Source organism: Streptomyces sp. NPDC002623 (assembly GCF_053592635.1).
This window is the reverse complement of record NZ_JBSFWB010000031.1, coordinates 1-107012: the sequence shown is the minus strand read 5'-3', so window position 1 is coordinate 107012 and position 107012 is coordinate 1. Positions and strand designations below refer to the sequence as shown.

Annotated in this window: 72 protein-coding genes and 3 pseudogenes; 29 read left to right on the top strand and 46 right to left on the bottom strand. The window is 71.4% G+C overall.

Annotation, left to right across the window (positions count from 1 at the left end; genetic code table 11):
* Window positions 1-37: 37 nt before the first annotated feature.
* The 3 genes from ACWD4O_RS38105 to ACWD4O_RS38095 are packed head-to-tail and all read left to right on the top strand — an operon-like array spanning window position 38 to window position 2249.
* On the top strand, window positions 38-1258 hold the full coding sequence (locus tag ACWD4O_RS38105; protein WP_451287276.1) for a cytochrome P450: 1221 nt from the start codon (window positions 38-40) through the stop codon (window positions 1256-1258).
* A 30-nt stretch (window positions 1259-1288) separates the two neighbouring features.
* On the top strand, window positions 1289-2026 hold the full coding sequence (locus tag ACWD4O_RS38100; RefSeq protein WP_451287275.1) for an SRPBCC family protein: 738 nt from the start codon (window positions 1289-1291) through the stop codon (window positions 2024-2026).
* A gap of 34 nt (window positions 2027-2060) precedes the next feature.
* Entirely contained in the window at window positions 2061-2249 is a 189-nt protein-coding gene (locus tag ACWD4O_RS38095) for a hypothetical protein (RefSeq protein ID WP_451287273.1), read from the top strand.
* 76 nt (window positions 2250-2325) lie between these two features.
* On the opposite strand, the gene ACWD4O_RS38090 is transcribed toward ACWD4O_RS38095, so the two are convergent.
* The 4 genes from ACWD4O_RS38090 to ACWD4O_RS38075 are packed head-to-tail and all read right to left on the bottom strand — an operon-like array spanning window position 2326 to window position 7786.
* Window positions 2326-3306 carry an oligopeptide/dipeptide ABC transporter ATP-binding protein gene (locus ACWD4O_RS38090; RefSeq protein ID WP_451287271.1) on the bottom strand — a complete coding sequence of 327 codons (981 nt, stop codon included), beginning with the start codon at window positions 3304-3306 and terminating at the stop codon, window positions 2326-2328.
* Entirely contained in the window at window positions 3303-5246 is a 1944-nt protein-coding gene (locus ACWD4O_RS38085; protein ID WP_451287269.1) for a dipeptide/oligopeptide/nickel ABC transporter permease/ATP-binding protein, read from the bottom strand. The genes ACWD4O_RS38090 and ACWD4O_RS38085 overlap by 4 nt, the downstream gene beginning before the upstream one ends.
* A 4-nt stretch (window positions 5247-5250) precedes the next feature.
* Window positions 5251-6234, bottom strand: a complete 984-nt coding sequence (locus ACWD4O_RS38080; protein ID WP_451287267.1) for an ABC transporter permease — start codon at window positions 6232-6234, stop codon at window positions 5251-5253.
* Window positions 6235-6286: 52 nt separating this feature from the next.
* A complete protein-coding gene (locus ACWD4O_RS38075; protein WP_451287265.1) occupies window positions 6287-7786 on the bottom strand; it encodes an ABC transporter substrate-binding protein in 1500 nt (499 codons plus the stop codon).
* A 253-nt stretch (window positions 7787-8039) separates the two neighbouring features.
* Here ACWD4O_RS38075 and ACWD4O_RS38070 point away from each other — a divergent pair, with 253 nt between their 5' ends.
* The 4 genes and pseudogenes from ACWD4O_RS38070 to ACWD4O_RS38055 form a co-directional block, all read left to right on the top strand.
* The gene (locus ACWD4O_RS38070; RefSeq protein WP_451287263.1) at window positions 8040-9827 is read left to right on the top strand and encodes a DUF885 domain-containing protein; all 1788 of its coding nucleotides are present in this window, start codon (window positions 8040-8042) and stop codon (window positions 9825-9827) included.
* Between the two features lie 204 nt (window positions 9828-10031).
* Window positions 10032-10355 (top strand): DUF5132 domain-containing protein, encoded by a 324-nt coding sequence (locus ACWD4O_RS38065; RefSeq protein WP_451287261.1) that lies wholly within the window; start codon window positions 10032-10034, stop codon window positions 10353-10355.
* A gap of 283 nt (window positions 10356-10638) precedes the next feature.
* Window positions 10639-11817, top strand: a complete 1179-nt coding sequence (locus tag ACWD4O_RS38060) for an alpha/beta fold hydrolase (RefSeq protein WP_451287259.1) — start codon at window positions 10639-10641, stop codon at window positions 11815-11817.
* 39 nt (window positions 11818-11856) lie between these two features.
* Window positions 11857-12065: pseudogene (locus ACWD4O_RS38055) on the top strand (diflavin oxidoreductase); the annotation flags it as partial.
* Here the strand turns inward: ACWD4O_RS38055 and ACWD4O_RS38050 are convergent.
* Window positions 12038-12766 carry an HAD family hydrolase gene (locus tag ACWD4O_RS38050; protein ID WP_451287257.1) on the bottom strand — a complete coding sequence of 243 codons (729 nt, stop codon included), beginning with the start codon at window positions 12764-12766 and terminating at the stop codon, window positions 12038-12040. The pseudogene ACWD4O_RS38055 and the gene ACWD4O_RS38050 sit on opposite strands and share 28 nt — an antisense overlap.
* Before the next feature lie 147 nt (window positions 12767-12913).
* Window positions 12914-13573 carry a LysE family translocator gene (locus ACWD4O_RS38045; RefSeq protein ID WP_451287255.1) on the bottom strand — a complete coding sequence of 220 codons (660 nt, stop codon included), beginning with the start codon at window positions 13571-13573 and terminating at the stop codon, window positions 12914-12916.
* Window positions 13574-13970: 397 nt separating this feature from the next.
* On the opposite strand from ACWD4O_RS38045, the gene ACWD4O_RS38040 reads away from it, so the two are divergent.
* Entirely contained in the window at window positions 13971-14207 is a 237-nt protein-coding gene (locus ACWD4O_RS38040) for a hypothetical protein (protein WP_451287253.1), read from the top strand.
* Window positions 14208-14353: 146 nt separating this feature from the next.
* Here the strand turns inward: ACWD4O_RS38040 and ACWD4O_RS38035 are convergent, their stop codons facing one another.
* From ACWD4O_RS38035 to ACWD4O_RS37995, 9 genes are all read right to left on the bottom strand, one after another.
* On the bottom strand, window positions 14354-15373 hold the full coding sequence (locus ACWD4O_RS38035; RefSeq protein WP_451287251.1) for a sugar-binding transcriptional regulator: 1020 nt from the start codon (window positions 15371-15373) through the stop codon (window positions 14354-14356).
* 99 nt (window positions 15374-15472) lie between these two features.
* A complete protein-coding gene (locus ACWD4O_RS38030; protein WP_451287249.1) occupies window positions 15473-16471 on the bottom strand; it encodes a substrate-binding domain-containing protein in 999 nt (332 codons plus the stop codon).
* Window positions 16472-16562: 91 nt separating this feature from the next.
* Window positions 16563-17726, bottom strand: a complete 1164-nt coding sequence (locus tag ACWD4O_RS38025) for an ABC transporter permease (RefSeq protein ID WP_451287247.1) — start codon at window positions 17724-17726, stop codon at window positions 16563-16565.
* Entirely contained in the window at window positions 17719-19281 is a 1563-nt protein-coding gene (locus tag ACWD4O_RS38020) for a sugar ABC transporter ATP-binding protein (protein ID WP_451287245.1), read from the bottom strand. Before ACWD4O_RS38020 ends, ACWD4O_RS38025 begins: the two co-directional genes overlap by 8 nt.
* Window positions 19278-19952: a DUF2291 family protein gene (locus ACWD4O_RS38015; protein ID WP_451287244.1), complete on the bottom strand. Its 675-nt coding sequence runs from the start codon at window positions 19950-19952 to the stop codon at window positions 19278-19280. The genes ACWD4O_RS38020 and ACWD4O_RS38015 overlap by 4 nt, the downstream gene beginning before the upstream one ends.
* The gene (locus ACWD4O_RS38010) at window positions 19949-21430 is read right to left on the bottom strand and encodes an FGGY family carbohydrate kinase (RefSeq protein WP_451287242.1); all 1482 of its coding nucleotides are present in this window, start codon (window positions 21428-21430) and stop codon (window positions 19949-19951) included. The genes ACWD4O_RS38015 and ACWD4O_RS38010 overlap by 4 nt, the downstream gene beginning before the upstream one ends.
* The gene (locus tag ACWD4O_RS38005; protein ID WP_451287240.1) at window positions 21430-22383 is read right to left on the bottom strand and encodes a transketolase family protein; all 954 of its coding nucleotides are present in this window, start codon (window positions 22381-22383) and stop codon (window positions 21430-21432) included. The genes ACWD4O_RS38010 and ACWD4O_RS38005 overlap by 1 nt, the downstream gene beginning before the upstream one ends.
* Window positions 22380-23288 carry a transketolase gene (locus tag ACWD4O_RS38000; protein WP_451287238.1) on the bottom strand — a complete coding sequence of 303 codons (909 nt, stop codon included), beginning with the start codon at window positions 23286-23288 and terminating at the stop codon, window positions 22380-22382. The genes ACWD4O_RS38005 and ACWD4O_RS38000 overlap by 4 nt, the downstream gene beginning before the upstream one ends.
* Window positions 23285-24322: a sugar phosphate isomerase/epimerase family protein gene (locus ACWD4O_RS37995; protein WP_451287236.1), complete on the bottom strand. Its 1038-nt coding sequence runs from the start codon at window positions 24320-24322 to the stop codon at window positions 23285-23287. Before ACWD4O_RS37995 ends, ACWD4O_RS38000 begins: the two co-directional genes overlap by 4 nt.
* Window positions 24323-24672: 350 nt before the next feature.
* On the opposite strand from ACWD4O_RS37995, the gene ACWD4O_RS37990 reads away from it, so the two are divergent.
* Complete coding sequence (locus tag ACWD4O_RS37990) at window positions 24673-25947, top strand: chloride channel protein (protein ID WP_451287234.1); 1275 nt, start codon at window positions 24673-24675, stop codon at window positions 25945-25947.
* Window positions 25948-25976: 29 nt separating this feature from the next.
* Here the strand turns inward: ACWD4O_RS37990 and ACWD4O_RS37985 are convergent, their stop codons facing one another.
* The 4 genes and pseudogenes from ACWD4O_RS37985 to ACWD4O_RS37970 form a co-directional block, all read right to left on the bottom strand.
* Complete coding sequence (locus ACWD4O_RS37985) at window positions 25977-26645, bottom strand: hypothetical protein (RefSeq protein WP_451287232.1); 669 nt, start codon at window positions 26643-26645, stop codon at window positions 25977-25979.
* A gap of 170 nt (window positions 26646-26815) precedes the next feature.
* Complete coding sequence (locus tag ACWD4O_RS37980) at window positions 26816-28594, bottom strand: cation:proton antiporter (protein WP_451287230.1); 1779 nt, start codon at window positions 28592-28594, stop codon at window positions 26816-26818.
* 42 nt (window positions 28595-28636) lie between these two features.
* Complete coding sequence (locus ACWD4O_RS37975) at window positions 28637-29557, bottom strand: aldose 1-epimerase family protein (protein ID WP_451287228.1); 921 nt, start codon at window positions 29555-29557, stop codon at window positions 28637-28639.
* Between the two features lie 255 nt (window positions 29558-29812).
* Window positions 29813-30087: pseudogene (locus tag ACWD4O_RS37970) on the bottom strand (DUF389 domain-containing protein); the annotation flags it as partial.
* Window positions 30088-30365: 278 nt separating this feature from the next.
* Here ACWD4O_RS37970 and ACWD4O_RS37965 point away from each other — a divergent pair.
* Genes ACWD4O_RS37965 through ACWD4O_RS37955 form a run of 3 tightly spaced genes read left to right on the top strand, consistent with a single transcriptional unit; the run spans window position 30366 to window position 34749 of the window.
* On the top strand, window positions 30366-32186 hold the full coding sequence (locus ACWD4O_RS37965; RefSeq protein WP_451287226.1) for a glycoside hydrolase family 15 protein: 1821 nt from the start codon (window positions 30366-30368) through the stop codon (window positions 32184-32186).
* Between the two features lie 3 nt (window positions 32187-32189).
* On the top strand, window positions 32190-33134 hold the full coding sequence (locus tag ACWD4O_RS37960) for a cyclase family protein (RefSeq protein WP_451287224.1): 945 nt from the start codon (window positions 32190-32192) through the stop codon (window positions 33132-33134).
* Window positions 33135-33168: 34 nt separating this feature from the next.
* A complete protein-coding gene (locus tag ACWD4O_RS37955; RefSeq protein ID WP_451287222.1) occupies window positions 33169-34749 on the top strand; it encodes a GMC oxidoreductase in 1581 nt (526 codons plus the stop codon).
* A gap of 11 nt (window positions 34750-34760) precedes the next feature.
* Here the strand turns inward: ACWD4O_RS37955 and ACWD4O_RS37950 are convergent, their stop codons facing one another.
* The 8 genes from ACWD4O_RS37950 to ACWD4O_RS37915 form a co-directional block, all read right to left on the bottom strand.
* A complete protein-coding gene (locus ACWD4O_RS37950) occupies window positions 34761-35801 on the bottom strand; it encodes a cytochrome d ubiquinol oxidase subunit II (protein WP_451287220.1) in 1041 nt (346 codons plus the stop codon).
* Complete coding sequence (locus ACWD4O_RS37945) at window positions 35801-37288, bottom strand: cytochrome ubiquinol oxidase subunit I (protein ID WP_451287219.1); 1488 nt, start codon at window positions 37286-37288, stop codon at window positions 35801-35803. The genes ACWD4O_RS37950 and ACWD4O_RS37945 overlap by 1 nt, the downstream gene beginning before the upstream one ends.
* On the bottom strand, window positions 37285-38583 hold the full coding sequence (locus ACWD4O_RS37940) for an NAD(P)/FAD-dependent oxidoreductase (protein WP_451287218.1): 1299 nt from the start codon (window positions 38581-38583) through the stop codon (window positions 37285-37287). The genes ACWD4O_RS37945 and ACWD4O_RS37940 overlap by 4 nt, the downstream gene beginning before the upstream one ends.
* Before the next feature lie 6 nt (window positions 38584-38589).
* The gene (locus ACWD4O_RS37935; RefSeq protein ID WP_451287216.1) at window positions 38590-39426 is read right to left on the bottom strand and encodes an SDR family oxidoreductase; all 837 of its coding nucleotides are present in this window, start codon (window positions 39424-39426) and stop codon (window positions 38590-38592) included.
* 225 nt (window positions 39427-39651) lie between these two features.
* Complete coding sequence (locus ACWD4O_RS37930; RefSeq protein ID WP_451287214.1) at window positions 39652-40863, bottom strand: transglycosylase family protein; 1212 nt, start codon at window positions 40861-40863, stop codon at window positions 39652-39654.
* 112 nt (window positions 40864-40975) lie between these two features.
* Window positions 40976-42448 (bottom strand): hypothetical protein, encoded by a 1473-nt coding sequence (locus tag ACWD4O_RS37925; RefSeq protein WP_451287212.1) that lies wholly within the window; start codon window positions 42446-42448, stop codon window positions 40976-40978.
* A gap of 72 nt (window positions 42449-42520) precedes the next feature.
* A complete protein-coding gene (locus ACWD4O_RS37920; protein ID WP_451287210.1) occupies window positions 42521-44641 on the bottom strand; it encodes a glycoside hydrolase domain-containing protein in 2121 nt (706 codons plus the stop codon).
* Between the two features lie 328 nt (window positions 44642-44969).
* Window positions 44970-45968, bottom strand: coding sequence for an AraC family transcriptional regulator (locus ACWD4O_RS37915; RefSeq protein WP_451287208.1), 999 nt, complete (start codon window positions 45966-45968; stop codon window positions 44970-44972).
* Window positions 45969-46310: 342 nt separating this feature from the next.
* Between ACWD4O_RS37915 and ACWD4O_RS37910 the strand changes: the two genes are divergently transcribed.
* From ACWD4O_RS37910 to ACWD4O_RS37900, 3 genes are all read left to right on the top strand, one after another.
* On the top strand, window positions 46311-47279 hold the full coding sequence (locus ACWD4O_RS37910; protein ID WP_451287206.1) for an RNA polymerase sigma factor: 969 nt from the start codon (window positions 46311-46313) through the stop codon (window positions 47277-47279).
* Between the two features lie 84 nt (window positions 47280-47363).
* Window positions 47364-48260: an alpha/beta fold hydrolase gene (locus ACWD4O_RS37905; protein ID WP_451287204.1), complete on the top strand. Its 897-nt coding sequence runs from the start codon at window positions 47364-47366 to the stop codon at window positions 48258-48260.
* 83 nt (window positions 48261-48343) lie between these two features.
* On the top strand, window positions 48344-49033 hold the full coding sequence (locus ACWD4O_RS37900; protein WP_451287202.1) for an alpha/beta fold hydrolase: 690 nt from the start codon (window positions 48344-48346) through the stop codon (window positions 49031-49033).
* A gap of 88 nt (window positions 49034-49121) precedes the next feature.
* On the opposite strand, the pseudogene ACWD4O_RS37895 reads toward ACWD4O_RS37900, so the two are convergent.
* Both ACWD4O_RS37895 and ACWD4O_RS37890 read right to left on the bottom strand, forming a co-directional pair.
* Window positions 49122-50733, bottom strand: a pseudogene (locus ACWD4O_RS37895) (LuxR C-terminal-related transcriptional regulator).
* Between the two features lie 107 nt (window positions 50734-50840).
* The gene (locus ACWD4O_RS37890) at window positions 50841-53054 is read right to left on the bottom strand and encodes an MMPL family transporter (RefSeq protein ID WP_451287200.1); all 2214 of its coding nucleotides are present in this window, start codon (window positions 53052-53054) and stop codon (window positions 50841-50843) included.
* 148 nt (window positions 53055-53202) lie between these two features.
* Here ACWD4O_RS37890 and ACWD4O_RS37885 point away from each other — a divergent pair, with 148 nt between their 5' ends.
* Window positions 53203-53967, top strand: coding sequence for a helix-turn-helix transcriptional regulator (locus ACWD4O_RS37885; RefSeq protein WP_451287198.1), 765 nt, complete (start codon window positions 53203-53205; stop codon window positions 53965-53967).
* On the opposite strand, the gene ACWD4O_RS37880 is transcribed toward ACWD4O_RS37885, so the two are convergent.
* On the bottom strand, window positions 53948-54925 hold the full coding sequence (locus tag ACWD4O_RS37880; protein ID WP_451287196.1) for a phosphotriesterase family protein: 978 nt from the start codon (window positions 54923-54925) through the stop codon (window positions 53948-53950). The two genes, ACWD4O_RS37885 and ACWD4O_RS37880, sit on opposite strands and share 20 nt — an antisense overlap.
* A 230-nt stretch (window positions 54926-55155) precedes the next feature.
* A complete protein-coding gene (locus tag ACWD4O_RS37875) occupies window positions 55156-55764 on the bottom strand; it encodes a TetR/AcrR family transcriptional regulator (RefSeq protein WP_451287194.1) in 609 nt (202 codons plus the stop codon).
* Window positions 55765-55939: 175 nt separating this feature from the next.
* On the opposite strand from ACWD4O_RS37875, the gene ACWD4O_RS37870 reads away from it, so the two are divergent.
* The 3 genes from ACWD4O_RS37870 to ACWD4O_RS37860 are packed head-to-tail and all read left to right on the top strand — an operon-like array spanning window position 55940 to window position 59463.
* The gene (locus tag ACWD4O_RS37870; protein WP_451287192.1) at window positions 55940-56869 is read left to right on the top strand and encodes an MBL fold metallo-hydrolase; all 930 of its coding nucleotides are present in this window, start codon (window positions 55940-55942) and stop codon (window positions 56867-56869) included.
* Between the two features lie 39 nt (window positions 56870-56908).
* A complete protein-coding gene (locus ACWD4O_RS37865) occupies window positions 56909-58522 on the top strand; it encodes an MFS transporter (RefSeq protein WP_451287190.1) in 1614 nt (537 codons plus the stop codon).
* Entirely contained in the window at window positions 58519-59463 is a 945-nt protein-coding gene (locus tag ACWD4O_RS37860; RefSeq protein ID WP_451287188.1) for a fumarylacetoacetate hydrolase family protein, read from the top strand. Before ACWD4O_RS37865 ends, ACWD4O_RS37860 begins: the two co-directional genes overlap by 4 nt.
* A gap of 7 nt (window positions 59464-59470) precedes the next feature.
* Here ACWD4O_RS37860 and ACWD4O_RS37855 read toward each other — a convergent pair whose 3' ends face one another.
* Window positions 59471-60379 (bottom strand): alpha/beta hydrolase, encoded by a 909-nt coding sequence (locus ACWD4O_RS37855; protein WP_451287278.1) that lies wholly within the window; start codon window positions 60377-60379, stop codon window positions 59471-59473.
* A gap of 205 nt (window positions 60380-60584) precedes the next feature.
* Here ACWD4O_RS37855 and ACWD4O_RS37850 point away from each other — a divergent pair, with 205 nt between their 5' ends.
* From ACWD4O_RS37850 to ACWD4O_RS37830, 5 genes are all read left to right on the top strand, one after another.
* Window positions 60585-61466: a helix-turn-helix transcriptional regulator gene (locus tag ACWD4O_RS37850; RefSeq protein ID WP_451287186.1), complete on the top strand. Its 882-nt coding sequence runs from the start codon at window positions 60585-60587 to the stop codon at window positions 61464-61466.
* A 214-nt stretch (window positions 61467-61680) separates the two neighbouring features.
* A complete protein-coding gene (locus ACWD4O_RS37845) occupies window positions 61681-62760 on the top strand; it encodes an LLM class flavin-dependent oxidoreductase (RefSeq protein ID WP_451287184.1) in 1080 nt (359 codons plus the stop codon).
* Between the two features lie 234 nt (window positions 62761-62994).
* The gene (locus ACWD4O_RS37840) at window positions 62995-63402 is read left to right on the top strand and encodes a hypothetical protein (protein WP_451287182.1); all 408 of its coding nucleotides are present in this window, start codon (window positions 62995-62997) and stop codon (window positions 63400-63402) included.
* Window positions 63399-63659: a hypothetical protein gene (locus tag ACWD4O_RS37835; protein ID WP_451287180.1), complete on the top strand. Its 261-nt coding sequence runs from the start codon at window positions 63399-63401 to the stop codon at window positions 63657-63659. The genes ACWD4O_RS37840 and ACWD4O_RS37835 overlap by 4 nt, the downstream gene beginning before the upstream one ends.
* Window positions 63656-65509, top strand: coding sequence for a peroxidase family protein (locus ACWD4O_RS37830; RefSeq protein ID WP_451287178.1), 1854 nt, complete (start codon window positions 63656-63658; stop codon window positions 65507-65509). Before ACWD4O_RS37835 ends, ACWD4O_RS37830 begins: the two co-directional genes overlap by 4 nt.
* An 85-nt stretch (window positions 65510-65594) precedes the next feature.
* Here ACWD4O_RS37830 and ACWD4O_RS37825 read toward each other — a convergent pair whose 3' ends face one another.
* Both ACWD4O_RS37825 and ACWD4O_RS37820 read right to left on the bottom strand, forming a co-directional pair.
* Entirely contained in the window at window positions 65595-66479 is an 885-nt protein-coding gene (locus ACWD4O_RS37825; RefSeq protein ID WP_451287176.1) for a zinc metalloprotease, read from the bottom strand.
* Window positions 66480-67151: 672 nt separating this feature from the next.
* Entirely contained in the window at window positions 67152-68084 is a 933-nt protein-coding gene (locus ACWD4O_RS37820; RefSeq protein WP_451287174.1) for a hypothetical protein, read from the bottom strand.
* 68 nt (window positions 68085-68152) lie between these two features.
* On the opposite strand from ACWD4O_RS37820, the gene ACWD4O_RS37815 reads away from it, so the two are divergent.
* Window positions 68153-69148 (top strand): endonuclease/exonuclease/phosphatase family protein, encoded by a 996-nt coding sequence (locus tag ACWD4O_RS37815; protein WP_451287172.1) that lies wholly within the window; start codon window positions 68153-68155, stop codon window positions 69146-69148.
* A gap of 238 nt (window positions 69149-69386) precedes the next feature.
* Entirely contained in the window at window positions 69387-70394 is a 1008-nt protein-coding gene (locus tag ACWD4O_RS37810; protein ID WP_451287170.1) for a DUF2278 family protein, read from the top strand.
* A gap of 409 nt (window positions 70395-70803) precedes the next feature.
* Here ACWD4O_RS37810 and ACWD4O_RS37805 read toward each other — a convergent pair whose 3' ends face one another.
* The 5 genes from ACWD4O_RS37805 to ACWD4O_RS37785 form a co-directional block, all read right to left on the bottom strand.
* Window positions 70804-71556: an SDR family oxidoreductase gene (locus ACWD4O_RS37805; RefSeq protein WP_451287168.1), complete on the bottom strand. Its 753-nt coding sequence runs from the start codon at window positions 71554-71556 to the stop codon at window positions 70804-70806.
* A gap of 55 nt (window positions 71557-71611) precedes the next feature.
* Window positions 71612-72592 carry an aldo/keto reductase gene (locus tag ACWD4O_RS37800; protein ID WP_451287166.1) on the bottom strand — a complete coding sequence of 327 codons (981 nt, stop codon included), beginning with the start codon at window positions 72590-72592 and terminating at the stop codon, window positions 71612-71614.
* Window positions 72593-72784: 192 nt separating this feature from the next.
* Entirely contained in the window at window positions 72785-73672 is an 888-nt protein-coding gene (locus ACWD4O_RS37795; protein ID WP_451287164.1) for a helix-turn-helix transcriptional regulator, read from the bottom strand.
* 581 nt (window positions 73673-74253) lie between these two features.
* Window positions 74254-74847 carry a hypothetical protein gene (locus tag ACWD4O_RS37790; protein WP_451287162.1) on the bottom strand — a complete coding sequence of 198 codons (594 nt, stop codon included), beginning with the start codon at window positions 74845-74847 and terminating at the stop codon, window positions 74254-74256.
* Window positions 74844-75047 carry an FAD-dependent monooxygenase gene (locus tag ACWD4O_RS37785; protein ID WP_451287160.1) on the bottom strand — a complete coding sequence of 68 codons (204 nt, stop codon included), beginning with the start codon at window positions 75045-75047 and terminating at the stop codon, window positions 74844-74846. Before ACWD4O_RS37785 ends, ACWD4O_RS37790 begins: the two co-directional genes overlap by 4 nt.
* A 135-nt stretch (window positions 75048-75182) precedes the next feature.
* On the opposite strand from ACWD4O_RS37785, the gene ACWD4O_RS37780 reads away from it, so the two are divergent.
* The gene (locus tag ACWD4O_RS37780) at window positions 75183-75836 is read left to right on the top strand and encodes a TetR/AcrR family transcriptional regulator (RefSeq protein ID WP_451287158.1); all 654 of its coding nucleotides are present in this window, start codon (window positions 75183-75185) and stop codon (window positions 75834-75836) included.
* A gap of 189 nt (window positions 75837-76025) precedes the next feature.
* On the opposite strand, the gene ACWD4O_RS37775 is transcribed toward ACWD4O_RS37780, so the two are convergent.
* Window positions 76026-76283 carry a hypothetical protein gene (locus ACWD4O_RS37775; RefSeq protein ID WP_451287156.1) on the bottom strand — a complete coding sequence of 86 codons (258 nt, stop codon included), beginning with the start codon at window positions 76281-76283 and terminating at the stop codon, window positions 76026-76028.
* 193 nt (window positions 76284-76476) lie between these two features.
* Complete coding sequence (locus ACWD4O_RS37770; RefSeq protein ID WP_451287154.1) at window positions 76477-79698, bottom strand: helix-turn-helix transcriptional regulator; 3222 nt, start codon at window positions 79696-79698, stop codon at window positions 76477-76479.
* A 264-nt stretch (window positions 79699-79962) separates the two neighbouring features.
* Here ACWD4O_RS37770 and ACWD4O_RS37765 point away from each other — a divergent pair, with 264 nt between their 5' ends.
* The gene (locus ACWD4O_RS37765; RefSeq protein WP_451287152.1) at window positions 79963-83109 is read left to right on the top strand and encodes an AAA family ATPase; all 3147 of its coding nucleotides are present in this window, start codon (window positions 79963-79965) and stop codon (window positions 83107-83109) included.
* Window positions 83110-83389: 280 nt separating this feature from the next.
* A complete protein-coding gene (locus ACWD4O_RS37760; RefSeq protein ID WP_451287150.1) occupies window positions 83390-84031 on the top strand; it encodes a response regulator transcription factor in 642 nt (213 codons plus the stop codon).
* A 50-nt stretch (window positions 84032-84081) separates the two neighbouring features.
* Here ACWD4O_RS37760 and ACWD4O_RS37755 read toward each other — a convergent pair whose 3' ends face one another.
* From ACWD4O_RS37755 to ACWD4O_RS37735, 5 genes are all read right to left on the bottom strand, one after another.
* Window positions 84082-85341, bottom strand: a complete 1260-nt coding sequence (locus ACWD4O_RS37755; RefSeq protein ID WP_451287148.1) for an RICIN domain-containing protein — start codon at window positions 85339-85341, stop codon at window positions 84082-84084.
* Window positions 85342-85362: 21 nt separating this feature from the next.
* The gene (locus ACWD4O_RS37750; protein ID WP_451287146.1) at window positions 85363-89040 is read right to left on the bottom strand and encodes a hypothetical protein; all 3678 of its coding nucleotides are present in this window, start codon (window positions 89038-89040) and stop codon (window positions 85363-85365) included.
* Window positions 89041-89292: 252 nt separating this feature from the next.
* Complete coding sequence (locus tag ACWD4O_RS37745; RefSeq protein WP_451287144.1) at window positions 89293-90171, bottom strand: type VII secretion system-associated protein; 879 nt, start codon at window positions 90169-90171, stop codon at window positions 89293-89295.
* Window positions 90172-90234: 63 nt separating this feature from the next.
* Window positions 90235-90930, bottom strand: a complete 696-nt coding sequence (locus tag ACWD4O_RS37740) for a type VII secretion system-associated protein (RefSeq protein WP_451287142.1) — start codon at window positions 90928-90930, stop codon at window positions 90235-90237.
* A gap of 104 nt (window positions 90931-91034) precedes the next feature.
* Complete coding sequence (locus ACWD4O_RS37735) at window positions 91035-106964, bottom strand: lonely Cys domain-containing protein (RefSeq protein ID WP_451287140.1); 15930 nt, start codon at window positions 106962-106964, stop codon at window positions 91035-91037.
* Window positions 106965-107012: the final 48 nt, after the last annotated feature.

The window sequence follows — 107012 nt, the reverse complement described above, 5'->3', positions numbered from 1 at the left end:
AAGTTTTTTCGTTCGTGGGGGTGTGGTGTTTTGTGGTGTGCACTTGCGTTGGGGCCTCGGCCGGCCCGGCGACCTGGCCGCAGCGCTGCTGACGGCCGAGGCCCGCCGGGACCCGTACCCGTTCTACGCCCGCATGCGGCGCGAGAGCCCGGTCCACCGCAGCGACCAGGGCATCTGGTACCTCACCCGGTACGCCGACGTCGAGGCGGCCCTGGGAGACCTGCGGCTGTCCAACGACCGGGACCGGATGACCCGCGCCTACGGAGCGCTCGGCGGCGACCTGAAGGCCTTCAGCAGGATCACCGACCGGCTGGGGCGGGTGATGACCAACACCGACCCGCCGGACCACGCCCGGCTGCGCAAGCTGGCCAACCGCGCCTTCACCGCCCGGCGGGTCGAAGCCCTGCGCGACGGCATCCAGCGGATCGTCGACCACCTCATCGACGAGGCGGTCGCGGCGGGGTCGTCCATGGACCTGATCGAGGCGGTCGCCTCCCCGCTGCCGCTGTCCGTCGTCTGCGAGTTGTTCGGCATCCCGCCCGAGGACCGCCGGCAGGTGAAGGGTTGGTTCCGCCGCTTCGGCCGGCTTTCCGAGGACCTCGACAAGTCCGAGGCGGCGATCGAGCAGTACGAGGAGTACCTCGCCCGGCTCGTCCGCCGACGCCGGGCCGAACCGGGCGACGACCTGGTCAGCGCCCTGGTCGCGACGCAGGCGCAGGACGACCGGCTCACCGACTCCGAACTGCTGTCCACCTGCTTCGTCCTGATCACCGCGGGCGACGAGACGACCACCCACCTGGTCGGGAACGGCATGCTCGCCCTGCTGCGCCATCCCGGCCAGCTGGCCCGGTTGCGTGCGGACCCGGCGCTGATCCGCACGGCCGTCGACGAACTCGCCCGCTACGACACGCCGACCCAGGCGATCGTCCGGGTCGTGGCCGAGGACGTCGAGATCGGCGGGCGGACGCTGCGCGAGGGCGAGCTGGCGTACCTGTTCCTCGCCTCTACCAACCGTGATCCCGAGCGCTTCGAGGAGCCCGACCGGCTCGACCTGTCCCGCCCCGGCAACCGGCACCTGAGCTTCGGCAACGGCCCGCACTTCTGCCTCGGCGGTCCGCTGGCCAAGCTCCAGGCGGAGGTGGCCGTCGGCACGCTGGTCCGCCGGCTCCCGCAGCTTCGGCTGGCCGACGGGGCGGCCCTCGAATGGCGGCCCAACCCACTGCAACGGCGACTGACGGCCCTCCCGCTCACCTACTGACGCATGAACGACGACGAAGGAGAACCGACCATGGCCAAAGAGTTCGAGGTCCGCCGGGAGCAGAACCTGACCGCCACACCCGAACAGGTCTGGGACGCGGTCGCCACCGGCGCCGGCAACCTCGGCTGGCTGTACCCCATGGAGGTCGAGCCGCAGGTCGGCGGAAAGGTCACCCGGGGGGACGGCACCGTCGTGGCGTGGGAACCGCCGCACCACTTCGCCGTGCGGGTGGCCATGGACGACGGGTTCTCCAACACGCTCACCTACCGGATCGAGCCGCAGGGCGCGGGAAGCAGCCATCTGCGGATGGGAATCCACTGGGTGCACACGGGAGTCGTCGACGACTACTGGGACGTCAAGGCGGATGCGGCCGAGAAGCACGTCGACTTCTACCAGCACGGCCTCGCCGAGTACCTGAGGCACTTCGCCGGCCGCCCCGCCGTCTACGTCAAGGCCGCCCGTGCCGAGCGCACCGACGACCCCGCCGACTTCGCCGCGCTGCGCCGACGCCTCGGTCTCACCGACGACGCGACCGTCGGCGACCGGCTGTCGCTCGACCTCCCGGGTGCTGACGGCGTCTCGGAGGAGGTGGTCGTGGACTGGCTCAGCCCCGACTTCGTCGGCCTGCGCGGCCCGCACGCGCTGTACCGGTTCTTCAACGGCAGCTCCTGGAACTGGCCGATCTGGCTGGGCCACCACCTGTTCGCCGAGGACACGGACGAAGAGCAGATCACCAAGGTGTGGAACGCCTGGCTCAACGGCGCCTGACGCGTCGCCCGACACAACCCCCGAAGGACCCCTGGTGGAAACAGTGCTCTACGCCGCCGAACTCGTCCAGGAGGACGGCGCCTACAAGCTCGTCGTGCAGGACGTGGTACGGGACACGGTCCAGGTCACCCCTGTCCCCAAATCCGCGGTGGACAGGCTGCCGGTCTTCCTGTCGGCGCTGAGTTCCAAGCTCGGCTCCGCGCCGGCAGGCAGCCGCTGGTAGACGTCTCCCGACCGCACGGGCCGGTGCCGTCCGGCACAACAACTCACGGACGGCACCGGCCCCGTCGCGCCCCGGGTCAGCCCGTGCCGGAGGGGAAATGGCACGCGGCGCGGTGCGGCCGGCCGGCGGCGTCCTGCTGGGGGTCCCGTGCCGCGCAGACGTCCCGTCCGGGACGCCGGTTCGGCCCGACGGGGCAACGCGGATGAAAGCGGCATCCGGGCGGTGGTGCCGCGGGGTCGGGCGCCTCACCGGAAAGGAGCGGTTCCCCGACCGGTCGTCCTCCGCCGTGCAGGCTCGGCACGGCGGACAGCAGCGTCCGGGTGTAGGGATGCCGTGGGCTGCGCAGCAGGTTCTCGGTGGCGGCGGTCTCGACGATCCGACCGAGGTACATCACGGCGACGGCGTCCGACACATGGCGGACGGCGGTGAGGTCATGGCTGATGAACAGCATGGCGAAGCCCAGGCGTCGTTGCAGATCCCGGAGCATCGTGAGGAGCGCCGCCCGGACCGACACATCGAGAGCCGAGGTGACCTCGTCGGCGATGAGTACCGCCGGATCGACGGCTAGCGCGCGGGCGACGGCCACGCGTTGGCGCTGGCCGCCCGAGAGCTGCCGCGGCACTCGGTCGGCGCAGCCGGCGTCGAGACCGACGAGCTCCAGCAGGCCGCCGATGCGCTGTTCGCGGCTGCGGCGGTCCAGCCGGACGAAGGCTCCGGCCGCTTCGACGAGCGACTGACGGACCGTCATGCGAGGGTCCAGTGCCGTGTCCGGGTCCTGGAACACCAGTTGGACCTGCTGCCCCAGTCGGCGTCGATCGGCCGCCCGACGCCCGCGGTACTCCCGCCCACCGACCGTGATCCGCCCGGCGCACGGACTGTCCAGCCCGACGACCGCCCGTGCCAGAGTGGACTTTCCCGAACCGGACTCGCCGACCAGGCCGACCGTCGTGCCCTGGGGAACCTCCAGTGACACTCCGTCCACCGCGGTGACCGGCCCGAACGGTCCGTGGTGGCGGACGGTGACGTCGTACAGCGCCAGCCCTGCCCGTTCCCTCAACTCTCCACCTCTTCGGTCTCGTGCCGTCCGCCGGGCGGTGCCGCGGGCAGCGGCCGCCAGCAGGCGACCTCGTGCCGGGCGCCGAGGGGGACCGACACGGGGCTGTCCTCGGCGCACCGATCCAGTCGATGAGCGCAGCGGTCGTAGAACGAGCAGCCCGGGATCTCGCCGTACGGATCGGGTGGTCCCCCCTCGATGGTGGGCAGGGGGCGGTCCCGGTCAGCGGTCATGTCCAGGACCGAGGCGACGAGCATCCGTGTGTAGGGGTGCCGTGCGCCGGTCGCCAGCGCACGGGCGGGAAGGTTCTCCACGATCGTTCCCCCGTACATGACCAGAACCCGGTCGCAGGCGTCGGCCACCAGGGCGATGTCGTGGCTGATGAGGAGGATCGCGGTGGCGTCGTCGCGCCGGACACGGCGGAGCAGGTCCATGATCTGCCGCTGCACGGTGACGTCCAGGGCTGTCGTCGGCTCGTCCGCGATGATGAGGTCGGGCCGCATCATCGAAGCGGCGGCGATCGCCACGCGCTGGCGCTGACCGCCGGAGAGCTGGAAGGGGCGGGATGCCATCAACCGACGCCCGCCGGGCAGCGCGACCCGCTGAAGCTGGGCCTGGGCCTGCTCGACGGCCTGGGCGCGAGGAGTGCCGTGGTGGGCGCGCACGGCCTCGGTCAGCTGCGTTCCGATGCGGAGGGACGGGTTGAAGGCCGAGGCCGGGTTCTGGAAGATCATCGCCATGCCCGTCGCCAGGTGTCGGCGTCGCTCCTTGCGTGACAGCGACTCGACGTCCGCGCCGAGAAACCGGTGGGCTCCCCAGGTCGCGCGGGCGCCGTCCGGCAGCAGGTCGGCGATGGCGAGCGCCGTCATCGACTTGCCGGAGCCGGACTCGCCGACCAGGCCGACCATCTCGCCGCGCCGCAGGGCGAGAGTGACGCCGCGGACGGGCCGGACCACCCGGTCCTCCGTGGGAAGGACAACCCGCAGATCCTCCACCTCCAGCACCTGGTCCGCGGCTGCCGGGCGGTCGGTTCGTGCCGGGGGCACCGCGGGTTCTTCCGGTTGCCGTGGGCGGCCGCGTCGCGCGACGGCTCCGGCCAGCACCTCTCCGAGCAGTTGGAACGCGACGGAGGCGTAGACGATGGCGATGCCGGGCGCCACGGCGGACAGCGGTTCGGTGTAGATGCGGTCCAGCCCCTGGCTCAGCAGGAGCCCCCAGTCGTACGAGGGGGGCTGCACCCCCAGTCCGAGGAAGCTCAGTCCCGACAGGGCCACGAGGGCCGAGCCCGCGGCGACCGTGGTGTTGAGCATCAGCGGTTCGGCGATGTGGGGCAGGACATGACGCAGGAGGAGCCGGTGGCGGCGCAGGCCCAGGACCCGCGCCGCCGCCATGAAGTCGGTTCCGGCGACTTGGGCGGCGAGGGTCTGCGTGATCCGCGCGAAGCCCGGTGCACAGGCGACGGCGAGTGCGCACACCGCCCCACCCGCGCCCGCGCCGAAGAGGGCCGCGAAGAACATCGCGACGAGGAGCGCGGGGAATGCCAGCAGGAGGTTGATCAGGGCTCCCAGCAGGCGGCGGGCGCGCCCGCCCACGACGGCGGTGAGCGCGCCGAGTGTGATCCCGGCCGTCGCCCCGAGGAGTGTGGCCGACACTGCGAGCAGGAGGGAGAGCCAGGTCGCCGAGAGCAGTCGGGCGAGCAGGTCGCGCCCGAGATGGTCCGTGCCGAGCAGATGACCCGCGGTGGGCCCCCGCAGCACCGCCGACGGGTCCGGACGGTCGGCGGCCTGCCCCCACAGCACGCCCCCCGCGACGGCCAGTGCGGCAAGCGATCCGAGCATGACCAGGGTGAGCACGCCCATCGGTGTGGCCCAGCGCGATCGGGTCGCGCGGGACCGGCCGACGGTGGCGCGCGGCGGGAGCGGGGAAGGGGAGGACAACGCCATCGGATCACGTCTCCCGGATGACCGATCGGGGGTCGAGCAGCGCGAGAGCCAGATCGACCAGGAAGTTGACCACGAGTACGGCCGAGCCCAGCACCAGAACCGACGCCTCGACGACCGCGTAGTCCTGCGCGGCCACGGACTGGGCCATCGCCGAGCCGATGCCCGGCCAGGCGAACACCTTCTCGACCAGTACGGTCCCCGCGATCAGGGCCGGCAGGAGATTCCCGGCGAGCGTCAGCGACGCGGTCAGCGTGTTCGGTGCCACATGGCGCAGACAGAGCGGGACGGCGGGCAGCCGCTTCGCGCGGGCGGCACGCACATAGTCCGTCGCGAGGACCTTGAGCGTCTCCACCCGTACGATCCGCAGCAGAACCGCGGTGGGAGCGAGCGCCAGCGCGAGCACGGGCAGCACGTAGGACCGGGGGCCGAGGTCGCCGGCCGCGGGAAAGATGCGCAGGGCGACCGCCAGGCCCGCGGTGAGACCCGCCGCCAGCACGAAGTCCGGCATGCCCGCCACGACGGAGGTGGTGGTGAACGCCAGCTCCGCCCGGGGCCGGCGTCCTCCGCGTGTCCACATCGCGGCGAGCAGTCCCCCGGGGAGGGCTACGACGAGTACGCAGGCGAACGCCAGGACAGCCAGCAGCAAGGTGGCCGGCAGACGTGCCCTGATCAGCTCGGCCACCGGCTCTCCGGTGACCAGGGAGACCCCGAGATCCCCGTGGGCCAGGTCCCGCAGATACTGTCGGTACTGCGCCGACAGGCCCTGATCCAGACCGAGTTCATGTCGTTTCGCCGCCACCAGGTCCGGCGGGGCGTCCACGCCCAGCGCGGCCCGGACGGGATCTCCGGGCACCAGCCGGATCATCGCGAAGGCAGCGGTGACGACCACGAAGAGGGAGACCGCCAGCCGCACCGCACGCCGGCCGCAGAACACCACCCACGGGTGACGCCGGGCCAGGGCGCCGAGCCGCGCGGACACGGTCGTCATGGGAGACCTCCTCTGCCGGTGGTGGTCGGCCGCGTGCGACGTCCGCCGCCCGCTATCTGTGCAGGCGGATGCTGGTCGGTACGATCCGGCCGCCGGGCGCGACGGCGAAGGTCGTCCGGTAGCCGTACACCGTGCTCGTGCTGTCGGCGACGGGCAGCACGTCGGCCGAGCGGAACAGCGCCGCGGCGGCCCTGTTCCAGTCCGCACAGCTGGCCGTGCCGGGCTCTCGCAGGGCCAGGGCGACGAAGCGGTCGTAGGCCGGGTTGGCGACGTGCGCGAAGTTCAGCCCCCGCGACGGCGCAGGACCGGAGAAGTACGGGACGAGCTGCACGGGCAGGGGCGGACCCGGCGAGCTGCCGACCACGACGTCGAAGTCGCCGCTCTGGTACATGGCCTGTACCACCGCGTTGCGGCTCTCGCTGACGAGGTCGACGTCCGCGCCCAGCGCCTGCCAGGTGACGGCCATCAGTTCGGCGACCGACGGAAGCGTGGAGCCGAAGTCGGCGCTGCTGAGCAGCCGCAGCCGCAGCGGCCTGCCGTGCCGCACCAGCCTGCCCCGCGCGTTCTTCGTCCAGCCCGCGGCGCCCAAGGCCGCCACGGCGTCGCGCGAGGGCAGGTGGCCGCCCGCCACGTCGGCGTGGCAGACGGAGTTCACGGCGGTCAGGTGGCTCGCGGGCGATCCGTCGCCGCCGACCGCCACATTGGCGAGGCCCTTGCGGTCCAGGGCGCCCACCAGTGCCTGACGCAGCGCAGGGTCGCTCAAGGGACGTCCGGACCGTTCGTTGAAGAAGGTCAGCCCCACCACGGTCGGCACCTGGGCGGTGGCCAGGCCACGGCCGGTCAGCCGCGCACGGTCCGGGCCGGTCACCATCGCGATGTTGACTCCGCCCGTGAGCAGCAGATTCGCCACCGTGGACTCCTGTGGCACCACCGACACCACGATCCGCTCAGGCTGTCCCGGGGCCGCGTTGGTCGCTCCGCGCGGCCCCCACGCATACCCCTTGCGCCGGGTGAAGCGGTACGGACCGCCCGAGGTGTAGCCGCTCAGCACGTACGGCCCGGTGCCCTGCGTGCTCCTGTCCAGCGCGCCGGGGTCCGCCAGACCGGCAGGGCAGACGACGGGCGCCAGACCGATCGTCCGCTCGATGAAGCTGTACGGCGACGCCATCCGCACCGACACCGTTCGTGCCGCGTCGTCGGCCGACACCGTGAAGGGCACACCGGGCAGTGCCGCCCGGGCGCCGACGAGCCCGTTGCGGGGATCGCCCGCATAGCGCAGCGACCGGGCCACCCCGGAGGCCGTGAGGATCGTGCCGTCGGAACAGGTCACACCGCTGCGGAGCGTGAAACTCGCCGCAGTGGCTCCGACCCGCCACTTCTCGGCCAGCCCCGACACCACCCGCCCGTCCGGCGCCGTGGTGACCAATGAGTCGTAGGCGTAAGGAGCCAGGGCCGAGCCGAACTGCGAGTACGGATGAAAACTCGGGGTCTCGGAGGCGATGGCGATCGTGACGGTGCCCCCCACGACGACAGGGGTGTGTGTCGATGACACGTCGCCGACGCTGCAACCGGCCAGCACGGCTGACACGACGACGGCGGACGCCACCGCGGCCGACCGGGCCCTGGGAGACGACACGGCTCGGCGGTGCATGGCGTTCATCGTGCCACCGGGATCGACGGCGTCGGACCGGCTTCCCCGGGCCGGACACGAACGGGTCGAATGATTCCCCCGTTCGAGTGAGGCTGCCCTACCGGGGGTTTCTTGGTTCCTGATGTGACGTCACCTCGGCACGCACACTGCAACCATGGCGAACCACTCATCGGACTCCCCGGGCTCCCCGGGCTCCCCGGACTCCCCGGACGGCTCGGCGGCACAGCAGGTCGACCGACTCGCGACCTCGTACTGGGACTTCCTGCTCGCACGTGAGCCGTCGCTGCGGACCCGCCGCGGGCTGCCGGTCGAATCGCTGCCGGGGGTGTCCGCCGCGGAGGCCGACGAGCGCGCCGGGTTCGCGGCAGGGGTACTGACCCGGCTGAGCACACTGCGGGGCGCGGCGCTGTCCGGTCCCGCAGCCGACACCGCGGGCTTCCTTCGGGGGCTGGCCGAACAGGAAGCGGAAACGGGGCGCTTCCACTGGCTCACCCCCACCGCCACGCCGTACCAGCTCTTCCGCCTCCAGCAGTACGGTGACACGGTCTTCCGCCCGTTCCGCTTCGAGCACGGGGCCGACGCGGACCGGTACGCATCCCTCGTACGGGATCTGGCCCGCTGCGTCGCGACCATCGGTGACAAGGCCGCCGGGCAGGCGGCCCGGGGCTTCCGTATCCCGGCCCCGGCGCTGGCCGGGGTCCACACCACCCTCACCCGTCTGCGGGCATCGGCGGCACGGTACGTCCGAGCGGACGCCGAACGGCTCACTCGACTCGACGCGGCAAGCCGGGGCCGCCTGCGCGACACGGTGGAAGGGCTTGTGACCGCCGAGCTGGAGCCGGCGTTCGACCGCCTTCTCACCCTCGTGGGCGACCCGGACCGCCCCGAGCGGGCGCCGCAGGACGTCGGATGGGTCCACTACCCGGAAGGCGAAGCGGCGTACCGGGCCTTCGTCAGGACGTACACATCCGGCGACACACCACCCGAACGCCTCCATGAAATCGGCCGGGAGCACTGCCGCGAACTCAGCGAGCGGATGCGGGAGATGCGCGGCACGCTCGGCTTCGCGGGGACGGAAGCGGAGTTCCATGAACGGCTCGCCACCGCACCTCACCTGTACGCCCGCACGCCGGAGGAGGTCGAGGCCCGCTACCGCCGACACCTCGACCGCCTCACGCCGCTGCTGCCGCGCTGGTTCGCGGTCCTGCCCCGCGCCCCCTACGGCGTGGCCCGCCTCGACCCGGCGCTGGAGGCGTCGATGACGTTCGGCTACTACGAACCGCCGACCGCTGCGCAACCGGTGGGACGCTACCGCTACAACGCCTCGGACCTGGCACACCGGTCACTGCTCGGCGCGGCCGCGCTGATCTACCACGAGCTGGCGCCCGGCCATCACTTCCACCTCGCGCGCCAGGCCGAGAACACCGCGCTGCCCGATCTACGGCGCGAACTGGCGGCCTTCAGCGGGTTCGAGGAGGGCTGGGCGGAGTACGCGGCGGGGCTCGCCTGGGAGATGGGGCTGTACGACGACCCGTGGGACGCGTACGGACGCCTGGCCCATGAACGGTTCACCGCGCAGCGCCTCGTCGTCGACACCGGCCTCAACCTCGGGACGATGACGCTGGAGCAGGCGCGCACCTTCATGCGCTCCCACGCGGCAGCCGAGTCCGAGACACAGATCACGAGCGAGTTGCTGCGCTACGCCACCGATATGCCGGGACAGGCGCTGACGTACCGGGCGGGTTTTGCGGAGTTCACGGCATTGCGGGCGGCGTACGAGCGCGGTACCGACGCGGAGTTCGACGTGCGCGCGTTTCACGAGGCGGTGCTGGCCGGCGGCACACTGCCGTTTCCCGCCCTGCGCCGGCGGATGGCGAGAGAACTGCACGGGGCGTCCGGCCGCCGGGAGAGGCACCAGGGAGTGCCCGAAGCAGGTCGGTGACGTAGAGCGGCTCCGGCTGCCGCGCGACCTGAACAATGCGTTACGGAAAGGCTGTTCTACTCAAATGAGTGAAAGCCACGACGGAACTCGCAGCCGTTCACTCGAACCTGGATACGCTCTGCGATGAGGAATGCGCGTTCGATGATGCGGAATCCCTACATGTCATCGCGGTTTCCCGTTTACAGAAGATAAGGATGCCCTGCCATGCTGCCTGTCGTACCTCCTTTCCTGATCGGTATGATCACCGCCTCCGTGGTCAAAAGGCTGGGAAAACCCGTCCTGCGAGGGATCGTCAAAACGTCGGTGGGCCTGGGAATCGAAGTCAAGAAGGCCGTCCACGAAGCCGGCCAGGGAATCCAAGGTCTCGCGGCCGTGGCGACCGCCGAAGTGCTCGCTGCCCAGATGACCCAGGGAACCGAGCACGGCACCGGGTCGGCGCCCGAGGCCGCAGCGGCGCGGGGCGGCAGCGAGAGCAAGGCCGCCGGCAAGGCCCGCGGCACCGGTTCGGCCACTGCCAAAGTGCACTGAGTCGTCTCCCCGCACGCCGGATGCCACAGCCCGACACGACTTAATTGCCATTTCCGCGTGCTGCTGGCTGCTGGCTGCTGGCTGCTGGCTGCTCCATGTAAATCCGGGCCGTCCAAATCCGGGCCGCGCTTTTCTCTGCGCACTCGATGGAGGATTCCACTTTCCAGAAGTTGCACACCGCGCATGGCGCCCGCAGGGTTTCCGGGGGACGATGCTTGTGCCGGGCGCCGAGGCGTGCGCTGTCCCTGGCGGCGGCCACGAAGGCTGGGACGGAGAGGGAACCATGCGACCGGGCACACGTGTCGCCGACGCGATACTCCCGCTGCTCAGCCGGGACTGGGCCGGGCTGGTCGTCGCCCTGCTGCCGGCGGCCGCGGGCGCGTGGTGCGTCACCCTGGGAACCGGCTGGCGCGTTCTCGGCGGCGTGCTCTGTGCCGTGGCCCTCGCGCTCGGTCTCGGGTCGGTCCGCCATCTGGTGCATGTGGCCCGGATACGGGCGAGGTGTCCGCCACCCGGCCGAATGGTCGACGTGGGCGGCTACCGCATGCACGTCCTCGCCGAGGGAGACGCCGGACCGAGGCCCACCGTGGTCTGGATGCCGGGCGGCCACACCGGCGGGCACGCGATGTACCGGCTGCACGAGCTGGCGCGGGAACAAACGCGTTCGGTCCTGGTGGACCGTCCGGGCTCCGGCTGGAGCGACCCGGGCCCGTTCCCGCGCACGACGGCAGCCGAAGCCGTCGAACTGCTCACGGTGCTCGCTCGGGCCGGCGAAAACGGGCCCTACGTCTTCGTGGGGCACTCCTTCGGGGGATTGCTCATGGCCAACGCCGCCAGGCGCCGCCCCGACCTGGTGGCCGGTCTGGTGCTGCTCGATCCCACCCCGCCCGATGTCGTCGCCTTCGGCCCGTCGCTTCCCGCCCTGCGGCATGCCGCGAGGGACCAGACCGCCCTCGCGCTGCGCCACCTCTTCGGCCTCCACGCCCTCCTGCCCAGAACCGAGGCGCACTCTCCCGACTCTCCGGACTCTCCCGACTCTCCCGAGGACGCGACGCAGGTTCTCGCAGTGATCGAGACCAGGACCAAGGCGAACTGCGCCGCGGCATCGATTCTGCGAGAGCTGTCGCCCGACGGCATCACCAGAGACGGCTGGCAGACGGTCGTACACGACGGCGAGCTCGGCTCGCTCCCTCTCCTCCTCGTGGCGCCACGCGATCTGACGGGCGGTGGCGCGATCTTCGACGCGTTCGACGATCCGGCGGAGAGCGCCCGGGTACGGCACTTCTTCCTCACCGCGAGAGAACGGTTCCTCGCGGCCTCCAGCGCGGCCCGGAGGGTCTATACCCCGGAGGGAACCGGCCACGATTTCCCGGACCGCGTACCCGAATTCGTCGTACAGGTGGTGGGCTCACTGCTGGACGGACGCGGGCCGGGCGCACCGGACCCGCTCCGGTGGGGGTGAAGCTCCTGCCCAGCGCCGTCGGCCAGGCGGACGGAGTAGCGCGAAGACACCGACTTCTACCACCGCCCGGAGTTGGAGGCGTGCCAGGCATCCGGTCACCTCGACCGCCTCGACCTCGCCTTCTCCCACGACCAGCGCATCAAGATCTACGTCCAGGGCCGCATGCGCGAACACGGCCCCCGCCGTGGCAGTGGCAGTGGCTCCGGGGCGGCGCCCACTTCTACGTCTGGGGCGACGCGGCGCGCCTGGTGTCCCCGGCCGGGGCGGACCCGGCCCCGCGTGCGGCGTCGCCGCCCAGTTTCCTGGCCCAGTGCAGCAGTTCGGGTGCGGCCAGGGTGGTGCCCAGCCAGTCGTGGTCGAGGGCGGCTCCCGGCAGGGACGGTACGACGGCGACGTACAGCCCCGCGGCGCGCGCGGAAAAGATGCCGGTGGCCGAATCCTCGAAGGCGAGAGAGCGCTTCGGATCAGCGCCGAGCGCCTCGCATGCCGTGAGGTAGAGGTCGGGTGCGGGCTTGGGGGATCGCACCTCGTCGGCGGCGAACGAGTAGGTGAAGCAGTCGGCGAGGCCTGCCGACCCCAGGGCTGTGTCCAAGAGTTCCCGAGGACTGTTGCTGGCGACGGCCACGGGCACGGCCGCCCGGCAGGCGCGTACCAATTCCGCTGCCCCGGGGAGCGCAACGGCACCGCGGGCCAGCTCCTGCCGGACTCCTTCGAGGAGTTCAGCCGCGAGTTCGGTGCCGGCTCCTGAGCGCCCGAAATAGTCGGCCATGGCTTCTCCGGCGTCCTCAACGGTACGACCGATGACCAGTGCCTTCTGTGCAGGGCCGAAAATGTGGCCGTGCGCCGCGAAAATGGCCGCTTCCGCAACGCTCCAGCAGACCTCGGTGTCGACCAGGAGGCCGTCGCAGTCGAAGACCACGGACTCCGCACCAGTAGGGAGTAAACGCATGTATGAGTCCTTTAAATTCAGGTGAGTAGGGCGGTGCTCCCGTCCGGCAGACATCGGGAGCGGTCGGCAGACGCTCGCACCCGCCTCATGACTTCGATCGTCCGCACTCTGGAGATCACGGCGCGTCGCCCTGCGCTCGCGCGTCCTTCACTCCCCGAGCGCGAGGCGGAGACCGAAGACCGCGATGGCCGTGCCCGTGATGCGGTCGAGACAGCGGCGCGCCGCAGGCCGTTGCAGGCGGTCACGGAGCACGTGCGCGAAGGCAATCAGCGCGCAGGACCACAGGACGGCCAGCAGGATGTGCACACCGGCGAGGAGTACGCCCGCCGCGAGGTGTGAGGCACCGGCGGGGATGAACTGCGGCAGCACCGCGACGTAGAACGCGCCCATCTTCGGGTTGAGGAGGTTGGTGGCGATCCCCTGACGCCAGCCGCCGGTCAGCGTCTCGTCGGCACGAGCCCCGCTGCTGAGCCCGGCCTGGGTCCCGTCCTCCTTCGGCTGCTCATCCGCCGAGCGACGCCAGGATCTCCACAGCAGGCTGCCTCCCATCCACACGAGGTACGCGGCCCCGACCCAGCGAAGTGCCTCGTACGCAAGGTGAGAGGCAGTCAGCAGTGCGGTCACACCGAGCGAGGTGAGCACGCCCCAGATCAGCGTGCCGCTCTGAATGCCGAGGACCACGCCCCAGGCGCGACGGCGGTGGCCGAGTCCGGCGGTGCGCAGGACGAGCGCGGTGTCCAGTCCGGGAGTGAGGGTGAGCAGTCCCACCATCAGAGAGAAGCTCCACAAGGCATCTATGGCGATCACGAACGACCACCCTAGGCCGGGAGCACTGCAACCTCTACTTTTCTGCCCGGAATCGGGCAGGGTTGCAGCATTTACCGGTCTGTCATCGCGCGCCACGCCTCAGCTCGGTGAGCACCCGACCAGCGTGCCCCCCGTCCGCCCAGAGCGGCCCGAGCACTACCGCCGAGGAATCGCCGCCCGAGCCCACCACCGCGCTGGGGCTGGCCGACGCCCGCATCCCCGCCCGCTACCGACGGGGACCAGGGCCCTTGGGGACCGGGAGCAGATCGGTCGATGGGACCGGTTGGGGAACTGCCCTTGCCGGGTGGCTGCCGGATGGCGCCGGCCGACTGAGGGACGTTCTGCACACTCTCGCGCGAGCCATCTGGAGCGGGCCGTTCTGGTGGGCGGTCACCCGGTGGACCTGCTGTTCACCGACGCCGGCGAGAACACGGCGGTGTTGATCGACCCGGGACCGGGGCCGGGTACGGACCCCGCGCGGCACCTTCGGCTGACCCACGCGCGGGGCGACCTGCTCACCGGACTCCTCTCTGGGGGGCACGGTGCCAAACCGTGCCCCGTGAGCCGGACGGTGCGCGTGCCCGCATGGCGGATCCTCGCGGGCGAGACCGCGCTGGCTCCGCTTTTCGGCTGAGCGCCGGACAAGGCGGAGGCTACGAGCGCACTGCGGCGGCAGGGTTGAGTACGTCGACGGGCCGACCGGGGCTCCACCGAGGCCGCCGCCGGCAGCCCGCCAGGACTTCAGCCGAAGGGAACCTCCCTTGGGCGGCCCGTACCGCTTCAGTCGGCCAGCAGGTCGCGTGCCACCTCGACGTCGGTGATCAGGATGTTGATCCATCCGCCACGCGCCGCACCCCGAATCGCGGCCACCTTGTTCAACCCGCCCGCGACGCCTATACGTCGTTCCACCGCGCGCAGTCGGTCCGGGTCGATGCCGATGATGCGGTCGTTGAACGGGGCGTCGACGGGGCTTCCGTCCTCGTCGAAATATCTGGCGCAGACGTCTCCGACGGCCCCCAGTTCCTCCAACTGCCGTTGATCCGCGGGGGAAATGGCGTTGCCCGAGCGGCGCAGCAGCGGAGAGGGCTCGAGTGTGCCGATGCCGAGGACGGCCAGGGTGAGGGAGGACCATGCCTGCATGGCCTCGGCCATCGCCGGCTCCCTGGACAGCAGGTCGTGCAGTTCCTTGCTGCCGACCAGCGCGGCCGACGGGGCGAACACGGGACGCGCTCCGGTGAGTTCGGCCAAACGGCTGGTGAGCCTCGTGGCGTGCAGTTGCACTTCCGGGCTGCCGGATCCGCCGATCATCTGCACGACCTTCTCCGCCACGGAGGGCGTCTTGGCGCGCATGACCTTGACGGACTCCAGAAGGGTGGCGCTCCAGGAGGAGACGCCGATGACGTCGCCTCCCTTGAGTGTGGCGTCGAGGTAGGCGGCGGTCGCCGCGGCGAGGGCGGGGATCACGTCGAGTCCCGCCCCTTCCACCTCCACCACGACGGCGTCACGCAGTCCGTACCGTTCCACGAGGGCGTCTTCGAGCTCGGCGTGCACGCCCTCGGGGGAGACCACCACGGTGCGGACCACACCGCGATCGACCGCTTCCTTCAGGAGGCGGGAGACCCGGGGCTGGGACATGTTGAGGTGCGTGGCGATCTCAGGCTGCCGCATTCCGCGTTCGTGGTACATGCGGGCCACCTTGACCAGGAGTCGCACATGGTCAGGGCTCGGAGTGGTCGTTGCCGCCACCGTGCCTCCATCCCCCTCGATCTCGCCATGCGGGCCGGATACCGACCCGCACATTACCGTCAATCCGCCGATCCACAGATTATCGCTGCGGCGTACAGGCAATGATCTTGCCTGGGCCTTTCACCCAGGCGGCCCGAGGCCCGGTGGCGGGGCTCAGAGCTTGGCGAAGACGCCGAACTCGGCGGAGTTCTCCTTGGTGATCAGCTCGCAGTCGATGGCCTGCTTCTCGGGCTGTCCGGTCTTGCCGGTCTTGACGAACTTGTCCGCCTGCTCGATCGCCATCTCGGCGCCGAGGGCGGCCGGCTGCAGCGCGGTCGCGCGCATGGTCCCGGCCTTGATCTGGGCGATGGCGTCCGGGCTTCCGTCGAAGCCGACCACGGCAACGCCGGTCCGCTTGGCCGACTTCAGCGCGGCGACCGCGCCGAGGGCCATGGTGTCGTTGCCGGCGATGACGCCCTTGATCTTGGGGTAACGCTGGAGGATGGTCTCCATCTTGCTGAAGGCTTCCTGCTGGTCCCAGTTCGCCGTCTGCTGGGTCACTCTCTTCATGTCGGGGTACTGGGAGATGACGTCGGAGTATCCCTTGGAGCGGACGCCGGCGTTGGTGTCGGACTCCTTGCCGGTGAGTTCGACGTAGTCGCCCTTCTCCCCCATGGCCTTGACGAACTCCTGCGCGGCGAGCTGGGCGCCCTGGGAGTTGTTCGACACGATCTGGGCCTTGGCGATGCCGGTCTGGTTGATCTCCCGGTCGATCAGGAAGACGGGGATTCCCGCCTTGGTGGCCTTGGTGACGGGGCCGATCGACGCGTCGGCGCCGGCGTTGTCCAGGATGATGGCCGCCGCATCGCGGGAGATGGCGGCATCGATCAGTTCGCTCTGCTTGTTGGGGTCGTCGTCGTGCGAGGCGACCGACGTCGTGTAGCCGAGGCTCTTGGCCTTCTTGTCCGCCGCGTCGGCCTCGGCCTTGAAGAACGGGTTGTCCGGGGAGGGCGTGATGATGGCGATCAGGTTGCTCTTCGACGAGCCCTTCGACGAGTTCTTCGACGACGAGTCGGACGAGTCGTCGGACGACCCGCACGCGCTCAGCACCAGAAGCCCTGCGGTCAGGACAGCGGCGCTCTTGGCCAGGCGAGTGACATTGCGGTGGGACATGCGGCTCTCCAGAGGAGGTGAAGGGAGGTGAAGGGGAGGTGAGATGTGGCGGGTGTGGAGGCAGGGCCGAGCGTGGGAGGGGGGGTGGGGATCAGTGGGGTGCCGGGGCGTCGGACGTGGCCCGTGGCGGGGCTTCGGCCTTCGCCGCCGGTTCCTTGTCGGGTTCCACCGCGACCGCGGACGCGGCGGCCCTGCGGCGCTGGAAGCGCTGCTGGCTCTGGTCGAGGATGACGGCGACGATGATGACCGCGCCCTTGATGAGCATCTGCCAGAAGGTCGAGATGCCCAGGATCACCAGGCCGTCGGCGAGGAAACCGATGACGAAGGCGCCGACGAGCGTCCCGCGCACGGTGCCTCGTCCGCCGGAGAGGGCGGCGCCGCCGATGACGACCGCTGCGATGGCGTTGAGCTCGAAGGACTCGCCGGCCTGCGGTGCGGCGGAGGTCAGCTCGGAGGCGATGATGAGCCCGGCCAGGGCGGCGCACGCGCCCGAGATCATGTAGACGGTCATCTTGACGCGGTGGACGGGAACGCCGCTGAGCTCCGTGGCGCGCTCGTTGCCTCCGGTGGCGTAGAGCCAGCGGCCGAACGGGGTCGAGCGGAGCAGGACGGTGACGAGGCCGGCCAGCACGATCATGATCCAGACCGCTACCGGGAGGCCGAGGGGGCGGCCCTGGCCGAGCCAGTCGAAGCCGGTGTTGTGCACGCCGGGGTCGCCGGCCAGGTTGGGGTAGGTGGTGCCGCCGGAGATGAGGAGGGCGGTGGCCCGTGCCACGTAGAGCATGCCGAGCGTGGCGATGAACGGCGCCACGTTCAGACGGGTGATGAGGACACCGTTGACGGTGCCGACCAGGGCGCCGACCGCGACGCAGACGACCATGACGGCCCAGACCTGCGGGTAGGCGACGGCATCGGCGAAGCTGAGGTGCAGGCCCTTGAGCAGTTCGCCGGCGACCACGCCCGACAGGCCGACCGTGGATCCGACCGAGAGGTCGATGCCGCCCTTGAGGATGACCAGCAGCATGCCCAGCGCGAGGATGGCGTTGATGGCCACGTGCTTGGTCATGGTGATGACGTTGTCGACCGTGAGGAAGGAGTCGGACAGCAGGCTGAAGACGACGATCAGGACCCCGAGCGCGATGAAGGCGCGCAGTTCGAAGACGGAGTCGAGTGTCTTGAGCCGTCGGGCCCGTGCCGCTGCCGCACGGCGCTGTTGCAGGACTGCTTCGTGGTCCTTGGTCAGGGTGTCACTCATCGGGGGCCTCTTCGGTGGTATCGGCGCCGTCGGCCAGGCTCATCAGACGGTCACGGGTGATCTCGCCCGCCCGCAGGTCGGCGACCAGTCGGCCGCGGACCAGGACCAGGAGGCGGTCGGGGATGTGCAGCGCTTCCTCGGCCTCGGAGGTGGTGAAGAGCACGGCCAGACCGCGCTCCGCCTGCTGCGCCATCATCTGGAAGACATCGGCCTTGGCGCCGACGTCCACGCCGCGGAACGGTTCGTCCAGCAGCAGGACGCTGGGCCCGGTCATCAGTGCCTTGCCGATGACGACTTTCTGCTGGTTGCCGCCGCTGAGCGAGCCGATGGGCGCGTCGGGACCGGAGGTCTTGACCGTGACGTCGGCGATCATCGAGGTGACCGCGTCGCTCTCCGCTCGACGTTTGACGAACAGGCCGCGCACGAACCTGGTCACCGCGGCGAGCGACAGGTTCTGCCCCACGCTCATGGACTGCACCAGACCGTCGCGTTGGCGGTCCTCGGGGACGAGCACCAGCCCGGTGCGAATACGTCGGCGGATGCTGCCGACGAGCGGTTCGCCGTGCAGACGGGCCTCCCCCGACGCGACGGGCAGCCGGCCGGCCAGACACTCCAGCAGTTCGGTGCGGCCGCTGCCCATGAGGCCGTAGATGCCGACCGTCTCTCCGGCACGTACGGTCAGGGACAGGTGGTCGACGGCGAGCCGGCCCGGGTTGGCGGGGTCGGCGACGGAGAGTTCCGTGATCTCCAGTGCCGTGGGCCCCAGTCGGGGCTCGCGGGCCGGGAAGAGATCGTCCTGGTCGCGGCCGACCATCATGCGCACGACCCAGGCCAGGTCGACGTCGTCGGCGCGTGCGGTGGCGACCATGCTGCCGTCGCGCAGGACGGCCACGTCGTCGGCGATCGAGAGCGCTTCCTCCAGGTGGTGCGAGATGTAGACGATCGCGACGCCCTCGGCTCTGAGCTCGCGGATCACATGGAAGAGGACGTCCACCTCCGGCGCGCTGAGCGCCGACGTCGGCTCGTCCATGATGAGCACACGGGCGTCCTGCAGCAGGGCGCGGGCGATCTCGACCAACTGCTGCTGTCCCAGGCGCAGTTCACTGACCGGTAGTTCGGGATCGAGCGCCTCGTCGAGCCTGCTCAGCACCTTCCGGGCCAGCGCGCGCTGTGCGGTGCGGTCGAGCAGGGCGCCGCCGTGCCGGGTGTGTTCACGGCCGAGGAACAGGTTGTCCTGGATGCTCAGGTTGGCGCAGAGGCTGAGTTCCTGGTGGATGATCGAGATGCCGTGGTCGGCCGCGTCCCGGGCGCCAGCGAACCGTACGGCGCGGCCGTCGAGTTCGATGTGTCCGGTGCTGGGGGACTCGACGGCGCTGAGGATCTTCATCAGGGTCGACTTGCCGGCCCCGTTCTCGCCGAACAGCACCATGGTGCGCCCTGCCGCGATGTCCAGGGAGACCCCTTTGAGGGCCTGTGTGCCGCCGTACGTCTTGGTGACCTCCGCGGCGCGCAGAACGGGCCGGGCCGTGACCGGCTCGGCCGTCGCCGCGGTCATGACGCCGTCTCGATCGAGATCGGTGTGATGGTCAGCAGGTCGGCGGTCAGCGGCGTCATGGCGCCCGTGACGGTGATCGTCTTGCCCTTGACCGCTGCGGGGTCGAAGGACTTCAGCAGCTTGGCCTTCATCTCGGTGTTCAGCGCGGTCGCCGCGTCTGCGTAGTCGACCTGGTTGGTGAACTGGCCGAAGGTGATGAAGCCGGGGGCGTCGCGCAGTGCGGCGCCGTTGATCGCGGGGCCGATCTGCACGGAGACGCGCGTCTTGTCCAGACCGGGCACGGTCACCTGGAGGAGGCCGCTTCGGGCCTCGCCGGCGGTTCCGGTGAGAGTGACGGCGTAGCTGTAGGGGCCGGTGCCCGCCCGGTGCCCGTACGTGCGGCCGGCCGCTGCGGCGTCGGCTGCCATCGCCTGGTGCAGTGTGGTGATCTCCACGGCGTTCTTCTTGATCGCCGGAACGACCTTCGCCTCGTAGGTGTCGGCCCCGTATTTCGCGGCATCGAACTTGGGCTTCACACCGGCGGTGGCTTCGCTGTCCGAGCGGTAGGTCGTCGTCGCCCCGATGGCGACGACGAGGACCACGAGGGCGAGGAGGGCGGAGCGGCCGAGGGTCAGCCGGTTGCGGCGGTCGGCCGTGTCGCTCCTTGCGCGCGCGGGTTCTGCTGGTGTCATGTCGTCCTCTGCTTTCCGCGTGTCCCGAGGTCGCGGGCGGCCGTGAGACGCCGATGCCATCGCTCGACGGCGGGGCGGCGCGTCTCCTCGTGCCAGGTGGGTGTGAAGACCTGCAGATCGGTGTCGGCACGTTTTTCCAGCTCGGTGGTCGTCCACAGTCCGAGACCGACCCCGGCCAGCTGGGCGGCCCCGGCGGCGGACAGGTCGTGATGGGTGGTGCGGGCCACCGAGACGTCGGCGACGTCGGCCTGTAGTTGCATGAGTGCGTCGCTGCGGCTCAGTCCGCCGTCGGCGACGACCTGACGCAGGCCGGGGAGGGCCGCGAGGACGTCTCCCACTTGGTAGGCGACCGATTCCAGTGCGGCGCGGGCCAGTTGGTCACGGCCGGTGCCCAGGTCGAATCCGGCCAGGACGGGTACGGCCTGACTGTCCCACCAGGGCGCTCCGATGCCGCCGAAGGCCGGTACGAGGGTCACGTCGCCGGCGTCCGCGCCCGCGGCGAGCGCGATGAGTTCGTCCGGCGAGGTCCCGAGCAGTTCGGCCAGCCAGGTGAGGGTGCGTCCGGTGGAACGGATGTTGGCCTCATGGGCGAAGGTGGGCCGACCTGTGGACAGACCGGCAGACCAGGCGATCGTGGTGCAGACGCGGTCGGCCGGTGCGAGAGAGTCCGCCACCGTCATGACGGACGAGCCGGTGCCGTAGGTGGCCTTGACGACTCCCGTCCGCCAGCCCGCGTGCGAGAACAGCGCGGCGTGCGAGTCGCCCAGCACCGCGAGCACCGGGGTGCCGTCGGTCAGCGGGGCGAGCTCCCGTACCCCGCCGAAGGGGCCGGTGGACGCGACGATCTCGCTCAGCGCCGCACGCGGGATGCCGAAGGCTTCGAGCAGGTCGTCGTCCCAGTCTCCGGTCCCGAGGTTCAGCAGTTGGGTCCTGGAGGCGTTGCCGATCTCGGTGACCGGGTTCCCGGTGAGCGCGTGCAGGAGGAAGGCGTCCACCGTGCCGAGGCGCAGTGCGCCGGTGCTGCTCCGGGTGCGCGCGGGGTCGTGCCGGTCGAGGAGCGCGGCCATCTTCAGGGCGGAGAACATCGGGTCCAGCGGGAGGCCGGTGCGTCGCCGGATCTCCTCGCTCATGCCCGTCTGGTGCAGTCGTGCGGCATGCTCGGAGCCGCGCTGGTCCTGCCAGCTGACGAGCGGGGCGACGGGTGTGCCGGTCGCCGCGTCCCACAGGACGACCGACTCGCGCTGGGTGCTGAGCGCGATGCCGGCCACGCTGCGGGGGTCGATGTCCTTCAGACAGCCGGCGACCGCCTCGCGGACGCTCGCGAGGATCGCCAGGGCGTCCTGTTCCACCAGGCCGGGGCCCGGGTGGGTCTGCGACAGGGGCACACCGGCCCGGGCCACGACGGCGCCGGTGGCGTCCAGGAGCAGGGACTTGGTGGAGCTGGTGCCCTGATCGACGGCAAGGACGTACGGCTCCATCACTCCCGTCCCAGGGTTTCGAGCGCGGTCCGGGCGATGCCTTCGGCGGTGAGACCGAAGTGGTCGAGCAGGAAGGATGTGCTGCCGGTGGGGGCGAAGGCGGGGACCCCCACCATGGATACGGGCACCGGGTGGTGTTCGGCGACGACCCTGGCGACGGCGGCCCCCAGACCGCCGGAGAGGAGTCCCTCCTCCGCGGTGACGACGGCTCGGGTCTCCCGGGCGGCGGCCAGCACGGCCGAGACGTCCAGCGGCTCGACGAACGTCATGTTCAGGACCCGGGCCGAGACGCCCTGCCGGCCGAGGACTTCGCTCGCTTCCAGGGCGCGCGAGACCATCGTTCCCACGGCGATCAGCGTGATGTCGGTTCCGTCCACGAGACGCGTGGCCCGGCCGGCTTCGAACGGGGCGCCCTCGGGGGTGACGGCGGGGACCTTGAATCGCGGGACACGGAGGTAGGTCGGCTTGCCCGACTCCACCGCCCAGCGCACCGCGCTGCGGGTCTCCGAGGGATCCGCCGGCACGATGATCTCCAGTCCGGGGACCGCGCGCATCCACGACAGGTCCTCGATGGAGTGGTGGGTGGGGCCGAGTTCCCCGTAGGCCATGCCGGGGCTCTGCCCGCAGAGGACGACGTGCCGGTAGCTGTAGGCGACGTCGGCCTTGATCTGCTCCAGCGCACGGCCGGTCAGAAAGGGGGCCGCGGCGGACACGAAGGGGATGAACCCTGCGTTGGCGAGGCCGGCGGCGACGCCGACCATGTCCTGCTCGGCGATGCCGACGTTGATCAGCCGGGTGGGGAACTCCTCGCGGAACTTGACGAGGTTGCTGGAGCCGACCGAGTCGTTGCACACCGCGACGATCCGTTCGTCGGTGCGGGCCAAGCGGGCGAGTTCGTCGGCGAAGTCCGCCCGGCAGTCGAAGGTGGGGACCTCGGAGGCCACGACGGTCATCGGTTCAGCTCCTCGAGCGCGAGAACGACCTGCTCGTCGGTGGGCACCTTGTGATGCCACTCGACGCGGTCCTCCATGAACGAAACTCCCTTGCCCTTGACGGTGTCGGCGATCACCGCGACGGGCCGGCCCGTCGTCGACGGGGCGTACGCCTCCTTGATCGCCCGGTGGTCGTGGCCGTCGATGACGCGCACCTCCCACCCGAAGCTCGCCCACTTCTCGTCCAGGGGGTCCAGGGACGTGGTGTCCTCCGTGCGGGCGCCCTGCTGCAGCCGGTTGCGGTCCACCACGGCCGTCAGGTTCGTCAGCCCGTAGTGCGCGGCCGTCATGGCCGCCTCCCAGTTGCTGCCCTCCTGCATCTCGCCGTCGCCGAGCACGACGATGGTCCGCCATGTCTCGCCGCGCAGCCGCGCTCCGAGCGCGATACCGGTGGCCACGGGGAAGCCGTGGCCGAGGGGACCGGTGTTGGTCTCCACGCCGGGGACCTTGAGCCGGGCGGGGTGGCCGTTGAGCGGCGACAGCGGCGCCATGAACTCGCTCAGCCGTTCCCTCGGGAAGAACCCGCAGGAGGCGAGCGTGGAGTACAGGGCGGCGGCGCAGTGCCCCTTGCTGAGCACGAAGCGGTCCCGCTGGGGGTGGTCGGGCGCGGCCGGCTCCATCCGCAGGGTTCCCCACAGGGCCGTGACCAGCAGGTCGGTCACCGACAGGTCACCGCCGACGTGGCCCATGCCGGCCGCCTGGATCGTGGTCAGGATGTCGCGCCGGACGGCGGTGGAGATCGCGGCGAGCTCCGCCGCGGCCTCGGCCGGTGCGGCCTCGCGCAGCCGTGCGCCGCGCCGGTGGTAGGTGTCGGCGGCGGCCTCGTCGGTCCGCAGCGGGGCTGCGGTCTCCACGGTGGCGGTCACTCGGACTCACTCTCCGCGAGCGCGCGGAACAGCGCCCGCTTGGCGATGCGCTGGGCGCCGAGGGCGTCCTGCGCCGCCTGGGCGGCGGCGAGTTCCTCGCGGTCGAGGTAGCCCAGTGCGTGGTGGAAGGCGCGCATGGTGCGGATCCCGGTGCGCGCGGCCTCGACCGGGTCCTCGCGGAACGGGAACTGGTCCAGCTGCCAGACGCCCTGCCAGCCCGCGTCGTGCAGCGCGAAGAAGAACTCGAAGGTCTCCAGCAGGTGCACCGAGCCGACGACCATGTCGTCGTCCCAGCCGCGGAAGTTGTCGTTGACGTCGATCGCGAAGAGCTTGTCGCGGGCGATCGCCATCCGGGCCGCCTCGGCCGGGGTCTCACCCCCGTAGAGGGAGTGGCCGAAGTCGAGCAGGACGCCGACGTTGTCCACGCCCATGTCCTGGATCGCGAGGAGGGTGCGGGCGACGGACGAGAAGACCATCCGGTTGCGCGGCTCACGCGGCTTGTACTCGATGGCGAACTTCAGGTCGGGAAAGGCCTGGGCGAGTTCGCGCACGGCCCCCACCGACTTGTCCCACAGGTCGGTGTAGTCGGCCTGGAAGGGGTAGTCGTAGCCGTCCTGTCCCGGCCAGAGTTTGACGTAGTCCACGCTGAGTTCGCGGCCGACCTCGGCCGCGCCGGCGACCAGGTCGATGGCCTGGCGGCGCAGGGCGGGGTCGGGGTTGGTGAAGCCGCCCTTGGCGAACTTGCCGGTGTAGAACTCGGGCGTCACGGCGATGGCGCGGAGGTTCTGCTCGGCCAGCGCCTGCCGGACTTCGGCCGTGCTGATGTTCCCGGGCGGGAAGGGCCAGTTCAGATCGAGGACGGAGAGGTCCTCGACTGCTCCGGCGAGCTTGATGGCATCGAGAACGGTGCGCGGATCACCGTATCCGTCCGTGGCGTAGCGATCGACGTAGGTGGCGAAGTGCCAGATGCCGGCTCCGTAGACGGGTTCATCGCCGACAGGGTTGTGAATGTCTATGCGTTGCTGACTGGACATGCGACTCAAGTTAGGAACGCGTCGTTGATGTGTCAATACTTTCGCCATGACCAGGCACGACTCGCTGGACGCCGAGCGCCTCCGGCGCGGGCGCCGCCCGGAAAACCACTTCTGTCCAGTCCTCCACGACGAGGACGAACCCACCTGTACTGCGCGTCCATCCGGAGGGGTTTTGACGCGTTGCCGTGGGGCTCGGAGAGGTATCGCCTGAGCCGGTGGGTAATCTCGCGCTGCCACCGGCCGAATCGCCTCCCAGCAGACTCAGGAGAAGAGCCATCACCGAGCAGAAGCCCGGAAAGGCTGGGACCGCTCCGGGAAACCAGCCCCAAGAGGCCGACCAGTTGAGGGACATGCTGCGTCGGCCCGAGTACCGGCGGGCGTTGGTGTTCTGCGGCCTGATCGGGATCCCGGTGTCGTTGGTCGCGTTCTGGTTTCTGGTCCTGCTCCATCAGCTGGAGAATCTGATCTGGGTGGACTGGCCGCACGATCTCGGGTGGACGGATCCGCCGTGGTGGTGGCCCTTTCCGCCGGCTCTGCTGTCCGGTGCGGTCGTCGCCCTGGTCGTCCTGCGGTTTCCGGGCCGCGGAGGACACATCCCGGCGGCGGGCCTGCACTCCGGAGGGGCGTCGAAAGCCGCTGTTCCCGGTGTGGTCCTCGCCGCGTTGGCCAGCCTCCCGCTGGGTGCCGTTCTCGGGCCCGAGGCCCCGCTGATCGCCCTCGGCGGTGGTCTCGCGCTGGTTTTCCGGGATCTCGTACGCGCTCCCGCGACCGAGGCGAGCACGGCGCTGCTCGGTGCCGCCGGTGCCGCGGCAGCCATCTCCGCGATCTTCGGCAGTCCGCTCGTGGCGGCCGTGATGCTCATGGAAGTGGCCGGAGTCGGCGGACCGCAACTGTTCGCGGTGATGCTCCCCGCCCTGCTGTCCAGCGGAATCGGCGCCATCGTGTTCACCGGTTTCGACCACTGGACCGGACTGAAGACCGGGAGCCTCGACATCGGACTGCCCACTCCGCCGCTCCTCGACACGGGGGACGTGCTGTGGTCGGCGCTGATGGCGGTCGTCATCGGGGTGGCCGTCCACGGGGTCATGGTGGGCGGACGGATCGCAGCACGCTCCGTGGCCGCACACCCGTTGCGCAACACGGTGCTCTGCGCACTCGCCGCGGCGGGCTGCGCGGCTCTCTACGCGGTCGTCACCGGCCGTTCGCCGTCCGAGGTCTCCCTGTCCGGCCAGGCCGCTCTGACGCAACTCGCCGCGAACCCCCATGCGTGGTCGGTCGGCAGTCTGGTGGCGGTCCTGGCGTTCAAGGGCGTCGCGTACACGCTCTGCCTGGGAAGCCTTCGCGGCGGTCCGACCTTCCCCTCCTTGTTCCTGGGCGGAGCGGTGGGCGTCCTGCTGTCGCCCCTGCCGGGACTCGGCGTCGTAGCCGGTATGGCGGCCGGTATGGCCGCCGCGTGCGCCGCCGCGCTGCGGCTGCCCGTCAGCACGGTGGTGCTGGTCGTCCTGATGGTGGGCAACTCGGAAACGGTGCCCGTGATCGTGCTGGCCGTCGTCGTGTCGTTCGTGACCACAGAGTTGCTGCCCCAGGGACCGGGGATTCCGGCGTTCGGGCCGCGAGTCGGCTGAGCGTCAGGACCCTCGGCTGAGGCTGAGCGTCAGGCCCCAGCGACAGGTCCGGGCCTTGGCCGGAAACTGGCCACCAGAATGTACAGGCTGACGACAAGTGCCCATACGGGGAAGACCAGCTCGGACCAGGCGATGCTGCCCGTCAGGAGAAGCAGGGTCAGGGCGACGAGACAGCCGAACAGGGAAAGCCAGCGCGGAAGGACTCCGAGCCGATGCCCGATGGTGGAGGTGGAGAAGGTGAACACCGCGGCCATGCGCATCGCGTAGGTCGTCAGGAGGCTGTAGGTGACGTGACGGCCGAACGACCACCCTTGCAGCTTGGAGCCGGCCCCGGACACGTCGGCCGTGACCAGTAGCCCGCCGGCCGCCGCTGCGGCCCCGAAGAGAGTCGCGACGAACAGCAGTCCGCTGCCCAGGAAGACCATGGCGAAGAACTGGTCCTCGGCTTCTCCGATGCGTGCACGCACAGCGCCCATGAACCACAGGAAGAAGATGCCTGCGAAGGGAATGAGGTTGAGCGCCGTCTGCACGGTACGCCGACGCGAGGGGTCGGTGATCCAACTGTTGGCCATGTCGCCGGGCTCTTCCGGTACCGCTACGCGGATCAGAACGATGGCCGCGGCGAGCAGCAGGGCGAAGACGATCCCCACCAGTCCTGCGGCTCGTGGAGTGCGCAGCGCCTGAAGCTTCCTCTCCATGGGCGGTCTTCCGCTTCCTCTCCCAGCCGGTGTGTCCTGGTCGGCGACGGTCCCTTCCCCTCCGTCCGGTGCGGCCTCGCCGGACGCCCGGCGGGCGGCCAAGACCAGCAAGCACCGGTACAGGTCGACGTGCCACTCGGACTGTCCATGCGGGTGACGTGCCGGTCGGCCTACTCCGGCGGGCTCTCGGCACCCCGTCGGCCCGGGGTCAGCAGGACTGCCGTGTCCCCCGGCCGCGGCAGTGGCGTGCTGCCTTCCGTGACCGGATCCAGGCGGCCGTCCCGCCGTACGAGGAACAGCAGATCGCTGCCGGGCCGCAGGGCGTCGCCGGCGGGCTGCCCCAGGACGGCTGCCCCCTCCTCGTACCTGCGGGAGAACGTCGGCCAGGTCAGATCCGGGCCGAACAGGACCTCGCCGCCGATGAACGGCGCCACCACGCCGTGGCTGTCGGCCGGTGCGTCGAGGCGGCGGACCGTAGCCTGCACGCCGCCTCGCAGCACCACCGCCGCCAGTGCGTTGAAGTCGTCCTCGGCGGTGAGGAAGTACACCTCCGTGATGCCCTCCAGCTCGGCGGCCCCACCCGTGGCGGCGCCCAGCAGCTCACCCGGCGCAAGCTCGATCCCGGCCCGCCGGACCCGCTCGCGCTGTTCCTCCTCCCCTGCCCACATCAGCACCTCCAGCCCTGCCGCCTTCAGGGCCACGCCCAGGTCGACCACCCAGGGGTCGCCGCCGACCAGCAGGGGCCGCGAGCGGGACGGGCGTACCACGCCCAGGCGGCGGGCGACGGGCGAGGCGGTCAGACCGTAGAGCGTCACGGTCGCGACGATGACCACGAACGTGGCCGGAAGGATCTTCGAGGCGCCGCCGATCCCCTCGGCCACAAGACCGGCCGAGAACGTCGAAGCCGTGGCGGCCGCGACGATCCCGCGCGGCGCCATCCAGCCGATGAAGCCGCGCTCGCCGCGTGTCAGATCGGTGCCGAGGGCGGACACGACCGCGACCAGCGGCCTGACGACCAGCACCAGGAAGGCGGCGAGCCCGAGCGCGGGCAGCCACACATGGCGCAGCGAGTGCGGGGTGACGGTGGCCGAGATCGAGATGAAGAGCAGGCCGAGGATCAGGCTGACCAGGGTCTCGAAGAACGGCCGACGCGCGGGTACGTCCATGCCGGGAAGGTTGGCGGCGGCCAGGCCCATCACCACGGCGGCGATGAGTCCCGTGTCGTCACGCAGGACGTCGCAGAGCGCAGCCACTGCGATCACCGCAGCAAGCTGCGCCGTCGTGCCGAGGACCTCGTCGAGCCGCAGGACCCGGAACAGCACCCACAGCAGAGCCGCCCCGACCGCGCCTCCGGCCGCTCCGATGCCCACGCTGGCCAGGAACTGCGCCGCCCCGCCGCCGAGGTGGTGGCCCGAGCTCGCCACGACCCCGTGGAAGACCAGTGCGCCCAGGACCCCGCCGACCGGGTCGATGAGCGAGCCTTCCCAGATCAGGATGCGCTGGAGCCGGTCCTTCGGTCGCACGAAGCCCAGCAGCGGTCCTACGACCGTGGGCCCCGAGACCACGAGGATCGCGCCGATCATGACGGCCGCCTGGGCGGACAGGCCCAGCAGCGGCGCGGCGAGGAGCGCGCCGAGCAGCCCGGTGACCAGGACCCCGATCCAGATCAGCCGGACGACGACACGGCGGGTGTGGCCCTTCAGCCTGGCCAGGTCCAGCCCGAGGCCCGCGTCGTAGAGGATCACGGCCACGGCCAGCGACACCAGCGGTGAGAACGCCGCTCCCAGCAGCTGCTCGGGGTCGACGTCGTCGATCAGCGCGCCGGCGGCGAAGCCGGCCGGCAGCAGGACGATGAGGGCGGGGACGCGCAGGCGGCCGGCCAGGACCTGCGATCCGACGGCCAGGACCAGGATCAGGCCCACGCCGATGAGCACCTGGTCCGTCGTCATGGGTGGCCCTCTCGGTGCGCGGTGGGCCCGGCAGGCCGGGTCCTAGCAGGTCCACGGTGTGATCCCCCAGCGGACGGTGTGCTGCTCGCCCGGGCCGAGGCTGACCAGCCCGGTGCCGCTGCGGAAGGCGTCCGGCGGGCAGGTCATCGGCTCGATGGCGACCGCGCGTCGGCGCTCCCCCGGTGGCAGGGTGTCGCCGGTGTAGAGCTGCACGTAGTCGGCGCCCTCCCCCAGCCATACGTCCGTGCCGAACGCGCCCGACGGGTGGGCCAGGCGCACCACGGCCCGCCCGTCCGCGTCCCGGTCGAGGTCGCCGAACGGGGTGTCCAGCCGGAGCGCGCCGACGACCTGCGGCGTTCGCAGGTCGTACGCGGTCCCGGCGACCGGCTCGGCGGCGACCGGCAGGCCGCGCTCGTCGGTGCGCAGCCAGGTCCGTGCGGGGACGGTCAGCACCGCCTGGTCGACGACGGCGGTGCCCGCGGTGACGTAGGGATGCTGGCCGAAGCCGTAGGGTGCGGCGCTCGTGTCGAGGTTGCGCGCGGTGACGGCGACTTCGAGCCCGCTCTCGCCCAGGGCGTACTCGGCGCGGACATGGAGGTGGAACGGATAGCCCGGCTGCGGCCACAGCGGAACCTCCAGCACGGCGTGCCGGTCGTCCGCCTCCACGACCCGCCACGCGACCCACCGGAGCAGGCCGTGGATGGCGTTGCCGCCGGTCGGCTCGGTGAGCGGCAGCTGCTGCTCCTGCCCGTCCCAGGGGTAGCGGCCGTCGCGGATGCGGTTGGGCCACGGCACCAGGATCTGGCCGCGCCCGCCGGTGATCCGGTCCTGCCCGGCGAATCCGTCGAGCACGGTGCGCTCACCGACCGCGTACGACCGAAGGGCCGCGCCCAGTTCGACGACGACGGCGCTGTGCGTGCCGTGACGGAGGGTCAGTTGCCGTCCGGTGCGGCTTTGCTGCACGCGTGGTCTCCTCGTCCGCCCGGTCGGCGCCCTCGGACGCCGGTGCAGTGCCGGCCCGCGGTGCCGGCCCTCCCGTCGGGAGCGTGCGGCCCCTCATGGACCCGGTCAAGCGCAACACGTTCCCGTCGGCGCAATCGCCGGGCAGGTTCGCCCGCCGGGGCCACAGACGGGAGCGGACGGCGGTCGGAGAACGCGCAGGAGACGCGGCGGCCGGGATGGTGGTGACGGAGATGAAGACCCCGCGCAGCGCGCTCGCTGCTGCTCCGCCTCGGCCGCGGTGCCGGAGAAGGCCATCTCGACCGGCTCGATGACGATGGATCCGCGACGGTCGAGTTCCAGTTCGCGCAGACCGCGCAGCACGGCGTTGGCCGCACCCGCCAGGATGTCGCACTCGATCGCGTCGCCGTCGGGGTGTGCGCCAGTTCGGCAAGGACGACCAGGTTGAAGACATAGCGGTCGTCGGTCAGCAGCCCGACGGCCCGGGGGGTGAGATCAGGAGGGCTCACCAGCCGGACGTGGATCATCTCCATGCGGCCAGTAACACCCGTTGGACGAGGGGTCGGCAAGCCGGGTGCGGTGCTCGGCTCCGGCGCCCCGGTCGCTTCGGTCGCCCGGCCGGGGCCCGTGGCTGCGAAGGGCCTGCGGCAGGTCGCCGTTGCGTCGAAAGAGTGCCGCCGCCGGCCTGCGGACCGTCTGTCGTCTCCGGCCGCGGTGAGCGACCGATCGCGGACCGCTGCCGACGCGCAAGGGCCACCCGAGTGGCTGATAGTGGACGTAGGGGGCTCTTGTCCGAGAACTCGGAGCAACCATGGACCGCTACCCTCCCATCGCCGAACACGGCCTGGTGGGCGACCTGCAGACCGCCGCGCTCGTCTCGTCGCAGGGTGTCGTGGACTGGTTCGCCGCTCCCCGGTTCGACTCGCCCAGTATTTTCGCCGCCCTGCTCGATCACGACGGCGGCGGGTACATGCGGCTCGCCCCCGAGCACCCCGAAGCGACCTGCAAGCAGCTCTACTACCCCGACACGGCCATTCTGGTGACCCGGTTCATGTCGCCGGACGGAGTGGGCGAGGTGGTCGACTGCATGCCCCCGGACCGGCCCCACACCGCCACCGACCGTCACACCCTGATACGCGTCGTGCGGTGCGTGCGGGGGACCGTCGACTTCACGCTCGAGTGCCGGCCGCGCTTCGACTACGGCCGGGCCGAGCACCGGCTGGAGCTGGGCGAGAACACCGGCCTGTTCCGGTCCCGGGGGATGGACGCGCACCTGCAGACCTCCTTCCCCCTGGAGCGGGACGGCCAGGACGTACGCGGCAGGGTGACGCTGAGCGCCGGCGAGGCCGGCGGCGCCGTGTTCACCGTCTGCGCGTCCGGCGGCGAGGCGCCCGCACCCCTCACGGTGGACGGGCTCACCGCACAGGTCGACGGCACCGGCCGCTTCTGGCAGACCTGGTTGCACCAGTCCCGCTACCGGGGCCGCTGGCCCGAGCTGGTGCACCGTTCGGTGATCACCCTCAAGCTCCTCACCTACGCCCCCACCGGCGCCCTCGTCGCGGCGGCCACCATGGGCCTGCCCGAGCAGATCGGCGGAGAACGCAACTGGGACTACCGGTTCACCTGGGTACGCGACAGCGCGCTGTCCGTGCGCGCCATGCTGGACCTCGGCTTCGCCGAGGAGGCCACCGCCTTCCTCCACTGGCTGGTCGACAGGCTGCAGGAGCGCGAGGGCAAGGAAGAGGAGCCGCTCCAGACGATGTACCGGGTCGACGGCAATCCCGACCTGCCCGAGGAGACACTCGACCACTTCGAGGGCTACCGCGGCTCCTCCCCGGTCCGCATCGGCAACGGAGCCGCCGACCAGCTCCAGCTGGACATCTACGGTGAGGCCCTCTACGCGTTGTCCCAGGGCCGCGAGATCGCACAGCAGGCCACCTACCGGGGGTGGAAGACCCTGTCCAGGACGCTGGACTGGTTCGCCGAGGCCTGGGACCGGCCGGACGAGGGCATCTGGGAGACCCGCGGCGGCCGCCAGGACTTCACCTACAGCCGGGTGATGTCCTGGGCCGCCTTCGACCACGGGCTGAGCCTGGCCGAGCACTTCCGCAGGCCCGCCGACGTGGAGAAGTGGCGCAACGCCAGGGACGCCATCCTGGAGCAGGTCATGGAACGCGGCTGGAGCGAGCAGGAGGGCGCCTTCGTCCAGCACTACGGCGGCGACGTCCTGGACGCTTCGCTGCTGCTCATGCCACGGGTCCGGTTCATCGCCCCGAGGGACCCGGCCTGGCTCGCTACCCTCGACGCGATGGACCGCAAGCTCGTCTCCGACAGCCTCGTCTACCGCTACGACCCTGCCGCGTCGCCGGACGGGCTGCGCGGCTCGGAGGGCACCTTCAGTCTGTGCACCTTCCTCTACGTCGACGCGCTGGCCCGGGCGGGTCGGCTGCCCCAGGCCCGCTACACCTTCGAGAAGATGCAGACCCACGCCAACCACGTCGGTCTCTTCGCCGAGGAGATCGGTCCGAGCGGGGAGCAACTGGGCAACTTCCCCCAGGCGTTCACCCATCTGTCGCTCATCATGGCGGCCACCACCCTCGACGAGGCGCTCGACGCGGAGAACGGGCGCTGACCCGTGGTCACGCATGCCCGTCCGGCAGGACCGCCGCCGCTGACCGAGGACGAGTTCGGCGTGCTGTACCGGCGGCTGCGCTCGCGCGCCGCCTGGGCCGCGGGTGACCGGGGCGCTCTGGACGCACTCACTCCCGCCCGGGTGCTGGCCGCCACCCGCGAGGTGCGGACCGGCCGGACGGTCACGCTCGCGGCACCGGTGGAGACACTGCCCGGCCCGGACAACCCGGAGCCCGCGAGGCACCGGATGACCGGGCAGCCGGACGAAGACGCCGCGGGCGGGCTCCACTTCGCGAGGGACAGCTTCGCGATGAACGTGCACGGCGACGCCGACAGCCACATCGACGCCCTCTGCCACGTCATCTACGACGGCACACTGCACGGCGGCGTGTCCGCGAGCAGCGTCACGTCGGGCGGGGCCACGGCACTCTCCATCGAGGCGGCGCGCGACGGGATCGTCGGACGCGGCGTGCTGCTGGACATCCCTCGGCTGCGCGGCGTGCCCTGGCTCGAACCGGGTGATCACGTGAGCGCCGACGACCTCACCGCGGCCGAGACGGCCCAGCGGGTCCGCGTGACCGAGGGCGACCTCCTCTTCGTCCGGGTCGGCCACCGGCGGCGGCGCGCCGAACTGGGAGCGTGGCACGCGGCGGACGCGCGCGCGGGGCTCCATCCGTCCGCACTGGAGTTCCTTGCGGACCGGCGGGTCGCCGTCCTCGGCGGCGACGGGAACAACGACACGGCCCCGAGCTCCACCGAGGGCGTCGACTTCCCCGTGCATGTGCTGGCGGTCCACGCCATGGGCCTGCACCTGCTGGACTACCTGCAGTTCGAGGACCTGGCGCCGGTCTGCGAGGCGGAGCGACGCTGGTCGTTCCTCTGCGTGATCGCCCCGCTGAGACTGCCGGACGCCACCGGCTCGCCGGTCAACCCGACAGCCGTCCTGTGACCCGATCGCACGACTCCTAGAACGGGACCCTCTCATGGCCGACGATCAGCACTACGACGTCATCGTCATCGGTACGGGAGCGGGCGGCGGTACGCTCGCGCACCGGCTGGCCCCCACCGGCAAGCGGGTCCTGATCCTGGAGCGCGGCGGCTACCTGCCGCGGGAGCGGGACAACTGGGACTCCACCGCCGTCTTCGTCAAGGGCAAGTACCGTGCCCCCGAGTTCTGGTACGACAAGCACGGCAACCAGTTCCCCCCGGAGGTCAATTACTACGTCGGGGGCAACACCAAGTTCTACGGCGCCGCGCTCTTCCGGCTGCGGCCCGAGGACTTCGGCGAACTGCGCCACCACGACGGCGTCTCCCCGGCCTGGCCGATCCGCTACGAGGACCTGGAGCCGTACTACACCCAGGCCGAGCACCTCTACCTGGTGCACGGTCGGCACGGCGAGGACCCCACCGGAGGGCCGACCAGCGCGCAGTACGCCTACCCGCCGGTCGCGCACGAGGCGCGCATCCAGCAGCTCAGCGACGATCTGGGCAAGGCCGGCCTGCACCCCTTCCACCTGCCCATCGGCGTGAACCTCACCCAGGACGAGAACGGCCGGGCCACCCATGACAGCGTCTGCATCCGCTGCGACCGGGTCGACGGCTTCCCCTGCCTGGTGGGCGCGAAGTCCGACGCGCAGGTGATCTGCGTCGACCCGGCGCTGAAGTACGACAACGTCACGATGGTGACGAACGCGAACGTGCGCCGCCTGGAGACCGACCCGACCGGACGCACCGTCACCGAAGTCGTCGCCGAGCTAGGGAACGGAACGACCGAAGGCTTCAGCGCCGACATCGTGGTGGTCGCCGCCGGCGCGGTCAACTCCGCCGTCCTGCTGCTGCGTTCGGCCGACGACAAGCACCCCGGCGGCCTGGCCAACAGCTCGGACGTGGTGGGACGCCACTACATGCGGCACAACAACCTGGCGCTGATGGCCGTCTCGAAGGAACCGAACCCCACCAGATTCCAGAAGACCCTGGCGCTGAACGACTGGTACCTGGGCGCGGACGACTGGGAGTATCCGCTCGGCGGCATCCAGATGCTCGGCAAGTCGGACGCCGACCAGATCCACGGCGAGGCGCCGCGCTGGGCCGGCGCCGTCACGCCCGACATGCCGTTCGAGGTGCTGGCGCACCATGCCGTCGACTTCTGGCTGTGCGGGGAGGACCTCCCGCTGGCCGAGAGCCGGGTCACCCTCGACAAGGACGACGCCATCCACCTGGCGCTCGACGAGAAGAACAACGTGGCCGGCTTGAAGCGCCTCCAGCACAAGCTGCGGGGCATGCTCGGGCATCTGGGCATGCACGAGGACCATCTGCTGTCGCACAGCATCTACCTGCACAAGGGCATGCCGATCGGCGCCACCGCGCACCAGGCCGGCACCGTGCGGTTCGGCGACGACCCGCGGAGTTCGGCCCTCGACGTCAACTGCAAGACCCACGACCTCGACAACCTCTACGTCGTGGACACCAGCTTCTTCCCCAGCATCGGCGCGGTGAACCCGTCCCTGACCGCCATCGCCAACGCACTGCGGGTCGGCGACCAAATCGCCGACCGACTGAGCTGACGGGCGCGTCGCTACACGTTGTCCCCCGGCGTTCTGGCGGCCCGGGTGTCGGCGTCGGTGAGCTCCTCCAGCTCACCCATCATGTCGAGCCGGTAGAGCAGCACCAGCGCCGGACCGACCAGCGCGATCGCGACGACCGTGACGATCACCAGCCAGCGCAGGGTGTGGGCCGCGCCGGCCGCTTCGGCCACCGTCAGCGAGGTGGGCAGCGCATAGGGCCGCTGCGCGAAACCCCAGGCGCCGACGGTCAGGGCGACGCTCGACACCGAGGTGTAGCGGGACCAGCCGTGGGAGCGGCGCAGCAGAAGCAGCACCGTGGCCAGACCGCAGACGGCGGCCAAGATGATCAGCAGCAGGCCGAGGCCCCCGGTGAGGCCGTCCCAGACGTACCGGGCGTCGTCGTGGGTGACGGGCAGGCCGATGAGCGCCAGGACCACGACGGCGCCGAAGGCGATCAGTGCCCGTACGCGGAAGTAGTCGACGAGATCGTGCGCGCCGAACCGCAGGGCGTCGGAGCAGAGGAAGACCGCCCCGAGGAAGGCGGTGGCCGCGATGGCCAGCAGTCCCACGAGGACGGAGGTTCCATTGGCCCAGGCATCCGCGGAGGCGGTCGTGCCGACCTCGACCCGACCGGAGGCGATGCCGCCGAGCACCGCCCCGAGGAAGAACGGCGTCACCAGGGACGAGACGGCGAACACCGCGCCGTAGATACGTCGTTGGGCCAGTCGGCGGGACGGCTTGCGCAGGGCGAACCCGGCGCCGCGGAGCACCAGGCCGACGGCGGCGAGGGCGAGCGGCAGCCACATCGCGGAGAAGACGGCCTGGAACATCGTCGGGAAGCCGGTCCACATGATGACCAGGATGAAGATCAACCAGACGTTGTTGACCTCCCAGACCGGCGCCATCGCATGGTCGATGAGCCAGCGGGGCCGTTTGCCGCGCTCCGCGCCGCCGGCCAGGAGGTCCCAGAAGCCCGCGCCGTAGTCGGTGCCTCCGGCGCAGGCGTAGGCGGCGATCGCGAGCACCAGGACCCATGCGATGAAGTCGGCCATTACGACGCACCGCCGGGGGTGTGGTCGGACCCGCCGCCCGGCGGGGTCCCGGCGGCTGCGGGCTCGGGTTCGCTTCTGGGCCCGTACGGGGTGTCGGTCTCCGGGGGCAGTTCGCCGCGCGGGGCGGCCGAGCCCTCGTCGGCGATGCGCCAGCGGGTGCGCATCTTCAGGACGACCGCGAGGAACGCGGAGAACACGGCCACGTACACGACGATGACGATGCCGAGCATCGCCCACAGCGATCCGGCCTGAGTGCTGGTCACCGCCTCCGAGACCCTCATGTGCCGGTAGACGATCCAGGGCTGGCGGCCGACCTCCGTGGTGATCCAGCCGCACTCCACGGTGACCAGGCAGGCGACTCCCGCGATCGCGGCGCAGCGGTAGAACCAGCGGCCGCCGGGGTTGTCCCGGTGTCGCCACCATGACCAGGCGTACCAGAGCGCGAGCAGGATCAGCAGGCTGCCGATGGTGACCATGATGTCGAAGGCCCAGTGGGCGATGGTGGCCTGAGTCGCCGTCGGGCGGTCGCTCGCGGAGACCGACGACAGGCCCGTCACCTTGGTGTCGGGGCTGAATCCGGCGAGGATCGAGTCCAGTTGCGGGATCTTGAGCCCGCCGGAGATCGTCCCGTCGGGATGCAGGCGCCCGAACATGTACTCCGGTACATGGGTGTCGGTCTTCCAGACGATCTCCATGGCGGCGAACTTGATCGGCTGCTTGTGGAAGACGGCGCGAGCGGCGGAGTCGCCGAGCATGAACTGGACCGGTGTGAGGATCGAGGCGACCGTGAACGGCACGGTGAAGCCGAGCCGGTGGTAGCGGTCGCGGCGTCCGCGCAGCCGGCCGACCGCGTACACGCCGGCGACCACGTAGCCGGCGGTCAGGAGCATCGCGACCACGAAGTGCCAGTACTCCGGGCCGAACATCGGGGTGAAGATCGCCTGCCGCACATCGACGTCGACCGGATCGCCCTGGGCGTCCAGGCGGAACCCTTGCGGGGTGTTCATCCAGGAGTTGGCCGCGATGATGCCGAACGATCCCATCAGGGCGGCCGGCGGCAGCGGTACGGCGAGCCAGAAGTGGGTCCAGGGCTTGAGGCGGCGCCAGCCGTAGAGGTAGATCGCGATCAGGACGGCCTCCAGGAAGAAGGCCCATGCCTCGATGCCGAACCCGAGGCCGAACACGTCACCCCAGCGGCCCATCAGGCCGGGCCACAGCAGGCCGAACTCGAAGGACAGCACGGTGCCGGTGATGATGCCGATGGCGAACTGGACGGCCATCACCGCCGACCAGCGGCGGGCGAGGGTGAGGGCCACGGGGTCGTTGCGGCGCAGGCCCCGGTGGTGCATCAGCAAGGTGATGAACGGCAGTGCCACGCCGAACGGGACCAGCAGGATGTGCGAGGCCAGGGTGAAGGCCATCAGCTCACGAGCCGGCAGGAGTCGGTCCGGGGCGCTGTTCGCCAGAAGGACTGCGGTGCTGATCATGTGCGCCTCGTATCGGCCATGGTGAAGGCGCGTTCGCGGCGTGAGCCGGTGGCGAAGGCGACGGACCAGCTGAGCACCGCTCCCAGCCTGCTGCGGAAGCCGGTGAGGAAGATCAGGTGGATGAAGAGCCAGGCGAGCCAGCCGGTGAAGCCCGACAGATGCAGCGGCCCGACCTTGACGACGGCCCGGCCGCGGGCGATGTAGGCGGCGCTGCCGAGATCCAGGTATGTGAAGGGCTTCGGCTTCTTCGTCCTGCCTTCGACCTGGTGTCGCACACTCCGGCCCGCGTACGCACCCGACTGCATGGCGACCTCGGCCAGTCCCGGCAGCCGGTTCAGGCTCATCACGTCGCCCGTGACCCGGATCTCCGGATGACCGGGGAGGGTGAGGTCGGGTTCGACGAGGATGCGTCCGGCCCGGTCCTGTTCGGCACCGGTCGCCCGGGCCAGCGCGGCTGCGATCGGCGGCGCCTCGACGCCCGCCGTCCACAGCACGGTGCGGGCGTCGAACCGGGTCGTCCTGCCGTCATGGTGACGTACCGTCAGGCCGTGCTCGTCGATGTCGGTGACCTTCGTGCCCAGGTGGAGTTCCACGCCGAGGCTCTGCAGGGTTCGGGCGGCACGGGCGGCGAGTGGCGGGCCGAACGCGCCCAGCACGGCGTCGGATCCCTCGAAGAGCAGCACCCGGGCCTGGGCGGAATCGATCTTCTGGAACTCCCGTTCGAGCGTATGGCCGGCGATCTCCCGGATCTGCCCGGCGAGTTCGACACCTGTCGGGCCGCCGCCGACGAGTGCGAAGGTGAGCCACTGCTGCCGTTCCCGGTCGTCCACGGCCGTTTCGGCCATCTCGAACGCCCGGTAGATCCGTCGGCGGATGTCCAGCGCGTCGTCCAGGGTCTTCATTCCGGGGGCGTGCGCGGCGAACTCGTCGTGCCCGAAGTAGGACTGGCGCATGCCCACCGCGACGATCAGATCGTCGTACGGCAGCGCGAAGGCTCCGCCCCCGGGTCGCCGGGCGTGGACCAGCCGGGCGCCGGCGTCCACGTCGGTGGCCTCGGCGAGCACGCAGCGCACGTTGTGGTGGCGCCGCAGGACCCCGCGCAGTGGCTGGGCGATCTGCCCCTCGGACAGGATTCCGGAGGCGCACTGGTAGAGCAGCGGTTGGAAGAGGTGGTGGGCGCGGCGGTCGACCACGGTCACCGCGACCGGCGACTTCCGCAGGGCGCGGGCGGCGAACAGCCCGGCGAACCCCCCGCCGAGGATCACCACCCGGCGGGGCGTGACGTGATCCTGCATCGGAGATCAGCCTCCGGTGGCGAAGCCGGGAAACAGCGTCATTCCGCCGTCGACGTAGAGGGTGGTGCCGACGACGTAGTCGAGCAGGTCGGAGGCCATGGCGACGACGGCGTCGGCGATGTCGTCCGGGTCGCCCACCCGGCGGTAAGGGATCAGGCGCAGCAGTTCGGTCTCGGCCTCGGGGGTGGACCAGGCGTCGCGGTTGATCGGCGTGCGGATGGCGCCGGGCGCCACCGCGTTGACCCTGATCCGCTTCGGGGCCAGCTCCTGGGCGAGGGTCTGCATCATCATGCCCACACCGCCCTTGGAGGAGGCGTAGTTCACGTGCCCCGACCACGGGACGATCTGGTGGACCGAACTCATGCAGATGATCTTTCCCGCCGACCGGGAGACCTCCTCCACGACGCCGCGCCGGATGAACTCCTTGGCGGCCTCCCGCGCGCACAGGAACTGACCGGTCAGGTTGACGTCGATGACCTTCTGCCACTGGGCGAGCGTCATCTCCGTCAGGGGCGCGTCCCGCTGGAGGCCCGCGTTGGCCACCATGATGTCGATGGTGCCGAACTCCTCGACCATCCGCGCGACCATGGCGGTCACCTGGTCCTCGTCGGACACGTCGGCCTCATGGGCGTAGGCGCGGACCCCGAAGCCCTCGATCTCCTTCACGACGTTCTCTGCCTCGTGCGCACCTACGACGTAGTTCACCACGACGTCCGCCCCGGCCCGGCCCAGGGCAATGGCGGTCGCCAGACCGATGCCCGAGTTGGCACCGGTCACCAGCGCCTTCTGGCCCCTGAGAAGCTGCGCGGACGTCGTCCTGCGATTCTCGACTTTCGCTGCCACCACGGTCTCTCCTTGGGCGTTTCGGACGGCACGCCGCAGGAACGGGCGACGCGGATGAGGGAGGCCGGGGCCCGGCCGGCCGCCGGGACAGGCACAGGGGCCGTGGCGCACCCGGCCTCCAGACGAAAGCACCCTGCGCCGAGGGCCGGTCCGACCGGCACGCTGTGCCCCCGATTTCGGCACGGCACGTCACACGGTCGGGCTACGAGCCGCCGGCGCTATGACTCAGGCGTTGGTGCCGACGTGCAGGGTGCCGTTCGGGGTGGCTGTGGCGTAGGTGCCGAAGATGGCGCCGTTGTCGTCGACCAGGCTGCTGACGGACCAGTTGCCGGTGGTGCCCTTGCGGACCCGGTCCCACACATCGCCGTTGACGACGGCTTCGACATGAAGGTCGCCGTTGGGCAGGCCGGCCGAGGAGATCTGCTTCACCGCACCGCCGGCGTCGATCTTGGCCGAGTTGCCCCAGGCGCCGCCCTCGGAACGGGTGCGGTCCCACACCTCGCCGCCGACGAGAGCCTGCACGTGCAGCGTCCCGTCGGGCAGGGCGGCGGAGGCCACGTCCTTGATGCCGCCGTTGCCGTCGATCTTCGACGAGGCACCCCAGGTGCCGCCCGCGGAGCGCGTACGGTCCCAGATCTCGCCGTTCACCAGCGCCTGCACATGCAGGGTGCCGTTGGGGAGGGCGGCGGAGGCGATGTCGGTGACGGCGCCGCCCGCGTCGATCTTCGACGAGGCGCCCCAGGTGCCGTTGGCGGCACGGGTACGGTCCCAGATCTCGCCGTTCACGACGACCTGGACGTGCAGGGTGCCGTCGGGCAGGGCGGCGGAGGCGACGTCGGTGATGTTGCCGTTGCCGTCGATCTTCGTCGCGTTGCCCCAGGCGCCGCCCGCGGCCCGCGTGCGGTCGAAGACCTGGCCGCCTGCCAGGGTCTGGACATGGACCGTGCCGTTGGGCAGACCGGCCGCGGAGATGCTGTTGACGGCGCCGCCCTCGTCGATCAGGTCGGCGGTGGCGTCCCACGGGCCGCCGTCGGGTCGCGTCCGGTCCCACACCCGGCCGCCCTGCGGAGCGGCGGGCGGGTACGGGTCGGCGTGGTCGCTGCCCAGCCCGGCCAGCGGCCCGCACGACGGCCAGGCGCCCTCGCCCTGCCCCGCGAGGACCTTCTCGCCGGTCAGTATCTGCTCCTTCTTGGTCGCCAGGTGCGGGTAGGCCGCGTAGGCGTCGCCGCCGTACGCGTTCCAGGTGCTGAGGCTGAACTGCAGCCCGCCGTAGTAGCCGTTGCCGGTGTTGATGCTCCAGTTGCCGCCGCTCTCGCACTCGGCGACCTTGTCCCAGGTGGCGACCGAAGCGGCCTGCGCCGGGCTCGGCAGCGCGGTGGTCAGGGCCATGACAGCAGCCGACACCAGGAGAGCGGCGGTGAGTCTGCGGGTGGACACTGAAGGCCTCCAGGGTGGTGAAAAAGGGCATGGGAAACCCCGGTGCCCGGGCGGTGCCGGGCACCGGGGTGGTGGTTCAAGAACCTTGCGGTGCTAGAGAGTTGACGTACCGTCAGGCATTGGTGCCGATGTGGAGCGTGCCGTTCGGGGTGGCGGCGGCGTAGGTGTCGAAGATCGCGCCGTTGTCGTCGACCAGGCTGCTGACGGACCAGTTGCCGGTGGTGCCCTTGAGGACCCGGTCCCAGACGTCGCCGTTGACGACGGCCTGGACGTGGATGTCACCGTTGGGCAGACCGACGGAGGAAAGCTGCTTCACCGCGCCGCCGGCGTCGATCTTCGTGGCACCGCCCCAGGCGCCGTTGGCGGCGCGGGCTCGGTCCCAGATCTCGCCGTTCACCAGGGCCTGCACATGCAGGGTGCCGTCCGCCCCGGCGGCCGAGGAGAGGTCCGTGATGGCGCCGCCCGCGTCGATGCGGGAGCTGCCGCCCCAGGTGCCGCTCGCCGACCGCGTACGGTTCCAGATCTCGCCGTTCACGACCGCCTGCACGTGCAGGGTCCCGTCCTCCAGCGCGGTGGACGCGATGTCCGTGATGGCGCCGCCCGCGTCGATCTTCGTGGAATTGCCCCAGGTGCCGTTGGCGGCGCGGGTGCGGTCCCAGATCTCGCCGTTCACCAGCGCCTGGACGTGCAGGGTGCCGTCGGGCAGGGCGGCGGAGGCGACATCATTGATGTTGCCGTTGGCGTCGATCTTCGACGAAGCGCCCCAGGTGCCGCCCGCGGCGCGCGTACGGTCCCAGATCTCCCCGTTGACCAGGGCCTGGACATGCATCGTGCCGTTGGGCAGACCGGCCGCCGAGACCGCGTTGACGGCCCCGCCGGCGTCGATCAGGTCGGCGGTGGCGTCCCACGGGCCGCCGTCCGGACGCGAGCGGTCCCAGACCCGCCCGGCGGGCCGGCTCACCTCACCGACGATGCTCTTCAGCCGCGCGGGCTTGAAGGTTCCGTACCCCGAGAAGTACGGGTACGGGATCGCGCGGTAGTGGACGCCGGAGCCGGTGAACTCGTAGCCCATGTACTCGGTGTGGCTGGAGTCCGTCCACGAGGAGAAGAGGGCGACGTGCCCGCTGCTGCCGCTGGCCTCGTTCAGCAGGACGTCACCCGTCTTCAGGCTGTCCTTGGTGCTCCACTCCGCCACGTCCTCCGGAATGAACGTGTTGGTGGTGAGGGACGAGCCCAGGTTCCAGGCCATCGAGACATAGCCGGAGCAGTCGGTGCGCCAGCCCTGGTAGTAGCCGGACTGGTTGTAGGGGAGGCCGATGCCGACCCAGCTCTTGGCCCGGCGTATGACCTCCTCGCGGGTGATGGCCGGGGAGGCCACGGCAGCGGCCCGGCTGTCGGAGGCGCTGCCGGCCACCGGTGTGACCGGGCCCTGTCCGCTGCTGCCGTGGTCGGCGTCCGCGGCGGCGGACACGCCACCCGCGGGGGCTGCCCCGGCGGTCTGGGCGGCGCCCAGGAGGCTCGCCGCGACGACGGCCATGCCGACGACGGCGGCTCTGCCGCGGTGTTTGAACATGGTGAAGGACACAGTTCTCCTAAGGGAGTTGGCAAATGAGGTGCAGCGAGGTGAGGTGCTGCGAGGTGAGGTGACAGACGTCGGTCAGGCGTTGGTGCCGACGTGGAGGGTGCCGTCAGGGGTGGCGGTGGCGTAGGTGTCGAAGATGGCGCCGTTGTCGTCGACCAGGCTGCTCACGGACCAGTTGCCGGTGGTGCCCTTGCGGACCCGGTCCCACACATCGCCGTTGACGACGGCTTCGACGTGCAGGTCGCCGTTGGGCAGGCCGGCCGAGGAGATCTGCTTCACCGCACCGCCGGCGTCGATCTTGGCGGAGTTGCCCCAGGCGCCGCCCTCGGAACGGGTGCGGTCCCACACCTCGCCGCCGACGAGGGCCTGCACGTGCAGCGTCCCGTCGGGCAGGCCGGCGGCGGCCACGTCCTTGATGCTGCCGTTGCCGTCGATCATCGTGCTGCCGCCCCAGGCGCCGTTGGCGGCCCGGGTCCGGTCCCAGATCTCGCCGTTCACCAGCGCCTGCACATGCAGGGTCCCGTCGGGGAGGGCGGCGGAGGCGACGTCGGTGACGGCGCCGCCCGCGTCGATCTGGGTGGAGTTGCTCCACGTGCCGTTGGCGGCCCGCGTGCGGTCCCAGATCTCGCCGTTCACGACGGCCTGGACGTGCAGGGTGCCGTCGGGCAGGGCGGCGGAGGCGATGTCCGTGATGGCGCCGTGGGCGTCGATCTTCGTCGCGTTGCTCCAGGTGCCGTTGGCCGCGCGGGTGCGGTCCCAGATCTCGCCGCCGACCAGGCTCTGGACGTGGACCGTGCCGTTGGGGAGTGCGGACGCGGAGACCGAGTTGATCGCGTCGTTGGTGTCGATCAGGTCGGCGGTGGCGTCCCACGGGCCGCCGTCCGGCCGGGACCGGTCCCACACCCGGCCGTGCGGAGCGGCGGCCGTGGAGATCTGGACGTCCAGGTAGTCCTGGTCGATGTTGATCGTGACGCCGCCCCAGGTCTCATTGTGGCCGCCCGAGTACTGGTGGATCCGCTGGTGGTTGCTCCAGCGCGAGCTCGGCACCACCGGATCGGCGGTGTCCGCGACGCCGTTCCAGAGCGCGTCGAAGATGACGTCCGGCATGGTGTAGCCGTTGTAGTTGTCGACCAGGTCCTTGATGCCGGAGCCGCTGCTGCTGTAGATCCCGGAGTGGTAGCCCCGGGAGTGGAGTTGCTCGGTCCAGGCGGACTCGAAGGCCAGCACCTTGGAGCTGAGCGACGAGGAGTACGCCTCCATGTCGTAGTACAGCGTCGAACCGGGGCTGAACCCGAGCGCAACGGCGTCGTTGACGGCGGCGTTCGCGGCGCTGATGCCCTGGTTGGCGGGCGAGGTGATGCCCGAGGCCTGCGTGCCGACGTAGATCGGGATGAACCGCCATCCGTCGTCGGCCTGTTGCTGTACCCAGCTCGCCGTGAGGTTGGGCTGGCTGCAGGCCCGCTGCGAACCGCCGATGTAGATCCCGACCGCGCTGTAGGGCGAGCTGGTCTGCCAGGCGCTCATGGCGGCGGAGGAGGGGGCGGCACAGGCGTCGAAGCCCTTGCCGGTGAAGTTGGTGGCGGTCGCCGGCAGGGCGTCGGCCTGCGCGGTGAGAAGCGGGGAGGACGGCGAGGACGGCGAAGACGCGCCGGTCTCAGCGGGTTCCTGGGTGCGGGGAGCGGTCGCCGGGATCTCGGCTCCGCTCAGGATGCTCCGGACGAGCGCCGGGTCTGTGCTGTACGTCGCCGTGACGCTCACCTTGGCCGCCTTGGCGCGGTACTCGCGCTCGACGGGCTCGGCCACCGTGCCCCGCCGGTCCGCCGGGTTGTCGGCCGGCTCGATGAGCAGGGCCTCGGTGCGTCCCACGAGGTGGCTGGGACAGTCCTGGTCGGCGCCGGGGTGGCCGAGGTACACCGTGTGCCGGTCGAATCGCACGCAGGCGTTCGGGGTCTTCGCGAGGTCGACCACCTCCCAGGAGCTCGGCACGGTGAACCGGTGTCCCCGGTAGTCCAGTTGTCGCCCGGTGGTCGGTGTGTCTGCCTGGGCCGGAGCAGTGCCGAGCACGCCGAGACCGAGGGTCACCAGAGCGGTGACCGCGGCCGCTCTCCGAGCTCTCCGGGCTCTCCGTCCGCGGGAGCCCGCGTTCGTCTTCGGGTCGTCCTTGTTCGAGTCGTCTTTCTTCGTGCGTAAGCGCATTCGTGTCCCCTGATTGCTGTATACGTGCAGGAGAAAAGTGCGGGTCGGGCAGTGCTGAAAAGCGGTTCGTGCGGGAATTCGAAGGCAAGTCGAAAGGCAGCCGAAAGGCCATGGAAAGGTCACTGAAAGGTCAATGAAAGATTGACCTTTCAGGTGCCACGAGAGCCGTACGAAAACGCCTCTTCAGGGCACGGTCCACATGTCCCCCCGGTAAACCCGCCGTTACGATCACCCCGCGGATCACAATGCGGGGCGACTCCCTGGACTGTCGTTAACAGCGGGTCCACAGGTGTGTTGGTATTGCGTCTACACCGGCTCCGCGCCGGCCCTATTCCGGCTCGTGCGCGGACTGCACCTGTACGCGGTACTCGTTGGGCGAAAGCCCGTACGCGCTACGGAAGACACGGGTGAAGTCCGAGGCGCGCAGGATCCCCCAGCGGGCGGCGATGGTGTGGATGGGGGTGGCATTCAGCGCGGGGTCCGCCAGATCGCGGTGGGCGCCCGCCAGTCGCAGGCTGCGGATCCGAGCCGCGACCGTTTCTCCGGTGGAGTCCTTCTGGAAGAGCCGGTGCAGGTAACTCACGGAGATGTGATGCGCGGCCGCTATCACGGGTGGCGTCAGTGCCGGGTCGTGCAGGTTCTGGCGGATGAACGCCTTTATGCGCATGGTCAGGGCCCGCTGGCGGGTCTCCGGCGGAAGGGCCGCCTCCGCCTCCAGTGCCTGCGCGAACCAGGCGGACAGCAGGTCGAGCAGCACCGTGCCCAGGCGTGGCGCGTCGGACGGCTCCAGGAAGTCGGACTCCCGATCCAGGCCGGCAAGGAACCCCGTCAGCAGGGCGCCCACACCTTCCCGCCCGGACAGCCGTCTCCCCAGCAGTTCCCGGACCCGGTCGGGGGGCAGGGGCAGCAGCACCTTGGGGAAGTCCACGCCCACCCCCGTGATCACGTGGGGGCGGGCGCCGCCGGCCAGGGGGCGTACGTCGTACGGCCGCGCGGTGTCACTCACCCATATGTCGCGCGGCCCGTAACCGTCGGACCGCCCTACATGGTCGAGGCTCAGCCCTCCTCCGAGCACCAGCGAAAGGTGATACATCTCGGGGTCGGACTGCCGCACCATCTTCTCGGTGCGTCTGAATCGCGTCGACAGGTGCGAGGTCGGCCACACCAGGACCGGCCCCAGTTCCAGCAGTCGCTGCCGAGCCCAGAAATCGGCGGCGTGCTCGCTGCTCATGTCGCTCGGCGCGATCGCCCGGAGGGTCAATTCCCGCCAGTAGTCGAACCTGTGCTCCGCAGACACGTCGTCACTTCTGAAGACCGTCCCGATCATTCCACCCCGCCCTTCTTCACAGGCCACACAAATGTTTACGCTCCCGCAGCGTACGTGGGCAGGTGAATTGGTCCCGACGGCGGCCCGATCGACGGAGAAACTCCCGCGGCGGCACCACGATTTGTCCCCTCCCCGGCCTGAACCACAGCCGTCGAGCCCGATGGAGAGATGCGCGACGACGTCTGGATTGCCGCAATCGAATTACGGCGGGGCGCTCGCTCGCTTTCGAGGGGGTTGCGGTAGGCGACCAGGAGCCGGTCGGGGTGGGTGGCCGTGGCGTCGGCGGGCCCGGCACAGTACGGTCACCACGCACGACGCGAGCCGCAGGAAGAGGATCACCCCATGAGCCGGAACTCGGGCGAAGTCGCACGCATCGAGGACGCAGTGCTCACGCGAGCCGCGCAGGCGGGCGACGCGACAGCCCTGGGCCGGCTGCTGGAGAAGCACCGGGCAGGCATGCGGGCGGTCGCACTGAGCATTCTGGGACCGGGGCCCGACGTCGACGACGTGCTCCAGGACGCGGCCGTGACCGCACTGCGGCGCGTGGGCGACGTCCGGGACCCGACGGCCGTGGGCGCGTGGCTGCGGATGATCGTGCGCAACGCCTGCCGTTCCCTGTTGCGCAGCTCCGTTCCCCACCAGCCGCTCGACGATCTGCACCTGCCCGCCACGGACTCCGGTCCGGAGCGGCTGCTGGAGCAGCATGCGATGCGGGACTGGATCTGGGAGGCCATCGAGGAGTTGTCCCCGACCCTGCGCCTGCCTCTGGTACTGCGTCACTTCAGTACCAAGGTCACGTCGTACGAGCAGATAGCCGACGTCTGCGCCGTCCCGGTCGGCACCGTCCGCAGCAGGCTCAACCAAGGACGAGCCAGACTCGCGGCAGCCCTCGCCGCCACGGCGGAGGCCCCGCACGGCGACGCCGCGCTGCGGACCCGCGCCAGCCGTATCGAGGCACGCGAGACGCTGGACGCCGCCGAAAGCGGGCACTTCGGCAAGCTGCTGGCCGAGCGCTGGTCCCCCGAGATCGCCCTGCTCAGGGGGGACGATCAGGTGGGTGGCTTCAGCCTGCTGGTGCGCTCCATGGACAGCGAGGTCGAGGTCGGCGTACGGCAGCGCCTCGTCCATGCCGTGGCGGGGCGGTCGCTCGTCGTCTGGGAGATGGACATCTCCAATCCCGCCGATCATCCCGAGCACTGCCCGCCCGCGGTGGCCTGGCTCATGACCCTGGACGACGTCGGCCGGGTGCACCGGCTGCGGCTGTTCCACCCCAAGCCCTACCGGGCCACCACCCCACTGCTTCCCGTGTGACGACCATCACACGAATCGCGTCGAACTTCGCTCTGTCTCCAGCGTCCTGCCGGTGTTGTTGGCACTTGCCGGACAGGAGACTCCATGACCACCCCTTCGACCGATCCACTGGCCGCCGGACCGCACACCGTCGAAATCGACGGAGTCGAGCAGCGCTATCACGTCCACGGCACGGGACCGGTGTGCATCGCCCATTCCGGCGGACCGGGCATCTTCTGGGAGTACCTGCGTATGCCCGCGCTGGAGCGGCACCTGACGGTCGTCTACCCGGAGCCCATCGGCTCCGGTGCCTCCGGCCGTCTGCCCTCCCACCCCAACGGCTACACACGGCCCCGATACAGCCGGTTCCTTGATGCGTTGATCGTGCACCTAGGGGTCCCCGAGGTGCACCTGTTGGGTCATTCGCACGGCGGCTTCGTCGCCCAGTACCACGCCGTGCACCGCCCCGAGCGCATCGCCGGGGTGATCCTCTACGAGAGCTCGCCGGTGACCGGCCCCGAACACGCCGCCGAGACCATGCGCCAAGTGGAGTCGTTCGCCGCGCGGAATGCCGACTACCCCGAACTCCCCGGGGTCCTGGCGGCTTTCCAGATGATTCCCACCATCTCGGACGACGCGCAGCAGACGGCCGTCGCAAAGGGGCTGTTCCCCGCGTACTTCGCCGACTACTGGGGCCGGGAGGAGGAGTTCGCCGCGTTGCGCGCCTCCCTGAAGGCCACATATGTCTCCTGGTTGGACGAGAACCTCTCCCCGTCCCTCGTCGACGACCGTGCGGACCTCGGCTCACTCACCGTGCCGGTCCTCGTCGTCGTAGGCCGCCACGACTTCATCTGCGGGGTGCGCTGGGCCGGGGAACTGCACGACCTGATCCCCGGATCGGAGCTGCTGATCCTCGAGAACAGCGGGCACTTCGGTCACCTCGAGGAGCCTGAGGCCTTTGCGCAGGCTGTGGCCCGTTTCGCGAACGCCCGCGACAACTAGGCCATTTGATCGAAGCCGGAGCGTGCGGAGCGCTCTAGCTTGTGACTGCCCGGAAGGTTTCCGGCAAAACGAGGAGCAATCACATGAGTACCGTGAAGAACGTCGTGCTCGTCCATGGAGGATTCGTCGACGGCTCCGGCTGGCAGCCGGTGTACCGCCTCCTCACCCGCGACGGCTTCAACGTCAGTGTCGTACAGAACCCGACCCACTCCCTCGAAGGCGACGTGGCGGTCACGCACCAGGTCCTCGACGCCCAGGACGGGCCGTCCGTGCTCGTCGGCCACTCCTACGGAGGCGCCGTGATCACCGAGGCCGGCCGGCACGAGGGGGTGGCCGCGCTCGTCTACATCGCGGCCTTCGCGCCGGACAAGGACGAGTCGGTCGGCACCCTGATCGCCGACCCGGCTCCCGACGCGCCCGTTCCGCCGATCCTGCCGCCCCAGGACGGCTTCCTGTTCCTGGACCGGGAGAAGTTCGCCGCTTCGTTCGCGGCCGATGTGCCGCCCGAGGACGCCCGGTTCATGGCCGACTCGCAGGTTCCGTGGGGCGTGGGGGCGCTCGGCGGGACGGTCACGGAGGCCGCCTGGCGTACCAAGCCGAGCTGGTACCTGGTCGCGACCGACGACCGCATGATCCCCCCGCCGGCGCAGCGCTCCATGGCCGAGCGCGCCGGAGCCACCGTGAGCGAGACCGCCGGAAGCCACGCCATCTACGTCTCCCAGCCGGAAGCGGTGGCCGAACTGATCAAGCAGGCCGCTGCCCACCAGGCCTGATCGCCAGGAGGGCAGCACCGGTTCGGCCCTGCAGCGTTTCGAGTACCAGCGCGCCGATGTCCGCGGCACGCTCGAGGTCTCCGGCGACTCATGGCGTGACGACCGTCAGCGCGTCGCGCAGTCCGGCACGCGAGGTGACGTTCAACTTCCGGAAGACGCCCCGCAGATGGGCGGCCACGGTGCGGGGAGACAGGAAGAGCTGCGCGGCTATCTGCTTGTTGGTCAGTCCGGTGGCGGCCAGCTGCGCCACCTGTCGTTCCTGCGGGGTGAGTTGGGAGGGCGGGCCAGATCCGGGGACGACGGTCCTGGTGAGGATCCCGCTCGCCCGTAGCTCGTTCGCCGCTCGCGCGCTCCAAGGGGCGGCGCCCAGACGCTCGAAGGTGCTCAGCGCGGCGTCCAGGTGCACGCGGGCGGCGACACCCGCTTTGGCCCGGCGCAGTCTCTCGCCGTAGGCCAGACAGATCCGGGCCCGGTCGAACGGCCAGCGCTCGGCGCCGGGCGCGGCGATGGCCGCTTCGAACAGATCATGGTGTGCTGCTCAGCTCCGAGGCGCGCAGGAGGGTGGTGATGGCGCCGACGGCGTCGCCACGGTGGAGGGTGCTGTAGGCCACCTCGTGCAGAAGGGCGGCCACGTGGTCGTCGGGGCCGACGGCGGCGTCGGCGAGGTGCCGGGCTCGGCGTTCGGACCCTTCGGGGAGTTCCCCGGCGAGCGTCAGGTGTCCCCACCGGCGTTCGGCACTGGTCGACAGATCCATGACTGCGGAACGGGTGAGCGGGTGCCGGAAGACCAGACGGCCCGTGCGGCTGTCGACCTGTACGAGTCCGGCCCGCTCGGCAGGGCACAGCCCGCGCAGGCGGTCGGCACCGCCCATGGCCCGCTGAAGGACGTGCAGATCACCCGAGGCGTCCAGGACGGCGAGCAGCAGCAGTTCCCGTGTGGCGTCGGGGAGCGCCTCGATCCGGGAGGAGTAGATCCTCTTGAGGCGCTCGGTCAACGGCAGCACGGCCGGCAGCGTCCCTCGCTCGGTCTGCTGTGCGTCATTGAGCGGGACGGGCAGCTCCAGCAGCGCCAAGGGGTTCCCGCGGGCTTCGGCGACAAGACGCCGGCGGACCCTGGCCGCCATGGCGGGGAACCGCTCGCTCACCAACTCGTGCGCCGATATGTCGTCCAGGGGCTGGACCTCGTGTGTGGCTTTCCCGGTGCTGCTCAGGAAGGATTCGTCGGCGGTCCGGGACGCGGCGAGCAGCGCAAGGGAGCCGGTGTGGACGGAGCGGGCGACGGTGCCCAGGACTGCGGCGCTGGGGCGGTCCAGCCAGGCCACGTCATCAACGATGAGTGCAAGAGGACTGCCCGCGGTGGCCGTCTGCGTCAGCAGGGTTTGCACAGCGTTTGCGATGGCGAGCAGTTCGGCGGGCTGCCCTGCGGACAGCCCCCGGACTGCCTGCAGTGTTTCCGCCTGCCGGGGCGGCAGAGCGGGAATCTCCCCGGCCAGCGGCTGCAGGATCTGGTTCAGCGCCGAGAAGCTGACACCTTTCTCGAACTGCGAGCCGACGACACGCAGCACCCGGAAGCCGACCTCGGACGCACGCAGCGCCGCGGCGTCCAGGAGCGCGCTCTTGCCCACGCCGGCCTCTCCGGTCAGCAACAGCGCGGTCCCGCGCGTGACGGCCGAGCCGAAGAGGCCGTCGATGACCGCCAGTTCCGCTGATCGACCGACGAGGCGACCGGCCGAATTCCCCTGGGAATCGTGGCTCCGTTCACAGTCGCTTTCCGGGTCGGGCGATATCGGGGGCACCGTGAAACCTCTCAAGCGAGTGTCTTTCCCGAGGTCCAGGCGTGGGTCGCCGTGGGGTCGCGCTCGCTGATTCCGAAGCGTTGATGGAACCTTCGAAGAGGTCCCGGCGCGTACCAGGCCGAGCGGCCGAGCAGGCGCATTGCGGCCGGCAGCAGAACGCCGCGTACGGCAATGGCGTCGATGAGGATGGCCAACCCGCTTCCCAGGCCGAACATCTGCATGAAGCTGACCTGCGCCGTGGCGAAGGCGAAGAATCCGACGGCGAGGAGACAGGCCGCGGCGCTCACGATTCTTCCGGTGTGTCCGAGGCCGTGAACGACGGCGGTCTCGGTGTCCTCACCGGCTTCGTGGAGTTCCTTGATCCTGCTGGTGACGAACACCTCGTAGTCCATGGACAGACCGAAGGCGATGCAGAAGAGCAGGACCGTCATGGATGTGTCCATGGGCTGGGCGGTGAATCCCAGGACGGAGCTGAGATGGCCGTCCTGGAACATCCAGGTCATTGCACCGATCGCCGCCGCGAGGCTGATCATGTTCAACACCAGCGCGCGGATCGGCTGGACGATGCTTCCCGTGAACAGGAAGAGCAGGATGAAGGTGGTGACGGCGACCAGGCCGGCGGCGAAGGGGAGACGGCTCGCGATCGAGTCCTTGGCGTCGAGCAGTTCGGCGTCGCCGCCTCCCACCAGGACCTCCTCGGAGCCGGCGGGCGCCTTGACCGCTCGGACCACCTGGACGAGGGACTGGGCGCTGTCCGACTTGGGCGGTGCGGAGCCGATGATGCTGATGCGCTGCGCGTCGCGGCTGTCCAGGGTTTCGTTCGCCGGGCCGGGAGCCTGCGCGTTTCCCTGTTCGTAAGTGCCTGTCGACGCCTCGACGCGCACGACCCCGTCGAGGAGCGACAGTTCCTGCGCGTAGGCGTCCACCGTCTCGTAGTCCATGGACCCGCGGGCAACGACCTGGACGGCGGCCTCGTCGTCGCCCTCGAAGTCCGTCTGCAGTGCCGTGGACACCTGCCGGCTCGCAGCGTCTTCGGGGAGGACCCGTTCGTCGGGCGTGCCGAACGTGACGCCCATGAGCGGGGCCGCGGCGAGCAGGAGCACCGCCAGGACCGGCGCGGAGATCAGCACCGGTCGGCGCATGACGTTCCCGGCCAGTCGGCCCCAGAACGGCGCGCGCCGGCGCTGACGGTCGGCCTTGGGCCAGGGGAGCCTGCCGCTGTTGATGCGATGCCCCGACAGCATGAGCAGAGCAGGCATCACGAACAGGGTGCCGATGGCGGCGATGACGACCACGCCCACGCCGGCGTAGGCGAAGGAGCGGAGGAAGTACTGCGGAAAGACGAGAAGTGCGGTGAGCGCGACGGCGACCGTGCCTGCCGAGAACACGACCGTACGTCCGGCGGTGTGCACCGTCGACCGTACCGCGTGGGCAACGCTCATGCCCTGGGCGAGGTGCTCCCGGAAGCGGCTGATCATCAGCAACGCGTAGTCGATGCCGAGTCCCAGCCCAAGGGCGGTGGTCAGATTGATCGCGAAGACCGACACGTCGGTGACGCTGCCCAGGAGGGAGAGTTCCGCGAAGGTCCCGGCGACCGCCACCGTGCCGATGGCGAGCGGCAGCAAGGCCGCGACCACGCCCCCGAACACCACGAGAAGGAGCAGCAGCGTCACGGGGACGGCGATGATCTCCGCGAGAAGAAGATCCTTCAGAACCTGCTCCGACAGTTCGGCCCCCACCGCGGTACCGCCGCCGGCCTGCACGGTGAGTCCCTCGTACTGGCCGGCGTAGGCGTCGATGATGTCCTGCGCGTGCTCTTCCCGCGTCGATTCGTCGCCCTTCACATGGGCGACGACCATGGTCGAACGGCCGTCACGGGCCAGCAGGGAGTCGCTGCGCGTGTCCCAGTACGAGACGACGTTGCCGAGCTCGGGTTCCTTGCGCAGTTCGGCCACCAGCTGCCGGCCGTCCTGCTCGACCGCCGAGTCGGTGACGCGCTGGGCGCCGCTGGTGACCAGCAGCACCAAGTTCGCTTCTCCGCCGAATTCCTCATCGATGACTTCACTCGCACGCGTCGACTGCGAGTGCGGGTCGTCGAAACCACCGCCCACCAGTTTTCCGAAGGCGCCCACACCCACGACGCTCATCACGGCAACGAGGACTGCGGCTACTACGAGAACAATTCTGGGCCGCCGGACCGTCAGGTCCGCAACGCGGTCGAACATGCCTTTCCTTTCGACTGGTTCGGAGAACGACGTACTCTTTTTCTGTGTCTGTGCATCGCCGAGCACAGACAAGACGGATCGCGGGCCCCAGAGTTCGATCCAGAAGATGTGACCTCGATCACGCCCTTAGGGGCGGATGGGATGACCTGTGCCTTCGAGGAGCCAAGCGCTCACCCGTTCCTCGGCGAGTGCCTGGGACGAGGTCTTCACCGGTCTCCACGGCGCGAGCCGGATCAAAGTGCCGGATCGTCACGCTCCGTGGACCGGACGCCTGGAGTGGCAGCAGTCGAAGGTGTACGGCCTCGCCCTGTGCTCCGGCGGCGCGGAAGAGGTCAACAGGGACACCCGGCACATCCAGAACATCACCGCACGCAGCCCGGTCGCAGCCGGGGGGCCGCACATGCTCAGCGGCGTCCGCGGACTGGGCCGAGTCATCCGGGAGTTGACGACCACGCTGCACGAGGAGCGCGAGCAACTCTCCGAGACCAGCTTCGACATCGCGTGTGACCGGCTGCTGGACCTGGTCTGTCTGGCCGCGGAGGGCGCCGACGACTCGGCGCCCACAGGGCAACGGGCCACGGTCGAGGCCGCGATCCGCCGCTACATCCGCCAGCATGCCTGCGACACAGACCTGGACGTCGTCGGTATCGCGCGGGCGCTCGGCTGGTCGGTTCGCTATGTCCAGCAGGTGTTGCAGGCGGCCGACACCACCTCGCGCGACCTGATCCGCCGCGAACGGCTGAACGTCGCCCGCGCTCGCCTCGTCGGCGCGAGCTGGGCCGCGTACTCGATCGCGGAGATCGCCCATTCCTGCGGCTTCGGCAGTCATGCCTCGTTCGCCACCGCGTTCCGGGCGGAGTTCGGCATGACACCTCGCGAAGCCCGACAGGGCCTCAGCTGTCGGAAGGGCTGAAGTACCGGCGTGGATTGTCGACCAGCATGGTGGTCAGCTGCACTTCGGTGACGCCGGCCCGGCGCAGCGCCGGGAGTACCTCGTCATGCAGGTGGGTGTGGTGCCAGTTCGGCGCGATCTGCTCCCGTACGCCGGGCGGGAACCAGTCGATGTGGCACGACGCGTCGTGCGACAGGACCATCCGTTCGGCGAGTCCTTCGCGCGCGAGCGCCGCGACGGTCGCCACCCGCTGGTCGGAGGGCAGGAGGATGTCGAGGCCGAAGCGGTCCATTCCGACGTACGAGCCGTTGTCGACGAGCTCGTGCAGGTAGTCCAGGTCGGCGGTGTCGCCGCTGTGGCCGATGACGACCGCGCCGAGGTCGACGCCCTCGCTGCGCAGCACGTTCTGCGCGACGAGTCCCGTACGGGAGCGTGCGCTGGTGTGCACCGTGATCGGAGCACCGGTGCGCAGATGTGCCTGAGCCACCGCTCGCATCACCCGCTCGACGCCCGGGGTGAGTTCGTCCTCGATCGCGCATTTCAGGAACGCGGCCCTGATGCCGGTGTCCGCGATGCCCTGGGTGAGTTCACGGACGAACAGGTCGGCCATGGCCTCGGGGCCGCCGAGCAGCGTCCCCGGCCCGTGGTAGCGGAAGTAGTCAGGGATGTCGGCCAGCGTGTAGAGCCCGGTGGCCGCCACGATGTTGAGGTCGACCTGTTCGTTCACCAGGGCCACTCGCGCGACGTTGCGTCCGAGTCCGATGACGGTGGGGTCGACGATCGTGGTGACGCCGGTCGCGGCAAGGGCCTTCAGCCGGGTGACGGCGTCGCTGATGCGCTCCTGCTCGTCCCAGGTCTCCGGCAGGCTCTGCCGTAGTTCCTCGCTGAGTACGAAGACGTGCTCGTGCATCAGCACGGTACCGAGGCCATCTGCTGCCACAGGGCCGCGGACGGTCTGTACCTGCGGGGTGGACGTCATGTGGATCCTTCAATGCTCGCCCGGGACTCGGCTGCCGAACGGGCGGCCGGGGTGTGGTGTGCGGTGCGGTGCGGTCTCAAGGCTCGGTGAACCTGTGCAGGACTCTGCCAAGGTCACGGCAATGCCGTCTTTCGCGCCGGCGCGCAGTTCTTTCGCGTGGACGCGATGTCCGGCCGGGCCGCCGAGACACCTGGTCCTGGACGTGATCGACGAGACGATGGTGTGCCGCGTCAGACCGCTTCGCCGTCGAGGAGGCCCGGCAGGATGATGCCGAGCGCGCCGGCGAGTCGCTGGTGGAGGTCGAAGGGGGCCGGCTCCGTTCGGATCCAGCGCAGGATCGTCGTGAAGTAGCAGGCGGCCAGCAGTTGTCCGGCCTGCTCGCAGTCGACGTCCGCCCTGATCTCCCCGCGCCGCTGCCCTTCTTCGACGATCCTGGCGAGTTCGATCTCCAGGGACGGGTCCTGGAGGAGGCCCCCGTACCGCGCGGAGGCGTCCATCAGGACGGTGGTCTCGGCACGGGATGCGACGTTGAGGTCGCCCATCTCCTTCAGGTAACGGCGCAGGCGGTCGCCGACCGGCAGGTCCTCGGCGCGCTGGGAGCCGAGGATCTCGTTGACGCGGGAGCGGCGGCGCACTCCCCATTCCTCGAGGAATCCGACCTTCTGCGAGAAGTGGTTGAAGACGGTGGCCCGGGCGACGTCGGCGGTTTCGGCGATCTGGTCCATGGTCGTCGCCTCGTACCCCTGGCTGACGAACAGGTGCAGCGCCGCGGCGTAGAGCTGGTCGCGCACCTGCTGTCGCTTGCGTTCCCGGCGTCCGGCGGGCGGCGCTGCGGGCACGGTTTCGGCTCCTGTCTCCGGGCTCTTCATGGCCGCCAGTACAGCACAGGGCTGCCGGGGTATTGACGCCGCCGCACCATCTTCTTAGATTGTCGGCCATTGATGGACTCCAGTCCAGATATGTACCCAGGTCTCGCTATCTGTGCGGGACGAGACAGGAGGCAACGTGGCTTCCGTGGCATCCCGGACAGGCCGTGTCGAGCTCGGACACGGCTGTCACGCCTGGATCGCGGGCGATGCCGGATGGGGCATGAGCAACGCCGGGCTGATCACCGGCCGGGGCGAGTCGGTGCTCGTCGACACCCTCTACGACCTGCGGCTGACCAGGACCATGCTCGACGCGCTGACGCCGCTGACCGCCGTCGCGCCGATCACCACCGTGGTCAACACCCACGGCAACGGCGACCACTGGTTCGGCAACCAGCTCGTGGCCCACGCCGAGATCATCGCGGCCCGCGGGTCCGTGGCGGACATGCGTCAGGTGGGTCCGGCCGAGATGCGGGCGCTGACCGGCATGGACACATCCGCCGGGCACTTCGCGCGCCGGATCTTCGGCCGCTTCGACCACACCGGCATCGAACCCGTCCTCCCGAACCGGATCTTCGACGGCGAGACCGTGCTGGACATCGGCGGCACCGAGGTCCGCCTCATCGACGTGGGTCCCGCGCACAGCGCCGGGGACACGATCGTGCACGTGCCGCGGGCCCGGACCGTCTACACCGGCGACATCGTCTTCGCCGGGGCGGCACCGGTCGTCTGGCACGGCCCCTTCAGCCGCTGGCTCGCCGCCTGCGATCTGCTGCTGGGCCTCGACGCGGACATCGTCGTGCCCGGCCACGGCCCCGTCACCACCAAGCGGACGGTCCGCGAGGTCCGCGACTACCTCGAATACGTCCATGAGCAGGCCACCGCCCGCTTCACCGCCGGAATGCCGGCCCTGGACGCGGCCCGCGACATCCGCCTCGGCCGCTTCGCCGACCTGGACGAGAGCGAACGCCTCGCCGTCAACGTCCACACCGTCTACCGGGAGCTCGACCCCGCACTGCCCCCGCTCGACGGTCCCGGCCTGTTCGGCTGCATGGCCGAGCTCTGCCCCCACGTCTGACGACGCCCCCCGCCTGCCCTGACCCCGCAAGGAGAAGACATGGTCTCCACTCCCGCCTACGACCCACCCGCCGCCGCCCCGTCGTCCGGTGAAGCCACGGCCGATACGGCCGCCACAGCCCGCCACACCGGGACGATCATCGCCGGCTGTCTGGCCGTCTGCCTGGCCCAGATCGGCCTTGTCCTGCCCGCCGCGATCAACGGCGTCATGCAGCGCACGCTTCAGACGTCCGGCGGGGAACTGACCTGGATCAGCGATGCCTTCCTGGTGCCCGCCGCCGTCCTCGCACTGACCTTCGGCGTCGTGGGCGACCTGTACGGCCGTAAGAAGCTGGTGGTCGGCGCGGCGCTGCTGTCCGCCGTCGGCTATCTGGTGTCGGCCACCTCCGACTCGGCGGCCCAGCTGATCACCGGCCAGGCGATCTCCGGTGTCGGAGCCGCCGCGCTCTTCCCCGCCTCCCTGGCGATGGTCATCGCCGGCACGCCGACACCGGCCGCGCGCGCCAAGGGCCTGGCCTCCTGGACCACGGCCCTGTCGCTGGGCGCCCTGATCGCCCCGCTGATGTCCGGCGGCATCGTCGAGCACGCCTCCTTCCAGTGGGCGTTCGGCGTGACCGGAGTGCTCGCCGTGCTCACCGCGGTGGGCGCCTGGCTGCTGGCCGCCGAGTCCAGCGCCCCCGAGGGCCGCTCGCTGGACCGGCCGGGGCAGATCGCCATCGCCGTGGCCATGCTCGCTCTGCTGTACGGCATCATCCAGGGCCCCTCCGACGGCTGGGGCTCGGCACCCGTCGTCGCGTGCTTCGTCGCCTTCGCTGTGTTCCTCGTCGCGTTCGTGCTGGTGGAGAACCGCAGCGCGGCTCCGATGCTGCGCCTGGAGCTGTTCCGTATTCCGGCCTTCGCCGCGTCGGCCGCGATGGCGGTGATCGGCATGTTCGGCTTCCTCGGCGGCGCGTACGACCTGAGCATCCGCCTCGGCGTCATCCAGCACCAGAGCCCCTTCCGGGCCGCGGTGCCCTTCCTGGTCGTCCAGGGCATCACCCCGTTCATCTGGCCGCTGCTGGTCCGTCTGCTGCACCGCGTCGGACCCGGCCCCATGCTGGTCGCCGGGTTCGTCTCGCTGGCTGTCGCCCAACTGTGGCTGCGGGCGGTGCCGATCGACGAGACCGGCCTGGTGCCCCTGCTCGGGCCGCTGGTGCTCAACGGCGTCGGCTTCGGTCTGGTCGTCGCCGCCATCACCGCCGCCGCCGTCAACGTCGTGCCGCCCGCCCTGACCGGCATGGCCAGCGCCACCACCAGCCTGGTCCGCGACCTCGGTCAGACCCTCGGCCCGGCGGTCGTCGGCGCCGTCGCCCTCGGCCTGGCGTCGAGTCAACTCACCGGCAGCCTCGCCGACTTGGGCCTCACTCCCAAGGAGCACGGCATCGCCTCCGCCGTCCTGCACGAGGGCGGCCCGATCGCCCTGCACACCGCCGACCTCGGCCCGCTCGGCGCCAAGCTCGCCCCATACACCACGGACGCCCTGGCCCACGGCTACAACAACGGACTGATCCTCACGGCCGTCGCCTGTGCGGCCGCCGCCGTGATCGCCGCCGTCTTCATCGGCTTCCGGCCCGGTGGCACGCGGCCGGCCGAGGCGGAGAGGAGCGCGAAGTGAAGTTCGCGACCTTCTTCCACGACGGGATACGGCAGTCGGGAGCCGTCGCCGACGACCATGTCCACCCGTTCGAACACCCCGTCGAGCTGCTGGACCTGATCGAGGAGGGCGAGCAGCCTCTGCGGACGGCGGGCGCACGCGCCCTGACCGGCACTCTGCCGCTGCCCCTGGCCGACGTACGGCTGCTGCCGCCGCTGCAACCGCCGACCGTACGCGACTACATGACCTTCGAGAGCCATGTCGAAGGCGTCGCCCGGGGATACGGCGACACCGTCCCCGAGGAGTGGTACGCCGCGCCCGCGTTCTACTTCACCAACCCGTACGCGATGATCGGCGCCCACGACGACGTGCCCCTGCCGCCGGGCTGCCTCCGCTTCGACTTCGAACTCGAGGTGGCCGCCGTCATCGGCAAGGCCGGCCGGGACCTGACCCCCGAACAGGCACGCGAACACATCCTCGGCTACACGATCCTCAACGACTGGTCCGCCCGCGACCTGCAAGGCCGCGAGATGAAGGTGAAACTCGGCCCCGCCAAGGGCAAGGACACCGCCACCACCCTCGGCCCCTGGCTCGTCACCGCCGACGAACTGGAACCCCACCGCGACCCGGCGGGCTTCCTCGACCTCACCCTGACCGTCCAGGTCAACGGCGAGGAGGTCGGCCGGGACCGACTGGCCGACATGGCCTGGACGTTCGAGGAGATGACGGCGTACGCCTCCCGCGGCACCTGGATCCGCCCCGGTGACGTCCTGGGCTCCGGCACCTGCGGCAACGGCGGCTGCCTGGCCGAACTCTGGGGCCGCGGCGGCATCTTCGAACCCCCGCCGCTGGCCCCCGGCGACACCGTCACCATGACGGTCGAGGGCATCGGCACCATCAGCAACACCGTCGTCGAAGGAGTCGCCCCGGTGCCCCTGCCACCGGCCCGCCGCAGGCGATGACCGGGACTCAGAGGTACTTCGTGAAGAACGGCGTCAGATGGGCCGTCACCTGGTCGACGTACTCGGGGACGTCGTAGAGGGAGACGTGTCCGGCGCCGTCGACGACGGCCAGCTCCTTGGGGCTGTTCACCCGGGGCAGCAGTTGCTCGGCCTGCCACAGGGAGCCCGCCTCGCTGCCCGCGACCATGAGGAGTGGCCGGGTCAGCAGGGTCTCGACCTGGTGGAACGCGTCGAAGGCGTAGATGTTCGCGATGCTGGTGAAGAGCATGCGGTTGTCGGCGTTCGGGTGCTGGGCGCGGGGTGTGCGGTAGTAGTCGTGGGCCTCGGCCATGTCGGGGACGGTGGTCTCGTCCACGGTCTCGGGCACGTACGGCACAACGGCTGCGTCGGCGCCCCGGGCCTCGGCGGCCCGCTGCTGCGCGACCGCGTCGAGGGTCGCGAGCTGGTCGGCGACGGGCTCGGAGCCGTCCCAGCCCAGGCGGTAGGCGGCGCCGATGTCGATCGGGCTGATGGCGCCGACGGCCTTGACACGGCGATCGGTCATCGTGGCGTTGACGGCGTACCCGGCGCCGGCGCAGATACCCAGCACTCCGATGCGGTCGGCGTCGACGTAACCGAGCGTGGACAGGTGGTCCACGGCCGCCCGTACGTCCTCGACCCGGGAGGCGGGGTCTTCGAGGTGGCGGGGCGTTCCGCCGCTCGCGCCCTGGTGCGAGGCGTCGAAGGCGAGCGTGACGAAGCCCTCGCGGGCGAGCTTGGCGGCATAGAGGCCGGCCGTCTGCTCCTTGACGCCGCCACCGGGGTGGACGGAGACGATCGCCGGGTAGGACCGGTCCTCGGAGAAGCCGTCCGGGAGGTGGAGGTTCCCGGCCATGGTGACGCCCGCGTTGGTGAAGGTGACGTTCTGCACGGTGATGCCTTTCGCTGATCCGGCCGGGAGAACGGCCGCGAGGCCGCCGCTCCCCCGATCGAGGGGAAAGCCCGCAGAGCCGGTTCGAACCAAGCTCTGCGCGCAGGCCGACGACCATGCAACCGCCGCATCGCCGAACGAGGGAGTCACCGCTGAGAGGTGTCATGACAGGGCACCCCACCAGGCCCTGCGGCTGCCTAGCCTGGAAGGCATGGACCACCGCAGCGAGATCCGCGAGTTCCTGACCTCCCGCCGGGCCAGGATCACTCCCGACCAGGCAGGACTGCCCAGCTACGGCACCCGCCGGGTCCCCGGGCTGCGCCGCGCGGAGGCCGCGCAGCTCGCCGGGGTCAGCGTCGAGTACTACGCCCGCCTGGAACGGGGCAACCTCACCGGGGTGTCCGACACCGTCCTGGACGCGCTGGCCCGCGCCCTGCGCCTGGACGACGCCGAGCGGGCCCACCTCCACGACCTGGCCCGCGCCGCCGGAACGAGTCCACGCCGCCGCAGACCCACCAGGGCCCCGCAGGGCGTGCGCCCCAACGTCCAACGTCTCCTCGACTCGATGACCGACACCCCGGCAGCCGTCATCAACGGCCGCACCGACGTCCTGGCGACCAACGCACTCGGCCGCGCCCTGTTCGCACCGCTCCACGACACCACGACGCACCCGCCCAACCACGCCCGGTTCATCTACCTCGACGCCCGCTCCCACGACTTCTGGGACAACTGGGACCACGCCGCGGACGACGCCGTGGCCCTGCTGCACGCCCACGCCGGCCGGAACCCCTTCGACCCGGATCTGACCGCCCTGATCGGCGAACTGTCCACCCGCAGTACGGACTTCCGCGCCCGCTGGGCCCGCCACGACGTTCGCCGGCACACCACCGGCTTCAAACACCTCCACCACCCCGCCGTCGGCACCCTCCACCTCACCTTCGAGGCGATGGCACTCGTCGCCGACGAGGACCTGACCCTCCTCGCCTTCGGCGCCGAACCCGGCACCGCCTCCGAGGACGGCCTGCGCCTGCTGGCGACCTGGGCGGCCACCCACGATCAGCAGCCCGCGGTCCCTGCAGCCGACGAGACCTGAGCGATCGGTCCGCCCACAAGGCGATGCAGCACATGGCCGACGACGAGGTCACGTCCCGCCCCCACGTCCGGCACGGCCGCCCCGCCCCGCCCCGCCCCGCCCCGCCCCGCCCCGCCACAAGATCACTCAATTCCGCAACTCCGCAACGGCCCTGCGGGCCGGGACCTGCCATGCTGGGCAGGTTCGATTCGGCCCTCACACCTCGGAGGTCTTGATGCGTGCAGGCGTCGTCGTCGCCGCGCAGCCCGGTGTGGAGGATCTCGCCGTGCAGGCCGAGGAGTTGGGCTTGCACAGCTTCTGGGTCAACGACACCCCCATGGTCCACGGCGACCCCTTCGTCGCCTTGAGCCTGTGTGCGAAGGCCACCAGCCGCATCAGGCTCGGCATCGGCGTGACCTCGCCGGCGCTGCGCTCGGCCCCGGCCACCGCGAGCGGGCTCGCCAGCCTCAACGCCCTGGCACCGGGCCGGATCATCTGCGGAGTCGGCACCGGAAACACCGCCCGGCGCACCCTGGGCATGCGGCCGACCACGGCGGCCAGGCTGGAGAACTTCACCGTCGCACTGCAGGACCTGTGCGCCGGACGTTCGACCGAGTACCGCGAGGGCGACCGGGTCCGCGAGATCCGGTTCCTGCACGCGGGGGCGCATGTGAACACCGCCGACCCGATCGAGTTCGTCGTGGCCGCGCTGCTCGGACCGAAGGCCGCCGCCGTCGCCGGCCGCCGCGGCACCGGCCTCATCTCCTTCGGCCTGCTGGACCCCACCGCCTGGCACGCGCTGCACGACACCCGCCGCCACGCCGCCCAGGACACACCCCTCGACCCCGACGCGCACACGGGCTCCCGGGCAAACTCCTACGTGGTCACCTCGCTCCACCTGCTCGACGAGGACGAGGACCCCCACGGCGACGCGGCTCGGGACGCGACGGGCCACCTCGTCCTGTCGCTGCTGGCCTTCGCCGCCGACACAGCCGCCGACACGCCCGCCTTCGCCGAGCAACTCGGCCCCGAGGAACGCGAGGCGGTGCGGCGGCTCCTCGACCGGCGCGGCACCACCGCCACCGCGCCGGACCGGCACACCAAGCTCTACCCCAACTACCTCGGACGCATCGCACCGCAGGACCGGGACCTGGTACTGCCCTCGCTGATGAACACCCTGGCCCTGGTCGGCACCCGCGACGACCTCCTCGCCCGCATCACCACCCTGGAACAGGCCGGCGTCGACGAACTCCTCATCCAGCCGGTGATCGACCCGCCCACCGAGATGGCCCGGCTCGCGAAACTCCTCACCTGAGCCGGCCCCGCCCCCAAGTGCAGCGTCTCCGTGCGCAGCGGGATTCACCTACCGAACAGACCGCGGTGAACCCATCGGGCGGGCGAGCGACGCAAGCATCACCGGCTCAAGGTGCAGGGGAGCCACGGTTCCCATAATGTTGCAATCAGAGCGTTTCCTGGGTGTTTTTCTCCCTCGCCGGGGGGTTCGGCGGTAGTTCCCGTCACCGCAAGAATCACCGCATTGTCAGGAGCCATGATGGCCACCCGGAAAGCCGACCCTCGTGCTGTCTCGGTCTACGCACTCGCCGGCATCCGACTCTTCAACGGGGCCGCCGGACTGCTCGCTCCCGACCTGCTCATCCGGCGCCTCGACCCCGATCGTGAGCCGCCCAGTCCGGCGGCGGTGTACGCCTTCCGGCTCTTCGGGATCCGTACGATCCTGCTCGGCCTCGATCTGCTGACCAACCGCGACGAGCGGTTGCGGGAGGAACTGCGCGACGGTGTCCTGATCCACGGCAGTGACACCGCGACGGCGGCCGCCCTGGGTCTGAGCGGCCGGCTTCCACCGCGCACCGCGGCGCTGACCATCCTCATCTCGGCCGCCAACACGGTCCTGGCCGCCACCTCGCTCGCCAACTCGGCGAAGGGGAAGCCGAAGTGACGGGAGGGCCCAGTGCCGTTCCCCCGACCGAGACGGATTTCGACCACATCGTCGTCGGCGCCGGGGCGGGAGGCGGACCGCCGGCGGCCGACCTCGCCGCCGGCCGCAACCACGCACGCCACGGATTCGACGGCCGGCTGCCGACCGCCCTCGTCGACCCGAACGACTGGCGGGCGCAGACCCATGCCCTGAAAGGGCTGTGGCAGCTGCAGGCGAGCGACGTGCTCCCCGCAACCGTCCAAGGAGGACCGCGATGAGGAAGCAACCACGCGAGGCACGAGGTTCCGCGGCCGGATACCGTACGTCCCTGTTCTGGCGGCTCGTCACCGCCGGTGCCCAGTACGTGGACCGGCGCGTCGGCTGGGACAGACTGCCCGTGCTGCCGGGCCTGCTGACGCTTCTCGGACTGCGCGTCAAGCTCCGGCAGGAGAACCTCCACGACACCGGCAGGCTGCCCTCGGTGAACCTGCCCGATCCCGCGCCCCCCTCCGGGACCCACAAGGTCAACCGGACCGCCGACGGCAGCCACAACGACCTCGACGAGCCTCGCATGGGCATGGCGGGCACCCGCTTCGGCCGGAACATCCCGCTGGACCGGATCGCACCGGCCGCCCCCGAGGACGTCCTGTCCGCGCCGAGCCCGCGCGAGGTCAGCCGCGCCGTGCTCACCCGCGACGAGCTGACCCCCGCCGAATCGGTCAACTCCCTGGTCGCCGCCTGGCTCCAGTTCATGGTCCGCGACTGGTTCAGCCACGGGACCAGCCCCACGGAACGGCCCTGGGAAATACCCCTCATGGACGACGACCCGTGGCCGGAACACCCCATGCGGATCATGCGGACACCGGAGGACCCGACCCGTGACCCGCAGGCGCCCGAAGGGACGCCCGACACCCGTGTCAACGTGTCCTCCCACTGGTGGGACGCCTCGCAGATCTACGGGGCGAACGAGACCGAGCAGCGTCTGATGCGCGCCGGCGAGCTGGGCAAGCTGCATCTGTGGGACGACGAGCAGTCCCCGATCCCCTCGGACCCCTCCCGGGACCCGTCGCACACCCCCGGCTTCTGGCTGGGCCTCGCCATGATGCACGACCTGTTCGCCCGGGAGCACAACGCGATCTGCGACCATCTGCACGGCGCGTACCCGTCCTGGAACGACGAGGAACTCTTCCAGCGCGCCCGACTCGTCAACGCCGCGCTCCTCGCCAAGATCCACACCGTGGAGTGGACTCCGGCCGTGATCAGCCATCCCACCACCGTCAAGGCACTGCGCGCCAACTGGTGGGGCCTCGCGGGCGAGCGCGTCCACGACCTCTTCGGCCGGATCAGCGACAGTGAGATCGTCAGCGGCATCCCCGGCGGCGAGACGGACCACTACGGCGTCCCGTACTCCCTCACCGAGGAGTTCGTGGCCGTCTACCGCATGCACCCGCTCATCCGCGACGAGTGGCATCTGCGCGCCGCCGCCGACGACACGAGCCTGCGCCACTGCACCCTCCGCGACATCTCGGGCCCCGGAGCGCTGAAGGTCCTGGAGACCACCGGGATGGGCGATCTGCTCTACAGCTTCGGCACGCTCCACCCCGGACTGGTCACCCTGCACAACTTCCCCAGGTTCCTGCAGGAGTTCGAGCGCCCCGACGGGCAGCTCCAGGACCTCGCCGCCACCGACATCCTGCGCTCCCGGGAGCTGGGCGTCCCCCGCTACAACGAGTTCCGGCGCCTGCTGCGGCTGAAGCCCGCGGCGAACTTCCTGGAGCTGACGGAGAACCGGGCGTGGGCCGAGCAGATCCAGTCGCTCTACGACGACGACATCGAGAAGGTCGACCTGACGGTCGGGCTGTACGCGGAGAAGCTGCCTGCCGGATTCGCCTTCAGCGACACGGCGTTCCGCATCTTCGTCCTGATGGCCTCGCGCCGGCTGAACAGCGACCGCTTCTTCACCGAGTACTACACCCCCGAGGTGTACTCCAAGGCCGGTATGGCCTGGATCGACGACAACAGCATGGTCACCGTGCTGCTGCGCCACCACCCGGAGCTGCGTACAGCTCTCACGGGGCTGACGAACGCCTTCGTACCGTGGCACACGGCCGGAGAGACGACGACCTGACATGACACGACATGACGGCGACGGGCAGGTCCCGCGAGGAACTGCCCGTCGCTGTCATGTCTGAACCTGCGTGTGCCCGGAGTCTCTAGGCGCGGACCGCTTGGCCCGAGAGGGGCAGACGGGCGTTGTCGAGGATGGCGTCCATCCGGGCCACCTGGCCCGCTGTGAACATGAACATGGCCACGTCGTCGGTGTAGTCCATGTAGTTCATGAACATGTCCCCGTTCGGCGCGTTGCCGCATGAAGTCGTCGGGTAGCTGGGAACGCCGGTGTTGGGTCCGCCCTGGTTGGGAGTGTCGGCGACGAAGTCGTCGCCTGTGCAGCCCTCGCCGTCGTCGCCCCAGATGTGCCGAAGGTTGAGCCAGTGGCCGATCTCGTGCGTGGCCGTGCGGCCCCCGTTGAACGGTGCGGCGGCGGTGCCGTTGGTGCCGAAACCGGTGTGGGTGACGACGACACCATCCGTGGCGGCGGCGCCGCCCGGGAACTGGGCATAGCCGAGCAGACCGCTGCGTAGCTGGCAGACCCAGATGTTGAGGTAGCTGTCCGACGGCCAGGCATCCTGGCCGCCGCCCAGCGAGAACTTGACCGCGTCGTCCGTGTCGAAGTCCCGGAGCGGGGTCGGGGTGCGGGTGATGCCGTTCGTGGGACGGCCGAGCGGGTCCCGGGTCGCGAGATGGAACTCGATCCGGGCGTCGGCGGCTATCGACTGCCACACCGCGGGCACGCGGACGACGTCGGGATTCTTCATGCGGAAGTCTTGGTTGAGGACGTCGATCTGGCTGCTGATCTGCGCGTCGCCGATGTCCTGTTCGGGAGTGTTGTGCACCACGTGCACGACGACCGGAATGTCGGTCACACCTCGTCTGGCTGTCCTCTCCCCCGCTTCGTACTCGGCCGCGATGTTCTCGACCAGCGAGCGGTTGCCGGCGTACTCGGGGTTCTGGTCCAGGAGCCTGCGATGGACCTCCATCGCACCGCACCAGCGGCTGTAATCGGCAGAGGTCGCGCGGGAGGATGACGGGGTTCCGGGCATGGTGAGCCTCCTCGGATCGGGTCGTCGGAGATGGCAGTCACGGGCCTTGGTGGCGGACATCGCACACTGCCCATGAGCCCATACAATAAAAAGTGTAGGCATACATGAATAAGCCAGGCAATTCGACTAATTGATATCAATAACGAATGCCAATAGAGGTGGTCGATCATGGGTGAGCTTCCCGCCGGCCTGTTCCAACGCTGGATGCACTCTTTCGAGGAGGACAGCGAGGGAGTGACGGTGTACCGGCCGTCCGACTACCCTTTCCCGCCCGCGCGTGGACGGGGCGGTATGGAGTTCGCTTCGGACGGCACATTCATCGACCGTCCCGTCGGGCGTGGTGACGCTCAGAACACGGTCGTCGGCCGGTGGGAGCCAGTTGAGGGCGGTCGTCCGACCGTTGCTGTCTCCGAGAGCGGCCGTCCGGAGCGCGAGTTGGAGATCGTGCACTGTGACGAGCACGTCCTGAAGCTTCGCCAGTCACCGCGCAGGACGTAGGCGTGATGTGAGTGGTTCACAGTGAACAGGCCGGTGATCCGGGCAAGCGTGAGGTGAGGGGCCCCAGGTGGCAATCAATGAGATCGCCACCGAGATCCCGGCGCGGTGCCGTCAGAGCGCCAGATCGTGGGCGAGGGCGGTCATCACGGCCTTGGTCTTGCTCTCGCCGACCGGCGGCGGCTCTACGTTGCGCTTGCGCAGGGCCTGCTCGAGCAGCTTCTGGGTCTTGGTCGCGTCGGCCATGCTGGTCCGCACCGAGACCTCGAGGAAGCGCAGGTTCTTGGTGGTCCACTCCTCGATGACCACGGGGCCGGGGAGGGCTTCCCAGCCAGGCTTCCACTTGACGGCGCGCACCGGGCCGAGCGCCCTCAGATCCTTGAGGTCGTCCCCCGCCAACCCGACGACGTCCTTCAGGAGGCGGCGGTGCGGCTCGATGAAGAGCTGGTCCAGTGCCCCGCGCTCCGCCCCGAGCACCGACTCGACGAGCTGCGCTTCGACCTTCCGCTCGGCCTGCAACGACGCGGCCGGCACGGGTGTGAAGGCGGGACCCGTCCGGTCCTCCTCGATCGTGAACTTCCAGTCCTCGTCCTCGACTTCGAGATTCTTCTGCCAAGCGGGCGGTAGCGGTGGGCAGGGCCGCAGCTTGACGGTCACCTCGGTTTCGAGCTTGGATCCGTGGTCCCGGTCGTCCAGACGCAGGCGGAAGATGACTCCGCGGTCGAGGAAGGGCAGCGAGATGCCCTCGCTGCCCTTCCTCGGGCTGTCCCAGAAGTAGATGGTGCGACTGCTGCCCTCGCCGCTCTGGAGCTCGAGCGCAGCGGACGCATCGCGGGCCTCGTCCCCGGAAAAGCTGATCTTGATTTCCGCGGCCGTGGCCATGGCCATTGAAGTCTCTCCCATGGTGCTGCTTTTCCACGATGCCGCTGCCTCGCACCCTGCGTCACCGGTTCGGCCGACGAGCGACGTCGTCCATTCGCCTTCCCGGAGTACGCGGTCGACCAGTTCGTCCTGCGCTGCGCTGAACTCCGGGTCGGCGCAGCGCACGCCAGGCGGGTGAACATCAGGCGATGTCCGGCCGACCGGGGCTGGGCCGGGGATAACGCCAGGAGTGGATGGCGGTCGGCAAGGGCTTCCTCCGTGAGCCGGGAGGGCAGGAAATGGCGATCATCGGCACCTGGAATCTGGAGAACCTCTACCGGCCGGGCGGCCGCTTCGGCCCCAAGGACGAGGACGCGTACGCGGCGAAGCTCAAGGCCCTGGCCGGTACGATCACCCGGCTCGAGCCCGACCTGCTCGGGGTCCAGGAGGTCGGGGACCCGCAGGCCCTGGCCGATCTGACCGACACCCTCGATGGCCAGTGGCACACGGCCTTGTCCGCGCATCCGGACGGACGCGGCATCCGAGTGGGCTTCCTCAGCCGACTGCCGCTCACCACACTGGCCGACGTCACCGACTTCCCCTCTTCACTGACCCCGGTCCAAGCCGACGACCACAACGAGCCGACCGCCAGGATGGGCCGCGGCGCCCTCGCCGTACGCCTCGAACCCGCTCCCGGGCACCCCCTCGATGTCGTGGTGTGCCACCTCAAATCCAAGCTGCTGTCCTTCCCCGACGGCCGCTTCAACCCCCGCGACGAGGGCGAACGCGCCCGCTACGCCGCGTACGCCCTGTTCCGACGCGGCGCCGAAGCCGTCACGGTCCGCGCCCTGGCCGACCAACTCCTGGCCGGTGACGGCGAGGCCCGTGACGTCGCCGTGCTCGGCGACCTCAATGACGAGCCGGCGGCGGCCACCACCCAGATCCTCCTCGGCCCGACCGGCTCGCAGATCGGTGCCTCCGGCTTCGATCGCCCCGACCATGGCGACGCGGCCCGGCTCTGGAACCTCGCCCCGACCATCCCCGAGGACCAGCGACACTCCCGCGTCCACGCCGGCCAACCGGAACTCATCGACCACATCCTGGTCAGCCACGCCCTCCTGGCCCGCGTCGAGCAGGTCTTCACCGGTGCCGAACACCCCCTGCCGTCCGTCGACGCCGATCCCACCGAGCGCCGGGACAAGCCCGCCTCCGACCACGCCCCCGTCCTCGCCGCCCTCCGCTACCCCTGAAACAGCCCGCGCCCATGGGCCGATACGCCCGGAGCAAGAGGCCGGAAATCGCCGGTTCCACGACAAGCTGCCAGGGCAACCAGCCCCTTGTCCGCCCCCGACCAGGACGGGGCCGGCACCGGTCGGTCGACACCCGACCACTGCTCCGCCACCGCGGCGGACAACTTCCTGCACCCGGTCTTTCCCATCGGCACGACCACCCCGGCCGTGCCGTTCCCACAGCATTCGGAGATGAGCCATGCCTTTGAAGAACTACGGTGTGCTGGCCGCCCGCGCCGTCGACCGGCGCCGGGAGGGATCCAGTGACACCCCGCACTACCAGATCCACCTCGCCGACGACGCCGGCACCCACTACCGGGCCGCGGTCAACGTCGAGTCCCAGCAGGCCCCCTCGGAGCTGCTGTACCTGGCCGACGACAACTTCCGCCACCCCGTGACGGAGCTGCTTCCACCCGCCGGCAGCGGATGGACCGCCATGCCGTCGCAGCCGGGTACCGCCAGCCTGGACTTCATCCGCGGCAACCTCTTCGACCCCGCCTCGATGCGGACGCTCCCGCCCGACCTTCCGGGCGCCGACAACGACCTCGCCGATCTGCTCGACCACTACGTGCAGCGGACCATCGCCGATCCCACCGCCGCGGTCTACGCCTTCGGGGAACGGTGGGGTCCCGAGACGGACAAGGCCGACAAGGTGTTCGGGTTCCGGCCCGGCAACGGCGTCCACGACATCCACATGAACCAGGGCAGCACCGGGCGCTTCCGCTCCGACAACGGAGTCTGGCAGGACGGAGCCCTGCTGCTGCACCTGCCCGCCGAAGACCGCTGGGTCGCCGTCTTCCTGGCCTTCCAGTCCCAGGCCTGGCACACCGACGACACCACCGGTCACCCCATCGACACCGCACCACCCCGCCCCGGCGACCAGGAGGAACCGGTGCGGATCATGGCCGCAATGGTCAACCCCCTCGGCCCTGCGCCCGAGGCCGAGACCATCACCGTACTCAACGCCTCGCCCGCCCCGGTCAACCTCCAGGGATGGCACCTCGCCGACCAGAACCTGCAGACCCTGCCTCTGCCCGCCGGCCAGCTCCAGCCCGGCACCACGCTCACCGTCCCGGCCGGCAACGGATTCCACCTCGGCAACCGAGGGGGCACCATCACCCTCCTCGACCCCGACGGCCTCAAAGTCCACGGCGTCTCCTACACCGCACGACAAGCCCAACGTGAGGGCCAGACAGTCACCTTCTGACACCGGCAACCGCAGGTACCCACCACCGGTACGCCCCGGCGACCGTCATCATCCGCCCACCCAATGCGGCGCAGTGGAGCCTTGAGTCCCGGCCCGACGACGGGGCACCCAGCCGGGGCCATGGCGCCACCGCGCCGCAGGAGGTGGGCGGCGAACTGCCGGAAATCCGGGCGACGGCCACCGACCCGGCTGACACGCCGGCGCACATGACCACGCCACCCTGGACGGGTGCCGGTTCAAGTTCTGCGACTTCAGCGACGCAGACCTCCGCCTCGGAGCAACGACCGCACCGCGTACCCGCGCCGGTCCCCACGGCATCCCCAGGTAAGCGCTGCCGCGGCGGTGGCCCAGGCGGTGAGGATGACGAGCGCGCCGCGGACCGGCGCCGTGCCCGCCAAAGGGTGTGGGGTTACATGACGCCGCCGCCGGCGCCGATGTTCTGGGCGGTGACCCAGGACGCGGCGGGCGAGGCGAGAAAGGTGACGACTGCGGCGACCTCTTCGGGTTCGCCGACGCGGCCGAGGGGGGACATGTCGGCGGCGGTGGCGCGGAAGTCGTCGGTGAGCAGGTCGGTGTTGGTGAACCCGGGTGAGACGGTGTTGACGGTGATGCCGCGGTGGCCCGAGTCCATGGCGACACCGCGCACGAACTGCTCCAGTGCGCCCTTGGACCCCAGATAGAGGGTGGTGCCCGTCAACAGCAGTCGGGTGCCGCCGGAGGAGATCGCGATGATCCGCCCGTTGTCCCGCACCCGGGTGGCGGCCTGCTGCAGCACCAGAAACGCGCCCCGGGTGTTGGTGTCGAAGGTGGCCTGGTAGTCGGCGAGCGTGTACTCGGTGATGGGCTTGTTGATCACGATCGCCGCGTTGGACACCACGATGTCCAACGGGCCGAGTTCGGTCTCGGCCGTGTCGAAGATGCGGGGGATGCTGTCCGGGTCGGACACGTCCCCGGGAACGGCGACGGCGCGCCCGCCGACGGAGGTGACGGCCTGCACGACCCGCTCGGCAGCCGACTTGTTGCTGTGGTAGTTCACCGCGACGGCGGCGCCGCGGGCAGCCAGCCCTTCGGCGATCGCTCGGCCGATGCCGCGGGAGGCTCCGGTGACCAGGGCGTTCTTGCCGGCCAGGTCGGTGAGGGTCTCGGACACGGGTGGTGCCACGGGTGGTGCTCCTTCTGCGGGGGTGATGACGGAAAGGGCCGATGGGGCCGGTGTCCTAGCGGTTGATGGTCTTCTGCTGCTGCGCCGTGTACCGCTCGCCCTTGATCTGGATCTGGGCGATGGCCTCTTCGATGCGCTTGAGGTCCTCGGACGTCAGCTCCACGTCGTCGGCGCCGATGTTCTCTTCGAGGCGGTGCAGCTTCGTCGTGCCCGGGATCGGGGTGATCCACGGTTTCTGCGCCAGCAGCCATGCGATGGCGGTCTGGGCCCGCGTCGCCTGCTTGGCGTCCGCGATCTCACCCAGCAGCGCGATCAGCGCGAGGTTGGCCTGGCGAGCCTCCTCCTCGAAGCGCGGCAGCACGTTGCGGACGTCGTCGGCCTCGAACTTCGTGTCCTGGCTGATGGCGCCGGTCAGGAACCCCTTGCCCAGCGGGCTGAACGGCACGAAGCCGATGCCCAGTTCCTCCAGCGTCGGCAGGATGATCCCCTCGGGCTCACGCCACCACAGCGAGTACTCGCTCTGCAGGGCCGTGACCGGCTGCACCGCGTGCGCCCTGCGAATGACGTCCGCACCGGCCTCGGACAGGCCGAAGTGCTTGACCTTGCCTTCCTGGACGAGTTCCCGGACTGTGCCCGCGACCTCCTCGATCGGCACGTCGGGGTCCACCCGGTGCTGGTAGAAGAGGTCGATACGGTCGGTCCGCAGGCGCTTGAGGGACTGCTCGGCGACGATCCGGATCCGTTCCGGGCGGCTGTCGAGTCCCGCCGTGGGGTTGCCGTCCTTGAACCCGAACTTGGTGGCGATGACGACCTGGTCACGCACCGGCGCGAGGGCCTCGCCCACCAGCTTCTCGTTCGCCTCCCCATACGCCTCGGCCGTGTCGAAGAGCGTCACGCCGCGCTCGGCGGCCGCCCGGATCAGTTTGATGGCCTCACCCGTGTCCGCGGCCGGGCCGTAGCCGAAGGTCATTCCCATGCAGCCGAGCCCGATCGAGGACACTTCGAGGCCGCTGTTTCCCAGTTCGCGCTTCTTCACGGTGGTTCCTTTGCATGAGTGGGTGAGTGGGCACCGACCATGCAACCGGGAACGGACACGGTGAGGGAGTCTCCGCTGTGAGGGGTAATGGCAGGGACCCCCTGCGGCATATGCGCAGGCCAAAGCCCCGACCTTGCTGCCGGTCGCGGCCGGAGAGGGCGGGGCGGTGGAGGGGGACTGCGGGAAGGCGGTTCAGTTCTCGGAGTCCGCCTCGGCGGCCTGCGCATCCGCGGCCTCGGCCGTGGCGGACCAGCTCGCCAGCAGTTTCAGGGCGTCCTCGGCCGCAGAGCCGGGGGCCGCGTTGTACAACGCCACGACCAGTCCCGAGCCGTCCGGCAGGTTCATCGATTCGAAGTTGAGCTCCAGCTCGCCTATGACCGGGTGCCGGAGGCGCTTCGTCCCGTCATGGAAGACGTGCACGTCGTGGGCGCCCCACAGCACGCGGAAGGTGTCGCTGCGGGTCGACAGCTCACCGATCAGGTTCGACAGCTCCCGGTCGTGCGGGTTCTTGCCCGCCTCGATCCGCAGCGCGCCCACAGCACCTTCGGCGATGCGTTCCCAGTCGACGTAGAACCGCCTGGCCGCAGGACTGAGGAACAGGAACCGCTGTGTGTTCGCGCCGCAGGCCGGATCGGCGTACATCTCCGAGAACAGTGCGCGGCCGAGCGGGTTGGCGACCAGGATGTCGAAGCGGTGGTTCTTCACGAACGCCGGCATGCCCGGCATCCCGTCGACTATGCGCTGCACGCTGGGCCGCACGCTCGGCCGGGCAGGCCTTCGCCGCACCCGGGCGGGCCTCGTGTTCGCCGCCCGGGCCAGGTCGTACAGGTGCGTGCGCTCCGTGTCGTCGAGCCGCAGGGCCCGCGCGAGCGCGTCCAGGACGTTGTCGGAGACACCGCTGAGGTTGCCGCGCTCCAGCCGCGTGTAGTACTCGACGCTCACGCCCGCGAGCGTCGCGACCTCGTTCCTGCGCAGCCCGGTCACCCGGCGGTGGCCGTGCACGGGCAGACCTGCCTGCTCGGGCGTGATCTTGTCACGGCGAGACTTCAGAAACGCACTGGTTTCGGCGCGGTTGTCCATGACGCCAGGGTAGGTTCGCGGCGCACGGTCTGAGAGACCCTGTCGTTACCCCTCACAGCGGCGGTCCTCCGACACCGTTTCAACGGGATCGACCCGCAAGAGCCGAGGTCGCTGGAGGCGGGGAACGCGGCGCGGCGCGAGGGTCATGCACCGGACGAGCCGCTCGTACGCCCTGATCCGGCGTGCCCGAGAGGCACACGACCGGCTGGCGCACGACACCTCGGGACCACGACACCCTGCGACTGGCGTGTGAGGCAAGTTGTCTCACATGAAGGGTGCCGCATGCCGGAGGAGCCGCTCGTCCACCAGCGCTTTCTCATGAGTGTCAGGCTCGGTCACGACACGGTGGACGCGGTGGTGGACGCGGCACTGCGGGCATGGGCACCGTAGCGATTCCCGTTCGACCGGCTGTCCGATGCGGCCGGCTCCCCGGCACCTCCTGCTGCCCGTGCTCGTGCGGCAGAAGCTGCCGGGTCTGAAGCGGGCGCACGCCTGACCACTTCATGCGCGGAGCAGCGTCGGTCAGGCGACGGGCAGGCCGGCGGTGCCCTGCGTGAGGTGTTCTCGGCAGGATCCCGGGCTCAAGGGGTACGGACGACCGGCACGCTTCGCTCCACGGTGTAGGCGTGGACGGCTGTCAGCACCGTCTGCTGGTCGGCCGCGATTCCGGCCACCTGGTCGGACTTGAGCAGGTCGTCCATGGCGGCGCGGCTGTCGGCTCCGATGACGACGCTTCCGTGATAGCGGCGGAAGGTCGGGGTGTCGTGGCAGACGCCGAGCGTGGGGTGCACATAGCGCGACCAGGGCAGAAAGGTGTACGTCCGCAGGTCCCGCGCCCCGGCCTCGTGGAGCGCGGGACCGATGCGGTCATGGACGTACTTCCGGAACACCCGGCCCCCCACTCCGCGCCGCCGGCGCAGCAGCAGAACCGTGCGGTGGCCTACGGCGTCGTCGTGGCCGTCGGTCCACCAGCGGCCGCCGCCCGGACCGGTGACCTGCCCGAGCACCCGCTCGAACACGTTCTGCTCGTCCAGGTAGACCTCCCGCATGTGCATGGGCATGCCGAGCGCGGCGGCCGTACTTCCGAACCGGACCTCGGCCACGCCGTCGCAACGCCAGTCCGAGGGAACGACGGTGCCCACCGTGGGCGACGGTTCGCACCGGTTGGCGGTCATGACGGCGGCCCGTACGAGGGCGTGCCGGGCGGCGGCCCGCCGGTTGCGCAGGGCACCGAGCGGCGCTCCTGTTCGTAGGCGCTCAGCAGGCCAGGTGTCCCCCAGCCCTTGAGCACCGCGGCCAGCGCCCAGCCGAGTGCAGGTCGTTGTGGGTGCCGGGGTGAGCAGCCATGGTCACCACCTCCTGAAGGAATCGTCACTTCCGAGAGTGATGTCAGTCAATAGAACTGACGAAACATTCAGCAAACGAGATGGACACGCATCGCCCCTCGGGGCGGAAAAGAGTTGATGATGTCTTCAGTTCTGAATCGATCGCCGGTGCCCTGGAGGACGCGATGACCGAGAAGACCGCGCCCCGACGCCGCGCCGACCAGCGGCGGGCGCGGACGCGGCACGCGCTGGTGTGCGCGGCCCAGCGGCTGCTGGCCGACGGGCGCACCGACGTCGCGGTCCTGGAGATCACCGAGCTGGCGGACGTCGGAGTCGGCACGTTCTACAACCACTTCGACACCAAGGAAGACCTCTTCCGCGTCGCGGTCGAGGAGGCACTGGAGTGGTTCGGCGGCCTGATGGACCGGCTCACCGCGGACATCGACGACCCGGCGGTCGCCTACGCCCAGAGCTTCCGCATGACCGGCCGACTGCACCGCCGTTACCCGCAGCTCAGCCGGGTCCTCCTGAAGCACGGCCTCGAAGTGATCCACTCCGACAGCGGTCTGGGCCCGCGCGCACGCCGTGACATCCAGAACGCGGCGGAAGCCCGACGTTTCGAGGTGGAGGACCTCGATCTCGCCCTCGCGCTGACGGTCAGCGCCCAACTGGCCCTGGGCACCCTGCTGCACGCACAGCCCGACCGCGACGACGCGCACTCCTCGGACCTGGTCGCGCGCGGGCTGCTGCGACACTTCGGCCTGACCGCCGAGGAGGCCGCGCGGATCTGCTCGCTGGACCTTCCGGATCTCGACATGGTCGACGCCGTGGTCACGTGAGCGCCCGCAGGGAGCGCCCCAGAGCCTCGACAGCCGACAGGCTCCCGTGACAGCACGGGCCGAGCCGCGGCGAAATCTCCTGCGCTGCAATTGGGTGACGGTGCCTCAGCCGGCACGGTGGCCGGGCGTCTGCCTCGGGACGAGTATGCGCGCATCGAGCTCTGCGAAGAGGTTCTCCGCCACGGCCCGTCAGACTGTGAGGCTGTCGCGGCACACCAGGGCCTGGCTGTGACCGGTGGACGCGAACGGGTGGTCGGTGGGGCGTTCGCCACCGTGCCCACTGAACCACAGCAGGGCCGTGTCGCCCGGTCCGCTGCGGCCGAGATGGTTGACGATGCCGTCGACGAGGGCGGACCTGGTGGCCCGCGCGTCTCGCAGGCGCAGGACGTTGGGCCGCACACCAGGCTGTCCCCGCAGCCACCGCTCGGCGGCCGCCACGTCGTCCACGCAGCCGGTCAGGGGGACACGGGATAGGCGTCGATTTCGACAAAGAGGGCGTATACGGTCCGCATGCGGCGATCCTGCCAGTCCGCCTGGCGAGGCGCAGGCGCATTCCGGTTGTTCAGGACCTCGGCAGCCCGCCGACGGCAAGGCCGCCCAGGTTGGGACAGCCCAGGTTGGGACGGCCCGGGGGCGGGTCCTATGTCCGCTCCTCCTCCCCCTCGTCGCGGGGCATCAGGGCGCCGTCCAGCCAGGCTGTCGTCAGTTCGACGCGGGAGCGGCGGCCGGTGCGCTGGAAGAGCCGGGTGAGGCGTTGTTCCACGGTCTTCTCGCTGCACGCCAGGCGAGCGGCGATCTGACGGTTGGTCGCGCCTTCACCGACCATCGTGATCAGTTGGACGTCCTGCTCACTCAGGCCCGGGGCGACCGGGCGGCGGGGCCCCGGCATGCCGGTGCGGTGAGCCGTACCGGACAGCGGGGCGCGGGCAGGGCCCGCTATGCCCAGCCGGGCCGTCCCCCGTGCGATGTCGGCCAGCCAGGGCTTGGGGTCGGTGTCGAGGTCCGCCAGGACGCGGGAGCACTCCAGAGCCAGCGGGAAGTCGCCACGCCCGCTCGCGGACGTGTGGGCCGCTCGCGCGCTCTCCGTGTCCCGGTGCACCACGCCTCGCGCCAGCAGCAGGGCCTCGTACGCCAGGGGGGAGCCCGTCTCGTCGTGCAGAGCCGCCAGTTCCCGTACGACGCGTCGGGCCTCCGGCCGGTCGACGTCGACTCCGCCACCGATACCGCCGTGCGGACCCTTGCGCGGGCCCCCGTCCGGACCCTTGCGCGGACCGCCGTCCGGAGCGTTGTGCGGTCCGTTGTCCAGGGTGAAGCGCAGGATGCGCAGCAGAAGCCGTTCCGTGCCTGCTGTCAGGACGGCCTCCTCCCGCGCCCGTGCCACATCCCGCCAGGCGCCTTCCAGGGCCTCGTCCGGGCGTCCCGACCAGGCGCGGACCGTCAGGCGGACCCGGGCGGCCAAGGGGTGGGCGATCGTGTCGGGGATCAGTTCCAGCCAGTTGCGGGCCCGTGTCAAGTCGCCCCGGAAGCAGTGGATTTCGGCTGCCAGGGCGCGCACGGCCGGGTGACCGGCGGTGGAGACGGGGTGCGTGGCGCGGGTTCGGGCCTCGATGCGTCGGGCTGTGGACAGGGCAGCGTCCCAGTCGCCCGTGTGGTAGGCGAGGACCATGGCGTGGTGGTGGGCGGCGGCGCTGTTCCCCTTGGCGCGGTAGCGGTCGCCGAGCACTGCTCGGAGGCCGCCTGCCAGGTCGCCGTACGATGCGGCTGCCCGCAGCCGGAGTTCGGCCGGTCCGTCCAGCGCCTCCGGGGGCAGGGCACGGCGGGCGCGCTTCCACAGGGTGCGGTTGCCTGTGGCTGCGGACAGCAGGCGCAGTTCGGCCGGGGTGGGCAGCGGCGCTTCGGAGGTTCGGGCGGCCGGTGTCGCGGTCGGACAGGGGGTGGGTGGAGCCTGCGGACCGATTCCGTACCGGCTTGCCGTCGCGAACAGTTCGGCGGTCAGGGCGCGGTGGCCGGGGGGATCGGCCGGGAGGGTGTGCTCGTGCAGGGCGGACAGGGTCCAGGCCTGCGCGGTGAAGTGCAGAGCTGCGGTGGCCTCGGCGCTGTGCCGGTCGTGACGGGCGTGCCGGTTATGACGGGCGTGACGGGCGGTGTCCGGAGCCGCTTCCGGAGCGGTGTCCGGAGCCGTATCCGGAGTGGCGTCCGGAGCCGTATCCGGAGTGGTGTCCAGGGCCGTGTCCGGAGTCGTGTCCAGGGCCGCGCGCAGGGGTTGCTCCAGTTCCATGACCTCGGCGTGGGCCGCGCGGGCCAGACCCAGTGCGGCGGCCCGGCGCAGTATGTCGGGGGTGCGGGGGTCGTCCGGGGGCAGGCGGCGGAGCGCCGATGTGTAGGCGCGCAAGGCGCGGGGCTGGTCCGCGCGGGTGTCCTTGCGGGCGGCGGCGAGGAGCAGCGGAATGGCTGTGGCGTCCTCCAGGGCCTGGCCCGCGGCTGTCACATGGTCGGCGAGCCGGGGGTGGCCGGTTCCTGCGGCGGCCGGGCCGAGGCGGTCGACCAGTGGCCGGACCACGGCCGCGTGGAGGGCGGGGACCGTGCGCGAGGGGTGACCGGGGTCGGGCAGGGTCAGCAGTGCGGCGGCCAGCGCGGGCACCGCGAAGGCGATGCGTTCGCCCCGGTCGCGGTCCAGGGTCAGTACGCCGCTTCGGAACAGGGCGTCCAGGGCCTGGGCCGGCGTGCCGGTCTGCGAGGTGCCCGCGTCGCTGCCGGTGGCTGTCAGGCGGTGCAGGTCGGGCAGCAACAGTTCGGCGCGGTCGGTGAGGTGGGCCAGGGTGGCTGCCGCTTCCGTCGCCATGGGGCCGGGGTAAGGGTGTCCCTGCCGGCTGAGACGGATCAGGCTGAGCCGGATCAGGTCGTCGGCGTGTGTGGTGACCGGCAAGGGGAACGGGAACGGGACGGTGCCACGGGCCTGCGGGGTACCCAGTCGGCCGTCCACCTCCGGCAGTGCGCCGCTGTCCGCCAGGTCTGCGAGGAGGGCCAGGAGTGCCTGGGGGTTGCCCGCCAGGGTGCCGAGGTCATGGGTCACCGCCTCGACCAGTTCCCGTTCCACGGGCCGGCCCAGGCGACGCTCGACGAGTGCGGCCACGGCTCGGGGATGCAGCGGCGGCAGGTCGAGGACTTGGTCGACCGCGGCGAGCAGGGGCATGCCGCCGTCCTCGCGGTGAGTCGGCGGGTGGCCCGGTGCATGCGGTGGCCCGGCGGCCAGTACCACCGGCAGGCCCGCCGGGCGGAACACCCGCAGCAGCAGTGCGAGGGCGGCGACCGTCGCGGGCGGCAGCCGTTCCATGCCGTCGCCGATCAGAGCGAGCGGGTATCGGTGGGCGGCGGTCGTCAGTGCTTCGCCCAGCGCGGCCAGGACGGCGAGCGCGGCGGGTGAGGCGTGGGCATCCGCGTGGGCATCCGCGTGGGGCGCGGGGCGGTCTTCGGCAAGTCGGGACCGGGCGCGGCGGACGGCGTTCACCCGGGCCGAGAGGCGGGTGTCACGGATCTTGGCGAGGAGCCCGCACACCGCGTCGGCGAGCGGTCCGGCGGCGACCGCCGCCCCTTCCTCGCCCCGGTCACCGGGGTTCGGCGGTCCGTCGGTGCTCCCGCCCTCGAAGGCGGCCGGTACGGGCAGTCGCAGCACGCGCACTCCGTCACCCACCGCCGCCGACCGGGCCGCCTCCAGCACCGTGGTCTTCCCGGCACCGGGGCCGCCGGTGACGAGCAGGGTGCCGGGTTCGGCGGTGGCGCGCAGGACACGGGCGATCGCGGCGATCTCGGTGTCCCGGCCGATCGGACCGGAGTGCGCCACGGGTAAGGGGTTCGGCGGCACGGCGACTCCTCGCATCGTTCGTCGCTTCCCTCGTCGATTCCCTAGTCGATTCCCTCGTCGCTTCCTTCGCCCGGACGGCCGGGCCGCGCCGTTCGGTCTCCGACGGCGTCCCCCGGCCAGGGGGATCGCATGGGAGTCCCAGCCGTTTGCGCACCGGGCACAGCAATAATTGCAGTCGCCCTTACGGTCCGGTCGACCGGGTTCGCCCCGGCACGGGGAGTCGGCCTGCCCAGGCACCCACGCGGCACTAGGAGAGCACGGACTGTGGCAGGTCGGAGAAACACCGAGTTGGTCCCGGGCGGCACGGCCGCCCGGCTGGACCATTCCTACGAGCAAGTGGTCGGCCGCGAGGAGGAGTTGAGGGAGGTCCATGCGCGGCTGAGGGATCCCGACGGGCCGCGTCTGGTCGTCGTCCGGGGTGAACGGGGCGTGGGGCGGAGCGCGTTCGTGCGGGCGCTCGGCGAGCGGCTCCGGGCGGAGGGGGTCGCGGTGCTGCCGCTGACCTGTGCGGCCGGGGACACGGAACACCCTCTGTTGCTGGCGTTGCGTCTGGTCCGGGCGCTGCCCATGGCGCGGTCGGCGAGGCTCGGCCCCGGGCCCGGAGCCGGGGCGTCCGGGGCCGGGCGTGGCCGAGGCCGGATGCGGTCCGACACGGATGCGCTGGCCGCTGTCGAGGCGGGGGATCCGACGGCGATGGGCCTGGTGCTCGCCACGGCCGTCGCAGCGGGGCAGGCAGGGGGTGCGAGGCCGACGGTCGTGGTGATCGAGGACGCCGAACATGCCGACGCCGACTCCCTCGCCCTGCTGGGCGGAAACGGCGGCGACGGCCTCCTTCCGCCGGACGTCCGACTGCTGGTCACCGTCGTCGAGCGTGGAGCGGCGGGCGAGGGCGGGACAGGTCTCGGGAGCGACGGCAGGGCAGGCGTCGGGGACGACGGCGGGGCCGCATCCGGGGGCGGGGTCGACAACGCGTCGGCCGGGTCGGGCCGTCGGCGGCCCGTGGAGCGGCTGGCGGGCGAGTTGTCCTCGTACTCCCTCGTGCTCCGGCGGCTCGGTGAACCGGAGGTCGCCGCCATGGTGGCCGGGCGGTTGCAGGCGACTCCGCAGCCGGATCTGGTGCGGCGGGTGCACCAGTTCGGCCGTGGTGTGCCGGTGGCGGTCGACGCCCTGCTGACCGGGTGGGTCCGGGAGGGCGCGATCCGGGTGGCCGACGGCCACGCCTTCCTGAGCGCCCGCGTTCCGGTGCCGCTGCTGCCCTACGACCACCCGCTCGTCGCGGAACTCCGGGCACTCGGTGAGCCGTACGGGACGGTGGCCGGGGCGCTGAGCATCCTGTGGCCGCTGGGCCGGGCGGCGCTGACCCGCGCGGCGGCGGTGACCGGGCTGTCTGCCGAGGAGACGCGGGCCGCGCTGCGGGTGCTCGGCTGCGCGGGGATCGTGGCGGAACTGAGGGAACCGGCGCGGCCGGAGGAGAGCCCGGAGGGCGTGGAGGGCGTGGAGGGCGTGGAGGGCTCGGAGGGGCCGTGCGACGGTGGTCGGGGCGTCCGGGGCTGGATGTTCTGCCTGCCTCTGGTGGAACACACCGTCCGGGAAGGGCTCGGGCCTCTGGAGCGGGCGCGGCTGTCGGCTGCGGCCGTGTCCGAGCTGTGGGGTGAGGGGGCCGGGGGCGAGCGCCTGCCCGCGGAGGCGGGCGGCGGTGGCCTGCTGGCCGAGGCCGATGCGGTGACCTATCCGGCCGACCGGATCGCGGACGCAGGCGTGCTGGTCGACCGGGAGCGGGCCGTCGACGAGCTGGTACGGACCGCGGATCGGCTGCTTCCCGATGTCCAGGGGCCGGTCCTGCTGCGGTACCTGCGGGCGGCCCTCGACCTGATCGAGGATCCCGGGGCGCGCGAGCACATGCTGCTGCGGTACGCGAAGGCCGCCTACGTGGTCGGCGACTACTCGCGCGCGCGGGCCACGGTTGAGGAGATCCTGCGCGACCCCGCCGACAGCCTCACCGATGACCTGCTCCAGGACGTCGCCCTGCTGCTGGTCGCGTCGACGGCCGCCTCGGAGGACTGGGCGCAGGTGTCCCGGATGGCTTCAGCGCACTGGTGGCGGGACCTGCCGCTGCCCCCGATAGCGGCCCTGACGGGCCAGGCGCTGGCGCTCGGCAACACGGAGCGGTGGCTCGAGGCGCGTGATCTGCTGGCGCGGACCGAGCCGATGTGGCGGACCGGCACCCGTGAGCAGTGGAACCCCGAGTGGTTCAGGGTCTGTGCCGAGTGGGTGCTCGGACGGCCGGAGCGGTTCCGGCAACTGATGAGCGCTCCGTACGGGCCTGACATGACGCTCGACTCCAAGCACGCTCTCAGCATGGCCGCGGCCGATCAGCTCCTCGGCGCCCGGGATCTGCACGGTACGACGCGGGCGCTGGCCTTCCGCGGTCTGTCGCCGGAGTGGATGCCTGCGTACACCCGCTTCCTGTGGCTGCACCTTCAAGGGCGTTGGGACGAGGCGCTGGCGGTCGCGCGCTGGATGCTGGCGAACCGGCAGGCGTTCAACCCTGCGCCGAGCCACCATCTGCTCCCCGCCCGGACGGCCGGCATGCTCCTGGCCAAGGGGCGCGCCACCAGTGCGCGACGGCTGCTGGACAGTGCGCGCAACCCCCACGGAGGGCCGCTGGAACTCTTCCTGGACCAGGCCGAGGCCGAGGTGCTGTGTGCCCTCGGCGAGACGGGCGAGGCCGAACGGATCCTGCGCCGCGCACTGGCGGTGGCGGGCGAGCGCGGACACGCCTACGGCGCCGACGAGTTGTGGGCCCTTCTGGCCGAACTCCTTGCGGAGGCCGGACGGGTCCCCGAGGCGGCCGAAGCGCTGGCGAACCTGGAGACGCTCACGGAGCGCACCGTGGGCGAACGGACCCGGTTGTTGTGGTTGTCGACGTCGGCGCGGGTCGCGACTGCGGGCGGCCCCGGTGGTCCTGACGGTGGTCCTGACGGTGGACGGGAGCGGTTGTCGGCTGCCGTGGAGCTGGCCCGCGCGCGTGAGCAGCCGTTCGAGACGGCGGTCGTCCTGATGTCCGCCGCCCGTTCGGGGGCCGGCTACGAGGAACTGCTGTACGAGGCGTACGACCTGTTCGGCGAGGTCGGCGCCGCGCTGTGGCGATTCCATGCCCGTACGGCGATGCGTGAGGCCGGGCTGGCCGTGCCGGATCGTCGGCAGGTGACCGTCGAGAACGAGCAGTTGCTCGCCACCCTGATCACCGAGGGCCTCAGCAACCGCCGGATCGCCTCGGTGCTGCGCGTGAGCGAGGACGCGGTCGCCAACCGGCTGACGCGGCTGCTGAGCCGTACCGGACTGCGATCCCGTACGGAGGTGGCCACGGCGGTGCTGACCAGCGGTGAGCCGGCCTGGCCGGTGCGGTGAGCCTGTCGGGGTGGGGCAGTGAGCCTGTGGGAGTGGCGCGGTGAGCCTGGGGTGGCGCGCCGAGCGTGTCGGGGTGGCAGAACTCGCGCCAGGTTTCCCTATTCCTTGGCACACGGGGGGTATTTGGCTACCGGTTACGGGGCGGGATCATGACAGCATCGGCCTCCCGTTGCCCTGATTCCCCAACCATGACATCCGCGACTTCTGTGGCATCCATGACATCCGTGCCTTCCGCAACGCCTGATGTCGTTCCGTCACTCTGATACCCAGTGGAGGGCGAATGCCCCGGTCGGCGTCCGCGCTCACCGTTCGGGTGGCGATCCACGCCCCCGATGCCGTCATACGTGCCGGCCTGGCCAACCACCTCCAGTTCGACCGGCGGATCACCGAGGTTCCGCCCAGCAGAACCGGCGAGGCCGATGTGACGGTGGTGGCGGTGGACTCCGCCGACGCCGGCACCCTGGAGGTGCTCGCCGCGCTGTCCGACCGCCGTGAATCACGCTTCGTGCTCGTCGTCGGCCGGCAGTGGCAGACCAACATCTTCACCGCCGTGGACCGGGGGGTACGTGCCGTGCTGTGGCGGGACACCTTCACCCCCGCGGCGTTCGTGCGGGCGCTGATCACCGTGGCGGAGGGCGGGGGCAGCTTTCCGCCGGCCCTGCAGGGCGTGCTCATGGAGCAGGTCCAGTGGACCCACCGCGAGGTCCTCACCCCGCACGGTCTGACGGCGTCGGGTGTCTCACCGCGTGAGGCGGATGTGCTGCGGCTGATCGCGGAAGGCAAGGAGCTCTCGGAGATCGCCGAACTGCTCTCGTACTCCGAGCGCACCATCAAGTACATCCTGTCCGGTCTGATGAAGCGTCTGGAACTGCGCAACCGCGCGCACGCCGTGGCCCACGCCATACGCTCCGGCCTGATCTGACCCGACCCGGCCGGGGAAGGCCGGGTCAGGTCAGGTCAGGTGACGCCAGGTCAGTTGACGATCCACTCGTGGTCGTCGGTGGGGCTGCACGGGTAGACGCCCAGCCGGGTGTCGGGGCCGCCGGAGCCGTCGGCGCCCCACACCTCCAGGCACATGCCGTTGCTGGCCTTGTTGTGGATCCAGTACTGGCCGTTGCCCCGGCTCTCCAGCCACCACAGCTGGTTGTCGGCGGTGGTTCCGGTGCAGGTGCCCTCCCTGACGTGGGTCCGCATGGCGACCGCGCCGGTTCCCGGGAGGTCCATGCACAGGCCGTCCTTGACGTTACGGATCTGGAAGACGTCCGCCCCGTCCGCGCCCGCACCCTTGTAGCGCACCTCGAAGTTCCACATCTGGTTGTCGACGGTGCCCCGGTAGCAGTACTCCTGGAAGACTCCGGCGCCGAGCTTCCCCTTGGCCGAGCCGCCCAGGTCGGCGCACATGGCCGTGCTCGCGTTCTTCAGCATGATGTTCTTGCTGTTGGCGATGTTGACGGTGGGCTGCGCCGCCACCTTGGGGGTCAAGGCCGGCCTCGGGGTCTGTGACGTCGTGGTCGTCGTGCCGGAGACGGAGTTGGAGTTGGACTTCTCCGTCCCGGTGGTGGCGGGGCTCTGGCTTGCCGGCTTGTTCCGTTCCGTGCCCGTGGCGCCCGCACCGCCGGCGCTCGTGGTCGGAGTGGGGCTCGCGGTCGGTGACGCGGTGCCGTAGGCGGGTGTGGGCACACCCGATCGGAGCTGCTTCGGCAGCACCACACCGGAGGCCGGTTCGGTCTGCTCGGCAGACCGGTCGTCCTCGTCCCCACCGATGAAGAGCAGCGGTACGGCGAGCAGCAGCGCGCCCACGATGCCCGCGCCCGCCAGCATGGCCTTGGCCGGGCGGCCGGAGGGCGGCTCACCGTCGCCGTCGTCGGCCCCGACGCTTGCGGTGACCTCCGTGTCGTCGTCCGAGGCCGATGCGGCGGCTGCGGTCGCTGTAGTCGCTGTGGTCGGGGCAGCAGCTGATCCGACTTGGCCGGCCGACGCGGCTGCCGCCGCCCCGGACGTCTCGGACGACTCCCCCGCCGGGCCGCCGGACCGGACCCCCGACGAAGCCGGAGCACTGCCGGACGTACCTCCCGGAACGGCCGCCCGGGACGCCTCCTCCGAGGATGCGGAAGGGGAACCGGAGACCTCCGGCGGCATGAGGGACGCATCCGGTTCCCCCGGCGCTGCGGGCACCGCGATGGCACGGCGTACCGCGGGGGCACCGGGTCCCGTGCGCTCCTGACGAGGCATGTCGTCTCCGTTCTCGGATCTTCAGTCGGCGTGCGGCGCCGTACGGGGCGCCTGCGGGGTGGTGTGCGCCGGGCCGATCGGCCCGTGGCACAGGCCCGGCCAGGCGAAGGCGCCGGGCGCGGGGATTCGGCCGCGCAGCGTGTCGTCCAGCCGGGCGAGCACGGCGCGGTCGGCGTCGTCGAGTTCGGGGCGCGGGGCGAGCGAGGCGCCGGGTGTGCCGGGCGCGGCGGTGGGCAGCTCGCGGAGCATGATCAGTGGGGTCGGGCCGGACGGCCGTACGTCGAGCACGCGCAGCCGGGTGCCCGGCGCGAACAGCACCTGTTCGCCGGCCGCTCCGTCGCTCGGGCGGTCGGTCAGCTGGCGGACCCGCCGCCCGGTCGCGGACCAGATGACGTACTGCGGCCCACCGGGAAGCTGTGCAGCGGCCCCGACGGGCACGGCGCCCAACGGGGCCGGGTCGCGCAGGAGGGTGCCGGCGGCCAGGTCGTCGAGGGGCACGTCTCCGGCGCCGCGTACGGCGACACCCCGGTAGGAGGGCATGCGGCGGAGGGCCGAGGCGAGGCAGGCGACGTAGGGCAGGAGGCGTTCGTCACCGGATCGCAGCCCCCGGACGACCGCTTCGGGGGCGAGCGGGCCGTCCGGGGAGTTCAGGTAGATGTGCAGTGCGATCACATCGGCGCGGGCGGCCTCCTGCTCCTGGGCGCGCAGAGCGGGCATCCGGATGAGAGCACGGGCCACGGCAGCCCCGTGCCGCTCCCACACGTCCTCGGCCAGCTCCCGGAACGCCCGCCGCTCGTCCTCGGTGCTGATGTGCCCGGGGTGGAACGGGACGGGGGGCACTTCGGACACGGGCAGCCGGGACCGTTCCGGCAACTCACCTGCCGTGGGCGGGCGTTGACGCTCGGGCAGCTCGGTGGGCGGCGATATGCGCGGCCCACGGGAGGGGGCCGGCTGCACCTCCCCGGTCCCTGCCGAGGGCGACGGCGTGGTCGTGGTGCTCGGGGCGGGCGTGCGCCGGGCTTCCGCCGGGTCGCTCCCCTCCGGCCGCACCGGGGACGATCCCGGCACGACCGGCGGCGCAGACGCCTCGGCACGCTCCGGTGCCGGCGCGGCGGCGCGATTGCGGGTGTCCGTCGCCGCTGCGGGCGTGGCGGCGGGTTGAGTCTCCGGTTCGATACCGGCCAACGCCACGTCAGGTGCGGTGAGTTCACTTGGCGCGGCGAGTTGCGACGTGGTGGTTGTGACCCGGACGGGCGGGAGTTGAGGTTCCGCCGGTGCCGGGTGCTCCGGAGCGCCCGGTGCCGGTGTGGTGGCCCGGTTGTGGACGTCCGTCGCCGCTGCGGGGGCGGCGCTGGGTTGAGCCGCCGGATCCAGGCCGGCCAACGGCCCGTCAGGTGCAGTGGGTTCGCCCGGCGGGGTGGGCGGGAGCTGAGACTCCGGTGGCTTCTGTGCCTCGGTGCGTTCCGGGCGTTCCGGTGTGCCCGGCGTCGGGCGGGAGGCGTTTCGCTCCGGGCGGAGCGGCCCGTCGGGTGCTGGGCGCTCCGGTTGTGAGGTGCGCGTCTGCGGTACGGGGGCAGCTGGCCGCACGGGAGGTTCGAGTTCGGCCAACGGCCCGTCCGCCGAGCTGAGTTCGGCCAGGACCTGGCGCGCGGCACCGGCGAGCGGCGGCGTGGTGGGGGTGGGTGCGGCGGGTGCGGTTGCCCTTGGGGCGGCCGGATCCATGCCGGACGGCATGCCCTCGGCCGGTGCGGCAGCCTGTACCGCCTGCGGGACCGGATTCCCCCCGGCCTGGGGCAGCCGGGCCGGCTCCTCGGTCGGTGCCGCCGCCTGGGCAGGCGAACTCCCGGCCTGTGCCGTTGTCCGGCCGTGCGGATCCCCGGCCGGTGTTGGTGTGGTGTGCGGATCCCCCGCCGGTGCCGGTGCGCCGTGCGGATCCCCCGCCGGTGCCGCTGTCCCGTGCTGGGCACCCGCCGGTGTTGGTGTGGCGCGCTCGGCACCCGCCGGTGCTGCCGCCCGGGCAGACGGGCCCCCTGCCGGTGCCGTTGCCCGGGTGGGCAGGGCTCCGGTCGGTGTCGCTGTCCCCTGCGGCAACCCCGGTGGTGCGGCCTGGCCGCTGTGCCCTGTACCCACCGAAGCGGCCTGGCCTGAACGCCCGGCGCCCGCCGGTGCCGCGGGGCCGCCCTGCCGAGCCCCCGCCATCCGGCCCTGCTGAGCACCTGTCGGAGCCGTCGGGCCGCCCCGCTGAGCCGCCACCGCCGCCACCGGCACCCGGCGCGGGGCCGGGAGAGGCGGGGCGGTGAAGCGGACGGCGCGGATGTCGTGTTCGGCCGCCATACGGCGGAGTTCGGCGCCCCCGTCAAGGCAGGTGCCCCGTATGTAGAGCCGTACCCGGCGGCGGACGTCGGGCCACAGCAAGGCCAGTACCCGGGACAGCACGGGCCAGAGCGAGGCGTCGAGTTCCTCCCCGGGGCGGCCGACCTCGATGCTCGGGCTCTCGGCGTCCACCGGCTGGTGCACGGGCTGGTGCACCGGCGAGGGCTCCCCCTCCGTCCCGGAGATGTACAGCCCCGCCCGGGTCACCGTCGCCTGCCAGTGCTCCGACAGCCGCACGACGCCCGTCCCCGTCTGCTCGCCGGTCACCGGCGATTCCCAGCGCAGCAGCCGAGGGGCGGGGACGGTGCCGTCCTCCGCCGGGGGCAGGCACATCACCGAGTCCACGAAAGGCCGCCACTTCGGCTCCCCGTCGGCGCCCACCAGCACCGACCGTACCGGCGCGGGCCCGCCGCCGGCCCCGGGGCCGAGGAACGGCAGCCCGGTGTACACCACCACTCCCGCGCCGAGCCGCTCGGCCACGGCCTGCCCGGTGCGCAGCACGTCCCGTGGGCCGCCCGGAGCCAGCCGTACGGTGGACCGTACTGCCGTGGGCAGTTCGCCGAGCAGATCGCTCACTTCCCCGCCGAGGATGTCCTCGTCCTCCGGCATGCCCAGCAGCACCAACGGCCCCCGGGGATCCACCGGGACGGCGTAGCACAGGTCTCCCGGGCGCGGGGCGGCCGCCTGCCCGGAGCGCGCCAGCACACCGGCCGGGATCGGGTCGATCACGTAGCCGCCGTCGGTGCGTGCGGGCAGCGCCTCCACGGCGGGCTGCCAGTCGGGCGCCGGCTGGCGGGCGCCGAGTCGGTCCGGCTCGGCGCCCGGCGCGAACCGCCACCAGCTGCCGTGCGCGAAGAGCGTGCCGCCGGGCACCACGAACACGGGGCCGTCCGGAGCGATCACGGTCAGCTTCCAACCGTCCGCGAGACGTCGGGCCAGCGCCGGACGGTCCGGACGGCCGCCCCCGGTCCCGGACATGACGAGCCGGACCGTCTCCACCCGGTCGTCGCGCAACACCGAGAGGACCGCGCCCAGCCGAGTCCACAGCCCGGCTGCCCGCGTCGCGCCCGCGCCGGCGATGACCGTCACGGTGTGCTCGGCCTCACCGGCCAGCGCCCGCACCAGATCGGCCAGGTCGGTGGGTTCCAGCGTGTCGTCGTCGGGGGTGCGCAGCAGCCGTAGGCCGTCGTACTCCTCCACCAGCAGCCCGTCACCGGCCCCGGGCCCGCCCGCCCGCGCCGACTCCGCCCCGGGCGCGGCGGGCGCCTCGGCGTGGCGCTCCGCGCCCCGGCCGAACCAGCGCGACCGGCGGCCGCTCCGGGTCACCGGCGCACTGCCCGGAACCGGGACAAGGCTGCGGTCTCACTCATGATGGTTCGTCACCTTGGGGGGTTGCGGGGGGTGTTGTGAGGGGCGGGGCCCTCGGCGTCGTCGCCGGCGGATGCGGGCAGGCGGGCAGCAGACGGGCATGAACACCGGCAGCCTAGGGAGCCGGGAAGTCGGCGCACCGGCGCACCGGCGCGTGATTGCACCTGGGGCCACCCAACTCTGCCCGCCTCGGCGGTGGCCGCCGGGCGATCAGTTACCCCCTGTGCTCGGTGCGGCGGCGGTTGCGGGGGTGGACTCGGCGGGGGGCCAGGCACCGTCCTCGTCGATGCCGAAGTCAAGGTCAAGGTCGATGGCGGTGGCGGTGGCGGTGGCGGCCTCGCTGTCCGCGGTGGTCGCCTCATTCGCGAAGGAGCTGCTCTCCGTCGGCACCCTCGGCGCGGCTTCGGCTTCGGCTTCGGCCTCGGCCTCGGCTTCGGCCTCGGCCTCCGTCTCGGCTGCCGCCACCGCTCCCCGGAGGGCGTCCAGGTCGACGACCATGCTCACCGTCGCCGACGGGTTGACGCACAGGGTGTGGCCGGCGGGCAGGCGGTCCAGCAGGGCGGGGGTTCTGATCAGCTCGAAGGCCAGCTGCCCGTAGCGGTGCAGGAAGGTGGGGTGGCTGAACACCGGTACGGTCGCTATGCCGTCCGGGGTCGCGGTGGAGACCGGGGTGCCGTCGAGGGTCACGAGGACGGCCAGTTCGGCGGTGGCCAGTTCGCGGGTGACGGTCTCGGCGGGGGCGTAGCCGGTCGTGGCCAGTTGGATGGCCGCGTCGATCACGTCCGTGGGCTCCGGCCAGCCGTGCGCGTCCGGGGACGGCTTGTAGGCCTCGTTGTCCTGCCACTCGACGATCTCGCCGTCCAGGTCGGTGCGCCACTGCCCGACCACCGCCCACTCCGGTGGCTCTCCCTCGCCCCGCCAGGTCGGGTCGACGTAGTAGAGCCAGTGGTCGGGGAGCAGCTTGGCCGCCTTGACGAACTCCTCGGGCGGGGCGGGGTCGATGGCGGTGTCGGCGGTCGCGTCGGTGTCAGTGTCGGTGGCCGGGTCGGTGGTGGTCGCGTCGGTGGTGGCGGTGGTGGGCTCGCTCATGGGTCCTCGGGCTCTCGGGTCATCGGGTCGACGGGTCGTCGCTGGTCCAACTGCTCAGCGGGGTCAGGGCGTCGAGGGTGGTCGGCTCCCGTCCGTATCCGCGTCCTTCGCCGGCGCCGCTTCCGCCAGTGCCGCCGCCAGGCCGTCCATGGCCAGCACCATGCTCACCGCGGCCGAGCTGTTGAGGCACAGGCTGTGCCCCTCGGGAATCCGGCCGAGGACGTCGGCGATCCGCACCAGTTCGAACCCCAGCGGCCCGGTCCGGTGGAGATGGCCCGGCGAGGTGTAGACCGGGACCACCGGCGTGCCGTCGGGGGCCGAGGCGCGTACCGGCTCGCCGTCGGCTGTGACCAGCATCGACACCTCGGCCCCGGCCAGGGCGGCGGTGACGTCCGAGGCCGGGCCGTAGCCGGTGGTGGCGAGCTGGATGGCGCGGTCCACGTCGTCGGTGGGCTCGGGCCACCCCCGGGCCCCCGGCGACGGCTGGTACGCCTCGTTGTCCTGCCACTCGACGATTCTGCCGTCGGCGTCGGAGCGCCACTGCCCGACCACCGCCCACTCGGGCGGCGGGGCCTCGCCGCGCCAGGTGGGGTCGGTCAGGTAGAGCCAGTGGTTCGGCGCCGCCTTGGCGGCCCGGACGAAGTCCTCCGGCGGTTCGGGGTCGATCGCGGGGTCGATCGCGGGGTCGGCTGCCGGGTCGGCCGCGTGGTTGACCGGGGCGGCGGCGGGGGCGGGGGCTTCGCCGTCGAGCTCACTCATCTTGTCCTCGTTCGCAGTGCTTGCTGTGCGTGTTGTGCGCGTTGTGCCTGCCGTGGCTGTGCCTGCCGTGCCTGCCGTGCTTCCGCCGGGAACGCCACGGGACGTCATCCTCCGACCACGGCAGGCTTGGGCCACGGCCGCGGGACGTGGGGCGGGGCGTCCTCGGCGAACCGTGGTGCGCCGGGCAGCGCCACCTGCCAGCCTCCGTCGGCGGCGGATCCGGGGGACGCGGTGAGCACCGTACGTCCGTCCCCGCCCTGCTCGGACAGGTGGGTCGGGACATCCGTCCACCACACGGGACGGCCCAGGTGCAGCGCCAGCCACTCCGCCAGCTCCTCCATGCCGGGGCCCCGCCCGTAGAGGGCGAGGGGAACGTCCGGGTGGAGGCGCATCAGGGCGCGGTCGTTCCCCATCACCTCCAGGTACTCGGAGCCCGGGATGCTCAGTGTCCAGTCTTCGAAGGTCACCACGACGTGGTTCGGCTTGCTCTCGTCCACCACGACGCCCACCGGATACGGGACCTCGGGCCACGGCGCTTCCACCAGGCCGGCGGACGTGTGGATCTGCGCCAGGTCCACCACCGGCTTCCGCTCCGCACCGGTGAAGTCACGGCCGCCCCCCTTCACCACGGTCCCGGTCTCGGTCTCGGCATCGGTGCCCGAGTCCGAGTCCGAGTCCGAGTCGGGGTCGGCGTCGGTCATATCGGTGTCGCTGTCAGGGTCGGTGTCACTGTCGGTGTCGGTGTCCGTCCTGGGCATGAGGGTGGTGACCGTGGTGACGGCGGTGGAGTCGAGGATCCCGTTCCGTTCCAGGTGGTACGCGGCCGCCGCGTCCGGGTCGGTGGCGTCCCGGCCCGCCGCGAACGCGTGGGTGAGCAGCAGCCGCAGGTTGTCGATCTCCCACGCGTCGGCGTGGGCGTTCGCGCCCAGATGGAGCACCTGTACGGCGAGTGCGTTCAGGTTCGTACCCGGCTCGTCCAGCACCTCCCCGGCCTTGACCCGTGCCCAGAACATCCGCGACCGCTCCGGCTCCTCCACCGCGTCCCGGCCGGAGAGCCCCAGGGCGTGGACGGCCTCGCCCACCATGGCGTCCGTGTTCACCCACTCGGCAGCCTCCAGCACCGCCTTGGGCAGCGTCACGAACCGGGACTCGCTCATCCGGGCCGGGGGCAGCCCGTCCGCGCGCCATGCGGCCCGCTCCTTCGCCGCGGCGGCCAGCACCTGTACGGCGACCCCCTGGTCCAACCCGAGCCCGTCGGCCTCCTGGCGCGCCGCCACCACCCGTTCCAGCAGGTCCAGCGTCAGCGGTCCCGCCTGCGTGAACGCCGGGTCGGCCCGCCACATCTCCTCCAGCGCCGCGACCCCGGACAGCAGGTCACCGAAGTCGTCGCGGTCCTGCACCCGGACGCCGAACACCGACTTCAGCGCCCGCACCAGGCGCAGCGTCCGCGTCCGCTCCTCCTCCGTCACCGGGCCGTCCTCCGTGTGCAGCCCGGCCGACCGCGCCAGCACGTCCAGTTCGGCGGCCGGCGGCTCCGGCCGGAACAGCAGCCACACGCGGTACCGCCCACTGGCGTCGGTGTCCAGGTACCGCACGTACCTGCCGTCGCGCTCGCCCACCCGCTGCGGGCCCTCGGGAGCACGCACCCAGCGCATCGCCTCGTTCGCGATCTCCTGCCCCAGCGCGATCTCCGCCAGCGGATCGGGCACGAACACACCGGTCAGGGCGAGGCCCGCGGTGTCGGGGTCCGGCAGGGCACGGTTCCTGGGGGTCCCTGACCAGCAGATGCCGCTGTCGATCCAGTACTCCTTGGACAGGTGGGCCGTCTTCCAAGCCACCCACCGGGCCGCCTCCCTCGTGGGGACGCTGAGTACGCGGAGGTCGCCGGTGGCCCTGTCCTGTACCACCAGGTCGACGTGGTCCAGTGCGCCGTGCGCGGTCACGTTGTGCGCCGTCTCCTCGGAGAGCGGTCGGTCCTCAGGGCCCGGAGCCGGCAGCGGGCGCTCCCGGCTCACCTTGTCCAGGGCGCTGTTGTAGTGGACGAACGTCGTCGCCCGGCCGCCGTGGTCCTTCTCGAACGTGTCCGCGTACTCGCCCGGCCGGAACGAGGCGTCGCCGAAGAGCCTGTCCGTGCGCCGGTCGACGACGGGGAAGGACACCACATCGGCCCACCAGCCGGGCATGCTGTCGTCGAGAACGGGCCCCTGGCCCGGCCGGATCGGGGCCCAGACGCCCTGGGGGACTCCCGGCCGTCCGGTGACCGTGCCGATGCCGGCCGTCGTGTTCGTACCACCGGTCCCACCGGTCCCGTCCGCCCGCCGGGTGATCCGCACCTCGCCGCTGTGCACCAGCAGCTCCAGGCCGGAACGGTCCGCGAGCCGCTGGAGCAGCTCGCGGCGGCGGCCCAGGAAGGGGACGGCCAGCACGACCTTGGTGCCCGCCTTCGGACGCGTCCGCGCGAGGTCCGCCGCCACCAGCTCGATGAACTCCTCCAGTTCCACGTCCTCCGTCGTACCGTCCGGCAGCCGCACCACCACCCTGCCGTTGTGCTCGTCGCCCCCGACGACGTACAGGTCCTGGTCCTTCGGCCACGGCGTCGCCCGCCTAGGACCGGGGAGGGCGGCGAGTGAGCCGTCCCGAGCCGGTACGAGGACATCGCTGCCGGCGGTGTCCAGCTCCAGGCCCCCGATCGCCTCCATGACGTCCGGCCCCAGCCAGTTGGGACCGTCGATCCGGCGTCCCCCCACCGTGAACCAGGTGCGCCGGGCCCGCCCGGTCGCCCCCCGCCCTTCGAGGCGGTACGCCCCCAGCTCCGCGATGGTTCCCGCCCGGCCGGCCTGCTCGGCCGCCCGGACCAGCTCGAACAGCCGGGTACGGGCGGCTTCGTCCACCCGCGCGGCGGCCGGCAGACCCAGGACATGGCGGGCCACCACGTCCAGCTGGAGCGGACCGTCGCGGAACCGCCGGTCGCGACCGCGCAGCCCGTCCAGCGTCTGGAGCGCCGCCGCGTCACCGGGGAGGGCGACCGCTACCGTCGCCCACAGCGCGAGGTCCGCCTGGGGCACGCCGACGAGTCGGGCCGCCTCCTCGGACGGCCACTCGGAGGACTGCCGGGTGATCCTGAAGTCGGCTACGCCCAGCCGCCGTTCACCTGCGGGCAGGTCCCGCTGGAGCGTCTCCAGCTCCTGGCCCAGGAGGTCGGTGAACTCCTGGTGCGCGTTCCGCGCCCGCTTGGCGCTCTCGGCGGTGGTGCCGTACGCGGTGGTGTGGGCGGTCGGGAGCGCGACCTTCGCCCGGTGGTTCCGCAGGCCGGCCAGGGCGAATGCGGACGCCAGTCTCCGGACGGCCTGCCGCGGCTCCCCGAGCAGATGCTCCGTGCCCTGGGCCCAGAACACCACGGGGGTCAGCTCCGGCAGCGGCCCCAGCGGCCTGTCCTCGGGCCGATCGGCCGGTGGCGGCTCGACCGGCTCGCCCGGGTCGCCCGGCTCCACCGGGTCGACCGGCGCGATGAAGATCCGTGGAGCGGCGGACTCCTCCAGACCGGGCATCCACTGCCCCGACGACGACGCCCGGGGCGCCGGCCGCCCGGACGGCTCCCACTCCATCGCCCCGGAGTCAGGGCCGGAGCCGAAGCCGGAGCCCGACCCGGAGCCCGACCCGGACGCACCGCCCGGCGCGGAATCCTCCGGAGGTCCGTCCGGGGTGCTGAAGTAGCCGGCGAGCCCCTCGTTGTCGTAGACGTTCAACCCGAGGTAGGCATTGGAGAGGTACATTTTCGCCTGCTTGAGCGATATGCCGAGTTTGCCCCGGATGACCTCGATCGAATCTCCCTGACCGGCGAGTCTGGCGACCTTCTTTTCCGACGCGGTGAGTTTGGACAGGTCTCCGGGCGGACCGGGGTTCCCGAACAGCGCGGCGAGTCTCCGGCGCTTGTCCCGAGGGGTCCCGGTGATATCCCATGCTTTGTACACAGCATTCATGTGGTACATCACGGTGGCGACCGGGATGCCTTCCGCGGCGGCGACCTGATCGGGGCTCTCCCCGTCGGCGGTGAGTCGGGCGATCCGCCATCTTCTGTCACTGACCCTGGGCATGTCCTCGGCCCTGGGCTGCTGTTCCGGAAGCACGGACGGAAGCACGGACGGAACCGGGGGCGGGACCGGTGCCGGGAGAGCTGCCGGGGACGCCTGGACGGGCTGCGGCTCGGCCGGAACCGGCTGGGGCAGCTCCCGCCCCAGCAGGATCGTCCGGGTCAGCACCGCCAGCGCCTCCTCGCGGTCCGACCGACCGGGCTCGTACGACGCGTCCTTGCGGAGCACCCCCCTGACCAACGCGTCCACGCCCGCACCGGCCGCCTCCAGCACCTCCTCGGCTCGGACCCGCGCCCCGAACATCTGCGACCGGTCCGCCACAGCCGCCCCGTCGGAACCGGGCAGTGACAGGTCACGGAGGGAAACGGCCTCCGGCCCGTCCTCACGCAGCCATCCGACAGCCGCGTCCCAGGCTTTCGGACTCCCCGCCCACCCGGCCGCCCCGGCCGCCCCCACCAGCCGGAACAGCTCCTCGCGCACGGCCTCGTCCACCGGCTCCTCGGCCCGCAGAACGAGCGCGCGACGGGCCACCGCGTCCAGGTCGAACGGACCACCGCGCAACTCCGGGTCATGCCCGCGCAGCGCGTCCAGCCTCGCCACCGCCGCCGCGTCCGGGGCGAGGGTGAACCCGACCGTGATGTCCAGCAAATCCTTGAGCGGCACACCGGCGAGCGCGACAGCCTCCTCGGAGGGCCGAACACCACTCGGCTCCCCGGAGATCGTGAACTCGCTCGCGCGCAGCCGTGGCACATCCTCGGCGAGTCCGGCCTGAAGGGTTTCCAGCGCCTCGTCCAGTTGGCGGGTGATCAGCTCGTACCTGCGGGCCGCACGCGCCACGACCTCGGCGTCGTGGTCCTCCTCCCTCGTGCCGTCGTACCTGGTGACGTGGATCGTCGGCAGCGCGACACCCGCCGCCCGGTTCCGCAGACCGACCAGCGCCGTATGGAACGTCAACCTCCAGAGGGCGTCGCTCCCCGCCGCCTCGGTCAGTACCTCGCCTTGGCGGAGGAGCGGCACACGAGTCGGCCCCGGCAGCGCCCGAAGGGGCCCGGCACTTCGCAGGTCGAACGGATCCGTCGCCGACTCCGGGGAGAAGGAGACCTCGACCGTCGCCTGCCCCAACACCTTCTCGGGCGGTACGCCGAGGCGCTTGGCGACGGCACCGGTGTGCTTGCCACCATCCACCCTGTCGATCGGGAAGTCCGCTGCGCGCAGCCGTGGCACGTCCTCGGTCAGCCACTGCTGAAGAGTGTTCAACACCTGGTCCAGCTGGCGGGTGAACGCGTCGTACCCGGCCTGCGTACGCGGCTCGTCGCTGCGGAGCCTGCCGTACCCGGTGATAAGGATCTTCGGCGGCCGACCCCGCAGACCGGCCGTCGCCACCTCGAACGCCAGGCTCGCGCGCTCCGCCTCCGTCTCCGTCTTCGGCAGCAGCAGCGACCGGGCGTCCCGTCTGAACTCCATCGCGATCAGTCGCCGACTCGTGGCGGCGTGCCCCGGCGGGGAACCCTCCGGAGGCGCGTCCGCGATTCTGAGCCGGGAGGCGAACTCCTCGCGCCTGGCCGCCGGATCCGGCCAGGACCCGGTGATGTTCCACGCGCTGTACACGCGTGTGAGGTGCCAGTTCACGGTATCGACCTCGATGCCCATCCTGGCGCCGATCTCCGCTTCTCCCAGCCCCTCGGCGACGAGTTCGGCGACTCTCCGCTCCGCCGCGCCGAGTTTGCGCGGACCTCGGGGGAGGGGCGCGGGCAGGGGCGCCTTCCCGGGGGCCGACGACGACGCCTCCGCCACCGCCGCGCCCTCCGCCACCGCCCCCTCCACCGCGGCCACGTCACGCTCCGGCGCCGGAACCAGGAGCGGGGCGTCCTGGACGGACGGCGGTCCGACCGGAACCGCCCTGTGCCAGATCTCCGCACCGGCGGGCACTCCGGCGGACACGGCGAGCACCGGGGCACCGCCCGTGCCCGGGTCGGACCATTCCGTCGGGAAAGGGCTCCACCAGACAGGATGGTCGCCCAGCCCCGTCGCCAGCCGCGTCGCCAGCTCCGCCGCGCCCGGCCCCGGCCCCGGCCCCGTGAACAGCAGGAGGACGGGAGTGTTCGGGTCCTTGCCCGTCAGAGCGGGGTCGTTCGCCGTCAACTCCACGAACTCCTGGACCGACAGGTCCTCTGTCAGATCCCCGAAGGTCAGCTGGAGACGCTCCGGATCCGACTCGTCCAGCCTGACGGTCACCGGGTGGGCGACCGGGTGGGCGACCGGTGGGTTCACCCGGTCCGGATCCTGGTCGCGCCACGGCGCGGTCTCCAGACCGGCGGGTGTACGGACCAGCCCCAGATCCACCAGTGGGGGCTGGTCGCCCACGAAGTCACGTCCGCTTCCCGGGACTCCGTCCTGGACCGTGGCCACAGCGGTGGTCCCGTAGGCCCCGCGCGCCTCCAGGCCGTACACGACCGCCGCGCCGGGGCCCGACACCTCCCGCCCCACCGCGATCGCCCGGGTCAGCACCGTCAGCGCCTGCTCGCGGTCCATCCAGTCGGGCTCGAACTCCGGACCCTTGCGGAGCACCTGGCCGACGAACGCGTCCGCGTCGACACCGGCCGCCGCCAGGACCTCCTCGGCCCTGGCCCGCGCCCCGAACAGCCGCGACCGCTCCGCCGAACCCACCTGACCGGGACCGGACAGCGACAGGGCGCCTACGGCATCGTGCGCCACCGCGCCCCCGCGCAGCCATCCGACGGCCGCCTCCCAGGCCTCCGGGCTCCCCGCCCACCCGGCCGCTTCGGCCGCCCCCACCAGCTCGAACAGTCTCCCCCGCAGGACCCCGTCCACCGGCGCGTCCGCCGGCAGAAGCAGAACGCGACGGGCCACCGCGTCCAGGTCGAACGGACCACCGCGCAGCTCCGCGTACCGCCCGCGCAGCGCGTCCAGCCGCGCCACCGCGGCCGCTTCCGGGGTGAGGGTGAACCCGACCGTCGCCCATGTCATCAACACCTCACCCGGCACGCCGGTGAGCGCGACCACGTCATCGGAGGGCCATCTGCCCGACTTCTCGGCGAGCGTGAAGTCCCCCACGAGCATCCGTGGCGCATCCTGGGGAAGCCCCTGCTGAAGACTCTCCAGCGCATCGGCCAGATGGGCGGTGAACTGCTTGGCCACGCGATCCGCACGCGCCATGGCGGCGTCACCATGAGGCCCTGTGCCGCCGTACCCGGTGATGTCGACCGTCGGCGGCGCGACACCCGCCGCCCGGTTCCGCAGACCGGCCAACGCCACCTCGTACGCCAGGTCCTTGAGGGCGTTCTTTCCCTCCCGGGACGGTTGCACCGAGCGGCTGTCGAACGCCACAGCGGTCAGCCGCGACAGCGCGCGAAGCGGCCCCGCCCTTCGCGGGTCGACGGGATCCGCTGCCGCATCCGTGAAGAAGTCGGCCTCGACCGTCGCCTGCCGCGCCAGCTCCTCAAGAGGCACACCGGTGAGATCAACCGCTGCACGAGGGGGCAGCATGCCGCCTCCGACCGCGGAGAGCGTGAAGTTCGTCGCGTCCAGCCGGGGCACATCCTCGGTGAATCCCTGCTGAAGAGTGTTCAGCGCATGGTCCAGCAGGCGGGCGAACATCGCGGACGCGCGCTCCGCACGCGGCACGGCGACAACGTTGTGGCCGTAGCCGGTGAAGCGAACCTTCGGCAGCCGACCCCGCAGACCGGCAGTGGCCACCTCGAACGCCAACTCCTTGAGGGCTTTCCTGGTCGTCACGAGCACTTCCTTGTGGCGCTTCGTGAACTGCACCGCGATCAGCCGCTGATACGTCGGGACCGGATCGGCCGTCGGCGGGTCGACCGGCGCGGTGAACACCGGACCCGCGGCGGCGGGTACGGCGGCGGGTACGGCGGTGTCCCCGCCGCCGGAGACGGAACCCGGGCTCTCGCCCACCGCCCACTCGTCGTCCACGCCGGAGGCGTCGAACGCGTCCAGGTCCATGTCCAGGAACGAGAGGTCCGGGTCCAGGTCCGCCAGGTCCATGTCCAGGAACGCCAGGTCCGGGTCCGGGTCCGCGAAGTCCGGCTCTGCGGAGTTCGGCTCTGTGAAGTTCAGGTACGCGAGGTCCGGTTCCATGTCCAGGTCCAGGTCCGCGAGCTCCGGAGCCAGGTCCAGACGCATGCTCAGGTCCGGGCCGGTGTTCGCCTCCGCGTCCTGACGCAGGGCGAGGGCCAGTTCCGGGTCCAGACCCAGCTCCAACTCCGGGTCCGGGTTCCAGCCGAGGACCCCGCTCGCCTCGGCCAGGACCTCCGGCGGGACACCGAGGGTCCCCGGCTGTGCCTCGCTGTCCTCCGGCGAGGTAAGCGCCCGCTCGACCCCGTCCCCGACGTCCTCCATCAGCTGGTCGTCGCCGTCGGCCGGGGCCGTCGGCGTGACCCCGGGTCCGTCGGCGGCGGGCGCCTGCCCCGCCCCGACGGGCGCCGGAGCCGACTCCCACGTGCGCACGGCGACGTACCGCGGCGTCAGATCGAAGTCGCCGGGCAGATCCAGAGGCGTGCCGACATCCTGCGCGGCCGCCGTCAGCACGAGCGGCAGCGCGTCCCACAGCGACGGCGTGGCCTGCCCGAGCCGGGCGAAGTGCTCGTCGACCAGGGCCCGCAGACGATGCCAGGTCAGCGGCGGCAGCGGCTCATCGGGCCGGAGGGCCTCGGACGGCAGGGTCCTACGCCGCTGGTCCAGCGCCTGGAAGCCCCGCAGCAGGGCCTCGAACGCCGGCGTGTCGTCCTCCAGCACCGGCCCGTACACCATCCGGACCGCCCACCACCACCGCTTGACAGCCTCCGCCTGCCCCCGGTCACCGGTCACCCGCTCGGCCCACGCTGCCAGCTGCGCCGACGTCGGCAGCGGACGGAACCCGGCCGGCGAGTCGAACTCCGCCAGCTGGAGGGAGGCCGTCGGCACCGACCCGCGCCCACCGTTCTCGTCCGCCACCTCCTCGACCCGCGAGCCGAACCCGAACTCCAGGCCCAGGGCGGAGGCCCACGACCACCGGCCCCACCCGTCGGCCAGTACCCATCCGGCCACCGGCCACTCCAGCGGATCACGGCCGTAGGCGTGCGGGCCCGCCACGTCCGCGCCCATCACCACCGCGTGCGTGTCGCGCGGCGCCGCCGTCAGCTCCGGGACCTGCGCGAAGAGGTAGTCCACCACCCCTTCGTAGGGGAACGCCACGCTCGGACCGTCCTCGTCCCGGGACAGCAGCTTCGCCGAGGTCCCGTCCCCGTTCACAGCCACCAGGAACACCCGGTCGAACGGCGCTTTCGTCCGGGAGGGCACCGCCGACATCCCGCCGCCGGGCGACAGCTCCCACAACACCTCCGCGAAGTGGGTCACCCCCGGCAGGCCGTAGGACTCCGGCCACCCCTCCGCTCCGCGCCGCGCCGACACCCCCACCGGCTCGCCCACCGAATTCCGGTGCGTGACGTGCAGCAACCGGTCCACCGGGACCATGTTCCTGTCCAGATCCGCGATCTCGGGCTTCCACTCGATCAGGTCCGGCGCCGGCGTCAGCGCCGTGCGCAGCAGCACCAGCCCCCGCCGTGCCTTCACGACGTCCCGCTGGAAGCTGGTGCGGTCGGCACCGAACGGCATGGACCCGTTCACCAGCAGCTGGTCCGCGGACTGCACCAGCTCCTCCAGCCGCCGGTACGCCGGATCGGGGTCGGACGACCACCGGGTGTGCCCCAGGGCATGACGGCCCAGCGTCGTGGCCAGTTTCAGCTGGTCCGCCAGGTTCAGCAGCCGCAGGGGCGGAGCACCACCCACCTGCGGCACGCCGGTGACGGCCGTCGCCAGGAGGCCGGCGAACCGCTGGACCAGCGGATCGTCCAGAATCCGTGCCACCGACCGGCGCAGCACCTCGGGCGCCAGCGGCACCCTGGTCGCCACCGCCCGCGCGTACAGCCCCTCGCCGAGATCCGCCAACTCCTGGCCGGACTTCTTGATCCGATCCTCGGTGATTCTCGTGCTGTCGAGCGTGTTCGCCGACAGCACGTCCACGATCAGCGGGACCGCCAGCCGGCCGCCGCCGGTGTCCAGGCCGGGGAGTTCCGGGATGCCGGTCGTCTCGTCCGGGCCGATGCTCCTCCCCTCGGAGGTGTGCCCCGTCAGCGCGGCGGTCAGCTGTGTACGCGGGGTCGGACTGTCGCCGACCGTGTCGTCGACGAACGGGTACGAGACGGCCCCGGCCGGCCGGGGGAGCCGGGACATGCGTGCCAGCAGGTCTGTCAGCAGCTCGTCGGCGATGGCGCTGAGCTCGTCGTGGTACTTGTCGAGGAAGGCCCGCGCACCCTGCTTGCCGGGCCGCAGCGCCCGCCGGACGGCGTCGAGGGCGGCCTGGGGTGCCGCCGGCAGCATGTTCCTGAGCGGTGCCCAGTTCTCGGGTGCCGGCGCGAGCGCGGCGTTGACCGGCTTGGCGCCGATCTGGTTGAACACCGTCCAGGTGTATCCCCAGAGCTCGTCCACATCCGGGACGGCCGACAGGAACGGGACGAGTTCCGGCGGAACCGCGCCGCGATCGGGGTCCATGGCGCCCACGAACGCGCCGACGGCCCGCTCCCCGAACTCCCTCCCCGCCATGAACAGGGGAAGCAGGTCCGTGTGCGGCGACTGGTCGACGGCCTGGCTCAGGACCAGCGCGCGACCCACCGCGGGGGTTCCCGACGAGAACCGCGTGGCGGAGAGGCCGTCGTAGTCCAGGGCGGGCGGATGGACGACGGCCGCCTTGCCGGCCTCGGTGACCTCCCAGCCCGGGAGACCTCCCAGCAGCTCCTCCAGAGAGGTGGCCCCCTGCCCGACCGTGAGCGTCAGCCGTTCATGGACCTGCGCCCGCCGGGCCTCGGCCTCCACCAGGGACTGCCGTGGCTCGCCCGGGACCGAGGCCGCCGGATCGACGACGACCTCCGGGACGTACGAACTGATCTCCGTGATCCCCGACCCCGCGAGCGACGGCGACGCGATGTCGACGAGCCCACCGGTGGCGGTGTCGAAGTGGAACGTCGACTCGCTGAGGACGACCTTGACCCCGGGCCCTCGCGCCAGCACCGCGTTCCGCAGATCGGGCTGTTCCCCCGGCGGGGTACCGAGGCTCCGCAGCAGCCCCTCGGAGACCTCGATCTGCGTCGGGAAGCGGTACTTGACCCCGGTGCCGACGCCCGCGTACTCGTCGCGCACCGCCCTGTCCAGCAGCGCGTGCTGCACCGAGGACGACTCCGCGAACGGCGGCAGCACGTCCGTCACCACCTGCCCGGACGGGTCGATCACCACGGCCCGCACGTCGAACAGGGGCATCTCCGGCGGCGTCGACAGCACCCGGTGGTCCTTGTCCCGGGACACGTCCACCCACACCACGCCGTCCGGCAGGTGGTACGCCGCGAACGCGTGCCCGAGCCCGTCCTCCGGCCGCCGCGCCAGCACCAGCGCCACCGACCCCGGCCCGGCCCGCTTCACGTCCCGCAGCGCGTCCGCCACCGCGTCCCAGGAGCCCACCCGGTCCCATCCCGGGCCCATCACCAGGCCGGCCGCCGCGCCGCGCCGGTCCAGCTCCGAGTCGTCCACCGAGCGGCGGCCGAACAGGGGGGCGGGCCGTACCGCCACGCGGTCCCACACCTGCCGCAGCAGCCTGTCCCGGAACCCCTCCAGCAGCTGGAGGCACCGCCACACCGGCGCACCCTTGGCATGTGCCTCCAGCGCGGTCACCGCCACGCCGTCGACCAGCTCGGTCAGCTCCTCGGGCGTCAGCGGCTGGGGAGGGGAGAACGGTACGGGGGTGGGCGTGCTGTCGGCGGCGGGGTCCGGGGTGGGGGCCGTGACCGGCGCGAGGGAGTCGCCGTCCGACCCGGTTTCGAGTGCCGCGAACGGGTCGGACAAGTCGGACAGGTCGAGCGGGCGGGACCGGCCTTCGAACTCGGCGAAGGCGGGGGTGTTCGGGTCGTTGTCGTACAGCGCCCCGTAGGGCAGGTCCGTGGCTCGGATGGGCCCGTCGTACAGGTCGTCGTCGGACAACTCCTCGTCGTACGCCGGGGCCTCGGGCGGTGCCGGGGGGCTGTCCGGCGGCGGCGTCGGCTGGACCGTCGGCGTCGGGGCGGGGGTGGTGCGGTGGTTGTACGGGCCCTGGGGGTTGCGGGCGCCCTCGGGCAGCGCGGCGAGGTACTCGTCGCCGCGCTCGTACACCGTCACGGCGTTCTCCGTGTCGGCGCCCGTACCGCGCGCCGTACCGAACGTGTCGATCGTGCCGTTCTCGTGCACCAGGGTCAGGTGGAGACCCTCGTCCTCGGCGAGGCGTTCCGCCGCGACCAGGGCGGTGGACGCGTCCCACCGCCGGGCCGCGCGCAACTGGGCCCGGATGACGGCTTCCTGACGCGGCCAGGCCAGCGGCAGGGGCAGGGGGAGCCGGCCGCCGCTGCGCTCGAACCTCCGCTGCTCGGCGGGGGTGAGCACGATCCCGGCCTCCGTCAGCTCCTCGGCGGTGAAGGTGGCCAGGGGGTCGAGCGGCGTGGTGTCGGGCAGCGGCCGGGCGGACGGCCGGGACAGGTCGCCGGACTCGTACTCACTGTTGGTGTCGGGCGTCCGCAGCCCGGCCCGGTTCATGGCGAGGGCCACGGCGGCGTAGAAGCGGTTTCCGTCGCCGGGGGGCAGGTCGAGCACGTAGGTGTGGCCGTCGGGGTCGGTGAGCCGGGCCGGGTCGGAGGCGGCGTCGAAGACGGGTACGGGTGTGGGGGCGGTGGTTTCGGGCGCGGTGTCCGGTGCGGTGTCGGCCGACTCCGGCCGCAGCCACGGCCGTCGGGCGTGGGCCGGCAGCGGCCCCCGCTCGGCCGGCTCGGCGGGCGGGGCCGCCGGGACCGGTGTGACGCGCGTGCCCTCGGGCTCCGGTACGGGGTGCACCGCCTGGTAGTGGCGGTCGGCCAGGTGGAGCACAGCCCCGGGAACGTCGGTGAGGGGCTGCTCCGGGTCGGGGCCGTGGTCGTGGTGGAGACCGTCCCCCGTCACGATCCGGATGCCGGGGTGCCCGTCGCGTACGGGAAGCCGGGCCGCCAGCGTCGGCCACAGGTCCGCCGCGCCGTGGTCCCAGCCCAGGTCGCCTTGGGCGCCGGCCGGACGGCGCAGCTGGGCGACGGCCAGCGCCTTGCGCAGCGCGGGGCTCAGCGGGCGGTGCGCCCGGTCGGGGGCCCCGCCGGCGGAGTCCGGGATGACGCCCAGGGCGTCGAACTCGCGGCGCTCCGGGGTGTCGGTGCCCAGGTCCAGCCCTGCGGCGGTGAGTTCGTCGGCGGTGAAGGTGTCGGGCCGGTCCGGGGCGAGGCGTTCGAGGATCGGTGACTCGTCGGGAAGCCCCCGGAGTTCGTCGGCGACGGCGAGGCGCAGCTGCTCGGCGGTCTCCCCTTGGCCACGGGCCACGGCCAGGGCGTGGAAGAAGCCGTTGCCGTCCCGGGGGACGTCGATGAGGCGGTAGGTCCGGCCGTCGGGGCCGGTCAGGCCGAGGGGGCGGGTGGGGGTGGTGTCGTCCGTGGTGGCGGTGCCGTCGGGGTCGACGTCGATGGTGACACGGCTGTAGACCGGTTCCCGGGGGGCCTCGGCCTCGGACTCGGTGTCGGGGTCGGGGGTCGGCGCCACATGCGGGGTGACCGTGGGTTCGGGCAGCCCGGCCCGGGTCACGGCGGGGGTGGTGGTGACGGTGTCCGTGCCGGTCGTGGTCGGGGTGGTGTCCGTGCCGGTCACGGTGGGGGCGGTGGTGCCCGTGCCGGTCACGGTCGGGGTGGTGTCCGTGCCGGTCACGGTGGGGGCGGTGGTGCCCGGCGTGGTGCCCGTGTCCGTGCCCGTACCGGTCGTGGTGGGGATGGCGTCCGTGCCGGTCATGGCGGGGGCGGTGGTGCCCGTGTCCGTACCCGTGCCCGTGCCCGTGCCCGCATCCGCCGGGAGCTGGTGCCAGCGGGTCAGCCGGTCCGTCTCCCCCCGCACCCGGTGGAACTCGTCGGCCGCCGTCTCGGCCCGCTCCCGCTGCGCCGCCGTCTTCCGGAGCCGGGTCGCCAGGGCAGACGGGGCCGTGGCCATCGCCCGGGCCGCCCTGTCGACCGACTCCTGGGCCTCGCGCATCTCTTTGTCCGCTGCTGCCCGCCGTTCCGCGCGTGCCAGGTCGGCGGGGGCGAGCAGCCGGTCGCGTTCGTTCCGCCGTACGGTGGCGACCGCCTCGGTCGCCAGGTCCAGCTGATTCCGGGCCTCCTCGACCCGGGACACGGCGGCTTTGACGGCGTCGGCGAAGTTCTTGGCGAGCGGGCCGTTCTCGCCCTCCGGGGCCGGGGAGGTGACGAGCAGTTCGAGGAACAGCGCGTCCTCGAACTCCGTACGGGCCCGGGCGACCAGGTCGGCGGCTTCCCGGAGCCGGTCGGCGAACCCACCCGGCGGGTCCGTGACGGTGCCGGGGGCGGGCACCTCCACGGCCGTCGCCGCTTCGGCCGCCCGCACCGCCAGGTCGTACGCGCGTTCCGCTTCGGTGTACTCCGTGCGGAGCGCCCGCAGCGCGTTCCTGCGCCTCCTGCGGGCCAACGAGATGGCGCCGACCGCCCGTTCGGCAGCCTCCCGCAGCTCGGGGATCCCGCGGCGCAGCGCCAGGTACTCCGCGTCCGCCTCCGCCCACGTGGTGGCGGCCTTCGTGACCTCGTCCCAGGCCTCGCCGACCCGGGCGGGGAAGTTGCTGTCGGTGATCAGCCCGAGGCCCCGGGCCACGTCCTCGCGGATCCACGCGACGACCAGGGTCTCGGCCTCGACGGCGCCGCCCTCGGGCTTGCGGCCGAGGGTCCCGCCCAGGTGGTTCCGGAGCCAGGTCGGGGCCTTGCCGTCCTTGAACTGCCGGTCCACCTCGGCGACGGCCAGCCAGGTGGTCGGGACGGCGAAGAGGAAGGCCCGGCTGCGCGCCGGTTTGATGTTCTCCTGGTACGCGGTCTCCTGGCCCACCGCCTGGCCGTCGTCGTCGGCGGTGTCGGCGCCGGTACCGCTGACGACCGGGTTGGCCGCGCCGATGGCGTCCGACCGCAGGATGGGTGTGCCGCCGACGAGGGTGTTCTGGGTGGTGCCCTGCGAGCCGTCGGAGGCCGTGCTGTACACGAACTGCTCGGGTGCCTCAAGCCCCGTGTCGTCGGCGACCGCGAGCAGCGTGGCCGCGGTGAGGTCGGGGCGGGTGTAGAGGGCGACGGCGGAGGAGGTGTGGTCGGCGAAGGTGTTCTCGGTGAGGCCGTCGATACGGTAGCCGCCCCACGCGGGGGAGGTCTCGTGGAAGAACGCGCTGAGCGGGTTCGGCCCCGACGCGTCCTCCAGCGCCTGGGCGGCGGCGGTGCCCTCGGCGGTGAGGGGGGTGCGCATGGCCTGGACGAGCGCCCGGTCCAGCTCCTCGCCGGTCAGTTCGCCGTCCGCGTCGGCCAGCCGGTTGTCGTACGCCTTGCCGAGCGCGACGGTGGCGGCGGCGCGGACGCGGTCGTCGCCGACGACGTCGCGGACGTGGATGCCGTTCGCCGGGATCTGGAAGGGGCGGTCGGAGCCGTCCGGGTGGGGGACGGCGGCCCAGGCGGTGAGGGCGGCGGCCGGGTCCCGGGCTTGCAGGGGGTTGGCCTCGCCGGTGAGGACGGTGAGGGTGGGGGTGGGGAGGGTGGGCTCCGGGGGGCGCAGGGGGTCGGGGGCCGGGTCCGTGTCCGTGCCGGGGGTCGTGTCCGTGCCGGGGGCTGTGTCCGTGCCGGTGTCGCCCGTGCCGGGGGTCGTGCCCGTGCCGGGTGTCGTGCCCGTGCCCGGCAGGGTGCCGGGGCGGATCAGGCTCACCGGGACGAGGTCGGTGATCGAGCCGATCACCTCGTCGACGAGGAGGCGGTGGCGGGGGTTCGGCCGGGGGGTGGGGGGCGCCTGCGGCGGGCCGGACCCCACCCCGCCCCTTCCCGAACCGGTGGACTCCGTCCCCCGGACCCCCTGCGC

What these genes read in the sequence shown, in the direction of transcription:
- ACWD4O_RS38100 (WP_451287275.1), top strand. Translation starts at nt 1,289, where the DNA reads ATGGCCAAAGAGTTCGAGGTCCGCCGGGAGCAGAACCTGACCGCCACA.
- ACWD4O_RS38085 (WP_451287269.1), bottom strand. Translation starts at nt 5,246, where the DNA reads ATGGCGTTGTCCTCCCCTTCCCCGCTCCCGCCGCGCGCCACCGTCGGC.
- ACWD4O_RS38080 (WP_451287267.1), bottom strand. Translation starts at nt 6,234, where the DNA reads ATGACGACCGTGTCCGCGCGGCTCGGCGCCCTGGCCCGGCGTCACCCG.
- ACWD4O_RS38070 (WP_451287263.1), top strand. Translation starts at nt 8,040, where the DNA reads ATGGCGAACCACTCATCGGACTCCCCGGGCTCCCCGGGCTCCCCGGAC.
- ACWD4O_RS38065 (WP_451287261.1), top strand. Translation starts at nt 10,032, where the DNA reads ATGCTGCCTGTCGTACCTCCTTTCCTGATCGGTATGATCACCGCCTCC.
- ACWD4O_RS38060 (WP_451287259.1), top strand. Translation starts at nt 10,639, where the DNA reads ATGCGACCGGGCACACGTGTCGCCGACGCGATACTCCCGCTGCTCAGC.
- ACWD4O_RS38050 (WP_451287257.1), bottom strand. Translation starts at nt 12,766, where the DNA reads ATGCGTTTACTCCCTACTGGTGCGGAGTCCGTGGTCTTCGACTGCGAC.
- ACWD4O_RS38035 (WP_451287251.1), bottom strand. Translation starts at nt 15,373, where the DNA reads ATGTGCGGGTCGGTATCCGGCCCGCATGGCGAGATCGAGGGGGATGGA.
- ACWD4O_RS38030 (WP_451287249.1), bottom strand. Translation starts at nt 16,471, where the DNA reads ATGTCCCACCGCAATGTCACTCGCCTGGCCAAGAGCGCCGCTGTCCTG.
- ACWD4O_RS38025 (WP_451287247.1), bottom strand. Translation starts at nt 17,726, where the DNA reads ATGAGTGACACCCTGACCAAGGACCACGAAGCAGTCCTGCAACAGCGC.
- ACWD4O_RS38020 (WP_451287245.1), bottom strand. Translation starts at nt 19,281, where the DNA reads ATGACCGCGGCGACGGCCGAGCCGGTCACGGCCCGGCCCGTTCTGCGC.
- ACWD4O_RS38015 (WP_451287244.1), bottom strand. Translation starts at nt 19,952, where the DNA reads ATGACACCAGCAGAACCCGCGCGCGCAAGGAGCGACACGGCCGACCGC.
- ACWD4O_RS38010 (WP_451287242.1), bottom strand. Translation starts at nt 21,430, where the DNA reads ATGGAGCCGTACGTCCTTGCCGTCGATCAGGGCACCAGCTCCACCAAG.
- ACWD4O_RS38005 (WP_451287240.1), bottom strand. Translation starts at nt 22,383, where the DNA reads ATGACCGTCGTGGCCTCCGAGGTCCCCACCTTCGACTGCCGGGCGGAC.
- ACWD4O_RS37995 (WP_451287236.1), bottom strand. Translation starts at nt 24,322, where the DNA reads ATGTCCAGTCAGCAACGCATAGACATTCACAACCCTGTCGGCGATGAA.
- ACWD4O_RS37990 (WP_451287234.1), top strand. Translation starts at nt 24,673, where the DNA reads ATGCTGCGTCGGCCCGAGTACCGGCGGGCGTTGGTGTTCTGCGGCCTG.
- ACWD4O_RS37985 (WP_451287232.1), bottom strand. Translation starts at nt 26,645, where the DNA reads ATGGAGAGGAAGCTTCAGGCGCTGCGCACTCCACGAGCCGCAGGACTG.
- ACWD4O_RS37980 (WP_451287230.1), bottom strand. Translation starts at nt 28,594, where the DNA reads ATGACGACGGACCAGGTGCTCATCGGCGTGGGCCTGATCCTGGTCCTG.
- ACWD4O_RS37965 (WP_451287226.1), top strand. Translation starts at nt 30,366, where the DNA reads ATGGACCGCTACCCTCCCATCGCCGAACACGGCCTGGTGGGCGACCTG.
- ACWD4O_RS37955 (WP_451287222.1), top strand. Translation starts at nt 33,169, where the DNA reads ATGGCCGACGATCAGCACTACGACGTCATCGTCATCGGTACGGGAGCG.
- ACWD4O_RS37950 (WP_451287220.1), bottom strand. Translation starts at nt 35,801, where the DNA reads ATGGCCGACTTCATCGCATGGGTCCTGGTGCTCGCGATCGCCGCCTAC.
- ACWD4O_RS37945 (WP_451287219.1), bottom strand. Translation starts at nt 37,288, where the DNA reads ATGATCAGCACCGCAGTCCTTCTGGCGAACAGCGCCCCGGACCGACTC.
- ACWD4O_RS37940 (WP_451287218.1), bottom strand. Translation starts at nt 38,583, where the DNA reads ATGCAGGATCACGTCACGCCCCGCCGGGTGGTGATCCTCGGCGGGGGG.
- ACWD4O_RS37920 (WP_451287210.1), bottom strand. Translation starts at nt 44,641, where the DNA reads ATGCGCTTACGCACGAAGAAAGACGACTCGAACAAGGACGACCCGAAG.
- ACWD4O_RS37915 (WP_451287208.1), bottom strand. Translation starts at nt 45,968, where the DNA reads ATGATCGGGACGGTCTTCAGAAGTGACGACGTGTCTGCGGAGCACAGG.
- ACWD4O_RS37910 (WP_451287206.1), top strand. Translation starts at nt 46,311, where the DNA reads ATGAGCCGGAACTCGGGCGAAGTCGCACGCATCGAGGACGCAGTGCTC.
- ACWD4O_RS37905 (WP_451287204.1), top strand. Translation starts at nt 47,364, where the DNA reads ATGACCACCCCTTCGACCGATCCACTGGCCGCCGGACCGCACACCGTC.
- ACWD4O_RS37900 (WP_451287202.1), top strand. Translation starts at nt 48,344, where the DNA reads ATGAGTACCGTGAAGAACGTCGTGCTCGTCCATGGAGGATTCGTCGAC.
- ACWD4O_RS37890 (WP_451287200.1), bottom strand. Translation starts at nt 53,054, where the DNA reads ATGTTCGACCGCGTTGCGGACCTGACGGTCCGGCGGCCCAGAATTGTT.
- ACWD4O_RS37880 (WP_451287196.1), bottom strand. Translation starts at nt 54,925, where the DNA reads ATGACGTCCACCCCGCAGGTACAGACCGTCCGCGGCCCTGTGGCAGCA.
- ACWD4O_RS37865 (WP_451287190.1), top strand. Translation starts at nt 56,909, where the DNA reads ATGGTCTCCACTCCCGCCTACGACCCACCCGCCGCCGCCCCGTCGTCC.
- ACWD4O_RS37850 (WP_451287186.1), top strand. Translation starts at nt 60,585, where the DNA reads ATGGACCACCGCAGCGAGATCCGCGAGTTCCTGACCTCCCGCCGGGCC.
- ACWD4O_RS37845 (WP_451287184.1), top strand. Translation starts at nt 61,681, where the DNA reads ATGCGTGCAGGCGTCGTCGTCGCCGCGCAGCCCGGTGTGGAGGATCTC.
- ACWD4O_RS37840 (WP_451287182.1), top strand. Translation starts at nt 62,995, where the DNA reads ATGATGGCCACCCGGAAAGCCGACCCTCGTGCTGTCTCGGTCTACGCA.
- ACWD4O_RS37830 (WP_451287178.1), top strand. Translation starts at nt 63,656, where the DNA reads ATGAGGAAGCAACCACGCGAGGCACGAGGTTCCGCGGCCGGATACCGT.
- ACWD4O_RS37825 (WP_451287176.1), bottom strand. Translation starts at nt 66,479, where the DNA reads ATGGAGGTCCATCGCAGGCTCCTGGACCAGAACCCCGAGTACGCCGGC.
- ACWD4O_RS37815 (WP_451287172.1), top strand. Translation starts at nt 68,153, where the DNA reads ATGGCGGTCGGCAAGGGCTTCCTCCGTGAGCCGGGAGGGCAGGAAATG.
- ACWD4O_RS37810 (WP_451287170.1), top strand. Translation starts at nt 69,387, where the DNA reads ATGCCTTTGAAGAACTACGGTGTGCTGGCCGCCCGCGCCGTCGACCGG.
- ACWD4O_RS37795 (WP_451287164.1), bottom strand. Translation starts at nt 73,672, where the DNA reads ATGGACAACCGCGCCGAAACCAGTGCGTTTCTGAAGTCTCGCCGTGAC.
- ACWD4O_RS37790 (WP_451287162.1), bottom strand. Translation starts at nt 74,847, where the DNA reads ATGACCGCCAACCGGTGCGAACCGTCGCCCACGGTGGGCACCGTCGTT.
- ACWD4O_RS37780 (WP_451287158.1), top strand. Translation starts at nt 75,183, where the DNA reads ATGACCGAGAAGACCGCGCCCCGACGCCGCGCCGACCAGCGGCGGGCG.
- ACWD4O_RS37760 (WP_451287150.1), top strand. Translation starts at nt 83,390, where the DNA reads ATGCCCCGGTCGGCGTCCGCGCTCACCGTTCGGGTGGCGATCCACGCC.
- ACWD4O_RS37755 (WP_451287148.1), bottom strand. Translation starts at nt 85,341, where the DNA reads ATGCCTCGTCAGGAGCGCACGGGACCCGGTGCCCCCGCGGTACGCCGT.
- ACWD4O_RS37745 (WP_451287144.1), bottom strand. Translation starts at nt 90,171, where the DNA reads ATGAGCGAGCCCACCACCGCCACCACCGACGCGACCACCACCGACCCG.
- ACWD4O_RS37740 (WP_451287142.1), bottom strand. Translation starts at nt 90,930, where the DNA reads ATGAGTGAGCTCGACGGCGAAGCCCCCGCCCCCGCCGCCGCCCCGGTC.